The sequence below is a fragment of the Streptomyces sp. NPDC048644 genome, from assembly GCF_043199105.1.
GTDB lineage: Bacteria > Actinomycetota > Actinomycetes > Streptomycetales > Streptomycetaceae > Streptomyces.
Genome location: NZ_JBICVO010000003.1, coordinates 230,687 through 342,585, shown reverse-complemented (window position 1 = coordinate 342,585; position 111,899 = coordinate 230,687). Strand labels below are relative to the sequence as shown.

The window sequence follows — 111,899 nt, the reverse complement described above, 5'->3', positions numbered from 1 at the left end:
AGCGGCGGCGGCCCACCGTCTCGCCCCCTTCGGGCAGCGCCGGGGACGGACTCCCGCCGGGGCACAGGTCACCGGCGGCCGGGAGCGGATCGGAGCGCACCCCGTCCGGTACCGCCACGGTGCGCGGCGCGGGCCGCACCGTGCGCAGCCCCTCGGCCCGCCAGCGCCGGAAGTACGGCGTGAAGACGGCGAAATGGCCGCTGCCGCCGCCCGCGCGCCGCGCTCCCGTCGGCAGTACGGCGCCCGGCGGCACCGCCGTGATCACCCCGTCGTGCACCACGAGCGCCCGCCGCGCCGCAGCCAGCTCCGCGCCCAGTCGGCGCTCCCTGCGCAGCGCGTACGCCGAGACCCCGGCCGCGACGTGCACCTCACCGGCCCCGGTCTCCTCGGCCACCCGGCAGGTCTCGGCGACCACCTCACCCGTACGGATGATCAGCCGCCCGCCGCGGTCACGGAGCCCGGCCGCGAGATCGGCCAGCGCGTCTGCCAGGAACGCCGCGCGGTTGGGCACCATGAACCCCGCGTCCGCGACACCGGAGTCGACGACGAACAGCGGCACCACCCGGGTACCGGAGCGCAGCGCGGCATCCAGGACGGGCTGATCGTGCAACCGCAGATCAGAACTGAACAGACAAATCGTCACATCCATGACATAGCCTTACCGCACCCCGGCCCCGGCCTCTCCCGCACGGGTCCGGTACGGCGACGGCCCGGCCGGTCAGGCGAAGGCGAGCCCCCGCCACGGCGAGGCGGGATCCTGCGTGAGGACCCGGTGGACGTGCAGCGCCTCGGCGTACGGGGCGCCGAACCAGCCGTTGTCGAACGCGAGCATCCGGCCCAGCGCATACCCGGCGGCGAACTCGTCCCAGGAGCCGTACGCCTCCCTGGCCTGCGCGCCGGCCCGCAGGACCGCCTGCTCGGCCTGCGGCGGCGCGCACAGCCTGGCGCCCAGGCCCCAGCGGACGAGGTTCACGGCGTGGGCGAGGTCCAGCGCGACGAGCGAGACGACCCGGCCGCCCGCGGGCAGCAACCCGTCCGCGCGGAACCGCTCTTCGTAACGGGTCACCAGCTCGGGCACATCGGCGTCCCCGGTCTCCCCGTCGTCCTCCTTGCGGACCGCGGCGGGCTCCGCCTCGTCCCCCTCGCGGGCGGCGTCCTTTGGGGCGTCCTGTGTGCCGGCGGCGCGGGCGCGCAGTGCCTCCTCCGTGCCGGCCGGGACGAACTGCCCGCCGAGCAGCTGGTCAAGCCGCTGCTGCCAGGTCGCCGGATCGGTCACCGACCACTGGTCCCGCAGCGTCTGCGCGTCCGACGCGTGGTCGAGGAAGACGGTGCCCAGCTCGTTCCACGGGACGCTGTGGTGCACGGCGATCGGCGCCCCGCAGGCCAGGCCCTGGGCGAGCGGGCCGTGCAGCGGCCCCGCTGCGTGCGTGCTGAGCAGGCCGCCGGGCCGCACGCCGAACTGCCCGCGGGCCTGTAGCCAGACGGCGCGGTGCGCGGCCGTCGCGGCCAGATACGCGGCGCACGGCGTGCCCGGGTTGACCGCGAGGTGCCACTTGCCGTTCGGCCAGTCCTGCGCCAGTTCCTCCACCGAGACCCGGTCGAAGAACTGCTGCGGCTGCCAGGGCGGCAGCATCCCGCGGGTCAGGACGGGAATGCACTTCCCGCCCGCCACGGGGTCGTCGTAGACCGGCAGCGGATCCTGGCCCTGCTGCGGCACCGCCAAATACATGTCCTCGCCCGCGACGGCCGCGATCTGCCCGTCCCGGTCGCCACGCGCCGTCGCCTCACACAGCCGCCGCTCGATATCCGTCGGCGGCATCCATCCCGGAGTACCCACGGGAGTGACATTACGGCGCCCGGCGGTACGGGCGGCGCCCGGGTGGTTGCCGGACCGGCAAGGAACTTTGCTCCCCGGCGCTCCGGTACCGCAGGCTCGGCGCCATGACTCACGACGACCACCGTCACGGCTCCCGGCCCGCCCCCGCGCACACCGCCGCCCGCCACCACACCCACGACGGCTCGACGCAGATGGACTGGGCGGTGCTCGGCCCGCTGCTGGAGAGCGGCGCCGAACTGCACACCCCGGTCTTCGAACAGGCCGCCGCCTGGCTCCGTGAACTGCTCGCCCCGCCCGCGGCGGACGGCCGCGGCCCGGTACGCCGCATCCTCGACGTCGGCAGCGGGCCTGGTGTCACCACCTGTCTCCTCGCCCGCGCCTTCCCCGAGGCCGAGGTCGTCGCGGTGGACTCCAGCGAACCCCTGCTGGCCCGCGCCCGCGCCCGCGCCGACCGCCTCGGGCTCGCCGACCGCGTCCGCACCCACGTCGCCGAACTCCCGGACGGCCTGGACGCGCCGCCGGTCTCCGGTGACGGCGCCGGATCCGCCGACCGCCCCGCGTACGGACCGGTCGGCGACGCCGATCTGATCTGGACGAGCAAGGCCCTGCACCACGTGGGCGACCAGCAGCGCGCCGTCACCGCCCTCGCCCGCCACCTGCGGCCCGGCGGGCTGCTCGCCGTATCGGAAGGCGGGCTGGCCCCGCGGTCGCTGCCGCGCGACATCGGCATCGGCCGCCCCGGCCTCCAGGCCAGGCTCGAAGCGGCGACCGAGGAGTGGTTCGGGCAGATGAGGGCCGAGCTGCCGGGCGCCGCTGCCGTCGTCGAGGACTGGCCCGCGATGCTCACCGAAGCCGGCCTGCACACCCCGCGCACCCGCAGCTTCCTGCTGGACCTGCCGGCCCCGCTGTCCGCCGAGGCCCGCGCCTACGTCCTGGAGGGCCTGTCCCGCAGCGCCGAGATGCACGGCGACCTGCTCGCCCCCGACGACCTGGCCGCCATCGGCCGCCTCACCGACCCGGACGACCCGGCCGGCATCGCCCGCCGCCCCGACGTCTTCCTGCTCACCGCCCAGACCGTGCACACCGCCCGCGCACGCTGACGAGCCGCCGGTTCGACCCCGCCCTCAGTCCGGAGGGCGGGGCGGCGCGGTGTCCGTGCCCGGTCCGACCGGCCGTCTCCCGGCGGCGTGGCAGCCCCGGAGTCCGCTGGCTAAGCTCGGTGAGGGGGCCGACGACCCGATCGATGGAGGCTCCGATGAAGCTGGTGCCCGATCCGCGCGACGTGGCCCCGCGCCTCGCCACAGGCGCGTTCATCCTCAACTCCGGCCTCGGCAAACTCCACGCCGACCAGGCGACGGCCGAGGGCGTGCACGGCATGGCCTGCACGGCGTACCCCTTCCTGGAGAAGATCGAGGCCCAGAAGTTCACCAAGCTCCTGGCCTGCGCGGAACTCGCCGTCGGCGGCGCCCTGCTCGCCCCCTTCGTGCCCAGCCGGATCGCCGGTCTCGGCCTCACCGGGTTCTCCGCCGGCCTCGTCGGTCTCTACCTGCGCCTTCCCGGAATGCGTGAATCCGGCAGCCTGCGTCCCACCCCGGACGGCATCCCGCTGGCCAAGGACACCTGGATGATGGGGATCGGCCTCGGCCTGCTCAGCTCCGGGGTGCGCTGGTGCTGCCCGTCCGGCTCCCGGCGCGGCAGGCGGTGCCGCCGCCGCTGACGGACACGACGGCGCCGCCGCTCCACGGTGACGGGGCGGCGGCGCCGTTGCGAGGGGACGGTCGGGTCAGGCCACGTCGAAGGTGTCCGGGTCCGGGCCCAGCCGGGTGCCGTTGTCCAGCTCGGCGATGGCCGCGAGGTCGGCGTCGTCCAGCTCAAAGCCGAAGACGTCGATGTTCGCCGCGATGCGCGAGGGGGTCACCGACTTCGGGATGACGACGTTGCCGAGCTGGAGGTGCCAGCGCAGCACGACCTGGGCAGGGGTCTTGCCGTGCTTGTCCGCGATGCGGGCGAGCGACGGATCCTCCAGGAGTCCCTTGCCCTGGCCCAGCGGCGACCAGGCTTCGGTCGCGATGCGGTGGCGGGCATGCACGGCGCGGGCCTGTGCCTGTGCGAACTGCGGGTGCAGCTCGATCTGGTTGACCGCGGGCACGATGGACGTCTCGCCCAGCAGCCGCTCCAGGTGGGCGGGCCGGAAGTTGGAGACGCCGATGGCCTTGGCGCGGCCGTCCGCGTAGATCTTCTCGAAGGCGCGGTACGTGTCGATGTACGTGTCCTTGGCCGGCAGCGGCCAGTGGATGAGGTACAGGTCGACGTGGTCGAGGCCCAGCTTGGCGAGAGAGGCGTCGAAGGCGCGCAGAGTGGAGTCGTAGCCCTGCTCGGAGTTCCAGAGCTTCGTCGTGACGAACAGGTCGTCACGGGCGATGCCGGAAGCGGCGATGGCCCTTCCCGTGCCCTCTTCGTTGCCGTAGATGGCAGCGGTGTCGATGCTGCGGTAGCCCGCCTCAAGGGCGTGGCCGACGGCGGTGGCCGCCTCGTCGTCCGGCACCTGCCAGACGCCGAATCCGAGCTGCGGCATCGAGACGCCGTTGTTGAGCGTGATGGTGGGGACCTGGCTCACGGGGAATGCGATCCTTACGTCGGCTTTCGTGTTCGCGAATGACAACGATCATCCGCGCTCCCGCATTCCCGCACCGGCCCACGACATGCGGAGAATCACCCGATCCGTCGGCTCCGCCCGGCCGGTCAGCTCCGGTACAGCGCGTCCACCTCGACCAGGTAGGCCGCCTCGATCGCCCTGCGCTTCAGCTTCAGGGACGGCGTCAGCAGCCCGTGCTCCTCGCTGAACTGGTTGGCGAGTATCCGGAAGGTACGGATCGACTCGGCCTGCGAGACAAGGGTGTTGGCGGCGACCACCGCGCGCCGGATCTCGGTCTCCAGATCGGGGTCGCGCACCAGGTCGGTCGGCGGCAGCTCCGGCTTGCCCCGCATCGTCAGCCAGTGTGTGACGGCCTCCGGGTCGAGGGTCACAAGCGCCGCGATGAACGGCCTGTTGTTGCCGACGACGATGCACTGCGCCACCAGCGGGTGCGCCCGCACCCGCTCCTCCAGGACCACCGGTGACACCGTCTTGCCGCCGGAGGTGATCAGCACCTCCTTCTTGCGGCCGGTGATCGTCAGATAGCCGTCCTCGTCCAGCGCGCCCAGGTCGCCGGTGGCGAACCAGCCGTCGTGCAGTACGGCGTCGGTGGACTTGGTGTCGTTGAGGTAGCCGTGGAAGATCTGGCCGCCGTGCAGCCAGATCTCGCCGTCGTCGGCGATGTGCACGGTCGTGCCGGGGATCGGGGTGCCGACGGTGCCGAAGCGGGTGCGCTCGGGCGGGTTGGCGGTGGCGGCGGCGGTGCTCTCCGTCAGGCCGTAGCCCTCGAAGATCCGCACTCCGGCGCCGGCGAAGAACAGGCCGAGGCGGCGTTCCATCGCCGAGCCGCCGGACATCGCGTGCCGGACCCGGCCGCCCATCGCCTCCCTGACCTTGCTGTAGACGACCTTGTCGAAGAACTGGTGCTGCATCCGCAGCGAGGCGCCGGGCCCGCCGCCGGTGCCGAACGCCTTGTGTTCCATGGCCTCGGCGTAGCGGACCGCGACGTCGACGGCCTTGTCGAACGGGCCGAGCTTCCCCTCGGACTCCGCCTTGCGCCGGGCCGCGGCGAAGACCTTCTCGAAGACGTACGGCACCGCGAGGATGAAGCTGGGCCGGAAGGACTGGAGGTCGGGCAGCAGCGCGCGGGCGCTCAGCTCGGGCTGGTGCCCCAGCTTGACCCGGCCGCGGACGGCCGCGACCTGGACCATCCGCCCGAAGACGTGCGCCAGCGGCAGGAACAGCAGCGTGGACGCCTCGTCGCCCGGCTTGGCGTGGAACACCGACTCGTAGCGCTCGACGATGTTGTCGGCCTCGGCCATGAAGTTGGCGTGCGAGATGATGCAGCCCTTGGGGCGGCCGGTGGTGCCCGAGGTGTATATGAGCGTGGCCGTGGCGTCGGGGGTGACCGCCATCCGGTGGCGGTGCACGACGTCGTCGTCGATGTGCGCCCCGGCAGCGGTCAGTTCCGCCACCGGGTCCGCGTCGAGCTGCCACAGTTTGCGCAGTTGGGGCAGCCGGTCGATGACCGAGCCGACGGTCATCGCGTGGTCCTCGTGCTCGACCAGGCACGCCGAGACGTCCGCGTTGTGCAGCATCCAGAAGACCTGCTCGGCGGACGAGGTGGGGTAGAGCGGGACGGTCTGGGCGCCGATCGACCACAGGGCGAAGTCGAAAACGGTCCACTCGTAGCGGGTGCGGGACATGATGCCGACCCGGTCGCCGAAGCGGACGCCCTGGGCGAGCAGGCCCTTGGCGAGGGCGAGCACCTCGTCCCTGAACTGCCCCGCGGTGACGTCCTTCCAGTGCCCTTCGTCGTCCTTACGCGCGAGGGCGATCCGTCCGGGATCGGTGTCGGCGTGGTCGAAGACGGCGTCCGCCAGCCCGCCGACCCGGGGCGCGGTCGCCAAAGGCGGGACGGTGAACTCGCGCAATGACCCAGCTCCTCGTGGTACTCCTCACAGGGCCGCGACCGTACCCCACAGGAACGTCACGCGGGAGGTCCGTACCATGCCCCGCGCCCGGTTGCACAGTCCTTGGTCATCCGGCGAAACCGGGTCACTCCGGAGAAGACAGGACATGATCCGGTCGATTCGGTGCGGAACGATCACCACGCCGGGGCTTTATCTGCACCAAATCTCTGCAGGGTTTTCGGCTCTACGGCGCGGGTTCCGACCACTGTGGCGGGCCGGTACGGGTCGTGAGCGGCCCCCGGGGGAGTGGTAGCCGCGACGGTCCGGGGCGTGCAGGGCACAACAGTTCGGGACGGCTGGAAATCGACGGTAGGGGTAGGGGGGTTCGGGGGTTTTGCGGAGATCTGTCCGTGCGCTCGTCCGCCTAGGGGAGGTGCAGTCGGTCGCCGCCGGCCAGGATCGCGTCGGCCAGCGCCTCGGCGGGTCCGCGCTCCGCGCCGGAGCGCCGGCCGTACAGCAGGACGAAGTCCACGTCGCCCAGTTCGGGCAGTCCGGTCCGGGACGGGAGGCGTACCAGGCCGGGCGGGATCATGCCGAGGGTGTGGGCCATCACGCCGAGGCCCGCGCGGGTCGCCGCGATCAGCCCGTTCAGGCTGCCGCTGGTGCACGCGATGCGCCAGGCGCGGCCCTGGCGCTCCAGGGCGTCCAGCGCGCGGGCGCGGGTGACGGCGGGCGGCGGGAAGGCGACCAGCGGTACCGGACGGTGCGGATCGAGCCGCAGCCGGTCGGTGCCCACCCACACCAGGCGGTCCCGCCACACCAGTTGCCCGCGGGCCTCGTCGGAGTTCCGTTTCGCCAGCACCAGGTCGAGCCGGCCGGCCGCCAGCAGCTTGTGCAAGGTGCCCGACAGCTCGACGGTCAGCTCCAGGTCGACCTCGGGGTGCTCGCGGCGGAACCCCTCCAGGACCTCCGGCATCCGCGTCAGCACGAAGTCCTCGGACGCGCCGAACCGCAGCCGGCCGCGTAGCCGCGTCCCCGCGAAGAACCCGGCGGCCCGCTCGTTCGCCTCCAGGATGGTGCGGGCGAAGCCGAGCATGGCCTCACCGTCCTCGGTCAGCTCGACGCCGTGCGTATCCCGGGCGAACAGCCGCCGCCCGGCCGCCTCCTCCAGCTTGCGTACGTGCTGGCTCACGGTCGACTGCCGCAGCCCCATGCGCTGTGCGGCCTGGGTGAAGCTCAGCGTCTGCGCGACGGTCAGAAAAGTGCGTAGTTGTACGGGGTCGAACATCGGCCACCTCAATGGCGTAGAAGTGCGGCGCGCCTCTTGAAGCCGCAGGCCGGACGGGCATCATCATTCGTGATGACAGTGACCACGGTAAACGGGGTTCCCGATCGTCGGGGCGACCGGCAATCTGGCGAGGGCACCGTCCATGCCACCCGTGACCGCCGAACGACCTGAAGTGAGATCCATGCGCCGCCCTTCGTTTTCCCTGCCCTCCTGGCTGCCCGTGGACGGCTACATCCTGGCGCTCCTCGGGACGGTCGGGCTCGCCGCCCTGCTGCCCGCGTCCGGCCCGGCCGCCACCGTCGCGGACGGCGCCTCCACCGGCGCCGTCTCGCTGCTCTTCTTCCTCTACGGATCCCGCCTCTCCACCCGCGAGGCGATGACAGGGCTGCGCCACTGGCGGCTCCATCTGACCGCCCTGGCCTGCACGTTCGTGCTCTTCCCCGTGCTCGGCCTGGCGGCCCGCGTGCTGGTGCCGCACGTCCTGCCCGCCAACCTCTACACCGGGCTGCTGTTCCTGTGCCTGGTGCCGTCCACCATCCAGTCCTCCATCGCCTTCACCTCCATCGCGCGGGGCAACGTCGCGGCGGCGATCTGCGCCGGATCGTTCTCCAGCCTCATCGGCATCGTCGTCACGCCGCTGCTCGCCGCGCTGGTACTGGACGGCGAGGGCGCCGGCTTCTCGGCCGACTCGCTGGTCTCGATCGTCTGCCAGCTGTTGCTGCCGTTCCTGGCGGGCCAGTTGCTGCGCCGCTGGATCGGCGGTTTCATCACCCGGCACAAGAAGCTGCTCGGCTTCGTGGACCGCGGCTCGATCCTGCTCGTCGTCTACAGCGCCTTCAGCGCCGGCATGGTCGGAGGCATCTGGAGCCAGGTGTCGCCGCTGCGGCTGCTGATTCTGGTGGGTGTGCTGGCCGTGCTGCTCGCGGCGATGCTGACCGCGACGTCCTACGGCTCGAAGAAGCTGGGCTTCCACCGCGAGGACCGGATCGCCATCACCTTCGCCGGGTCGAAGAAGAGCCTGGCGGCGGGGCTGCCGATGGCCAGCGTGCTGTTCGGCGCGCAGGCCGGCCTCGCGGTGCTGCCGCTGATGGTCTTCCACCAGATGCAGCTGATGGTCTGCGCGGTGCTGGCGAAGCGGTACGCGGCGCAGGCGGCGGAGGAAGCGGTCGCCCCGGACGCACCGGCGGTGAGCGGCCGGCCGGCCGCCGACGAGGCCGCGGTGGGCGCCGGGAGTTCCCGGGGATAGCGGCGGATCGCAGGTACCCGGGCCCGGCGGACCGCCGGGCCCGGTCGCGGTCAGCGGCCCCGTACCCGGTCGAGCGGGAGCCGCAGCACCGTCGGCCCTGACGGTGCGGCGCCCGTGGTGCGCAGGCCGGTCAGCTCCTGGTCGGTCAGCGCCCTGCGGTAGACGCCGACCTCGTCGAGCGCGCCGGTGAACTGCGCCCGGCCGTCGAGCCGTTGGCCGAGGTGCACGCCGAAGACGGAGCCGCGGCTGACCGAGCCCGGCACGTCCTGCGCCGTCGTGGTCGCCGCGCCGTCCACGGTCAGCCGCAGCCGTCCGCCGCCGCGGCGCAGGGCGAGATGGTGCCAGCGCCCGTCGTTGTAGGAACCCGCCGTGGAGACCGCGGCGGTGGCCGGGCGCGTCGCGCCTTCCACGGCGGTCAGCCGGCCGGTGATCCTGCCGTGCGCCGGGTCGCCGACCAGCGTGACCTGCGGTGCCGCGGCGCCGGACCCGCCCATCCACAGCAGTGGCTGCTCGCCGCCGGTCGCGTCGTAACGGAACCAGAGGCTGCACGTGAAGGCGTCGGTGCCCAGGGGGAGCGAAGCGCGGAACGGGAAGCGGACCGCGTCGTCGCTGCCGTCGAAGGCCAGGGCGCGGCCGAAGACGCCGTCGGTGGTCCTGGCCCCGCCCAGGACCAGGGCGCCGGGAGCGCCCGGGGCGGTGTCCCGGGTCGTCGGATCGGGGGCGCGGCGTGGGCCGAGCCACTGCTGGGTGAAGCGGGCGAAGCGCAGTTCGTCGCGGGCGTCGGCGGCGCCGCCTTCGTAGAACAGGCCGGTGACGTCGGGGGAGATGGCGACCAGGTCCGAGTAGCCGGACCAGTCTGTGGTGACGCGGGCGCCCCGGTCGGCACCCTCCCAGGTGCGGCCCTCGTCCCAGGAGGAGCGGATGGTCATGGTGCGGCGCCGTTCGGGGTCGGCGGGCGCCGCGAGCAGCGTCCGGCCGTGGCCGCCGGTGGTGTGGGACGGGGGAAGGCGGAGCGCCGATGCCTGCACCATCGGGGTGTAGAGGTCGGGGAGTGCGCGGAACGGGGTGCTGAAGGAGTCGCCGCCGTCTTGGCTGACCGCGACGGTGCGGTGGCCGAGGTCCGTACCGTCCTGCTCGCGCCCGTTGACGTAGACCGAGCCGTCGGAGCGTTCCAGGAGGGCCATTTCGGAGGGTTTTTGGCGGAAGGTGCCGGCCCATTGCGGGCTCCCGTCGTTCGTCGACGGCACCCGGGGTGCGGTGACCGCGGCGATCGGCCAGCTGTCGACGGCGCCGACCCGCCAGGTGTCACCGCCGTCGTCGCTGTGGACGAGGGCCGCGTGGTTGGCGGTGACCCGGCCGTCCGCGTAGCTCTCGGCGTTGACGCCGACGATCAGCCGTCCCGCGTGCCGCCCGCGCGTGAGCTGGATGCCGTGCACGGGGCCCGTCGTGTACCAGGAGTTCCACTGCGGGGGCCGGATGGCGGGGGTGAGGTCGCGGGGCGCCGACCAGGTGGCGCCGTCGTCGTCGCTGTACTGGAGATGGGGGGTGCGGTCGCAGGGGATGGCGCAGTTGAGGCCGTCGGTGCGGCCGGTGTTGTAGGTCTCGGCGAGGACGATGCGGCCGGTGCGGCGGTCGACGACGGGCATCGGATTGCCGTGGGTGTCGCCGCCGCCCTCGTTGACGACCTGGAGCGGGCCCCAGGTGCGGCCACCGTCGGCCGAGCGCTTGAGGACGAGGTCGATGTCGCCGGCGTCACCGCAGTCGTGCACCCGCCCCTCGGCGAAGGCGAGCAGGGTGCCGCGCGTCGACTCGACGACGGCCGGTATGCGGAAGCAGGCGTAGCCCTCTTCGCTGTCCGCCCTGAAGAGGACCTGCTGGTCGAACCCGCCCGCCGGGCCGGTGCTCCGCGCCCAGGCCGGGAGCGTGGCGGTGCGGCCGGGTGCGGCACCGGCCTGGGTGGTGGGGAGCAGGGTGAGCGCCGCGGTGGCCAGTGCGGCGAAGACGGCGATGGCGCGCCGCCGGGGTCTGCTGCGGGGAGTGGAGTGTGCGCGGAGAACTGACGTCATGGTCCGGCCTGCCCTTCGAGGCGTCGGGCGTCGGTCATCAGGACAGGACATCCCACGTCCCATGTCCTGTGACGGAACGTACTGCCGCCGCTACAGCGCGACAAGGAGTGTGCGCCGGTTGGCCCGTCCCGGACCGGAATTCACCCGCCCGGACCGTGGCGGGCGCGCCGTCGGCGCCGCGTACGCCGGGCGCGTACCGCTGCCGTGCGCCCGGCGCCCGACGGTGTCACGGCCGCAGCACGACCTTGCCCAGATTGCTGCGGGCCTCGATGATCGCGTGCGCCTTCGACGCGTCGGCAAGCGGCAGTTCGGCATGCACAGCAGCCCGCAGCCGACCGGAGCCGGCCAGCTCCCACAGCTGGGTGTGGTGCCGGTCGTACAGCTCCCGGTGCGCGGTGGAGAAGTGCCGCATCGTCAGCCCGGTGAGGGTCTTGGACCCGGCGAGCAGCTCGTACGCCGGGACCGTGCCGCCGCCGGAGTTGAAGAAGATCAGCCGGCCGCCGGTGGCCAGCGCGCCGAGTGCGCGCGGCAGCAGCTCGCCGCCCACGCCGTCCAGGACGATATCGGCCGGCTCGCCCCAGGATGCCTGGTCGTACGTGACGACCTCGTCGGCACCCAGTGCGCGCACGAAGTCCGCCTTGGCCTCGGATCCGACGGCCGCCACCACGCGCGGCACGCCCCGGAGCTTGGCCAGCTGGACCGCGAGGTGTCCGGTACCGCTGGCCGCGCCGGTGATCAGGACGGACTCGGTGCCGGTCGGCGCCGCGGTGTCGAGTGCGGCGAGCGCGACGTGCCCGCCGCGGACCAGGGCGACGGCCTGCACCGCGCTCGCGCCGTCGGGGATGTGGCTGGCCAGGAGCGCCGGGGCGAGGGCGAGTTCGGCGTACGAGCCGGTGAGGGTGAGCGAGGTGACGCGGTCGCCGACGGCGAAGCCGGTGGTCTCCGGGCCGAGTGCGACGACCTCGCCGGCGATCTCGCCGCCGATGACGCCGGGCAGCGGGTCGCCGCCGCCGTTGCCGTCACCGCGCACCCGGCGCACGCACGGCAGCGTGACGCCGATCGCCGCCGTCCGCACGAGGAGTTCGCCGGGGCCGGGGACGGGCGGCTCGGCCTCTTCGGCGCGCAGGACTTCGGGGCCGCCGTAGGTGTAATGCCGAATGCGCCGCATGGGCGGATACCTCCGGAGATTTCGTTGGGGGGACCAATGGTAATCGCTATCCATGGGGACCGCCAACGTTTTTCCGTTGGGAGTCCCCATGGATTCTCGGTAGCCTGGCGCCATGGCCGACACCCCGTACGCCCCCAGTCGTATCCGTGTGCTCCCCAGTTGGCTGCTGGGCCGTGCCGCCGCCCGCGGGCACCGGCTCGTCGCCGATGCGCTGGCCGCCGAAGGGATGCGGATGATGCATCACGCCGTGCTGTCGGCCGTCGCCGAGAGCGGCCCGGTCTCACAGGCGGACCTGGGCCGCACGTTGGGCATCGACCCCAAGGACATGGTCGCCGTCGTCAACGACCTCCAGAAGGACGGTCTTGTCACCCGCAGTCCCGACGCCAGGGACCGGCGGAAGAACGCCGTCGAGATCTCCGCCGAGGGACGGCGCAGGCTGCGCCGTACGCAGAAGCTCGGCGATGAGGCCAACGCGGAACTGACCGCGGCCCTGACACCGGACGAGCGCGCCCAGTTGGTCGCCCTGCTCACCCGGATCGTGCGACCCGGGGAGGGCTGAAGGCCACCCGGGGTGTGGCCCCGGGGAGCGGGCCGTATGCGGGCCGGCGGCGCAGGGGGCGCGCTTTTCGCCGGCCGGCCCGCCGGTCCGTGTCGCGGGGGGCCTCAGGCCCGCCCTGCCGGGGCCGGCAGGGCGATCCGGTGCTCGCCCGCGTACACGTTCATGGAGGCGCCGCGCAGGAAGCCGACCAGCGTCAGGCCGGTCTCGGCGGCGAGGTCGACGGCGAGCGAGGACGGAGCGGAGACGGCCGCGAGGACGGGGATGCCGGCCATCACCGCCTTCTGCGCCAGCTCGAAGGACGCCCGCCCCGACACCATCAGCACGCTCGACGACAGCGGCAGCAGGCCCTGTTGCAGCGCCCGGCCGACGATCTTGTCGACGGCGTTGTGCCGCCCGACGTCCTCCCGTATGTCGAGCAGTTCACCGTCCGTGCTGAACAGCGCCGCCGCGTGCAGGCCCCCGGTCCGGTCGAAGACGCGCTGGGCGGCCCGGAGCCGGTCGGGGAGGACGCTCAGGGTCGCCGGGTCGATCCGGACCGGGGTGTCGTCGGAGGTGTCGAGCGCCCAGCGCGCCGTGGTGCGCACCGCGTCCAGGCTCGCCTTGCCGCACAGGCCGCAGGACGACGTGGTGTAGACGTTGCGCTCCAGGGTGATGTCGGGGACCGGCACGCCGTGCGCCAGGCGCACGTCGACGACGTTGTAGGTGTTCACGCCTCCCTCGGCCACGGCCAGGGGCGTCCCCTCGCTGCCGACGGCGCCCGCGCAGTAGACGATGTGCGCCAGCTCGTCGGCGGACGCCAGGACTCCCTCGCTGACGAGGAAGCCGGCGGCCAGCGCGAAGTCGTCACCCGGTGTCCGCATGGTGATGGCCAGGGGCTTGCCGCCCAGCCGTATCTCCATCGGCTCCTCGGCGACGAGCGTGTCCGGGCGGGTGGTGGTCTGCACCCCGTCGCGGATGCGGATGACGCGGCGTCGCTCGGTGACCCGTCCCATGTCTGATCAGTCCCGTCCTCACCGGTGCAGCTCGTCCGGTGCGCTCTGTGCGGCCGGCCGAAGCGGTTCCCGTGCGGGGGCCGCCGGGGGCCACCGGACCGTGCTGCGGCCCTGTGGCCTCGGCCCTTGACGCTCTCATTGTCCTGTACGTGCCGGACGGGGCGGCGGACGGCGCCATGAGCGGCGTGCGCCGGCGCTCCGGGCGGCCGACAAGGTGAGCAGGCATTGTCTACAGTATTCGGCCCGCGACCGGCAAGGGGGTGGAGGTGAGGGGTGTGGTGAGGGGAGGGTTTCGGTCAACTCCCGTTCTCAGGAACGGAGTTCGTTCCCGCCGAAGGTCCCCGAGGCATCGGAAGCGGCCCACTGCCGCGCCAGCGCTTCCCGGTCCAGCGCCGGCCAGTCCGGCGTCTCCAGGACCAGCCACCGGCCGAGCCGCCGACCCAGCTCCACCATCGACCGGCCGGTCGCGCCCCGCCCGCTGCCGTACGCCGCCAGGGAACCGGGCCGCTCGCGGACGGTGTGCAGCACCCGCTCCAGTGCGGCGGCGTCCTGGAGCGCCTTGACCGCGCCGGCCCCCGTGTGCGGTCGCGCGACGGTGGCCGCGTCGCCGGCCAGCAGCAGCCTTCCGGAGACGTAGTCGGGCGCGGTGAAGTCGTAGAGCGGCTGGACGAAGCGTTCCGCGGCGGGTGTCAGGCGGATCAGTCCGCCCCAGTACGGGGGCAGCAACTCGTCGGCGACATGGCGGAGATGGGTGTGCAGCGCGTCGGAGAGAGTGCCGGGCGGCAGGCTGGTGGGGGTGTCCAGGTGGAGGCCGAGGCCCGGGGGCGGGGTGGTGTAGAGGACCCAGTTGGCGCGGTGGCCGCCCCGGCCGTCGGGAATGCGGTAGATGATGACGTGGCCGCCGGGGAAGACGGCGTAGACACAGTCCTCATCGGCCCAGCCGGACGGCGGCATGCCGGGCAGGTCGAGGGTGGCGAGCAGCTCGCAGGGGACCGCGCCGCGCCAGGCCAGATAACCGGCGTAGGCGGGCCGGACACCGGGGAACGCCGCCTGCCGCACCGCCGAGCGGTAGCCGTCGGCGCCGATGACCAGGTCGTAGCGGTGGGTGTCGTCTGCGCCTTCGCCTGCGCAGCGCAGCGTGGCGCCATCGGCCGTCGCCGCGACCTCGCGCACCGTCGCCCCGGCGCGGAAGGTGACGTCCGCCGGCAGCCGCCGCCGTAACTCCCGCCAGAGCGGCCCCCAGCAGGAGGAGCGGAACGGGAACGGCAGGGCGGCGATCTCCCGGCCGAACGGGGCGCGGCCGTCCCTGACGTACCAGCGGCGGGTGGTCAGCCGGACCCACGGCATCGAGGCGTCGAGGTAGCCGGCGGCGGCCAGTTCGGCGTAGCGGTCGTTGTGCACCGCGACGCCGGCGCCGCGGTCGGCCAGCTGTCCGGCGGCCCGCTCGAAGACGGTGATCCGGCCGGCGCCCGCGCGGTGTGCGGCGAGCGCGGTCGCGCAGCCTGCGACGCTGCCGCCGACGATCGCGATGTCGGCCCCCGCCGTCGTGAACCCGCTGTTGCGCATGGTTGTCGCCCCCTGCCGGGCGCCGGGGATCCGGCGCTTCCTGCCGACGGTGCCGCCGGCCCCAAGGGGGTTCATTCTCCCAGCAGTTGGCGAGGGCGGGAGAGGGCAGGGGCGGCAGATCGGTGGTCGTCCTGCGCGGGGGAGGGGGAGTCGGTAGACTGTAGACGATAACCAATTGCGACAGCCCACGCGTGAGAGCCGTGAGCGATAGCCCATCGCACCGTGTTGTGCCGTTCCGTCGTCGCGCGGGCCGATGCCGTCGGCCCGCGGTCCTGTAGGTGCGTACGCTCCTGCAGACGTCCACAGAGGGGGATCTCGATGCTGTCCACCGGACTTCCGCAGGGTGCCGTCCCGAAGCTCGAACGGCCGGGGCCGCTGCGTGAACGGGTCTACGAAGCGCTGCTGGAGCTGATCACCACCCGCGCGCTGCGCCCGGGGCAGCATCTGGTCGAGAGCGAACTCGCCGGTCACCTGGGCGTATCCCGGCAGCCGGTGCGCGAGGCGTTGCAGCGGCTGAACACCGACGGCTGGATCGATCTGCGGCCCGCGCAGGGCGCGTTCGTGCACGAGCCGACCGAGGAGGAGGCCGATCAGCTGCTGACCGTCCGTACGCTCCTTGAGGCCGAGGCGGCCGGTCTTGCCGCGGCGGCCAGCGGGTCCGCGGGCATCGCGGAGCTGGAGGCGCTGTGTGCCACCGGCGAGCGCGCGGTGCACGACGACGACGTGGACGGCGCGGTCGCGGCCAACGCCGCCTTCCACGACAAGGTGATGGAACTCGCCGGCAACACCGTGCTCGCCGAACTGTCCGCGCAGGTCGGGAGACGGGTGCGGTGGTACTACACACCGGTGGCCAGACAGCGCGGCAAGCAGTCCTGGATCGAACACCGGGAGCTGATCGAGGCAATCGCCGACCGTGACGCGGCCCGCGCCGCGGCCGTCATGCGGACGCACACCGAACACACCCGCCGCACCTACCACGAACGCGCGCAGACCTGACACCCGAGCTGCCTGGCTCCGGGCGGTCCGGCTCCGTGCCGCCCGGCTCCGGGCGGTCCGGTCCGCTTCCCGAGACGCACATCGGCGGCGTCCCGATCGGCGGGTAATGTGCACCCGTTCACGCACCACCGATGACGAATGGCGAGAGGTACATGAGCGAAGGGACAGCAGCGGCGGCCGGCGACGCGGCCCGCGTCGCCGACGAGGCGGCCCGGGAACGGCTGCTCCACCTGCGCAGTAGCATCGACAACCTCGACGCCGCGCTGGTGCATCTGCTCGCCGAGCGCTTCAAGTGCACCCAGCAGGTAGGCGAGTTGAAGGCCAGGCACAGCCTGCCGCCCGCCGACCCGGCCCGCGAGGCGGCCCAGATCGAGCGGCTGCGCACCCTGGCGGCCGACGCCAGGCTCGACCCGGCCTTCGCCGAGAAGTTCCTGAACTTCATCATCAGCGAGGTCGTACGGCACCACCGGGCGATTGCCGACCGCACGCTGGAGGAGAACGGCACCCCGGAAGGCTGACGCGTACGGCAGGTCCTGCACAGCAGGCGAGGCGGGCGGCGCCGATGAGGCACCGTCCGCCTTCGTCATCCTGCCGGCCGCTGTCCGCCGCGGCCCGGCCGGCTCAGATCAGCTCACGGCTGATCGGCCGCGGATTGGGCAGCACCTTGCGCACCCGCGGCTTGCCCGGCTGTCGCAGCAGCAGCGCGCAGCCGGCCGCCAGCATGGAGATGCCGCCGGCCAGCGCGTAGGCGCCGTCGTAGCCCCAGGCGTGCACCACCATCGACCCCAGGCCGCCGCCGAACAGCCCGCTGATCAGCTTGCCGCTGTAGACCAGGCCGTAGTTGCTGGCGTTGTAGTTCTCGCCGAAGTAGTCGGGGGTCAGCGCCGCGAACAGCGGGTAGAACGCGCCGCCGCCGAACCCCGAGAGGAAGGCGAAGACCAGGAACAGCCACTGGCTGTGGAGGGTGCCGGCCCAGATCACGCCGAACTGCGCGAGGCCCAGCACGACGATGACGAACACCAGCGTCGCCTTGCGGCCCCACAGGTCGGAGAGCCAGCCCACCACCCCGCGTCCGACGCCGTTGACGACGGACATCACACCCATCGACGAGGCGGCTACCAGCGGGCCGAAGCCGACCTCCTTCGCGAAGTCCACCTGGTAGGAGATCCCGAATATCGAGACGCCCGCGGTCATCACGACCGTGACCCACATCAGCGGAAGCATGCCGCTGCGGAAGGCTTCCTTGGGTGTGTACTGCTTCGCCGCGGGAGGATTCTTCGCCAGGCTCGCCGCGCTCTTCTTGTTGCCGGCGAAGTGATTGGGGTCTCCCCTGCTCGAATCGTGCTGAGAGCTTGGGGAAGGGTCGATGTCGGCCGGCCACCAGTTCTTCGGCGGGTCCTTGAAGAACCAGGCGCAGATCGACACGACGATCAGTACGTATACGCCGATCAGATCCAGCACTTCGGTGAAATTGCTGGTGTCGAACGCGTAGTTGAAGATGAAGATGAACGGCAGCGCGCCGTAGGCGAATCCACCGTTGACGAATCCGGTCTTCGCGCCCCGCCGTTCCGGGAACCATTTGCCGACCATGTTGATGCAGGTGGCATAGACCAGACCGGAACCCAGACCGCCGACCACGCCGAATCCGCAGATCGCCAGGAAGACGTTGTCCAGGTGTGCGAGGGCGACGAAGCCGATGAGGCAGAGCGCCGCCCCGAGGTAGGTGGCCTGGCGGGCGGTGAGCAGGCCCCGCTCACGCAGCCAGCCGGCCGGGAAGGCGATGCCCGCCTGGAAGAAGATCCAGACGCTCAGGATCCAGAAGGTGTTGCTCTGCGACCAGCCGTGCGCGTGCGACAGGGTGTCCTCGGCTGAGCCGTAGGCGTACTCGAAGACGCTGATCGCGATCATCGCGATCCACGGCAGGTACACCATGATTTTGCGGGAATGCCCGAGCAGATCCCGGTCGGTTTCCCCGATCCGGTAGACGCGCCCTTTGCTGTCCGTGACTTCCCGGAATGCGGCACCGCCGGCCGCATTCCGGTCGTTCGTTGTGCTCATGTGGTCCCCTTGGAATCGAAAGAACTCGGTCAGCGCCCCCTGTCCGAACCTTTTTCGCGCTCCAGGAGAGCGGGGTCAGGTCAGCAGCCCCGCAGCCCGTGCCCAGCGGTACTTCGCCCCGAGCGCCGCCACCGGCTTCTCGGTCGTGTACGGATACGCGACCACTCCGCGCTCGAAGAGATACGCGGCGGCCTCCTCCACCTCGGTGTCGCCGGCCAGCGACGCCACCACCGGCTTCTCGATGCCGCGCGCCCGGAACTCCTCGACCACCCGCGCCGTCAGCTTCGCGAAGACCATCGGCGGCGTGACGATGGTGTGCCAGTAGCCGAGCACCAGCGCATGGATCCGCGGATCCTCCATGCCCAGCCGGATCGTCGCCTCGTACGTCGAGGGCGGCTCGCCGCCGGTGATGTCCACCGGGTTGCCCGCCGCGCCGAACGGCGGGATGAACTGCCGGAACGCGGCGTCCAGATCGTCGGGTATCTCCATCAGCCGCAGCCCGTTGTCGACGATCGCGTCCGACAGCAGCACGCCGGAGCCCCCGGCGCCGGTGATCACCACGACGTTGTCGCCCTGCGGCGTGGGCAGTACCGGCAGCGCCCGCGCGTACTCCAGCATGTCGTTCAGCCCCGGTGCCCGGATGACACCCGCCTGCCGCAGGATGTCGTCGTACACCGCGTCGTCCCCGGCCAGCGCGCCGGTGTGCGAACCCGCCGCCTTCGCGCCCGCGCTCGTGCGCCCCGCCTTCAGCACCACCACCGGCTTCTTGCGCACCGTCTCGCGGGCCGCCTCGACGAACGCCCGGCCGTCCTTGAGGTCTTCCAGGTGCATGGCGATGCACGTGGTGTGGTCGTCCTCGCCGAAGTACGTGAGGAGGTCGTCCTCGTCCACGTCGGATTTGTTGCCGAGCCCCACGATCGCCGATACGCCGGTCCTGGTGGTCCTGGCGAAGCCCAGGATGGCCATCCCGATCCCGCCGGACTGCGAGGTCAGCGCCACCCCGCCCTTGACGTCGTACGGCGTGCAGAACGTCGCGCACAGGTCGTGCCAGGTCGAGTAGTAGCCGTAGATGTTCGGCCCCAGCAGGCGTATGCCGTACTCCTCGCCGATCGCCACGATCCGTTCCTGGAGCGCGTGCTCGCCGGTCTCGGCGAAGCCGGACGGGATCAGCACCGCGTTCGGGACGCCCTTGCGGCCGGCCTCCTCCAGGGCTGCGGGGACGAACGCCGCGGGAATCGCGAACACCGCCACATCGACCTCGCCCGGCACATCCGCCACCGACTTGTACGCCTTGCGGCCGAGGATGTCGTCGGCCTTGGGGTTCACCGGATGGATCTCTCCGCCGAACCCGCCGTCGATGAGATTGCGCATCACCGAATTGCCGATCTTCCCCGGCTCGTTGGAGGCGCCGATGACCGCCACCGACCGCGGACGCATCAGCCGCCGCATCGCGGTGAGGATCTCCTCCTTCCCGTAGCGCCGCCGCGCCACCGGTGCCTCCTGCGCCAGCAGGATCCGTACGTCGGCCGCCATCGCGCCGTCGGCTGCGGCGAACACCGGATTGAGGTCGACCTCCGCGATCTCCGGGAAGTCCGCGGCCAGTTGGGACGTGCGCACGATGAGGTCGGTCAGCGCCGCACGGTCCACCGGCGGCGCGCCCCGCACTCCGCGCAGCACCTCGGCCGCCCGGATGCCGTCCAGCATCGACGCGGCGTCGTCCGCCGACGCTGGCGCCAGCCGGAAGGTGACGTCCTTGAGCACCTCCACCAGCACCCCGCCGAGACCGAAGGCCACGATCTTGCCGAACGTCGGGTCGGTCACCGCCCCGACGATCACCTCCTGTCCCTCGGGCACCATCTGCTGCACCTGCACCCCGCTGATCCGCGCCTGCGGGTCGTACGCCTTGGCGTTCTGCACGATGGCGCAGAACGCGCCCCGTACCTCCGCGGCCGAGGCCAGTGCGACGCGCACCCCGCCCGCGTCCGTCTTGTGCAGGATGTCCGGCGACACGATCTTCAGTGCCACCGGGAAGCCGATCCGGTCGGCCAGCGCCACCGCCTCGTCCGCGGTCTCCGCCAGGCCCTCCGCCGGCGTCGGAATGCCGTACGCGTCCGCGACCAGCTTGCCCTCCGGCGCGGTCAGCGCCGCCCGGCCCTCGGCCCGCGCGGCTTCCAGCACCGCCTGCACGGCCTCTTTCCGATCAGCCATCAGATCACTCCGTTCGCCTTGAGCAGCCGCAGTTCCTCGCCGTCGAGCCCCAGCTCGCCGGCGTACACCTCTTCGTTGTGCTCACCGAGCAGCGGAGAACGGTCGACGTCGACGGGCGAGTCGGACAGCTTCAGCGGCGAGCCGACGGTGGTGAATCTGCCGCGCTCGGGATGCTCGACCTGCACCACCATCTCGTTGGCGGCCAGCGAGGCGTCCTCGACGATCTCCTTCGTCGAGAGGATCGGGCCGCACGGTATGTTGTGCGCGTTCAGCTGCTCCAGCACCTCCCACTTGGGCAGCGTGCTGCTCCACTCCTCGATCAGCTGGAACATCTTGGAGAGCTTGGGCAGCCGGGCCTCAGGCGTCGCCCACTCCGGGTCGGCGGCCAGCTCGGGACGCCCGATCAGCGCGGTCAGCGGCTGCCAGCCCACCGGCTGCACGATCACATAGACGTAGTCGTTGGGGCCGCCCGGTGCGCAGCGGACCGCCCAGCCGGGCTGCCCGCCGCCGCTCGCGTTGCCACTGCGCGGCACCTCGTCCCCGAAGTCGTCGTTCGGGTACTCCGCCAACGGGCCGTGCGCGAGCCTTTGTTGGTCACGCAGCTTGACCCGGCACAGGTTCAGCACGGCGTGCTGCATCGCGACGTTCACCCGCTGGCCGCGCCCGGTGTGCTCCCGCTGGTAGAGCGCCGCGAGGATGCCGGCCACACAGTGCACGCCGGTCCCCGAGTCGCCGATCTGCGCGCCGGTGGCCAGCGGCGGCCCCTCCTCGAAGCCGGTCGTCGCCATCGACCCGCCCATCGCCTGGGCCACCACCTCGTACGCCTTGAACTTGGTGTACGGGCCTTCGCCGAAGCCCTTGATGGAGGCGTAGACGATCCGCGGGTTGATCTCCTGGATGCGCTCCCAGGAGAACCCCATCCGGTCCACCGCACCGGGGCCGAAGTTCTCCACCAGGACGTCGCTGCGCCGGATCAGCTCGGTGAGGATCTCCTTGCCGCGCTCGCTCTTGGTGTTGAGGGTGATGCTGCGCTTGTTGCAGTTGAGCATCGTGAAGTAGAGGGAGTCGACGTCCGGGATGTCGCGCAGCTGCTTGCGCGTGATGTCACCGGTGGTCGCCTCCAGCTTGATGACGTCCGCACCGAGCCAGGCCAGCAGCTGGGTGGCCGACGGTCCTGACTGCACGTGCGTCATGTCGAGGACACGAACCCCGCTCAGGGCCTTGTCCCCCTCCGGAGCCTTGCTCATCTCCCGCTCCTTCCGGGTCACTTGTACATGGTCTGGTTCATGGTTCCGGGGGCGTACGCATCCGGATCCACCCAGACGTTGATCAGTGAGGGCTTGCCGGACTGCCGGGCCCGCTCCAGCGCCGGGCGGATCTGCGCGGGGTCACGGACCTCCTCGCCGTACCCGCCGAGCATCCGCGCGAACTGGTCGTAGGGGACGTCCCCGAGGGTGTTGCCGATCCGCTCCCGCGCGTCGCCGTACTTGGCCTTCTGGCCGTAACGGATCTGGTTCATCGAGGAGTTGTTGCCGACGATCCCGACGAACGGCAGGTCGAAGCGGACCAGCGTCTCGAAGTCCCAGCCGGTGAGCGAGAACGCCCCGTCCCCGAAGAGCGCCACGACCTCCTTGTCGGGCCTGGCCTGCTTGGCGGCCATGACGAACGGCACGCCGACGCCGAGGGTGCCGAGCGGCCCCGGGTCCATCCAGTGTCCCGGCGACTTGGGCTGCACGACCTGCCCGGAGAAGGTGACGATGTCGCCGCCGTCACCGATGTAGATCGAGTCCTCGGTCAGGAAGTCGTTGACCTCGCTGACCAGGCGGTAGGGGTGGATCGGGTCGGCGTCCGAGCGCAGCTGCGGCAGCCGCTTCTCGATCGCCATCTGCTCGGCGGCCCGCAGCTCCTCGATCCACTCCTTGCGCGGGGTGGAAACGCCGGGCAGCTGCCCGGAAGCGGCCTGCGTCACCGCGGCGAGCACCAGACTCGCGTCGCCCACGATCCCCAGGTCGACGTCGCGGTTCTTGCCGACCGTGCGGTAGTCCAGGTCGATCTGGACGACGGTGGCCGAGGGGGAAAGACGCTTGCCGTACCCCATCCGGAAGTCGAAGGGCGTGCCGACGATCACGATGAGGTCGGCGTTCGAGAAGGCGTACCGGCGGGAGAGCTGGAAGTGGTGCGGATCGCCGGGCGGCAGCGTGCCACGGCCTGCGCCGTTCATGTACGCGGGGACGTTCAGCGTCCTTACGAGTTCCGTGGCCGCGTCCGTCGCCCGGGTCGTCCACACCTGGCTGCCCAGCAGGATCGCCGGCCGTTCCGCGCGCACGAGCAGATCGGCGAGCTGCTGGACGGCTTCCGGGTCACCTGCCGAGCGGGTCGAGGCCCGGTAGCGTCCGGCCTGCGGTATCCGGGCGTCCTCCCGCGGCACCTTCGCGTCCAGCACGTCCCGGGGGATCTCCAGGAACGAGGGCCCCGGCGCACCGTGGTAGCACTCGCGGAAGGCCATCGAGACCATGTCGGCCGCGCGGGCGGTGTCGGGCACGGTGGCGGAGAACTTGGTGATCGGCGCCATCATGTCGACGTGCGGCAGGTCCTGGAGCGAGCCCATCTTGTGCTGGGTGTGCGCTCCCTGACCGCCGATCAGCAGCATGGGGGACTCGGCGCGGAAGGCGTTGGCGACGCCGGTGACCGCGTCGGTGGTGCCGGGGCCCGCGGTGACCACCGCGCAGCCGGGCTTGCCGGTGATCCGGGCGTAGCCGTCGGCGGCATGGGCGGCGACCTGTTCATGGCGGACGTCCACCACCTCGATGCCCTCGTCGACGCAGCCGTCGTAGATGTCGATGATGTGGCCGCCGCAGAGGGTGTAGATGACGTCCACACCTTCGGCTTTGAGTGCTTTGGCGACCAAGTGCCCGCCGGAGATGAGGTCCTGGGCGTCCTCGGGCATGGGGCATCGCTTCCCTTCATGGGGGACCGGCCGGGCGGCCCCGAGCAGATTGCATACAGTCGACGAATACTGTATGGATCCCGTTATCCCGCATCCCCATCCCGATGTCCAGAGCCGTGTGAAGCGATCGAGCCAAGAAATCTGTGAAAGCCGACGGTGTGTCAGGCGCGGGAACCCGGCCGCTTCCAGGGCCTGTTGGCCTCGGCGGCGGAGTGCGCCCGCCTCGTCACCGGCCCGTCGCACCGGCCGCCGTCACGGCGCGGCCCGGCACCCGGCGGGGCCGCCGCGAGCCAGGGGCAGATACCTCGCCATCGGCCCGGCCGAGGGCGGAACGGACAGCGAAAAGCGGCCGAGACCCGGCCGAAAGTCGTCGGGCGGCCCGCTCCCGCGCGGCCGAGAGGCAGTCGCCGGGAACCTTTTCCCGCTCCTCCTCATCCGGGGCGGCCGTCCCGCCCGGGAGCCGGGTCAGCCGATGCCCTGCCGGTCGGGAAGCTCCGCGAACCGCCGCTCGGCCGCCGTCGGCGCCGTCCGCTCCACCGCCTGGACCACGAGGGCACGCTGCCGCCGCAGCGGCTCCCGGCGGTCGTCGGGCGCGAGCAGCAACAGGTCGTCGATCCCCGCCAGCAGCCGCCGGGTGACCTGCGGCGAGTGCGCCGAGCAGGCCCGGATCTCGGCGAGCCCCAGATCCACCAGATCCGTCCAGCCCGGAACGTTCTGCACCAGCCGCACCGCGCCCTTCCGGTCCCGGTGCCGCACCTGCCCGAGCGGCCGGTGCGCCAGCGCCGCCAGGATCTGCACGATCCGGTCCAGGCACTGCACGGCGGTCGTCGGATCGTTCACCGCCGGCGACAGGGCCCGCAGCGCGATGTCCGACAACTGCCGCAGCCCCAGCCCCAGATCCTGATGGAAGGTGCGCTCCACACCGACGGACACCGTGTACCTCAGCGCCCGCCGCGGCGGCACCGTCCCGCCGTGCACCGCAAGCACCGGTGTCCCCGGCATCACGAAATCCCCGACCCGGGGGATCAGCCGCAACACCACCCCCTGCCGCCGCGCGGCCCGCACCAGCCGCGCGACGTTCACATCGAGCAGCACCCCCGCCGGCCCCTGGTGCGCGACCCGCGCCGACTCGGCGGCCGGCGGCCCCTCGTCCCCGCCTCCCGCCGGCTGCCGCGCCAGCATCCGGAACGTCTCCCGCGTGATCCGTTCCACGACGGGGCCGACCTGCATCAGCCGCAGCGTCGACGACACGTACGCGATGAACAGCAGCAGACTCAGGCCGACAAGCGCCATGGTCAGCACGCTCTGCACCAGCGGCACCGTGGTGACCTGCCGTGCGTTCGCCTCGCCCTCGTACGAGGTCAGCACCAGCAGCGAGAACAGGAACGTCGCCAGGAACACGGTGAGCGTCAGCTTGCTGATCCGGCTCCTGACGAAGATCCGCACCACCCGCGGCGTGAGCTGCCCGCTCGCCATCTGCACCGCGACCAGCGAGATGCTGAAGACCACACCGATGAAGGTCATCATCGCCGAGCTGACCGTCGTCACGATCGTCCTGGCGTCATCCGCGAACGCGACCAGATCCCGGACCGCGCCGTACTCCCGCTCCCGCTGCAACACCGCGATGATCTCGGTATCGAGCGCCGACGCCCCCCACCACAGCAGCACCGCACACACCAGCCCCGCCGTGGGCGCGAACCAGAAGGTGTCCCGCAGATGCTCCCGCAACGGCGACAGCGCCCGGGGCCTGCGCGGCGACGTCGACTCTTGATGGATATGTCCCTCATCGCCCATAACGTGAGGCTATGCGTCGGACGGATACGCAGGTGAAAGGCACTCCGAAACCTTGGTATTGTTGTCCATGTCGCCGCGGGGAACGCCCCGCGAAGACACACCCGGTCCGGGTGGCGGAATGGCAGACGCGCTAGCTTGAGGTGCTAGTGCCCTTTATCGGGCGTGGGGGTTCAAGTCCCCCCTCGGACACAGAGCAATCCCCACGATCTCTCGAAGATCGTGGGGATTTTTCGTTTCACGACCCGGGCGACGTAGGCACCGCCGCATGCCCCGCCAGGACGCCGGTGCGTTTGCGTTGGACGAACCAGTAGTAGGCGAAGCCGCCGAGTGCCACGACGCCGATGAAGAGGAAGGCGCCCCAGCGCAGGTACCAGTGCTGGGGGCCGGTCGCGTTGTAGACGGCGGCGCGGGGCCAGGCGAGGTTGAGGGACATTGCGGCGCCCCACAGGACGGCGAGGATGTTGACCGGGAGGCCGAATCTGCCGAGGGAGAATTTTCCCTCGGCCGGTGTCCACTGGCCGCGTAGGCGCTTGATCAGCATCGGTACCGTCACCATTAGGTACGCCAGGTAGATCATGATGATCGCGATGCTGGTGATCACCGAGAAGATCTGCGGCTGGTTGACGTTGATCAGCAGGATGCAGACCGCCACAAGACCGATCACCACGGCGGGCAGCACCGGGGTCTGGAAGCGCGGGCTCACCTTGGCGAGCAGGGAGGCGGCGGGCAGGTTGTTGTCCCGGGCCATCGCGAACGCGAGGCGGATGCCGGCGGTGTGCACGGCCAGTTCGCACACGGTGATCGCGATGACCACGCACCACAGCACGACCTGTCCCACCGTCGAGCCCAGCGTCGAGAGCACCACGAACTGCAGGCCGTCCACGGACAGTTGCTTGGAGTGCAGGTCCGGTACGGCCAGCAGCGCGAACAGCAGGATCAGGCCGCCGATGAGGAACGACGCGAGCAGCGCCCGCAGGATCGCCCGGGGCGCGTTGCGGCCCGGGTCCTTGGATTCCTCACCGAGCGAGGACGCCGTGTCGAAGCCGTACATGACGTACGCGGAGGCCAGGGACGCCGTCAGGAACGCGCTGAAGTAGCCGAAATTCTGGCCGCTGCCCAGGCCGAAGGTCTCGGTGACCGCCACGGGGCTGCGGGTGATGTGCGCGGCGAGGAGGATGATCAGCACGATGGCCGCGATGAGTTCGATGGCCACACCGGCGGAGTTGATCCGCGCCATCAGCTTCACGCCGAAGGCGTTGACCAGCGTGGTGAAGGTGATGAGGACGGTGCCCAGCAGGACGGCGTTGGCCGCCGTGTCCGTTCTGCCGGTGCCGTCGCCGATGAACTGGAACCACGACGAGATCTGCGGCAGCGTCACCTGATAGGCGAGAGCCACGGCGGACAGCGAGACCATGGTGGCGGTGAGCATCATCCACCCGCCGAGCCAGCCGACGTGCGGACCGCCCAGCTGCTTGGCCCAGTTGTAGATCGATCCGGCCACCGGATAGCGGGCGGCCAGCTCGCAGAAGCACAGCGCCACCATCAGCTGGCCGAGGAAGACCATCGGCCAGGACCACCAGTACGCCGGGCCGCCGTGGTTCACGCCGAAGTAGAACAGCTGGAAGGTGCCGGTGAGGATCGAGATGTAGCTGATGCCGGCGGCGAAGGTGTGGAAGTTGCCCAGGGTGCGCTTGAGTTCGGGCTTGTAGCCGAACTCGGTGAGCGAATCGTCGTCGTGGCTGCCGTCCGCGCGGGTGCCGGGCCGGGACGGGCCCCCCTCGCTCACTCGAACCACCTCTGTGGCCGGGGCGCGGTATTGCGCCACACGTGCTTGGCCTCCTGGTACTCGGCGAGCCCCGCGGGCCCCAGCTCGCGCCCCACACCCGACTGCTTCATGCCGCCCCACTCGGCCTGCGGCACGTACGGATGGAAGTCGTTGATCCAGACCGTTCCGGCGCGGATCCGGGCCGCGACCCGGTGGGCGCGCCCGCTGTCCTGCGTCCACACCGCTGCGGTCAGGCCGTACACGGTGTCGTTGGCGAGCCGGACCGCCTCGTTCTCGTCGCGGAACCGCTCGACGGTCAGCACAGGACCGAACGACTCGTCACGGATCACGGACATGTCAGGGGTGCACTCGTCCAGCACCGTCGGCAGGTAGTAGAAGCCGTCCCGCAGCGCCGGGTCGTCGGGCGCCGCCCCGCCGCACAGGAGTACCGCACCCTCGGCCAGACCGGCCGCCACATACGCCTCGACCTTGGCGCGGTGCGCGGCTGAGATCAGCGGGCCGGTGCGGGCGTTGTCGTCGAAGGGACCGCCGAGCCGGATGCGCCGGGCGCGGGTCACCAGCTCGTCGACGAACGCGTCGTGCAGTTCGTCCTGGACGAGCAGCCTGGCACCCGCCGAGCAGACCTGCCCGGAGTGCAGGAAGATCGCCATCAGCGCGTAGTCCACCGCGGTGTCGAACTCGGCGTCCGCGAAAACGACGTTGGGGTTCTTGCCGCCCAGTTCGAGGGCGATCTTCTTCACGGTGGGCGCGGCGGCGGCCATGATGCGCCGCCCGGTGAGCAGCCCACCGGTGAACGACACCATGTCCACCCGCGGGTCTTCGGTGAGCGGCGCGCCCACCAACGGGCCGGTGCCGAGCACCAGGTTGGCGGCGCCGTCAGGGAGCCCCGCCTCGGCCAGCAGCCGCATCAGGTGGATCGCGGTGTGCGGGGTCAGCTCGCTGGGCTTCAGCACGAAGGTGTTGCCTGCCGCGAGGGCGGGCGCCACCTTCCAGGCGGTCTGGAGCAGCGGGTAGTTCCACGGCGTGATCAGCGAGCAGACGCCGACCGGCTCGTGCCGCACCGTGCTGTCGGTCTCGGCGGCGCCGGTGTCCACCACGCGGTCGGTGCCGCCGGCCGCCCCGAGATTGCCGAAGTAGCGGAAGCAGTTGGCGATGTCGTCCATGTCGTAGCCGCTCTCGACGAGCCGCTTGCCGGTGTCCAGCGACTCGGCGCGGGCCAGCGCGTCCTTGTCGCGCTCCAGCAGATCGGCGACCCGCAGCAGCAGCCGCCCGCGCTCGGCCGCCGGCGTCCAGGGCCAGGGCCCGTCGTCGAAGGCGACCCGCGCCGCGGCGACCGCCGCCGCCGCGTCCTTCGGCCCGCCTTCGTCGACGGTCGCCACCAAGGTGCCGTCCGCGGGGCAGCGGATCTCGCGCACCTGCCCGGCTGCCGCTGCGGTCCAGCGACCGTCGATGAACAGGTCCGGCATGGGAGTGCCTCCGGTCTCGGTCTCGTACGCGGTGCCGGCGGCGCTGCCGACGGGACGGGGTGCGACCGCGGCCTGCGGCAGGGGAGCGCACCCCGGTGACGCTCTCGATACCGAGCGTAGGGGCGGCGGTGCGAGTCCGCACGGTACGTGCCGCCGGGGCCCGCGCCGCCGCAGGGCGGGCCCCGGTACCTGTGCGGCGGACGCCGGGGGAGAATCGGGGGCATGTCCCCCGAGCCAGGCCGGCCGCCCGTCCGCCACCCCGTGCCCGACACCGCGGCCTATCTCACCGGCCGCTGGAGCATCGAGCGCACCGTCCGCGACGTGCGGTCCGGCGCCGCCGGCAGCTTCCGCGGCACGGCGGAGTTCCGGCCCGACGACGCGGGTGAGGTGCTGCTGCATGTCGAGGAGGGCGAGCTGACCTGGGCGGGGACGGCGCACCCTGCGTCGCGCACGCTGCGGCTGCGACCGCGTCCTGACGGCGGCGCCGAGGTGTCCTTCGCCGACGGCCGGCCCTTCCACGACCTGGACCTGCGCCGCGGCCGGTGGCACACCGTCCACCCCTGCGCGGCGGACCGCTACGACGGCACCTTCACCGTCGCCGGGCCGGACGAATGGCACCTGGAGTGGCGGGTCGGCGGCCCGGCCAAGGAGCAGCTGCTGCGGTCGGTGTACCGTCGGCTGTGAGACCGGGGGAGCGGTGCACGGTGGGCGCATGGCGGGCCTGTTAGCGCTCAGCTCTTCTTCACCGCGCGCAGCGCGTACAGCATCGGGACGATCGGCTGCGACGGCGGCAGGCGCCACCAGCCGTTGTCGGACGGCACCATCGTGTCGAAGCGCTTCCAGGGCAGCAGCTCGGTCTCGCGCAGCACCTCCACCGAAAGGCCCGCCGCGACCACCGCCGACACCACCTCGCCGATGCCGTGCCGCCACTCGTAGCTGACCGTGGCCCCCTCGACCGGCGGCCCGTCGGTGTACGTGCCGGGTGTATCGCTCCTGAGCGGCCCGCGGCCCGACAAATAGTCGTGGTGCAGCAGGAGTTGCTGCCGGCCGGGGTCGGGCGCCGGGCCGAAGGAGTCGAGCAGCGGGTGGAACTCCACGAGGTAGAACGTGCCGCCCGGGCGCAGCAGCGCGCTGACGACCGAGGCCCACGCGGTGAGGTCGGGGAGGTAGCAGAGTGCGCCCTTGCCGGTGTAGATCACGTCGAACCGCCGGTCGCCGAGCGCCTCCACGGCCCGGTGCACGTCGGACCGGACGAACTCCATGTCCCGGCCGCCCTCGCGGGCCAGCCGCCTGGCCTCGGCGACCGCGGCTGCGGAGATGTCGAGCCCCACCGTGTGCGCGGCGCCGCGGTCGGCGAACGCCGCCGTCTCGGTGCCCAGGTGGCACTGGAGGTGCAGGACGTCCCGGCCTTCGAGGCTGCCGAGGTCGTCCCATTCGAAGGGCGCGAACCAGTCATCCGCGGTCTTGGTTCCGTCCAGTCCGTAGAACGCGCTGGCCACATGGACGGGGGTGCGCGCGTCCCAGTTGGCCTGATTGGCGCGCACCATCTCCTCGACGGTCGGTATGCCACCGGCGGCCGGCTCACTCATCTCTGTGGTCATCCGTCCCTTCTACCGGCCGGACGCGACACCCACCAGGGTGCCGGGGCAGCGGAGGGAACGGAGTGGCCGGTTCCGGCCAGCCGTGCGGGCGCGGGCGGTGGCTGTGGGCGGGTGGCCGGCGGCCGGTGCCGTGGGATGCGCCAGGGGGACGCGCCGCTCCGTGCGCCGGGCCGCTCTTCCTTGCCGGGCCGACACAGCAGGCATAATCTGACGCATTAGTAATTTTACCGAAAAGTAAGGTGATTTTCGTGACCGATGGCGTCCGTGCCCGGCTGGCCGCACTGGACTTCGCCGGCGTCACTCCCGACGAATTCGCCCGGATCGTCAAGGGGTTGAGCGCCCGGCAGATCACCGAGATCGCCACCGGCGACCTGCGGGCCCGGGTGCTCGGCGAGATCTTCGGGAGGATGGGCCGGCAGTTCCGGCCGGAGGCCGCCGGCTCGCTCAGTGCGCTGATCCGCTGGGAGATCACCGGCGAGTCCGAAGCGGTCTACGAGACGATCATCGCCGACGGCGGCTGCACGGTCCGGGAAGGCAGGTCGGCGGACCGGCCGCGGCTGACGCTGGCGATGGGCGACGCCGCGTTCCTCAAGCTGGTCTCCGGCAACGGCAATCCGGTGACGATGTTCCTCACCCGCAAGGTCAGGGCGACCGGCGACCTCGGCCTCGCCTCCGGCCTGAACCGCTACTTCGACATCCCCAAGGTCTGACGGCGGTGCCGGGTGGCCGGCCCGGTTCTCCGTACGGATGCGGCCACGCGGCGGGTGCGCCGCCCGGGGTCGGGACGATTGCGACATGACGGCCCTTCACGCGTGCGGTACCGCGGTGTGCCGCACAATTGACTCCGCCGCCGACCTGCAACGACCGCCATTTCGTGGGTATGTTGGGAGGCAGAGCCCGGCTCGGCCGCGGGTGGCGCACCGCTGTGGCCGCAGGCCCGTGCCGGTGGTGCCGAAGCGACGGGAACGTATGCAATGAGCCAAGAATCACAGCCGCTGTCCGGCGTCGTCGATGTCAGCATTCCGAGCGTGGCGCGGATGTACGACTACTACCTCGGCGGCAAGGACAACTACGCGGTCGACCGCGAGGCGTGCGGGGAACTGGACAAGGTCGCCCCCAGCACCCAGGTGCTCGCCATCAACAACCGCCGCTTCCTCCAGCGTGCGGTGCGCTGGCTCGCCCAGGAACACGGCGTCCGGCAGTTCATCGACCACGGCTCAGGTCTGCCCACCCAGGACAACGTCCATCAGGTCGCCCAGGCCGTGAACCCGGATTCCCGCGTCGTCTACGTCGACAACGACCCGATCGTCCTGGCGCACGGCCGTGCGCTGCTGGAGGAGAACGAGAACACCGCCGTCATCCAGGCGGATATGCGCGATACCGACCGCATCTTCTCCAGCCCCGAGGTCGTCGGGCTCATCGACCGGGAGCAGCCCGTCGCCGCGCTGTTCGTCTCCGTACTGCACTGCATCACCGACGAGGACGACCCCGGCGCCCTGCTGCGCCGGGTCGCCGACAAGCTGCCGTCCGGCAGTTTCCTGGTGGTGTGCCAGCTGGTCAGTGAGGACAAGGCGACCCGCGACTTCGTCACCGAGTTCATGCGGGTCAGCACGCAGGACCAGTGGGGCCGGGTGCGCAGGGAGCACGAACTCGCCGCGTACCTCGACGGATTCGAGATATTGGAGCCCGGTCTCGTCGAGGTCTCCACCTGGAAGCCGGACGGGAACATCGGCCCCAAGCAGGCCACCATGGAGTGGATCGAGTACGGCGGCGTGGTCCGCATCAACTAGCGCCGCGCAGTCCTGGATACGCACGGAGGGGCGGGGCCCGGCAGGCCCCGCCCCTCCGTGCATGCGCTGTCCGGTGGCTCAACTCTCCTGTTTGAGCAGCCTTTCCAGTATCGCCAGCGAATTGCGCGGCGACTCGGCCTGGGCGCTCAGCCGGTCCATGACGGCGAGGTAGTGGTCGACGTCGTCGCGCTTGTCCAGATAGAGCGCGCTGGTCAGCTGCTCCAGGTAGACGATGTCCGGCAGGTCCGGCTCCAGGAACCGCAGGATGGTGATCGGCCCACCGGCGGCGGCCAGCCCGCCGAGGCTGAACGGGGCGATCTGCAAGGTGACGTTGGGCAGCTTCGACATCGTCAGGAGATGCCGCAACTGCTCGTCCATCACCTTCTGGTCGCCCAGCGGGCGCCGCAGGGAAGCCTCGTCTATCACGGCCCACAGCCGCGGCGCGTGCGGAACGCTGAGCAGCTGCTGACGCTGCATCCGCAGCGCCACCCGGCGCTCGATCTCATCGGCCGACGCCCGCGGATGCCCGAGCTTGGTCACCGCACGGGCGTAGTCCGCGGTCTGCAACAGGCCGGGCACGAACTGCACTTCGTAGGTGCGGATGACCGACGCCGCCTCTTCGAGGCCGATGTGGGTCTCGAACCAGCCGGGCAGTACGTCGCCGTACTGGTGCCACCAGCCCGGCGTGCTGGTGCGGCGGGCGAGCGCGAGGAAATCGGCGCGGTCCGCTTCGTCCGTGACGTTGTAGAGCGTCAGGAGATCGGCGACGTCGCGTTCCTTGCAGCTCACCCGGCCCAGTTCGAGGCGGCTGATCTTGGCGTGCGAGCCGCGGATCGCGTCGCCCGCCGCCTCGCGGGTGATGTGGGCGGCCTCCCGCAGCCTGCGCAGCTGGGTACCCAGGACGATGCGCAGAACCGTCGGTCCGCCACGCGGGTGCTCCAGATAGTGGCGCAGAGAGGGCTCGCGACTCGGCTGCGCGGCGATCATGCAGACTCCCCAGGGTGGTCGGGCGAACGCCCAGTGTCCCACCGCCGGATGGATACGTACAGCGGATCGACTATCCAGCCGACATATGCGTCAGTCACGGCCGATCAAGTCGTCGAAATCGCCGTCCTTGGCGCCTTGGACGAAGGCCGCCATCTCCTCGCGGGTGTAGACGAGCGCGGGGCCCGTCACATGCCGTGAGTTGCGCACCGCCACCCCGCCGTCGGCAAGAACTGCCAGCTCAACGCAGTTGCCGCTGGGGTTGCTTCGACGGCTCTTGCGCCAGTTCGCGTGCTCGATACGGGTCGCCGATATGCCGTTGGGCACCGTCTCCATCACTGCTCCTCCTTGCTGGAGGCTCCGCCTCCGACCGTTTTCCGGCCTGCGATCACGTTGGCGTGAACAAGCCCATGTGCGGCCGTCCTTACCGATGTACTTGCAGATGCACTTGCAGCGAGGGACGGCTGACGAGGATATTAGCTGTCCTGGGCACATCGGCCCAGCCCCAGAAAGAGCCCCTTCGCGGAGATCGTGATGACGACACATCCGGCAGAGACCGTGCACGCCAGCCTGTGGGAGGAGCCGTGTGACGACCCCTGGTGGGTGCCCGGCCCGGATTCCTTCGCCGCCTGCGCGCTCAGCGTCTCGGGCCGTACCGTCGCGGACGCCCGGCGGTTCACCCGGGCGACGCTTCAGAGCTGGCGGATGTGCGCCACGGTCGCCGACGACGCGGCCCTGATCGTCTCCGAACTCGTCAGCAACGCACTGCGGTACGGCATCAGGAAGGTCGCCGCAGGCACCGGCGGCACAGCGCAGCAGGGCCCGGTCCATCCGGCCTGGCTGGCCCTGACCCGGCAGCACGGCGGCGTGCTGTGCGCGGTGTCGGACGGCGGCGTCGCGGCCCCCGTGATGGGCACCCCCGACCCGCTGGCCGAGTCGGGCCGTGGCCTCCAGATCGTCGACCAGCTCAGCGACGCCTGGGGGTGGACGCCGCCCGACCACTCCGGCAAGACGGTCTGGGCCGCCCTCTCCTCCCGCGGCTGACGGCCGTGGACCTGTTGGCGCTGCGCTACTTCCAGACCGTGGCCCGCCGCGAGCACATCAGCCGGGCCGCCGAGGAACTGCGGGTGGCGCAGCCCTCGGTGAGCCGCACCATCGCCAGGCTGGAAGCCGAGCTGGGGGTGCCGCTCTTCGACCGCCAGGGCCGCACCATCCGCCTCAACCGCCATGGCGCCGCCTTTCTGCGGCGCGTCGACCGCGCGCTGGGCGAACTCGACGACGGACGGCGGGAGCTGGCCGACGCGGCGGGTCCTGGCCGGGGCAGCGTGAGCCTCGCCGCCGAGACGCTGCTGCCGCTCACCGACCTGCTGGCCGGCTTCCGCGCCGCGCACCCGGAGGTCACCGTCCGCCTCCACCAGTCCACCGCCGACGTCATGTCCGAACAGCTCAGGGCCCGCGAGGTCGACTTCTGCGTCGCCTCGCAGCCGCTGTACGGACCCGGCTTCGGCGCGGTGGAACTGCTGCGTGAGGAGGTGCTGCTCGCGGTGCCCGACGGACATCCGCTGGCCGCCAGGGAGCGGGTCACGGTCGACGAACTGGTCGACGAACCATTCCTCATCACCCGGCAGGGACACTGGCAACGTGCCCTGCTCGACCGGCTGTTCGCCGGGATCGGCTGCCGGCCGCTGATCGCCTGCGAGGGCGACGAACCCGGTGCCACCCACCCTCTGGTGGCCGCGGGGCTCGGCGTCGGCCTGCTGCCCGCGGTCTCCCGGGCCGGTGTCGCCCACACCTCGCTGTCCCTGGTGCGGCTGGACGCCCCCGACTGCGTGCGCACCCTCAGCCTGGTCCACCGCGCGGACACCTATCTTTCGGTGGCCGCCGCCCGCTTCGCGGAACTCGCCGTCGCCCACTTCAAAGCGGCGGCAGCGGACGCCGCGTGAGGCGCCGCACGCTCCCGCCGGGCGGCGCCCCGCTCAGCCTTCGGCGCCCGGCAGTCCGAACGCGTCCAGGATCCGCTCGGCGGCCAGCGTCGCCGTGAGAGCGCCGTCCCGGACGTCCTGCTCGATCCCCGGGCTCAGCTTGCGGACCTCGGGGTGGTTCCGGAGCCGGTCGATGAGCTGTTCGCGGACCATCGTCCACGTCCAGTCCACCTGCTGCGCACGGCGCCGCTCGGCCAGCGCGCCGGTCGACTCCAGCAGCGTGCGGTGCTGCTCGACGCGCTCCCAGAGCGTGTCGAGTCCGGTGCCCTCGCGGGCGCTGCAGGTCAGCACCGGCGGCGTCCAGGCCGCGTCCGGCGGCTGCAACAGGCGCAGCGCGCCGGACAGTTCACGGGCCGCCGCGCGCGCGTCCCGCTCGTGCGGGCCGTCCGCCTTGTTGACCGACACCAGGTCCGCCAGCTCCAGCACCCCCTTCTTGATGCCCTGGAGCTGATCGCCGGTACGGGCCAGGGTCAGCAGCACAAACGTGTCGACCATGTTCGCGACGGTGGTCTCGGACTGGCCGACGCCGACCGTCTCCACCAGCACGACGTCGTAGCCCGCCGCCTCCATCACGATGATGGACTCCCGGGTCGCCCGTGCCACGCCGCCCAGCGTGCCGGACGTGGGGGAGGGGCGGACGAACGCGGCGGGGTCGGTCGCCAGCCGCTCCATCCGGGTCTTGTCACCCAGGATGGAGCCGCCGGTACGGCTCGACGACGGGTCGACGGCCAGCACGGCCACGCGGTGCCCGGCACCGGTCAGCCGCGTGCCGAGCGCGTCGATGAAGGTCGACTTGCCGACCCCCGGCACCCCGCTGATCCCCACCCGCCGGGCCGCGCCCGAGAACGGCAGCAGCTCGACCAGCAGCCGCTGGGCCGCCGCGCGGTGATCGGCGCGGGTGGACTCCACGAGGGTGACGGCGCGCGCGATCCACGCCCTTGACCCCGCGCGGACCCCCGCGGCGTACCGCTCGACATCGATCCTCACAGGCATCGGCCGCACCGGCTCACAGCTCGTGGCCGAGGACCTGTGCCAGGTCCTTCACCAGGTCGTACGCGGCATCCGGGATGACCGTGCCGGGCGGGAAGACCGCGGCGGCGCCCATGTCGCGCAGCGTCTGCACGTCCTGGGGCGGGATCACCCCGCCCACCACGACCGTGATGTCCTCGCGGTCCTCGGCCGCCAGCGCCTCGCGCAGCGCGGGCACCAGCGTCAGATGGCCGGCCGCCAGCGAGGACACCCCGACGATGTGCACGTCGGCCTCCACCGCCTGCCGCGCCACCTCGGCCGGGGTCTGGAACAGCGGGCCGACGTCCACGTCGAAGCCCAGGTCGGCGAAGGCGGTGGCGATCACCTTCTGGCCGCGGTCGTGGCCGTCCTGGCCCATCTTCGCCACCAGGATGCGCGGCCTGCGGCCTTCGGCGCGCTCGAACTCGGCCACCAGACCGCGGGTGCGCTCGACACCGGATGAGGGGCCCGCTTCGTCTCGGTACACACCGGAGATCGTACGGATCTGGCCGGAGTGCCGTCCGTAGACCGACTCCAGGGCGTCCGAGATCTCGCCGACCGTCGCCATCGCGCGGGCGGCGTCCACGGCGAGCGCCAGCAGGTTGCCCTCCAGGCCGTCGCCGGGCGGGGACGCCGCGGCCGTGGACAGCGCCCGCAGCGCGTCCTGGCACGCGCTCTCGTCGCGCTCCGCGCGCAGCCGCCGCAGCTTGTCGATCTGCTGGGCGCGCACCGCGGAGTTGTCGACCTTGAGGACGTCGATCTCCTCGTCGGTCTCCACCCGGTACTTGTTGACGCCGATCAGCGCCTGCCGGCCCGAGTCGATCCGCGCCTGGGTGCGGGCCGCGGCCTCCTCCACACGCAGCTTCGGGATGCCCGCGTCGATGGCCTTCGCCATGCCGCCGGCCGCCTCGACCTCCTCGATGTGCTGCCAGGCGCGCCGCGCCAGATCGTGGGTCAGCTTCTCGACGTACGCGCTGCCGCCCCACGGGTCGATGACCCGGCAGGTGCCCGACTCCTGCTGGAGGAAGAGCTGGGTGTTGCGGGCGATGCGGGCGGAGAAGTCCGTCGGCAGGGCGAGGGCCTCGTCGAGCGCGTTGGTGTGCAGCGACTGGGTGTGGCCCTGGGTCGCCGCCATCGCCTCCACGCATGTGCGCGTGACGTTGTTGAAGACGTCCTGCGCCGTCAGCGACCAGCCCGAGGTCTGCGAATGGGTGCGCAGTGAAAGGGACTTGGGGTTCTGCGGGTCGAACTGCTGGACAAGGCGGGCCCACAGCAGCCGGGCCGCGCGCAGCTTCGCGATCTCCATGAAGAAGTTCATGCCGATCGCCCAGAAGAAGGAGAGGCGAGGGGCGAAGGAGTCCACGTCCATGCCGGCCGCCATGCCCGCGCGCAGGTACTCCACGCCGTCGGCGAGGGTGTACGCCAGCTCCAGGTCGGCCGTCGCGCCCGCCTCCTGGATGTGATAGCCGGAGATCGAGATGGAGTTGTAGCGCGGCATCTTCTGCGAGGTGTACGCGAAGATGTCGGAGATGATCCGCATCGAGGGCTGCGGCGGATAGATGTAGGTGTTGCGGACCATGAACTCCTTGAGGATGTCGTTCTGGATGGTCCCGGCCAGCTTCTCGGGCGGCACGCCCTGTTCCTCGGCGGCCACGATGTAGAGGGCGAGAACGGGCAGCACCGCGCCGTTCATCGTCATCGACACCGTCATTTTGTCCAGCGGGATGCCATCGAAGAGCTGCCGCATGTCGTAGATCGAGTCGATCGCCACACCCGCCATGCCGACGTCGCCGGTGACCCGCGGATGGTCACTGTCGTAGCCGCGGTGGGTGGGCAGGTCGAAGGCGACCGACAGGCCCTTCTGGCCCGCCGCGAGGTTGCGGCGGTAGAAGGCGTTGGACTCCTCGGCGGTGGAGAAGCCGGCGTACTGCCGGATGGTCCACGGCTGGTTGACGTACATCGTCGGGTACGGGCCCCGCAGATACGGCGCGATCCCCGGGTAGGTGCCCAGGAAGTCCACGTCCGCCAGGTCCGCTTCCGTGTAGAGCGGCTTGACGTCGATGCCCTCGGGCGTCTCCCAGGTCAGGTCGTCGACACCCTTGCCGGTGGCCTGCTGCACCGCGTCGGCCCACTGCGCGGCGTCGCCGGCGGCGCCCGCGTCGCCGAGTTCCACGCCGCTGAAGTCCGGGATGACGCCCGCCTGTTGCGTCGTGCCGTCCATCACGCCACCTCCATGACATCCAGGGCCGAGGTGAGGGCCTCGACCGCATCGCAGCCCGCGAAGACGTACGCGTCCACGCCTGCCTTACCGAATTCCTCGCGCAACTCGCCCGGCTTGCCCGCCAGGACCACCCGCCGCGCCCCCGCCGCCTTCAGCGCAGCCGCGACACCGGCCGCCTGCTCGGCGTAGAGCGCGTCGCTCGCACACAGGCAGGCGATGCGGGCGCCGCTGGCGGCGAACGCGGCGGCAACCGACTGCGCGTCCACCGACGGGGGTTCCTGCACCGTCTCGATGCCGCCCGCCTGGAAGAGATTGCCGGCGAACGCCACCCGTGCGGTGTGCGCCGCAGCCGGACCCAGCGCCGCGACGAACACCTTCGGGCGCGACCCGGTGGCCGCCAGATGCGCGTCCGAACGGGCCCGCAGTGCCTCGTACGCATCGTCCCTGCGCACCCGCGGCAGCCCGCCGCGGGCCGGAACCGGCGCCGGGTCGCGGTGCACCGGAGGTTCGGCCAGGTGCGGGAACTCGCTGACACCGGTGATCGGTTCGCGGCGGGTGGCGAGCCCGCGGGACCTGTGCTCCCAGGTCGCCGCGAGCCGGCCTGACACCGCGCCGGACCGCAGGGCCGCGGCCTGGCCGCCCGCACCCTCGATCTCCTGGAACCAGGCCCAGGCCGCGCGGGCCAGCTCGTCCGTCAGCTTCTCGACGTACCAGGAGCCGCCCGCCGGGTCGATGACCTTCGACAGGTGCGACTCATCGAGGAGCACCGACTGGGTATTCCTGGCGATCCGGCGGGCGAACGCGTCCGGCACACCGAGCGCCGCGTCGAACGGCAGCACCGTCACCGCGTCCGCGCCGCCCACTCCGGCGGAAAGCCCGGCGACCGTGGTGCGCAGCATGTTCACCCACGGGTCGCGACGGGTCATCATCACCGACGAGGTGACCGCGTGCTGGCGCTGCGCGCGGGCGGCCGGCGAGGCGCCGCACACTTCGGCGACCCGCGCCCACAGCCGCCGGGCGGCGCGCAGCGTGGCGATGGTCAGGAACTGGTCGGCGGTGGCGGCGTAGCGGAACTCCAGCTGGCCGCAGGCGGCGTCGATGTCCATGCCCGCCGAGGTGAGGGCCCGCAGATAGGCGACGCCGGTGGCCAGCGAGCACGCCAGCTCCTCGGCGGCCGAGCCGCCCGCCTCGTGGTACGGCAGGGCGTCCACGGACAGCGCCCGCAGGCCGGGCGCCTGTGCCGCGCAGCGCACGGCGAGTTCCGCGGCGGCCGACAGGTGCGCGTCCAGGGCCGCGTCGCTGCCGCCGCGGGCGACGATGCCCAGCGGGTCGGCGCCGAGCGTGCCGGTCGCGGCGCCGAGCGGCACCCCCGCGGTGCCGTAGAGCCGCCACAGTTCATCGGCGGCGGCGGCGAAGTCCGCGCCCGCGTCCAGCGCCACCGCGGCCAGGTCCAGGTAGACGCCGTCAAGGGCTTGGGGGAGCGAGGCCACCGGGATCCCGTCGGCGCCGACGGTCAGCCACAGGGACGTCACGCCGTTCTCCAGGTCGGCGAGTACCGAGGCGTTGGCGCGGCGCGGATCGGTGTACGCCTGCCGCTGGCGGACGTCCCACCCGGACGCGGTGGTTCCTTCCGGGCGGCCGGCACGTACGAACGGGGGGAAGCCGGGGTAGCCGCCCGCCGTGCCGCCGTCATCGGCGGTGTACAGGGGGCGGACGCGGATGCCGTCCTGGAGGTCGGTGGCGAGGACGTCGTCGGGGGCGTCCTGCGTCGGGGTGACACCCGATTTGCGCAGCACGCCTTCGACGAGGCGCTGCCACTGCGCACGGTCGGCGTCCGGGAATGCGGCGGCCAGGGGGAGTTCGGGGGACTCGGCGGTCATGGCAGCAGGCTAGGCGAACGACCGTTAGCTGGAGCAGAGGCTCCTGCTGTGACCTTGCACTCGTTGACCTGGTGCCGGTCCGCACTCCGGAACGCGCGTCCGTGGCCCCCGAGGTGGCCGGTACGGTGGGCGCGGCACCCGACCGAGGAGCGGAATGTCCAGGACGACCACCGTGCGCCGGGTGACCGTCGCCCTCCTCGCCCTCGCCCTGCTCGCCGCCGTCGCGGCGCTGGCGCGGGCGCTGCCGGGAGCCGCACGGCAGCGGGACGCGGCCTGCGCGGGACGCTCCCTCGCCTCCTGGTCGGCCGACGCGGCGCGCACCGGGGAGTTCGCCCGCTACGGCGACCACGACACCCCCGCCGACGACTGGACAGGCGGCGACGGCACCCACTCGCTGCGGCTGCCCGACGGGCGGACGCTGTGGTTCTTCTCCGACACCTACCTCGACCGGGTGCATCCGCCGCCGAACCCCCGCGGCGAGCCGTACTCCTGGCGCACGGCCGACCACGGCGGCACCCCCTTCCTGCGGCACAACTCCGTGGTGGTGATGGACCGTTCGGGGCACCTGGAGCGGACGCTGACCGGCGGCGGGGCGGCTCCAGGGCCCTTCTTCCCCGACCCGCGGGGCGGCTGGCGCTGGCCGGTGCACGCGAGCGTGGAGCCCAGGGCGCCGGGCTCGGCCGACAAGGTCGTCCGGGTCCTGCTGTGGGACCGCGCCCCCGGCACCGGGCCCTGGGTCTTCGGGCAGCCGCGCGGCACCGAGGTCGCCACCCTCTCCCTCCCCGGCCTGCGTCTGGAGGGCATCAAGGAGACCGTCGGCCAGCGCGCCGTGGCCGACCCCGCCGAGCGGGTCCTCTACGGCACCGCGGCGGTCCGCGACGGCGGCTGGACGTACGTCTTCGGCGGCGACGACCCGCCGTCCGTGCCGGGTTCCAGCGCCTACCTCGCGCGGGTGCCCGACGGGCGCCTCGCCGACCGCGCCGCCTGGCGGTTCTGGGACGGCGCGCACTGGGCGCGGGGGCCGGGGAGCGCGGCGCCGGTGCTACGGGACGGCGGGCGGCGCGGGGTGGGCAGCTCGTTCACCGTGGTGCGCGACGGCGCCACCTGGGTGCTGGTCACCATGGACACCGGGGGGACAGGCGCGGCCGGCCTGTCGGACCTCACCAGCTACTGGGCCTGCTCGCCGCACGGCCCCTGGCACGGCCCGAACGGCCGCATCGCGCCGCCCCGCCCGCCCGGCGCCGACCCCAGGTACACCGCGGTCTACAACCCGCAGGCACACCCGGAGTTCAGCGCGTCGGGGCAGCTGCTGCTCAGCTACGACATCAACTGGATCGGCCCGCCAGGCGAGTCGCCCGACAGCCGCCTCAACGACAACGTCGGCCTCTACCGGCCGCGCTTCCTCCGGGTGCGGCTGGGACCGGCCGGCCCCTGACCCGCCCGCTACTTGCCGTGCCGCTCCCGCCAGGCGCGGGCCCGTGCGTCGATGTCGAAGGGTGTGAGCCGGAGCGGCGGGCCTTCGAGCGGGGTGCGCAGGGCGGCGCGGATCTTTTCGTTGACGGCCGTGAGGATGCGCCGCAGCGCCGCCTCCGTGGGGGCGTTCGCCGCGGCCTCATCCGCTTCCTCGGCCTCCTTGCGCAGGGCGAGCGAGGGCGGCAGGTAGGACAGGCTCTCGCGGGTCATCTTGTCCTTGACCCACCACATCTCGTCGTACGGCTGGTCGAGGTGCGGGAGGGGTTTGCCGACGCCGGGCAGTTCGGCGAAGTCACCCCGTTCCTGGGCCTCGCGGATCTGCTTGTCGATCCAGGACTCGAAGCTGACGCCGGGTGGTTTGCGCTCGGTCATCGCGTGAATCTCCCGAAGGTTCAGGGGCCTGCCGGACCTTTCCTTGGCACGCGGGTGCCTGTCTTCACGGTAGCGCGCGCCTCATTCGGACGAGGCGGGCGGCGAGCTCGCTGCCGGGGTCGGCTGGAGCACCGGGAACGCGGTGTTGCCGCCGCAGACCATCGGGCCGACGCGGTCACCGGAGCCGGTCAGGTTCACGATGACCTCACCCGGCGGCTTGTCGCCGGGGATCCGGGCGTTGGCCGCCGTGCACACCAGCTGGCTCAGCGACGCGGTGTCCAGCTTCCGCGGGGTCACGGGCAGCGCGATGTCGACCTTTCCGGCGCCGGTCTCCGCGGTCGGCCGGTCGGAGAGCTTGGGCAGGACGCTGGTCAGTCCGCGCTGCCGCTCGGCGTGGTTGGGCCCGTCCAGCAGCAGGTCGATCGCCTGCTGCGGGTCGACAGGTTCCTTCGCCGGACGGGTCGCCGAGCGCAGCCCCGCGGGCCCGTAGAAGAAGAGCTGGACATCGGCGTCCGGGCGGCCCGGTGCCTTCACCCCGGCGGCGGGCGCTCCGGCGTCGATGACGTCGGTCGGCGCGATCCCGCAGCCGGACAGCGCGGCTGCGGACCAGCCGGCCAGCAGCAGCCCGCCGAGTGTGATCCCCACGGTGCGCAGGGAGCGCGGCGCCCTCATGCGGTGGCCTTCTTCCCTGTGACGCCGGGGCGTGCGGGGGCCGGTCCTGGCGCGTCCCCGGTGCCTGCGGTCTCCGGCTCCGTCGTGGACGGCGCCGCGGGCCGCCCGGCCGCCTCCGCCTCCGTGCCGGTATCCGCCGCCGCGTGCCCGTCCGCCGGGTGTCCGTCCGGTGCCTCCTCGTCCGGCGTGTCCTCGTCCGTCGCGTGCCGGGGCAGTTCCACGGTGAACACCGCGCCGCCTTCGGGGGAGTTGGCCGCCCGTACCGAGCCGCCGTGCAGCCGGACGTTCTCCTGCGCGATGGCCAGCCCGAGGCCGCTGCCCTCGGAGCGGGCGCGGGCCGAATCGGCCTTGTAGAAGCGGTCGAAGACGTGCGGCAGCACCTCGGGGTCGATGCCGGGGCCGCTGTCGGCGATCTCGATGCGCAGGAGGTCGTCCCCGGGCGCCGGGGCGTACAGCCGCACCCGCACGGGATCGCCGCCGTGGTGCAGGGCGTTGCCCACGAGGTTGGCGACCACCACGTCGAGCCGCCGCGGGTCAAGACGGGCGCGCACGGCGGCGGGCAGGTCGGCCGTCACCCGGTCCTGCCAGGCGCGTGCCTGCAAGGTCTTGCGGATGGTCTCGGCCACGTCCACCTCGTCCGGGTGCAGGGCCGCGGCCCCCGCGTCGAACCGTGACACCTCCATCAGGTCCTCCACCATGCGCGCCAGCTTCCCGGTCTCCTGGCTGATCAGCCGCACGGCGGACGCGGTGTCAGGGTCCAGCGCGTCGGCGTCCTCGTCGAGCACGTCGGTGACCGCGGTCATCGCCGCCAGCGGTGTCCGCAGCTCGTGCGACACATCGGCGGCGAACCGCCGGGAGTTGGACTCAAGACGCCGCAGCTCCGCCACGTTCTCCTCCAGCTTCGCCGCCATGTCGTTGAACGACCGGGAAAGATCGGCGAGTTCGTCGGTTCCCTTGACCTCCAAGCGGGTGTCCAGCTTCCCCTCGGCGAGCCGCCCGGCCGCCTGCCGCAGCCCCCGTACGGGACGCAGCACGCCCCGGGCGGCCAGCAGCGCGGGGATCACGGACAGCGCGAGCACCGGCAGCGCACCTCGCTGCGCCGCGCTCACCAGCGCCTCGACGTTGGCCTCCTCGGCGTTCAGCGGCAGCTGCGCGTAGACGGACAGCGCGGACGCCCGGCCGTCGGTCTGGCGCACCGGCATGCCGATCAGCAGCCAGGGATCGCCGCCGCGGTCGACGCGCTGGAAGGCGGGCACATGGCGGGTCTCGACCGACTTGCGCAGGTCGGCCGGCACCACGACGCTGCCGCTCAGCGGGGACGCGCCGCCGTCCGGCGCGCCGCGGTAGTGCACCGAGATGTCCCAGTCGCGGGACTTCCCCGACCGCTCCAGCTGCCCCCGGAACGAGTCGAGGTCCGCGCGCGCGGGCGGCACCGCGAGTTCGGGGGCCAGCGAGTTGATCTGTGCGCGCAGGTCGTTGACCGCGATGTCCTGGGAGCGCTGGAGGATGGCGTTGCGGGCCTCGCGGTACGTCAGACCTGCGGTGGTCAGCGCGCTGACGGCGGCCACCAGCAGGAAGGCGACGACGAGCCTGGCCCGCAGGCCGCGCAGCAGCGAGCGGGGCGGTACGAGCCTGCGGGGGCGCCTCACAGGGGACCGAAGCGGTAACCGAAGCCGCGCACGGTCTGGACGTAGCGGGGGCTGCGCGGGGTGTCCTCTATCTTCGTCCGCAGCCGCATCACACAGGCGTCCACCAGCCGCGCGTCACCGTGGTAACTGTGCTCCCAGACGTGCTCCAGGAGCTGCTGGCGGCTGAAGACCTGGCCGGGTGTGGCGGACAGGAACAGCAGCAGCTTCATCTCCGAGGGGGCGAGTGCCAGATCCTGGCCGCTCTTGGCGACGACCAGGCCCGCGCGGTCTATCGCCAGCTCGCCGTACGACTCGACGGGGGCGTGACCGGTCTCGGCTGCGGCGCTGCCGTCGGCGGGCAGCGCGGTGCGCCGCAGCACCGCGCGCATCCGGGCCTCCAGGACCTCGCCGCGTGCCGGTTTGACGATGTAGTCGTCGGCGCCGGCCTCCAGACCGAGCACCACGTCGAGGTCTTCGCCGCGGGCGGTGAGCATGATGATCGGCAGCTGCCGCTCGGCGCGGATCAGCCGGCAGACCTCGAAGCCGTCCTTGCCGGGGAGCATCAGGTCCAACAGGACGATGTCGGGCCGGAATCCCGGCAGGACGTCGAGCCCTTCCTCGCCACTGCCCGCAGCCGCCACTTCGTGGCCGCGCCGCCGCAGCGCGAGCGAGACTCCGTCCCGTACGGCGGCGTCGTCCTCGATCAGAAGTACACGTGGCATGGGCCCAGTATCAATAACTTTCATGATGGATCGGTAACAGGAGCATCCTGACCGGTTTCCAGCGCATCTGTCGTAGTGCAGGGCGGCGCGTGGGTGGCAGCACGCGGAGCCGCCGGACCGCACACGGACATGAACACAGCGCGAGGGACGGGATCGACATGGCACGGCGCTTCGGGGTCGAAGGCAGCATCATCGGAGCAGCCGCGGCGGGGGTGGTGGCGCTCGCGGTCGCGGGGGTGCTCACCTTCACGCAGCTGGGGGGCTCCGAAACGGCCCAGGCGGAGAGCGTCGACACCGGCAGGCAGAAGGCCGCGCAGCCCGAGACCCGCAAGGTGGACCCGTCGATCGTGCACGCGTCGGACCGTCCGGGGCGGAGCCTGAACATCACCATCGACGACGGACCCGACCCGGTGTGGACGCCGAAGGTCCTGGAGGTCCTGAAGAAGCACCATGTCTCCGCGGTGTTCTGCATGATCGGGCCGCAGGCGAAGGCCCATCCCGACCTCGTCAAGCAGGTGGTCGCCGCGGGCCACCGGCTCTGCGACCACACCATCAGCCACAACACCGGCATGGACCACCGGCCGGAGAGCTACCAGGCGCAGCAGATACTCGACGCCCAGAAGATGATCGAGGACGCGGCGGGCGGCACCCGGGTCGACTACTACCGCGCCCCCGGCGGCGCGTTCACGCCGTACAGCCGGAAGCTGGCGGCCGGCCACGGGATGCGCCCGCTGGGCTGGAACATCGACAGCAAGGACTTCGAGGGCGGCAGCGTCGCGACCATCGAGGCGACGGTGCGCGGCGAGCTGCCCAACGGGCCGACGGTGCTCTTCCACGACGGCGGCGGCGACCGGTCGCGGACCGTCGTGGCCCTGGACCAACTGCTGTCCGAGCTGCGGCAGCAGGGCTACGGCTTCGGCTTCCCGCAGCGCTGAGGGACCGGCCGCGGTGCCGGGCCGCCGCGGGCGGGAGCCGGTGGCCCGCCCGCGGCGGTTCACGCGGCGCCGAAGAGCGCGGCGAGCCCGCCGTCGACGTCCAGATGCGCCTGCTCCTGCCCCGCGGGAACCGCCGCGTACGAGCGGGCGAGGAAGCGCTGCACATCGGCCGTTCTCATCTGCACCATGGCGACGCCCTCGTCCGCGTGGAACTCCATGACCGTGCGCTCCGGGCCGTACGGCCGCACCCGTACGTCGCCCCGGCCCGCGGGGGTGTGCAGCCCCTCGGCCAGCAGTTCGCGGGCGAACGCCCAGTCCACCGCCGCGCCGTCGAGGGAGATCTCCGGCGGGAACGACATCCGGACCGCGAGCGGGTCGGCGGGCTGGTAGTGCAGCACAGCCGGTACCGCGTGCGGGCCGGGCGCGGTCGCGATGAGACGGACCTGTACGGCTTGGTCGATGACACTGGTGGGCATCGCGGCTGCTCCCTCACGGCTGTCGGTTCATGGGCACGGCTCACCCTCTAGGACGGTCGGGACGGGCTCGTCGTGCACGCGACAGGTGTGTGATCTGCGTCATGGGACGAATCGACGCCGGGGAACGGGGTAACCGCAGGGGCCGGGAAACCGCTCACCGGCCCGCGCGTCAGCCGTCCGCGGGCCGGTCCGGGTGCAGCAGGAACGCGTCGATGATGCCCGGCGCCGTGTCCGCGGCGAAGGCCGGTGCGTCCGCCGCGGCGAGATCCGGAATGCGGTACCCGCCCTCACCTGCGGCCACCGCCGCGGTCAGCGTCACCAGGCCGGACCGGCGGCCGGCCGGCGTACTGGTGAAGGTCCACGCCGCGATGGCCGCGCGCTCCAGCGCGAGGGTGTCCCGGCTGAACGTGCCCGAGCGGACGACGAGATGACGGCCGTGCACCCCGTGCCCCAGGTTGCGGTACGCGTCCCGGGCCAGCCACAGCACGGCCGGCGTGGTCACCGCGGCGTAGATCCAGGCGGCGTGCAGCAGTACGGGCGCGAAGGCCAGGTCCGCCCCGGCGAGCGCCAGGCCCGACCCGGCGAGCACCAGGGCGCCGGGCAGCACCGCCCACAGCAGCCCCCGCAGTTGCCGCCTGCGCAGCGCGGCCCGCGGGTGCCGCGCCAGGACGGGCCGGGCGGGAACGGCGGCGGGCGGCGAGGGCCGTCCTGACCTCTCCGCGCCCGACCTCTCCGCGCCGGGCGCATCCGCGGCGGACTCCGGGTCGGGGAACGGCGAGCGCAGGGTGCCGCCCGCCACCCGCAGCGCCACCGGGCGGGGCGCGGGCGGCAGTACCGCGCTGCGCCTGCGGTTCTCCTCGCGGTTGCCGAGGCCGCCCGCGACCGCCCGGACCAGTGCGCCGCCGCCGGCCCGCAGCAGCAGCGGCTCCTGCAGCAGCACGCCGCGCAGCCGGGCCCGTTCGATGGTGACCGCGCGGGTGGTGAAGAGCCCCCGCCGTATGCGCAAGGTGCGTGAATCCGCCCATTCCAGGCGGTAGTTCCACCAGTTCTCCGTGTAGAGGGCGGTCGCGCCGATCGCGCCGGCGGTGAGGACGGCGAGCAGGGCCGCGGGAATCGTCAGCCACAGCAGGCTGCTGCCGAACTCCTCGGCCGCGCGCCGGACCGGGCCGAGCTTCCACAGCTCGATGCCCATGCCGTCCAGCACCCGGTAGACCGTGCCGACCGCGACGAAGACGCCGCCGACGACCCAGAACGTCAGCGGCGCGTACCGCAGCCACCGCGGGCTGAACCGGGCCAGCAGTGGATCGCCCGCGGTCGCCCCGGTGTCCGCGCGCGCGAGCAGTTCGGCGCGCAGCTTCCCGGCTGCGGCGACCGTGAGCGCCTCCAGGGACAGCGCGCCGCCGCTTTCGGACGGGCTCGCGGTGCCGGCCCGCAGGACGGTGACGCCCAGCAGGCGGTGCAGGGGAGTGGCCGTCAGGTCGACGGTGCGGATGCGGTGCAGCGGCACGCTGCGCAGCCGCCGGGTCAGCAGCCCGCTGCGCACCTCGAACGACTCGTCGGTGACGCGGAATGCGGTACGGGCCCAGCGGATCAGGCCGACGCAGGTGACGACGGCGAAGGAGGCGGCGACGGCGGCCAGCGTGATCCACGCGCCGGTGGTGATCCGGCCGCCGGTGGCCAGCGCGGTCAGCCCGAGCGAGCCGAGCGGCGCGGCGAGCCAGCCGCAGTGCACCAGCAGGGTGCGCGGGTCCAGCCGGCGCCAGGGTGCGGGGTTCCGGGGGGCGGTGCCGCTCATGCCGCGTCACCCCGGATGTCCTGCGCGGCCTCGCCGATCCGCTGGGACAGCGCCTCGGCGTCGGCGTCGGACAGCCCGGCGATCGTGATGTCCCCGGCGGTGGACGCGGTGGTGACGGTGACCGTGGCAAGACCGTACCGGCGCTGGAGCGGGCCGCGCAGCGTGTCGACCGTCTGCACCCGGGACAGCGGGGCGATCCGGCGCCGCTGCCGGAACCAGCCGGCCGACGCGTACACGGCCAGGTCGCCCAGCTCCCAGGCGTGCACCGCGTACCGCCACCGCGGCATCACGAGGAGGTATGCCAGGGCGGGCAGTACGAGCGCCACGAACAGCAGCGGGCCGAGCCAGGGCAGCGCGCCGGGGAAGAACAGGACGGCGCAGGTGGCGAGCGCCAGCGCGGTGAGCAGCAGCGGTCCGCTGAGCGTCAGCAGCGCCTGGGCCGTCCACCAGCGCCGGGCGCGGGGATCGACGCGGTGGCGCGGTGGGCGCAGCTGCGGGCGGGCGGGCCCGGTGGCGGGCGGAACGGCAGGTGGCACGGCGAGCTCCCCGTTTCCAAGTCAATCGTATTGGAGAGCGGTACGTTATAACGGTACGAGCGACTTGTAAAAGCGGGGGACGTGACCGAGGGAGGGCGCGGGTGCCCAAGAAGGTGGACCACGAGACCAGGCGCAGGGAGATCTCCGAAGCGCTCTGGCGGATCGCGAGCACCCGGGGTCTGGACGGCGCGAGCCTGCGCGATGTCGCGGCCGAGGCCGGCATCTCGCTCGGCAGGCTCCAGCACTACTTCCGCACCAAGGACGAAATGCTCGGCTTCGCCCTGCGGCACATCAACGAGCTGGCCGACCGGCGGATCCGCGACCGCATCGCCGCCATGGCGGAGGAACCGACGCCGCGCGCCGTGCTGCGCGCCTGCCTGTCGGGCATGCTCCCGCTCGACGACAAGAGTCGCACCGGACTCCTCGTCGGCGCCGCCTACTTCGTCCGCGCCGTGCACGACGAAAGCCTGCGCGCGGAGGCGAAGGAAGGCATCCCCCGCCTCCGCGCCTTCTTCGCCGGCCAGCTGCGCCGCGCGGCGGAGCGCGGCGAACTCCCGCCCGGCCGGGACACCGATGACGAGGCGATGCTCCTGATCAGCCTCGTCGACGGCCTCGCCACCTACGTCCTGCTGGACGTCCACCCGCCCGAGAAGGCGCTCCAGCTCCTCGACCTGCACCTGGCGAACCTCTTCGGCACCAGGCCACCGGACGCCACGGACTGACCCGCTCCCGGCACCCGGCCCGTGACCTGCGGCTACGCCTCGCGCAGCAGTGCCGCCAGATCGCCGTCGACGTCCAGATGCCGGGCCTCGTCACCCCGGGCGACGAGCCCGTACGCCATGGACAGGAAGCACCGCAGATCCCGCGCCTCGAACTGGACCATCGCCACCCCCTCGACGGTGTGGAACTCGGCCATGACGGTGCGCGGCCCGCAGGGCCAGAAGTGCACGTCGCCGACGCCGACTGGCCCCCGCAGCCCTTCCGTCAGCAGCTCGCGGGCGAAGGTCCACGCCACCTCGGCGCCGTCCAGGGACGCCTGCGGCGGGAACACCACCCGGACCGCGTAGGGGTCCGCCGGGTCGTAACGCAGCGCCGTGGGGATCTGCTGGGACCGTGGCTCGCTCGCGATGAGGCGGGCCTGGACGGCGTGGTCGATGACGGTGGGCATCGCCGGCTCCCTTGCGTTCGGTGCGCTTCCTTGTCCCTTCGATGCGCGAGTGTCCGCCGCGTCACGCCCCTACGCCGCATTCCTGAGTGAGCTGCGTCACGGAGCGGTGCGCGCGGGGCGCGAATCCCGGGCCGGGCCGCTCAGTCCATCAGGCTGCCAAGCCGCCCTTCGAGCACGACCAGCAACTCGGCGAGCCCGTCGGAGAGTTGGTGCTGCCGCTGAGCGCCGATGCCGTCGAGCAGGGCCGCTTCGTAGCCCAGCTGCTCGGGCAGCAGCCGGTCGATGACGTCGCGGCCCTCGTCGGTGAGGGAGAGGTGGGCGACCCGGCGGTCCCGGTCGTCGGGCCTGCGGACGATCAGGCCGCGCGTCTCCAGCTGCCGCACCCGCTTGGTGACGGCGGCGCCGGACGCGAAGGTCTCGCGGGCGATCCGGCCGGGTGTCAGCTCGCGGTCCATCCGGCGCAGGGTGCCCAGAATGTCGAACTCGGCGCGGGTGAGGCCGGCCCGCCGCAACGGGGCGTCGGCCGCCTGCTGGAGCAGCGCCGAACAGCGGTTGAGCCGCCCGATCAGCGCCATCGGGCCGGTGTCGAGCCCCGGGTGCACCTGCTGCCACTGACGCAGCACTCCCGCGACGATGTCCTCGGCCACCCGGGCTCTCCTCTCGGCCTGCCGTACGGAGCCTTCGCCCGCCGCCGTACGTCCCACACCTGCCGTACGTCCTCGGCTGCCGTACGTCCCCCAATTGTGCCTGTCGGGCACGCGGGTGCCCGCACGGGTCAGGCGACCGGCACCGGCCGCGCGAGCCGCCGGGCGAGCTGCGCCAGCGTGCGGTGCCCCTGCTGCTCGGCGTGGGTGACCCGCTCTTCCGGGAGGGCGCGCTGCCACCACTCGCCGGACGCCACGTCGACGGCCTCCCGCAGCTCGGCGAGGCAGGCGGCGAGCCGGTCGCGGGCCCAGCCGGTCTCCAGCGTGTCCTCCGCACCCGGCGCGGGATCCGAGGCGAGCAGCCGTTGCGCCGTGGCCGTGGCCGAGGCGACGCGGTCCAGCGCGCCGTGGATCCGGTCGGTGGCGCGGCGGTTGGTGACCAGCACGCAGCAGGCCAGGCCCACCACGGCGCCGACCAGGGTGTCGATCCAGCGGTCGGCGACGAGCGTGCGGGCCGGCAGCGGGTTGCCGAACTCGGTGAGCAGCAGCGCCATGGGCGTCACACAGACCGAGCCGAGCCAGTAGTTGCGGGTGATCCACGCCTCCGCGCCGAGCTGGAAGAGCAGGGCGAGGCCGATCATCGTGAGGTGGCCGGCGTGGATCAGCGGCAGCAGCGCGGTGAACAGCAGCAGCCCGAGCAGATTGCCCAGGGTGCGTTGCAGCGCACGCTGCCAGGACAGTGTGGTGTTGGCCTGGAAGACCGAGGCCGCGGTCACCACCGCCCAGTAGGGGTGGCCGACGCCGAGCGCCATCGAGGCCCAGCCCGCCAGCGCGCAGCCCGCCGCGACCCGCAGGCCGACCGGCAGCAGCGGAGAGCCGGGCGCGAGCGCGGCGGCCAGGGCGCGGAATCCGCGCGGCCGTCCGGGCGCGGGCCGCCGCGGCCCGTCCGGGACCGTCGGATACGGGTCCAGGCCCGCGGACTCCGTGGTGACGCCGTCGAGTTCCTCGCGCTGCGCCGCCGAGAGCGGCACATCGGGGAGCGGCCCGCCGCCGCGTACCTCGCGCGCCCAGCCGCCGAGCAGCTTCGCCTCTCCCGCCGCCGTGCCGCCGCCGGGACCGGCCGGGCCTTCCAGGGCCGATTCGGCGCGGATGAGCAGCCGTTCGAGTCCGGTCCGTGCGGCGGCCTTGGCGGGGGTGCGGGCGGGCACGAGGAAGAGGGTGTGCCAGGCGGCGTTCACGGCGCCCGCGGTCGCCTGCCGTGCCTGTGCGGCCGGTCCGCCCGCGGGGTCCGTGCGCAGCAGGGCTGCCGCCGCCTCCAGGGCGCGGGCGGTGGCGATGCGCTCCGGGCCGCGCGGCCGGATCAGCGCCGGTGCCGTGCAGACCAGCCAGGCCAGCGCACCGGCTCCCAGCGCCAGCGCCAGGTGCAGTGGGATCTGGCCCGTCCGCTGGGGCACGAAGAAGGCCGACGCCGCGATGAAGGTGAAGATGAGATTGCCGGGCGGGCCGATCCGGGTCGCGTCGCAGACCATCTTGTGGACCGCCGCGAGCAGCGAGGCCAGCACCACCAGCAGGGCGGTGGAGGTGAGCTGGGACGCGGCCGTCAGGGCGGCGCCCAGGCTCGCGACCATGCCGGCCACCACCCACGGCAGGGTGCGGGCCCGCGCCGCGTACGGCAGGCCGTGCCCGTACAGCGCGCACATCGCCCCGGCCGATGTGTAGAGGACCAGATCCATCCGGCCCAGCGCGAACAGCGTCAGGTCGGGGACGGCCATCGCGACGACCGCGCTGAGCGCGGGCTTGTGCCAGATGTCGACGGGCCGGCGCAGTCGTACGGTGCTGCGCACCGGCAGCGGCCGGGCGCGCACGCCGCCTCCCGGCGCGTGCGTGACCCACGTCCTCGTCGGCCTGGCATGCTTTCCCATGCCCTAAACGTTAACAGGTGTTTTACCAGTAAAAAGAATCGCCCGCTGCGGGCACCCCGCCTTGCGTGGCCGCGAGCACCCGGGCCCGGCACTGTGACGGCGTGCCCCAGGCCGTCCGCAGTGCCCGCGCCTTGCGGATCCACAGCGACAGGTCCAGTTCCTCCGTGTAGCCGACCGCGCCGTGCAGCTGGAGCGCGGCCCGCGCCGCCCCGTACGCCGCCTCGCCCGCGGCGGCCTTCGCCGCCGCCACGTCGCGCGACGCCGTACCGTCCGCGGCCCGCGCCAGCGCCACGGCCGCCGCGAACACCAGGGGCCGGGCGAACTCCAGGGCCAGCAGCGCATCGGCCAGCCGGTGCTTGACCGCCTGGAACGAGCCGACCGGCACGCCGAACTGGGTGCGCTGCCGTACGTAGTCCACGGTGTCGGCGAGCAGGCGGCAGCCGGTGCCCAGGGCCTGGGCCGCGGTCAGCAGGGCCGCCGTGTCGGCCGCCGCGGCGGCGGCAGCCGTCACCCGGGGGCCGTGCGCCAGCAGCTCGCCGTCCCCGGCGGGGCGGGCCAGGCGCCGCGCCGGATCGAGCGACGGCTGGACGACGCCGTGCCCCGCCGGGCGCCGCAGCCGGTCGCCGGCCACCGCCAGCGTCACGTCGGCCGCGTCGGCGTCGAGCGCGTACGGGCCGTGCGCCGCGTCCGCGTACGAGACGAGGGCGGAGCCCGCCGCGATACGGGGCAGCCAGGAAGCGGCCGACTCCGGACGGTCGAGGTGCCCCAGCAGGACGGCGGCGGCGACCGACTCCACCACCGGCCCCGGGACCGCGTAACGGCCCAACTCCACGAAGGTGACGGCGAGTTCGACGGGAAGGAAGTCCGTGCCGCCGTGTTCATCCGGTACCGCGAGCGCGAACACACCGGTCCCGGCGAGCCGTTGCCACAGCTTCCGGCCAGGGCCGGTGTCGCCGCCCGCCCAGGCGCGGACCACCGCCGGGGTGTCCGCGGCCCCCAGCAGCCGCCCCAGCGTCCGCCCGAACTCGCGCTGCTCGTCGTCGAGAAGAAAAGTCATCAGGTGCCGGTCCTTCCCTTGCGTTGTCGTGGCGGGCGGCGGTGCGGGCGCGGGGGTGTCCGGCGATGCACCTGACACCCCTGGCCCTACCGCCGTCCCTTGGGCAGTCCCAGCAGCCGTTCGGCGATGATGTCGCGCTGGATCTCGTTGGTGCCCGCGTAGACGGGTCCTGCCAGGGCGAAGGTCCAGCCGTCGGCCCAGCCGCCGTGTGCGGGGGCCTCGGTCGCGGTGTCGGCGAGTTCGCCCTCGGGGCCCAGGAGATCGAGCGCGGTCTCGTGGAGCGCGATGTCCAGCTCGGACCAGAAGACCTTGTTGAGGCTGGACTCGGCGCCGAGATCCTCGCCCGCCGCGAGCCGCGCCGCGTTGGCGCGGGTGAACAGGTGGTAGGCGCGGGCCCCGATGACGAGGTCGGCGACGCGGTCGCGCAGCGCCGTGTCGGACGGGTCGGCGCGGTGGTTCCACAGCGCGACGAGGCGGTCGGCGGCTGCCGTGAAGCGGCCAGGGCTGCGCAGTGTGAGGCCGCGCTCGTTGCCCGCCGTGCTCATCGCCACCCGCCAGCCCTGGCCCGGCTCGCCGATCACGTCGTCGTCGGGGACGAACACCCCGTCCAGGAACAGTTCGGCGAAGGCGGGCTTGCCGTCCAGTCGTCCGATGGGCCGTACGGTCACGCCGGGCGCCGCGAGGTCGAACATCAGGTACGTCAGGCCGCGGTGCGGGCGGTCCGCGTCCGGGTGGCTGCGGAACAGGCCGAACGCGCGGTCGGCGAAGGCGGCCCGCGACGACCAGGTCTTCTGCCCGCTCAGCAGCCAGCCGCCCGTGGTCCGCACGGCGGTGGAGCGCAGCGAGGCCAGGTCCGAACCGGCCTCGGGTTCCGACCACGCCTGCGCCCAGACCACCGTGCCGTCCGCCATCGGCGGCAGGACGCGGGCGAGTTGGGCCTCGGTGCCGTGCGCGAAGAGGGTCGGTGCGAGCAGGCTGATGCCGTTCTGGCCGACCCGTCCCGGGGCCCCGGCCGCGTAGTACTCCTCCTCGAAGAGCAGCCAGCGGGCGAGCGAGGCGTCCCGGCCGCCGTACCGGGCGGGCCAGGAGACCACCGACCACCGGTCGGCCGCCAGGGTGCGCTCCCACTCCCGGTGGGCCGCGAAGCCCTCCGCGGTCTCCAGGGACGGCAGGGGAGCGGCCGGTACGTGCGCGGTGAGCCAGGCGCGGGCCGTCCGCCTGAACTCCTCGTCATCCGGGGTGTGTTCGAGATCCATCGGCGGGCGGCCTCTCTGCTGATCGGCTCCTGGGCGCGCGGTCGCCGGCGGGGTCCGGTGCGGCGCCGAGTGTTCCCTAACAAGTGTTTGGTAGGTTAGCGTACGGCCATGACGACCGAGAAGCCTTCGTATGTGCCGGGGCACGGACTGCTGGCCGGCCGGACGGCCGTCGTCACCGCGGCGGCCGGCGCAGGAATCGGCGGCGCCACCGCCCGCAAGCTGCTGGAAGAGGGCGCCGACGTCCTCATCTCCGACACCCACACGCGCCGCCTGGCCGAATCGGCCGACCGGCTCGCCGCCGAGTTCGGCGCCGCCCACGTCACCGCACAGCCCTGCGACGTCACCGACGAGGCACAGGTCGGCGCGCTCTTCGCACGGGCCGAAGAACGGCACGGCAGGCTCGACATCGTCGTGAACAACGCCGGACTCGGCGGCACCGCCGACCTCGTCGACATGACCGACGCACAGTGGGACACGGTCCTCGACGTCACCCTCAACGGCACCTTCCGCTGCACCAGAACCGCCCTGCGCCGGATGCGCGAACACCCCGGCACACCCGGCGGGGTCATCGTCAACAACGCCTCCGTCGTCGGCTGGCGCGCCCAGCGCGGCCAGGCCCACTACGCGGCGGCCAAGGCCGGTGTGATGGCACTGACCCGCTGTGCCGCCGTGGAAGCCGCCGCCTACGGAGTCCGGGTCAACGCGGTGTCACCCAGCCTCGCCATGCACCCGCACCTCGCGAAGGTCACCACCGACACCCTGCTCGCCGAACTGACCGCCCGCGAGGCGTTCGGCCGCTACGCGGAACCCTGGGAGGTCGCCAACGTCATCGTCTTCCTCGCCAGCGACTACGCGTCGTACATGACCGGCGAGGTCGTCCCGGTCAGCAGCCAGCACGCCTGAGACGGCGATGACCTCATGCGCCAGGGTGCCCGCCGCCACCGGCCAGGACCGTGCCCACAGGCCGGGAGCGACAATGGGCTGGTGTCCACCGCCAAGAAGCCGGCCGCGAAGAGCCCGGCAGCCAAGAAGAAGACGACGACCGTGAGCGCCTCGCCCGAGCGCCGCCGCGAACTGCTGCGCACCGCGGCCGAGGTCTTCGCCGCCCACGGCTACAACGCCACCACCGTCCGCCGCATCGCGGACGAGGCCGGCATCCTCGCCGGCAGCCTCTACTACCACTTCGACTCCAAGGAATCGATGGTGGACGAGATCCTGTCCACCTTCCTCAACGAACTGTGGGACGGCTATGACGCGGTACTTGCCGCCGGCCTCGCCCCCAGGGAGACCCTGGAAGCCCTGGTCACCGAGTCCTTCCGGGAGATCGACCGGCACCGCGCCGCGGTCGCCATCTACCAGAAGGAGTCCCGCCACCTCGCAGCCCAGCCCCGCTTCGGCTATCTCGCCGACTCCCAGCGGAAGTTCGAGAAAGCCTGGCTCGGCACGCTGGAGCGGGGCGTCACCGACGGCAGCTTCCGCACCGACCTCGACATCCGGCTCACCTACCGCTTCGTCCGCGACACCGTCTGGGTGGCGGCGAGCTGGTACCGGCCGGACGGACAGCACAGCCCGGAGGAGATCGCCCGCCAGTACCTCTCGATGGTCCTGGACGGCATCGCCCTGCGGGAATGACCTGACCCGCTCACGCGAAGGAGCCTGATCGCCATGGCCGTGGCCTACATCGTCGACGCGCTGCGCACCCCGGTCGGCAAACGCAACGGCGGTCTTGCCGCCGTACACCCCGCCGACCTCGGCGCCCACGTCCTGGCGGCGCTGATGGACAGGACCGGCATCGACCCGGCAGCCGTCGACGACGTCGTCATGGGCTGCCTTGACACCGTGGGCCCGCAGGCCGGTGACATCGCCCGCACCAGCTGGCTGGCGGCCGGGCTCCCCGAAGAGGTGCCAGGTGTCACCGTCGACCGGCAGTGCGGATCGTCGCAGCAGGCCGTGCACTTCGCCGCGCAGGCCGTACTCTCCGGCACCCAGGACCTCGTCGTCGCCGCCGGCGCCCAGAACATGTCGATGATCCCGATCGCCTTCGCCAGCCGGCAGGCCGCCGCACCGCTCGGCCTCACCGAAGGGCCGTTCGCGGGCAGCGCGGGCTGGCGGGCACGCTACGGCGACCAGCCGGTCAACCAGTTCCACGGCGCCGAACTCATCGCCGAGAAATGGGACATCTCCCGCCCCGCCATGGAGGAGTTCGCGCTCCGCTCCCACCGGCGCGCCCTGCACGCCATCGACGAGGGCCGCTTCACCCGCGAGATCGTGCCGTACGGGGACGTCGCTGTGGACGAGGGGCCGCGGCGCGACACCTCCCTGGAGAAGATGGCAGGGCTGAAGCCGGTGGTCGACGGCGGACGGCTGACCGCCGCCGTCTCCTCCCAGGTGTCCGACGGTGCCGCGGCGATGCTGCTGGCGAGCGAGCGGGCGGTGCGCAGGCACGGGCTGACGCCGCGCGCCCGCATCCACCACCTGTCGGTACGCGGCGAGGACCCGATCCGGATGCTCTCCGCGCCCATCCCCGCCACCGCCCACGCGCTGAAGAAGTCCGGCCTCACGCTCGACGCCATCGACCTCGTCGAGATCAACGAGGCGTTCGCACCGGTCGTGCTGGCCTGGATCGAGGAGACCGGGGCCGACCCCGCCAAGGTCAACGTCAACGGCGGCGCCATCGCACTCGGCCACCCGCTCGGCGCGACCGGCGTCAAGCTGATGACGACCCTGCTGCACGAGCTGGAGCGGACCGGTGGCCGCTACGGCCTCCAGACCATGTGCGAGGGCGGCGGCCAGGCGAACGTCACGGTGATCGAGCGACTGTGAGCGAAGGGGCGCCGACCGACCCTCGGGTCTGGCCGGCGCCCCCCGTCAGCCGGTCAGCACCGCTCGTTCTTGACGTACAACGCCCGAGGGGTGCGCACCGTCGCGTAGGACACGTTCTTCGTGACGCCCTTGTCGAGCCGCCCGTGCGGGTCGTCGTGGTGCGGTATGACGATGACGTAGCAGGCCGAGCGGCGGGTGCACAGATTCGTCAGCCGCACCGCCCGCTGCTGGCCCTTGGTGAAGAACTTCCGCACCTTGACGCACTGCGTCGGCGGCCCGGCCGCCGCCGCTTCCGACGTGGCCGACAGGGTCAGCGAAGCGCTGCACACCAGCACGGTCAACGCCGTGGCCAGGAACTTCCGCATAGATGAATCTCTCCCCCGGTGGACAACCCCCTGCGAAGACCGCAGCGGCCCTCGCACGTGCATTCTCCATTCTCCACGGGTGCCCACCGGGAATCAGCACCGCCTGCCGGAGCGCTCCGGGGGAGCGGCCACACCCGCGGGCGCCACGGGCAGCCGCCCCAGCGTCGCGCCTGCCTCCGCCATGATCCGCTCCACCAGCTCCGCGCACGACGGCAGATCCTCGATCAGCCCGGCCACCTGGCCCGATGCCATCACCCCCAGATCCGGCCTGCCCTCCACCATCGCCGCGCGCAGCATCATCGGCGTATTCGCCGCCAGCAGCACCTGGCTCCAGCTCAGCTCCTTGCCGCGCCGCAGGGCCAGACCGTCACGCACCAGCTGCGACCAGCGCAGCCCCGAGCGCTTGCGGAAGGCCGCCGCGTGCCGCACGGCGCGCAGCAGCGCGGCCGGCCGCCCGGACCGTTCGAGCGCGGTGACCAGATCCGTACGCAGCATCCGGTGCGGCAGCCCGTCCACCTTCGTCGTGACGGTGACGTCCCGGACCGACGCCGCCAGATAGCGCTCCTTGACCGGGTCGGGCACCGTGCTGTCCGACGTCAGCAGAAACCGCGTCCCCATGGCCACCCCGCATGCGCCGAGCGCCAGCGCCGCCACCAGACCCCGGCCGTCGTGGAACCCGCCCGCGGCGATGACCGGGATGTCCACCGCGTCCACGACCTGCGGCAACAGCACCGTCGTCGCCACCTCGCCGGTGTGCCCGCCGCCCTCGCCGCCCTGGACCAGTACGGCGTCCGCGCCCCACGCGGCGACCTTCTCGGCGTGCCGCCGCGCCCCCACCGAAGGGATCACCAGCACACCGGCGTCCTTGAGGCGGGCGATCAGCTCACGCGAGGGCGCGAGCGCGAACGACGCGACCCGCACCCCCTCCTCGATGACGATCCGCACCCGCTCCGCCGCGTCCCCGGCATCCGCCCGCAGGTTCACCCCGAACGGCGCCCGGGTACGCGCACGCACCTCGCGCACCGCGGCCCGCAGCTCCGGCACGGTCATCGTCGCCGATGCCAGGATCCCCAGCGCACCGGCGTTCGCGGTCGCCGACACCAGCCGCGGCCCGGCCACCCAGCCCATGCCGGTCTGGACGACGGGATGCCGCACCCCCACCAGATCGGTCAGGGCGGTACGCAGCACGGGCCCGGCCGCTTCCGGCTGCCGCCCGGCCGTCACGTCCGCACCTCGCGGTCGCGCAGCCCCTGCGGGTCGATCACCTCGCGGATCAGCCGCAGTTCCCCGGCCGTCGGCTTCCGGGTCGCGGGCACGTTCGGCGGGACGGTCAGCGCGAAACCGGTCGCCGCGCAAACCTGCTCGACGGTCACGCCGGGGTGCAGGGAGCGCACCCGCATCGTGTGGTCGGGCGTGGCGAAGTCGAAGACCCCCAGATCGCTGATGACTTCGGGGATCCGGTGGAAGCGGCTCGCCGCGGGCCCGGCCGCCGCCGCCCGGTCGTAGCCGACCCCGCAGACCATGTCGACACGCTCGACGAAGGACCTGGGGGAGTGCCGCGGCACCCAGTAACTCGTCGGATTGTTCACGGTGTTGGCCGGCGCACCGCGCGCGCCGAGCAGCTGCCGGCCGGGCCTTGACCAGTCGCCGATGCAGGAGATGTTCTGGTTCCCGAACCGGTCGATCTGGCTCGCGCCCATCATCACGTGCCGGCGGCCGGTGGCCACCAGCGACAGATGCCCGCGGTAGGGCAGCCACCCCTCCGTCACCTCCGCCCGCGCCCCGAGCGCCGGCACATCGCCGATCAGCAGCGCCTCCCCGTCCGTGAGCAGCAGATCGGGCGAGAAGGTCAGCCGCGCCAGCCGCGCCCCGATGGACGGCACGGTGCCCATCGGGCTGGCCAGGATCTCGCCGGCGTCCCGCCACGCCTCCGCGCAGGCCAGCACGCAGTACTCGGCGCGGGTCGGCGCCCCGGCGGCGGCCCGCGGCCCGGCGCGCCCGCCCGCGCCCTGCCGCTGCGGGCCGGTACCCGCCTGCTCCGCCGTGCCCGTCCGCGCCGCGTTCGTCTCGGCCATGGTCACGCGCCCCTCCGCTCGTGGTGCCCGCTGCGGCCATGGAAGGCGGCGACCGCGTCCTGGTACTCCTGCTCGTCGCCGGAGAGGAAGCGCGCGGCGAACTCCGCCCACTCCGCCGGATCCGCTGCCGCCGTCGCGTACGCCTTCTGGAAGGTCTCGTCCCGGCCGTAGTCCGGATCGCAGGCGGTGAAGTGCGCGCCGTTCGGTGCCTCCACCACGCCGCGCACGAACGGCCGCTTGACCAGCAGCGTCTGCGGCCCGCCCGCCGCCGTCAGCTCGGCGCTTTCCACGATCCGCTCACAGGAGAGGTACGCGGCGTCGGCCGCCTCGCAGAACAGGTCGTCGAAATACGGGTCGGGCCCCAGGTACTGCCCGTTGCCCCTGGTGTCCGCGCGGTGCAGGTGCACCAGCGCCGCATCCAGCCGCAGTGCGGGCGCGGCCACCAGCTCCTCGCCGTCCGGATACGGCGAAGTGACCGTACGGAGCTCCGGGTTGACGCGCAGCAGGTCGGAGCCGAGACCGGCCCGCACCGGCAGGAAGGGCAGCCGCTGACCGGCCGCGGTCAGCCCCCACATGAACATCGCCTCGTCCAGTTCCGTGAAGCCGATGCTGCCGTTCTGGCGCGCGGTACGGAAATGCGGTTCCAGGGGGATCGAGTCCAGCGTCGCGAACGGGGCGATGACGCGCCGCAGTTTGCCGGCCGCCGCGAGCAGACCGACGTCGGGCCCGCCGTACGAAACCAGCGTCAGCTCCCGCAGCTCGGATCGCAGCACCGCACGGACCAGCGCCATCGGCTTGCGCCGCGACCCCCAGCCGCCGATCCCGATCGTCATGCCGCTGGCCAGCTGCCCGACGGCCTCATCGGCGCTCATGGTCTTGTCGCTCAACGGGGCTCCTTCGGTGGGGTGGACGGGGGGAGGAGGTCGGCTGGTGGGTCGGGTGGGGGGACGGCTGGTTGGTTGGATGGGGGGCGCGGTGCGGTGGGTGTGGCGGTGCCGGTGCCGGTCGGCGTGGCGTCCGGGTTCCCACGGGCGCCCACGAACGCGTCGCGATGCCGGTCGGCGATCCCGCTGAGGTTCGCCTCGAAGGTGAAGCCCTGCTCGAAGCGGTAGCTGCGGCGCACATCGACCGGATCGATACCGTTGATGGCGGCCTTCGCCAGCCGGATCAGAGCACCGTCCTTCGCCGCGATCTCCCCGGCGAGCGCCAGCGCCGCGTCCCGCACCTGCGCACGCGGCACCACGTCCCACACCGAACCGTGCTGCCGCAACTCCTGGGCGGTGACGGTGCGCGAGGTGTAGTAGAGCGTGCGCATCAGATGCGGCGGCACGAGCCGGGCGAGATGGGTGGCGGCTCCCAGCGCGCCGCGGTCCAGCTCCGGCAGCCCGAACGTCGCGTCGTCGCTCGCCACGATCGCGTCCGCGTTGCCCACCAGGCCGATGCCGCCGCCCAGGCAGTACCCCGTCACCGCGGCGACCACCGGCACCTCGCAGTCGTAGACCGCCGCGAACGCCTCGTAGCAGCCCCGGTTGGCGCCGATCAGCGCGGCGTGTCCCTCGGTCCGCTGCATCTCCTTGATGTCGACACCGGCGTTGAACCCTCGCCCGGCCGCGGCGAGCACCACACACCGGATGTCCGGATCCCGGCCGGCGTCCCGTACCGCATCGGCCAGGTCGTACCAGCCCTGCACGGGAAGGGCGTTGACCGGCGGGAAGTCCACCGTGACCAGTGCTATACCGCGACTGCCCGGTGGCGCGCAGGGGCGGGAGGTGGAGACACCCATCAGCAGATCAGCTACCTTTCCACCAAACGTTTGTTAGGTGCTGTTGAATGAGAAGGTAGCAGCGCGACGCGCGCTGCGGGAGGTGTCGCATGGCGCTCAGCATCGATCTGACGGGCCGCGTCGCGGTCGTCACCGGCGGCACGCGCGGTGTCGGCGCGGGCATCACCACCGCACTGCTGGCCGCAGGCGCGCAGGTCATCGCCTGCGCCCGCAGGCCGCCCGAACGTTCCCTGGAGGCGGACGGGCGGACCGCGCTGTTCCGGCAACTCGACCTGCGCGACCCCGAAGCGGTCACCGCCTTCTTCCGCCGCGTCCGCCGCGAACACGGCCGCCTGGACCTCCTCGTCAACAACGCCGGAGGCACGCCGTACCGCCTCCTCGCCGACTCCCGCCCCCAACAAGCCGCACGCATCGTGGAGTTGAACCTGCTCGCGCCGCTGACCGCGTCCCTCGCCGCCTACGAGGTGATGGCCGCCCAGCCGTCCGGCGGCACGATCATCATGATCGGAAGCGTCAGCGCCACCCGCCCCTCACCCGGCACCGCCGCCTACGGCGCGGCCAAGGCGGGCCTCGACAACCTCGCCCGCTCCATGGCCGTCGAATGGGCCCCGAAGATCCGCGTCAACACCCTCACCCTCGGCATGGTCCGCACCGAACTGTCCTCCCTCCACTACGGAGACGAGTCCGGCGTCGCCGCCGTCGGCCGCACCGTCCCCCTCGGACGGCTCGCCACCCCGGCCGAAGCCGGCGAAGCCTGTGCCTTCCTCGCCTCCGACCTGTCGTCCTACGTCAGCGGCGCGGCCCTGCTGCTCCACGGCGGCGGCGAACGCCCCGCCTTCCTGGAAGCCGCCCAACCGGCCACGAACCCACCACCGCACTGAACCCCGCACTCGCCGACCCGGCCCACCTCCCCACGTCACACCCGCGAACAGCCCTTTGCCTTCCCCGCCCCTGCCAGCCGCCTCCCCTTCTTCACACTCACGCCCCTCCGCTCCTCCACCCCCTACGCCGCTCCGCTTCTCTCACCTCACCCCGCTTCTCTTTCGCTTCTCTTTCGTCAACCCACTCCCACTTCACACTCCAACTCCCCCCAAGGAGACCCGAGATGCCCGGAATCTGTGAGGGCCGCGTCGTCATCGTCACCGGCGCGGGCCGCGGTCTCGGCCGCGCCCACGCCCACGCCTTCGCCGCGGAGGGTGCCCGCGTCGTCGTCAACGACCTCGGCGTCGGGCTTGACGGCGCGGGCGGCGCCCCCGGCCCCGGCAGCTCCGACGGCCAGGCCCTTGGCGGTACCGCCCCCGGAAGCCCCGCCGAGGAAGTGGCCGCGGACATCCGCGCGGCGGGCGGCGAAGCCGTCGCGCACGGCGGCGACATCGCAACCGGTGCGGGTGCCGCCTCACTCATCGCCGCCGCCCTCGACACCTACGGCCGCCTGGACACCCTCGTCAACAACGCGGGATTCCTGCGCGACCGGATGCTGGTCAACCTGGACGAGGACGCATGGGACGCGGTGCTGCGCGTTCACCTCAAGGGCCACTTCCTCCCCCTCAAACACGCGGCGGCACACTGGCGCGCCGAGGCCAAACACGGCCGCATGCCCCAGGCCCGGGTCATCAACACCACCTCCGGTGCCGGCCTTTCGGGAAGCGTCGGACAGGGCAACTACTCCGCGGCCAAGGCCGGCATCCTCGGCCTGACGCTGGTATCCGCCGCGGAGATGGGCCGCTACGGCGTCCAGGTCAACGCCATCGCGCCCGCCGCCCGCACCCGTATGACGGAGCAGACCTTCGCCGACACCATGGCCGCCCCCGCCGATGGGACCTTCGACACCATGGCCCCGGAGAACGTCTCCCCTCTGGTGGTCTGGCTGGGCTCGGCAGGGTCAGAGGGTGTGACGGGCCGGGTCTTCGCGGCGGAAGCCGGCCGCATCACCGTCATGGAGGGATGGCGCCCCGGCCCGGCAGCCGACAAGTCGGCCCGCTGGACTCCATCCGAGGCCGGCGAAACCGCCCGCCGACTCCTCGCCGCCGCCGAGCCACCGCAGCCGGTCTATGGAGCACGGTAGAGGGGGAGGAGGGGGAGGGGGAGGAGAACGGGCGGCCCCGGGTCTCCGGCTTTCCCCATCGCCTCCGTGCCATGGTTACGGCACTGGCCATGGCACTGGTCCTGGCCCTGGTTCTGGTCTTGGTCCTTGCCGGTCCACCACTCACGACCCCGCCCGTCGTCCCACACTCACGACCCGGCCCCACTCGGGCACAGACAGGATCCGGTGAAACATGCGCAATCTCATCCGCACCATCGTGCTGCCCGCGACCCCCGACACGGTCTGGCGCACCATAGGCCGCTTCGACGGCCTCCCCGACTGGCATCCGCACATCCCCCCTCTGATCATCGAAAACGGAGCCGACCCCGAAATCCCCGGCGCCGTCCGGGCGTTCATGCTCGACGGCACGGTCGTCGCCCGCGAACGCCTGCTCGCCCTGGATCACGCCGCCCGCGCGTACCGCTACACCGTGCTCGATCCCTTCCTTCCGATATCCGACTACGAAGCAACCCTCACGGCCCTGCCCCACGCCACCGGAACAGAGGTCCGCTGGACAGCCACCTATATCGGCGACGACGAGGCCGTAGCCCAGGTCGAAGAACTCTTCGGGGACGCGATCTACGCCACCGGCCTGACGTCCCTACGAGCCCGCTTCTGACCGCCGACACAGCCCCGCCCACCGGCGTCCAAGCCCCGACGGCGGTGACGCGAGCGCCGCATGAGTAACGGTGGAGCCCTGAGCTGGGGCATGGGCACGGGCACGGGCCCATGGGCGGGCAAGGGCAGTGGGCTATAGGTGGCTTGCAGGGGTGGAGACAGGTCAGACCGTGGCGCCCGGACGGGCCGTTACCACCTTCAGGCCACGGTCGGTGAACTCGCGGCGCGTGGCTTCCGTCGCCCCGCTGTCCGTGATGAGGGTGTCGAACACGTCCGCACCGCCGATCCGGGCGAAGCAGCGCTCGCCGATCTTCGATGAGTCCGCGACGATCACCGCACGCCGTGCTCGTTCCGCCATGAGGTGGTTGACCCTGGCCTCCGCCTCGTCATGCACCGTGGCACCCATGATCGGGTCCATGCCGTTGGCCCCGATGAAAGCGATGTCGACGGAGATCTGCTGGAGCACCAACTCGCTGAAAGGACCGACCAGTTCGAAGGAGCGTGAGTGTGCCACCCCGCCGGTGAGCACGATCTTGATCTGTGGCCGCACGGCCAGTTCGTTGGCGATGTTGAGAGAGTTGGTGACGATCGTCAGATGCGGCTGGGGGCCTGCCTCCGAGAAGTCGGGACGCGTGGCCAGCACCCGCGCGATGGCCGTGGTGGTGGTGCCACCGCTGAGTCCGACCACATCGCCACGCTCGACCAGTTTCGCCGCCGCCTGTGCCACTGCCTCCTTCTCCTCGGACCGGTGCGCGTGCTTGTACCGGATCGGCAGGTCGTACGCCACCGAGCTGAGCACTGCCCCGCCCCGGGTGCGGGTCAGCAGCTGCTGCTCGGCGAGGGTGTCCATGTCGCGCCGCATCGTGGCGGCCGAGACCTCCAGTTCGGTCGCCGCCTCCTCGACATCCACCCGGCCTCTCTCGCCGAGCAGCTCGAGCAGTGCGTTCATCCGTTCATGGCGCTTCATGCGGCGAGCCTAGCCGGGCCGTGACGGGTGCTCCTCTCCTCACCCCCGGACCGATGCCGGTGCCGCGTACCGGTCGGGAGCCGCTATCGGGGTGCCCAGCACCTCCAGCAGTCTGGCCGCCTCCCTGGCCACCGCTTCCCGGGCCGGCTTGAGGTACTTGCGGGAGTCGACGAGGGCGGGGTCCGCCCCCAGGACGTCCCGGATGGAGTGCGTGAAGACCGACACCAGGTGCGTCGAGATGTTGATCTTCGTCATGCCTGCCGCGATGGCGCGCTGCAGTTCCTCGTCCGGCACGCCGGACGAACCGTGCAGTACCAGCGGCACCGGAAGCGCCGCCCGCAACCGGCCGATCAGCTCCTTGTCCAGCACCGTCGTGCGCTCGTGCATCGCGTGGGAGGAACCGACGGCCACGGCGAGCGCATCGACACCCGTCGCGTCGATGAAGGCCAGCGCCTCGTTCGGATCGGTGCGGGTGCCCGGCGCGTGTACGCCGTCCTTGCCGCCGACCTTGCCGAGTTCCGCCTCGACGAAGGCACCGCGTTCATGGCACCAGGCGGTGAGCGCGGCGGTGGTGGCGACGTTCTCGTCGTAGGGGAATGCCGAGGCGTCCACCATGAACGAACTCACTCCCGCCGCGGCGCCCTGCCGGACCAGCTCCGCGTCGGTGATGTGGTCGAGGTGCACCGAGACGGGGGCGCTGGAATCCTCCGCAAGGGCGAGGGTGGCGCGGGTGATCGGGCGCAGGCTGCCGTGGTACCGGATGCAGTTCTCGCTGATCTGGAGGATCAGCGGGGCGTCGGCCCGTTCGGCAGCAGTGACCAGCGCCTCGGCGGTTTCCAGATGGATGACGTTGAAGGCCGCGGCGCCGATGCCTGCGGCACGCGCGCTGTCGATGATCGATGAGGTCGGAACGAGGGGCATGGGATGCTGACTCCCTTGCGTACGAAGTGACGTGAGACGGTGGGGCGGGCTACCGGGCCGCCGGAATTTCGAGCATCACGGAACGGGTCAGGCTGCGCGGGCTGTCCGGGTTCAGGCCGCGGGCACGGGCCCGCTCCAGGGCCACCCGCTGTACCAGCACCAGGTCGGCCAGCGGATCGCGGTCGTGGCGTACGAAGTGCGCCCCGGTCCTGGCCACATCCGCCTCCAGATCCTCGGGAGGCTCGCCGAACAGCCAGGTCACGCGGCCGGGGGCGGCTATCGCGATCGGGCCGTGGCGGTATTCCATCGCCGGATAGGACTCCGTCCAACTCTGCGAGGCTTCCCGCATCTTGAGGGCCGCCTCGTTGGCCAGCCCGAAGGTCCAGCCCGTACCGAGGAACGAGAACTGTTCGGCGTCGACCCACTCCTGTGCGACCGGGGCGGCGAGGGCTTCGCGTGCGTCGTGCACCGCGGTGGAGACGTCCTCGCCGAGGTGTGCGCGCAGCAGCGTCAGCGCGGTGGTCGCGAAGCGGGTCTGGACCACGGACCGTTCGTCCGCGAACGGCAGGGCCACCGTCGCGTCGGAGAGGTCCGTCGCCGGCGTCCCGGGGTCGCCGATGATCGTCACCGTCGGGATGCGGCCCTTCACGGCTTCCAGAATGCGCAGCACCTCGGTCGTGGTGCCGGAACGGGTGATCGCCACCACCGCGTCGTATCCGCGTGCGCTGCCGAGGAATGCCTCCGAGGCGGCGAAGGGGTCGGTCACGCCCGCACCGGCGCTCTCGCGCAGTGCCGCGTACGACTGCGCCATGAACCACGACGTGCCACATCCGACCACGGCCACCCGCTGTCCGGGCTCGGGCAGGGGGCCGCCCGCGGCTCCGATCCGCGCGGCTTCCTGCCAGGTCTCCGGCTGGCTGCGCAGCTCCTGCTCCATGTATGAGGTCTCGCTCATGGCCACCCTCTCGTGAATGCCGTCGTGATGCACAAAACTGCATTTTCATGTTCCGTTGCAAGCAACTGTACGCAAGATCTTGGATCGCTTCCATAGCTCGTACGGGTGGTTGCGGCAGAGAGGAGGGCTGCTCGGTTCGCTCGACTGGCCCTCCGGAGACGGCGGGTGAGTGGAATGCCGCGGTAGCCTGTGACTGTTGACACTTGCGCGAAACGCCGCCAATACTCGCATGATCAGTCATGAGCAGGCCGCCCCGCCGCACAAAGGACTCATCATGTCCACTGCAACGCTCTCCGAGATGCCCCCGCCACCACCCGCGAAAGCACGCCGAACCGGCCGTCTCTTCGCGCTCACGGGCGCCGTCGTCGGTGTCATCTACGGCTACGACTCCGGCAGCATCTCCGGCGCCCTGGTGTTCCTCAGTGAGGACTTCCATCTCACCGCGGCCGAAAAGGGCCTGGTCAACAGCATCCTGGTGTTCGGCAGCATCATCGGCGCGCTGATCGGCGGCAAGCTCGCCGACGCCCTGGGCCGCAAGGCCGCGATGCTGATCGTCGCGGGCTCCTACGCCATGTTCGTCGCGCTGTCCGCGGTCGCGCCCAATGTCATCGTGCTCGACGCCGTCCGTCTGCTGCTCGGGGTCGCCATCGGCATCTCGATCGTCGCCGCACCGCTCTACATAGCCGAGTCGACGCCCGCCCGCATACGGGGTGCGTCCGTGGCCGCGTACCAGGTCGCCACGGTCGCCGGGATCGCCATCACGTACTTCGTCAACTGGGGCCTGTCCGGCGGCGGCCACTGGCGCTGGATGCTCGGCATCGCCGCGCTCCCCGCCGCGCTGGTGATGATTCCGCTGTGGCGGCTGCCCGATACGCCCCGGTGGTATGTGCTCAAGGGTGATACGGAGCGAGCGATCGAGGTCATGGCGACGACCGACCCGGATGTCGACCCGCGCGCGGAAGTGGCAGCGGTGCGCGCCGCGCTCGCGGAGGAGAGCGGCGGATCGGCGGGCTCACTGCTGCGCAAGCCGTACGTCCGCGCCACGCTCTTCGTCATCGGACTGGGCTTCTTCTGCCAGATCACCGGCATCAACGCCGTGACCTACTACAGCCCGCAGATCTTCGAGGAGATGGGGTTCACCGGCAACGGCCTGAACTTCCTGCTCCCCTCGTTCGTGCAGCTCGCGTCGCTGGCCGCGACCGTGCTCGCCATTCTCATCATCGACCGCATAGGGCGCCGGGTGGTGCTGCTGTCCGGCATCGGCACGATGGTCGTCATGCTGGCCGTGCTCGCCACCGTTTTCGGCACGGGTGGCCTGCACGGCGACATGATCTGGGTGGGCTTCGGCGCGATCCTGCTGTTCACCGCCGCCTTCAACTTCGGCTTCGGGTCGCTGATCTGGGTCTACGCGAGCGAGGCGTTCCCGGCGCAACTGCGCTCCACGGGAGCTTCGGCGATGCTCAGCGCCGACCTTGTCGCCAACCTGCTGATCGCGCAGTTCTTCCCGTCCGTACTGGCCTGGGCGGGAGCCGGCTTGACGTTCGCGGGCCTCGGCGTCCTGGCGCTGGGTGCGCTGGTCTTCGCGTCGGTCACCGCCCCGGAGACCAAGGGCCGGCAACTGGAAGAGATCCAGGGGTACTGGAGCAACGGCGGCCGTTGGCCCACACCGGCCCCTGGAGACGCCTCTCCGGGGACGGCCGCCCCGGAGAAGGCAGCAGTAGAGAAGGCGGCAGCGGAGAAGGCGGCACCGGAGACAGCTGCCCCGGAGGTGGCCCCCTGACGAGGGCGCGGGGACGGCGAGGCTGCGGCAGGCGCGCGGATACCGGCCCGTCGCGACCGCCCCTCCAGGAGGAGCGGTCGGTCGCGGGCCTTCCAGGGGCACTTCAGGAAGGACGCTGCTCCCGGAAGCGCTCCAGTTCCGGCGCCGTGGTCGTCGCCTGGAACTCGACGATGCGGTAGTCGCAGACGTCGGCGAGGGAGAACGGGTCCTCGGCCACGAGCCGTTCGACTTCCGGGCGGTCCATACCGACGGCGAGGATGACGCCACCGTCGCGCGGTACCTTGCGGCCGGCGGCGATGAAGCGCCCGGTGGCGTACTGCTCTTGCAACCACTCCACATGGTCGGCCAGTGCCGCTTCGACGCGTTCGAGGGGCGCGGTATAGGTCAGTTCAAGTACGAACATGAAGGAAATATAGAGGAGCCCCCAGGCGTCGCTGCCACCGCCTCCTGCGGTGAAGGCGCAGGCCGGAGGCGGTGCGCAGCAGGGTGTGGCGGTGGCAGCGCCGTTCGTCCGCCACCCGTTGGCCGAGTCGGAGCCGTCGCGGCGGCGCGCGCTAAAGGAATGCGGACAGGTCCGGGCGCCGTCGCCCGTGCCGCGTCGCCTTCTCGTACGCGTGGCCGGCCTGGAGGAGGGCCAGATCCGCCCGGGGAGCGGCGATGATCTGCAGGCCCACGGGAAGGCCGCCGGGCGTGAAGCCCGCCGGGACGGACAGCGCGGGCACGCCGAGTACGGAGATGACGTAAGCGGACCGCATCCAGTCCAGATACGTCTGCGTGGGACGGCCGGCGACCGTCTCCGGGTACTCCGACGCGGCGTCGAACGGGACGACTTGGCTGACCGGCGCGAGCAGCAGCTCGTAGCGGGAGAAGAAGTCGAGGGTGTCCAGGTGGAGCCGGCTGCGGGTCGCGGTGGCAGTGTGGAGATCGTCCGTCGTCAGCCGGCGCCCCTCCTCGATGTTCCAGGCCAGGCTCGGTTTGAGGGACGCGCGATCGGTGTCGAGCAGGGCACCGAAGGCCAGGTCGAAGGCGTGCGCCCGCATGGTCCTGAACGTCTCGTCGGCGCCGGTGAGGTCGGGGCAGGCGGTGTCCACGTGGCAGCCCAGTTCCGTGAAGACCGCCAACTGGGGCTCCAGGACGGCGAGTACCTCCGGGTCGGCGGGGGCCGTCCCGCCGAGGTCGGGGGCCCAGGCGACGCGCATTCCGCGCAGATCGCGGTCGAGGGGAACCCGGAACGCCTCGCCGGACGTTTCGAGACTGAGCGGGGAACGCCGGTCGGGGCCGGCCATCACGGACAGCAGCAGCGCCGTGTCGGCCACGGTCCGTGCCATCGGCCCGGCCACCGCCAGGGTGTCCCACAGGTCGCCGGATGGGTGGGAAGGCACCCGGCCCGGTGTCGGCCGCAGCCCGACGACATTGCAGAAGGAGGCAGGATTGCGCAGTGAACCGCCCATGTCGCTCCCGTCGGCGAGCGGTTGCAGCCCGACGGCCAGTGCGGCGGCTGCACCCCCGCTGCTGCCACCGGCCGAGCGGGCGGTGTCGTACGGATTGCGGGTGGTCCCGAACACCGGGTTGAAGGTGTGGGAGCCGGCGGCGAATTCCGGGACGTTGGTCTTGCCGATGCGGATGGCCCCGGCCTCCTGCACCCGGCTGACGAGGAGTTCGTCCTGGTCGGGCACGTACTCGGCATAAAGGGGTGACCCGAAGGTGGTGCGCATGCCGCGGGTGAGGTGGGTGTCCTTGAACGCGACCGGCAAGCCGTGCAGCGGCGGCACGTCCGCACCCCGGGCGAGCCGCTGGTCCGCGCGGGCCGCTTCGGCCATGGCGCCCTCGGGATCGAGGGTGACGACGGCGTTGACGGCCGGGTTGACGCGCGCGATGCGATCCAGGTGGTCCTGGACCACCTCCCGGGCGGACACCTCCCGGCGACGCAGCCCGGCTGCGAGATCGGTGGCGTCGAGCGTGTGCAGAGCGTCGGTCATGACGGCCTCGTGTCGGCAGGGTGCGCGGGTCGGGCAGGTCCCTCATCCTGTGCTCTCCTGACGGAACCGGTCAACGAGCAGCAGGACGCGACGCATTCACGCGCGTCACGGGCCGGGATCCCCTGCCTCTCCGCCACCGCGTCGGGCGGCCCGGCCGACGCGATAGCGTGGTGCCACCATGCACATTCCCGGAACGCTCTCCTGCGACGACGAACTGCGGAACTGGCCGTCCGGCGAAGCCGAGGCCCGCGCCATCCAGGACCGGCTGCGGCGCCATGTGTGCCTCGAAGAGCCCGGCCCGCAGGTGGATTTCGACGGCACCGTCGTGGGTGTCGATGTCGCCTACGACGACGCACGCGATGTCGTCGCCGCCGCGGCCGTCGCGCTGGACGCCCGCAGCCTCACCGTCGTCGACGAGGCCACCGCGGTCGGCCGGGTCAGCTTCCCCTACGTCCCCGGGCTGCTCGCCTTCCGTGAGATCCCCACGGTGATCGAAGCCCTGGCCCGCCTCGCCCGCACACCGGACCTCGTGATCTGCGACGGGTACGGACGGGCGCACCCGCGTCGCTTCGGACTCGCCAGCCACCTCGGCGTCCTGACAGGACTGCCCACCATCGGCGTCGCCAAGAACCCCTTCACCTTCCGCTACGACGCCCCGGGGCCGGAGCGGGGTGCGACCGCTCCGCTTCTGGACGGCCCCGAGGGCGCCGCCGAAGAAGTGGGGCGGGCGCTGCGCACCCAGGAGGGTGTCAAGCCGGTCTTCGTGTCCGTGGGGCACCGCGTCGGACTCGACCGGGCCTGTGCGCACACCCTCCGTCTGGCGCCCAAGTACCGCCTCCCGGAGACGACTCGGGCCGCCGACGCACTGTGCAGGCGGGCGCTGGCCGACGTCTGAACGCCGCGGCCACCGGCAGCCGTCCCGCAGCGGAGGGCGGCCCCAGGCGGGAGGGCGGATCAGCCCCGTACGACCCGGAAGGTGATGCCCGCCTCCTGGAGCCGCGTCGTCAGAGCGTCTCCCATGGCGACCGCAGGCGTCACCTGGCCCGCGGTCCTGGGCAGTTCGTCGAAGGCGAGGCTGAGGGCCGACTCGGCCAGCATCTTGGCCGTCTCGCCGTAACCGGGATCGCCGCCGGCCACCTCGGTGAGCAGCCGCCGCCCGCCTCCTCGGGCCACGAAGCGCACGGTGAACCAACTCTTCGCCCGCCGTTCAGGGCCCGGTCCGTCGCCCGGCTCCAGGCGCCCCGACAGCCACCGGCGCGCGGACGGGAGCTGGACCAGCGCAGCCAGCGCACCGGCGCCCAGCGCGCCCCCCACCGCGACCGGCAGCCGGCGCACCCCGGCGTAGTGGCGGTAGCGGAAGTCGGGTCCGTAGCGCTCCAGGGCGGCGGCGGAACGGCCGATCACCTGGGGGTCGAGGGTCGGCAGCGGCACGCCCCACGGGTGCGTCGGACCGCTCCTGAGGGGCGGGCCCGGAGTCGCCCGTACCGTACGGCCCTCAGGGAGCGGCGGTTCCTTCAGCCGGCGTTCGCGGGCCGCCCGCGCCATGTCGCGCGGGCGGGACATGGCGGTCAGCGTCGAAGCCAAGGTGCCGCCGGAGAACATCGCCCGCGCCCGCACGAAGCCGTCGATGCGCAACGGGACGCCCTCCGGGAGGTGCCGCACGGTGAAGAGCACGCCGAGGTCGTGCGGTACCGAGTCGAAGCCGCAGGAATGCACGAGGCGGGCGCCCGAAGCGCGGGCCGTCGCGTCGTGCCGCAGGTACATCCGGTCGATGAACTCCGGCTCGCCGCTCAGGTCGACGTAGTCGGTGCCGGCCTCGGCGCAGGCGGCGACCAGGGGTTCGCCGTATGTCAGGTACGGGCCGACGGTGGTGGCCAGCACCCGGGTGCCTGCGGCCAGCGCGCGCAGCGATTCCGGATCCGCGGTGTCGGCCCGCAGCAGCGGCAGCCGCGCGCAGTCCGGGTCGATGGCGGCCAGGCGGGCACGCAGCCGCTCCAGTTTCGCCGTGTCGCGCCCGGCCAGCGCCCACCGGCAGTTCTTGGGGGCGTGCGCGGCCAGGTATGCGGCGGTGAGCGTGCCCGCGAACCCGGTCGCGCCGAAAAGGACGAGGTCGTGGGCCCGTCCTGGAGTGTCCTGCCGTCGCATCGCGCGTCCTTTCGCCTGGGGTTCCGGACCCTGGGCAGCCACCGGTCAAAGATCAAAGCGCCTTCCCGCAGGCGCGGTTGGTGTGTGGTGACGCCCTTTCGGCGCGGTGGGGTGCTGCCCCGCCGCCCCGGTGCCCGACGGGTCGTGCCCTGCGGCCCCTCCTGCGGAGCCCTCTCCGGTGGCGCCGCTCGGGCAGCGTCATTCCGTGCTGTCACCCTGCCGCCCCAGTGCCACTCCCCGCACACCGCCGAGTTCGGCGAGCGCCTCCACCAGGGAGTGCGCCGATGTGGTGCCCTCCAGGCGCAGCAGCACCTCGGCCGATACCCGTTCTTCCTCCTCCGCACCGGTCTCCACCTGGACGTCGGTCACCCGGAACCCGCTGCTCGTGCATATCTCCAGCATCCGTCCCAGCAGCCCCCGTTGGGAGCGGTAGGTCAGGCGCAGCTCGACGGTCTCCGGCAGGCGGGTGGTGCCGATGCGTTCCGACACCTTCGAGAAGCCGCGGACGATGAGGAAGTGCACGGCCGTCGCGCCGGCGGCGAGCAGCGGCAGGCCGCCGCCGCACGCCATGCCGATCGCGCAGGTCAGCCAGATCGTGGCGGCCGTCGTCAGCCCGCGCACCGCGTCCTTCTTGACGAAGATCAGCCCGCCGCCGATGAAGCCGATGCCGGAGACGACCTGCGCGGCGACGCGGGACGGGTCCAGTGCCACGCCGTCCGTCCCCAGCAGCGCCCCGAAACCATGGATCGACACCTCCATGAACAGCGCGCTGCCCACGCCGACGAGCGTGTGGGTGCGCAGTCCTGCGCTCTTCTGCCGTGCCTCCCGTTCCAGCCCGATCAGCGACGACAGCAGCAGCGCTATCGCCAGCTCGGCGAACTGGCGCGGCCCCTGACCGTTGTGGATGTTGAAGAAGTCGGCGGCGAGATACGGCTGTGGCATGCAGGCATTGTCCCTCCGCCGGCGGGGAATCCCCGCTCCGCAGGCCGTTGTCAGTGGTCGCCGTTAGCGTGGTGGTCGATGGAACGTGGCGTGCGCGAAGGCGCCGCGGGACGACGGCATTCCGGTGCTGCCGACCGGTACCGACGGGGGAGCGTGACATGGAGGTTCGCATGGCGAAGGCGGCGGACGCGGTGGAGGTGCGGGAGCAGATCCGCGGGTACGCGCTGCGCCTTCCCGGCGCGGCGGAGGAGTTCCCATGGGGCGAGAGCGTCGTCAAGGTCAACAAAAAGGTCTTCGTCTTCCTCGGGGCGGAGGATGACGGCCGCCCGCCGAGAGTCACCCTCAAGCTCAAGGACCCGGAGGCGCACGCCCATGCGCTCACCGCCCCCGGTGCCGAGCCGGCCGGCTACGGCCTGGGCAACGCCGGCTGGGTGACGGTTCCGTTGACGGAACGGGGCGCGCCACCCGCCGAGTTGCTCTGCGACTGGGTGGAGGAGTCCTACCGCGTCATAGCCCCGAAGCGGCTCATCGCCGAGCTGGACGGGGGATAGCGGCGCACGGTCGGCAGTGCGCAGAGGCCCGTGGCGGCGATGGCAGTTGAGCATCGTCACCACGGGCCTTTTCCGTGGCGGGTCTTGACTCAGGGGGCTTGTGGAAAGTGGAACACGTTCTTAACATCACGAGTGTTACATCAGAAGTGTCACAGTGCGGCGCAGGAGCGAGGGGCGTGATGGCGGAATCAGGCAACGGCCCGCTCAGCGGGGTGCGCGTGGTGGAACTGGCAGGCATCGGCCCCTGCCCCTTCGCGGCCATGACCCTGGCCGACCTCGGCGCCGACGTCGTCCGGGTCGACCGGCCCGGGGGCACGGGGCTCGGCATCGACCCCGCATACGACCTCACCAACCGCAACAAACGCTCGGTCGTCATCGACCTGAAGAGCGCCGACGGAGCGGCCCGGGTGCTGGAACTGGCCGAGCGCGCCGACGTACTGATCGAGGGCTACCGCCCCGGCGTCGCCGAACGCCTCGGCGTCGGCCCTGACGACTGCCTGGCCCGCAACCCGCAGCTCGTCTACGGCCGGATGACCGGCTGGGGACAACAGGGCCCGCTCGCCGACACCGCGGGGCACGACATCGGCTACATCGCCATCACCGGCGCCCTCGGCATGACCGGGGTACCCGACGCCCCTCCCGTCGCCCCCGCCAACCTCCTCGGTGACTACGCGGGCGGCTCCCTCTACCTCGTCATCGGCATCCTCGCCGCGCTCCAGCACGCCAGGAGCGGCACCGGCCGCGGCCAGGTCGTGGACGCCGCGATCGTCGACGGCACCGCCCATCTCTCCTCGATGATCCACGGCATGCTGGCGGCCGGCGGCTGGCAGGACAGGCGCGGCGCCAATCTGCTCGACGGCGGCGCGCCGTTCTACGGCACGTACGAGACGGCGGACGGCGCCCACATGGCGGTCGGCGCCCTGGAGCCGCGGTTCTACGCCGAGTTCATCCGTCTGCTGGGCATCGAGGACCAGGCACCCGACCGCAACGACCTCGCCGCCTGGGCCGAGTTGCGCAGCGCCATCGCCGCTCGCTTCAGGACCCGCACGCGCGCGGAATGGACCGCGGTCTTCGAGGGGACCGACGCCTGCGTGGCGCCCGTACTGTCCCTGCGGGAGGCACCGGCCCACCCCCATCTCGCCGCCCGCGGCACCTTCATCGACCACGGCGGCCTCACCCAGCCCGCGCCCGCTCCGCGCTTCTCCCGCACCCCGGGCGCGGTGCGCAGACCGCCCGCGCAGCCCGGCGCCGACACCGCAGAAGTCGCCCGCGACTGGCAGGCCCCCGGCCTCCTCGCGGGCGGTGACCCGGCCACGCCGTCCGCGGCACCGGACCGTGACGGGCAGCAGGACACGGACAGCTGAGGGAAGCGCCCGCCACCGTCAAGAACTGGCTCTGAGGAGGGCCCGGACAGATGAAGCGTCAGATCTTCACCGAGGACCACGAAGCCTTCCGCGGGACGGTACGCACCTTCCTCGCCAAGGAGGTGACCCCGCACTACGAACAGTGGGAGAAGGACGGCATCGTCAGCCGGGACGCCTGGCGGGCGGCGGGCAGGCAGGGGCTGCTCGGCCTGGCCGTCCCCGAGGAGTACGGAGGCGGCGGGAACGCCGACTTCCGCTACAGCGCCGTGCTGGCCGAGGAGTTCACCCGGGCCGGCGCGGCCGGACTCGCGGTCGGGCTGCACAACGACATCATCGGCCCGTACCTCACCTCACTGGGCACCGAAGAGCAGAAGCGGCGCTGGCTGCCCGGATTCTGCAGCGGTGACCTCATCACCGCCATCGCGATGACCGAACCGGGCGCCGGGTCCGACCTCCAGGGCATCCGTACCGGCGCCGAGGACCGCGGCGACCACTGGCTGCTGAACGGCTCCAAGACCTTCATCTCGAACGGCATCCTCGCCGACCTCGTGATCGTCGTCGCGAAGACCACCCCCGAAGGCGGGGCACACGGCCTGAGCCTGCTGGTCGTCGAGCGCGGCATGGAGGGCTTCGAGCGTGGCCGCAACCTCGACAAGATCGGCCAGAAGGCACAGGACACCGCCGAACTCTTCTTCCGCGACGTCCGGGTGCCCAAGGAAAATCTGCTCGGCGAGCTGAACGGCGCCTTCGTCCACCTGATGACCCACCTCGCGCAGGAACGGATGGGCATCGCCGTCGCCGGGATCGCGGGCGCCGAACACCTCCTGGAGATCACCCGCCAGTACGTCAAGGAGCGCGAGGCGTTCGGGAGGCCGCTGGCCAAGCTCCAGCACATCCGCTTCGAGATAGCCGAGATGGCCACCGAGTGCGCCGTCACCCGCGCCTTCATCGACCGCTGTATCGCCGACCATTCCGTGGGCGAACTCGACGCGGTGCATGCCTCGATGGCCAAGTGGTGGGCCACCGAACTCCAGAAGCGCGTCGCCGACCGCTGCCTCCAACTCCACGGCGGCTACGGCTACATGACCGAATACCGCGTGGCCAAAGCCTTCACCGACGGCCGCATCCAGACGATCTACGGCGGGACCACCGAGATCATGAAGGAGATCATCGGCCGGTCCCTGCTCGGCTGACCCGGGACCGTTGGGTCCGCACCCGCCGCGACCGCTCCACCCTCATGCGAAAGGCTGCCTGACTTGAGTACCGAAGCGTACGTATACGACGCGATCCGCACCCCGCGTGGCCGCGGCAAGGCCCATGGCGCACTGCACGGCACCAAGCCCGTCGATCTCGTCGTCGGTCTCATCCACGAACTCCGCAGCCGCTTCCCCGGCCTGGACCCGGCGGCCATCGACGACATCGTGCTCGGCGTGGTCAGCCCGGTCGGCGACCAGGGTTCGGACATCGCCAAGGTCGCCGCCATCGCCGCGGGACTGCCCGACACGGTGGCCGGCGTCCAGGAGAACCGCTTCTGTGCCTCCGGCCTGGAAGCCGTCAATCTCGCCGCCGCCAAGGTGCGTTCCGGCTGGGAGGACCTGGTCCTGGCCGGCGGCGTCGAGTCGATGTCGCGCGTCCCCATGGCATCCGACGGCGGCGCCTGGGCGATGGACCCGATGACCAACTTCGCCACCAACTTCGTCCCGCAGGGCATCGGCGCCGACCTCATCGCCACCATCGAGGGCTTCTCCCGGCACGACGTCGACTCGTTCGCCGCCCTGTCCCAGGAACGCGCCGTCGAGGCATGGAAGAACAACCGCTTCGAGCGTTCCGTCGTCCCGGTACGCGACCGCAACGGCCTGGTCGTCCTCGACCGCGACGAGCACATCCGCCCCGGCACCACCGCCGAATCGCTGGCCGGCCTCAAGCCGTCCTTCGTGATGATCGGTGAGGCGGGCGGCTTCGACGCCGTGGCGCTCCAGAAGTACCACTGGGTCGAGAAGATCGACCACGTCCATCACGCGGGCAACTCCTCCGGAATCGTGGACGGTTCCGCCCTGGTCGCCATCGGCAACGCCGAGGTCGGCGAGCGCTACGGTCTGGCGCCGCGGGCCAGGATCGCCGCGGCTGCCGTCTCCGGATCCGACCCGACGATCATGCTGACCGGGCCCGCGCCCGCGGCCCGCAAGGCCCTCGCCAAGGCCGGACTGACCATCGGCGACATCGACCTGGTCGAGATCAACGAAGCCTTCGCCGCCGTCGTGCTGCGCTTCGCCAAGGACATGGGGCTCTCCCTCGACAAGATCAACGTCAACGGCGGCGCCATCGCCATGGGCCACCCGCTCGGCGCCACCGGCGCGATGATCATCGGCACCCTCATCGACGAACTGGAACGCCAGGACAAGCGCTACGGCCTGGCCACCCTCTGCGTCGGCGGCGGCATGGGCATCGCCACCGTCATCGAGCGCCTCTGACCGCCGCCCCACCCCTTACGGAGAAGCCACAGTGAGCGAGACCTCTGCGATGTCGACCATCCGCTGGGAGCAGGACGAGACCGGCGTGGTCACCCTGGTCCTGGACGACCCCGGCCAGTCCGCCAACACCATGAACGACGCCTTCAAAGCCTCCCTCACCGCGGTCGCCGACCGTCTGGAGGCCAAGCAGGACAGCGTCCGCGGCGTCATCTTCACCTCCGCCAAGAAGACCTTCTTCGCCGGCGGCGACCTGCGGGACCTGATCGCGATCACCCCGGCCGATGCCCAGCGGGCATTCGACGTGAGCAACGGCATCAAGCGCGACCTGCGCCGTATCGAAACCCTCGGCAAGCCCGTCGTCGCGACCATCAACGGCGCGGCCCTGGGCGGCGGTTACGAAATCGCGCTGGCCTGTCACCACCGCATCGCCCTCGACACCCCCGGCACCAAGATCGGCCTGCCCGAGGTCACCCTGGGCCTGCTGCCCGCGGGCGGCGGCGTCACCCGTACGGTCCGGCTGCTCGGCATCGCCGACGCCCTGCTGAAGGTCCTCCTCCAGGGCACCCAGTACAACGCCACCCGCGCCCAGGACAACGGCCTGATCCACGAAGTCGCCGCCTCTCCCGACGAGTTGCTGGCCAAGGCCCGTGCCTTCATCGACGCGCACCCCGAGTCCCAGCAGCCCTGGGACGTCAAGGGCTACCGCATCCCCGGCGGCACCCCGGCCCAGCCGAAGTTCGCCGCCAACCTCCCGGCGTTCCCCGCCAACCTCAAGAAGCAGGTCAACGGCGCGCCCTACCCGGCGCCTCGCAACATCCTCGCCGCGGCGGTCGAGGGCTCCCAGGTCGACTTCGAGACCGCCCAGACCATCGAGGCCCGCTACTTCGTCGAGCTGGTCACCGGCCAGACCTCGAAGAACATGATCCAGGCGTTCTTCTTCGACCTCCAGGCCGTCAACTCCGGCGCCAATCGCCCGCAGGGCATCGCGCCCCGCACGGTCGAGAAGGTCGCGGTGCTCGGCGCCGGCATGATGGGCGCGGGCATCGCCTACTCCTGCGCCAAGGCCGGGATGCAGGTCGTGCTCAAGGACATCTCCCCGGAGGCCGCGGCCAAGGGCAAGGCGTACGCGGAAGGGCTCCTGGCCAAGGCGCTCGCCCGCGGCCGTACGACCGAGCAGAAGCGGGACGAACTGCTGGCGCGCATCACCCCCACCGCCGACCCGCAGGATCTCGCCGGCTGTGACGCGGTCATCGAAGCGGTCTTCGAGGACGTCGCGCTCAAGCACAAGGTCTTTCAGGAGATCGAGCACATCGTCGCTCCCGATGCGCTGCTCTGCTCCAACACCTCGACGCTGCCCATCTCGGGACTGGCCGAAGGGGTCGAGCGCGACGGCGACTTCATCGGGCTGCACTTCTTCTCGCCGGTCGACAAGATGCCCCTGGTGGAGATCATCAAGGGCGAGAGGACCGGCGACGAGGCGCTGGCCCGCGCCTTCGACCTGGTCCGCCAGATCCGCAAGACCCCGATCGTGGTCAACGACTCGCGCGGCTTCTTCACCTCCCGCGTCATCGGCCACTTCATCAACGAGGGCGTGGCGATGGTCGGTGAGGGCCTCGACCCGGCCTCCATCGAGCAGGCCGCGGCCCAGGCCGGCTACCCGGCGAAGGTCCTGTCGCTGATGGACGAGCTGACCCTGACCCTGCCGCGCAAGATCCGCAAGGAGACCCAGCGGGCGGTCGAGGAGGCCGGCGGCAGCTGGCAGCCGCATCCGTCCGACGCGGTCATCGACCGGATGGTCGACGAGTTCGGCCGTCCAGGGCGCAGCGGCGGCGGCGGTTTCTACGAGTACGGCGAGGACGGCAAGCGGGCCGGCCTGTGGCCGGGGCTGCGCGAGCACTTCACCAAGAAGGACGCCGACGTTCCGTTCATCGACATGCAGGAACGGATGCTGTTCTCCGAGGCGTTGGACACCGTCCGCTGCTTCGAGGAGGGCGTGCTGACCTCGGTCGCCGACGCCAACATCGGCTCCATCTTCGGCATCGGCTTCCCGGGCTGGACGGGCGGCGTGATCCAGTACATCAACGGCTACGAAGGCGGCCTGCCCGGGTTCGTGGCCCGTGCCAGGGAGCTGGAGGCGGCCTACGGCGAGCGGTTCGCGCCGCCCGCGCTGCTGGTCGAGAAGGCCGGGAAGGGCGAGAAGTTCAGCGACGGCTGACGGACGGCGGGGGCGGCCCTGCCGCGGCGGTCCGCCCCCTCACGCCCCGGTGTCGCCGAACCACTCCCGCAGTTCCTCCTTCATCGACCGCTGGAAAGCGGTGACCAGCGCCTGCACCACCATGGGCTGCATATGGGCGGAGAGCGACTTCATCCGCGCCATCTCCTCGGCGTCAGGACCGCCGCCGCGGTAGGGCTCCCACACCTCGTCCTTGAAAAGCCGGCTCAGCTCGCGGGCCGCCGAGCGGGTGTGCTCGATGACGACGGTGCGTGCCGCGAGGATCGTCTCCAGGGCGATCGGCACGTCGAGCAGCCGGGTGCCCAGGTGCAGCAGCCCGGGATCCACCCGGAAGACGTCCGGGTCGTCGGTCCGCACCAGCACGCTCATGGCCGCGAGCCGGTCCAGGTCGTCCTCGGTCAGCTCCCGGCCGACCCGGCGTTCCAGCTGGTCACGGGCGGTGTCCTCGGCCGTGTCCGGGATCCAGCCGGCCACCAGCGCCCGGTGGATCGCCAGGTCCTGGGCGCTCAGGTCGGGCGGCAGCTGCCGCAGATAGCGCTCGATCGCGGACAGCGTCATGCCCTGGTGCTGGAGTTCCTCGATCAGCGCCAGCCGCGAGAGATGGTCGGGGCCGTAACGGCCGACCCGGCGCGGGCCGATCTCGGGCGGCGGCAGCAGTCCGCGCGTGCTGTAGAAGCGGATCGTGCGGACGGTGACGCCGGCGCGGGCGGCCAGTTCGTCGACCGTCAGGCCGGTGGCGGGCTCCATCATGTTCAACAGTATTGCTGTCTCACCACTCCTGTGAAACCTCTCGGAGGGCCGCGGACCCGCCGCGAATCTGCGTGCCGTGGCCGCCGGCGCCCCGCTGACCGTACGGAACAGGTCATGCGATTTCCCCGTGACGGGCGAAGTGGCGGTCGGACGGGGCCGAAATTTCGACGTCACCGTATGTCCGGTGCGGGATTAATAAGGTCAAAACCCCCCAAAACATAAGTGGCGCGTAATGGATGTGATCCAGCGCACAGACGGAGGGGCCCTCTTCGGGGAAGGTGTGCCGTCGACTGCCCGTGCGATCCGCGGAATACCAGTCACGTCTCCAGCACCTGCCTGAAAGCGAGATGAATCAGCAGTGACCACAGACACCGTCACGGATGAAGCGCAGGGGCCACCGGACGGGGGGAGCGGGGCACGGCAGGACGCGGGGGACGAGGGATACAGCAAGGGCCTGAAGGGCCGCCACATCAACATGATCGCGATCGGTGGCGCGATCGGCACCGGTCTGTTCCTCGGCGCCGGCGGCCGGCTGCACTCCGCAGGACCCGCGCTGGCCGTCGCCTACGCCGTCTGCGGCCTCTTCGCCTTCTTCGTCGTCCGGGCGCTGGGGGAGATGGTGCTGCACCGCCCCTCCTCCGGTTCGTTCGTCTCCTACGCCCGGGAATTCCTGGGCGAGAAGGGCGCGTACGTCGCCGGCTGGATGTATGTCGTCAACTGGTCGACGACCGGCATCGCCGACATCACCGCCATCGCGCTGTACACGCACTACTGGAGCCTGTTCACCGACATCCCGCAGTGGGTGATGGCGCTGATCGCGCTCGCCGTGGTGCTGACCGTGAACCTCATCTCCGTGAAGATCTTCGGCGAGCTGGAGTTCTGGTTCGCGATCATCAAGGTCGCCGCACTGGTGATCTTCATGTTCATCGGCATCTTCCTGCTGGCCACCCAGCACCCGGTCGGCGGGCACCCGCCGGGCCTCGACGTGCTCACCGACAACGGCGGATTCTTCCCGACCGGCATGCTGCCTGTGGTGATCGTCCTCCAGGGCGTCGTCTTCGCCTACTCCGCCGTCGAACTGGTCGGCGTGACCGCGGGCGAGACCAGCGAGCCCGAGAAGGTCGTGCCCAAGGCCGTCAACTCCATCATGTGGCGGGTGGGCGTCTTCTATGTCGGATCGGTGCTGCTGCTGACGCTGCTGCTCCCGTGGAACAAGTACACCGACGGCGAGAGCCCCTTCGTCACCGTGCTCTCCAACGTCGGGGTGCCGGCGGCGGGCGATGTGATGAACCTCGTCGTGCTGACCGCCGCCATGTCGAGCCTGAACTCCGGGCTCTACTCGACGGGCCGCATCCTGCGCTCCATGTCCATGGCGGGCTCCGCACCCAAGTTCGCCGGGCTGATGAACCGCAACCAGGTGCCCTACGGCGGCATCCTGCTCACCTCCACCGTCTGCGTACTCGGCGTGGCACTCAACTACGTCGTGCCGGGCAAGGCGTTCGAGATCGTGCTGAACATCGCGGCGCTCGGCATCATCAGCACCTGGTGCACGATCATGATCTGCCACCTGGTCTTCGTGCGCCGCGCCAAGGAGGGGCAGGTGCGACGGCCGCGCTTCCGGCTGCCCGGCACGCCCGTCACCGACATCGTGACGATCGCCTTCCTGCTCGGCGTCATCGTGCTGATGTGGTTCGACGACGGTGTCGGCCGGCAGACCGTGCTGCTGATTCCGGTACTCGCCGTCGCGCTGGTCGCCGGCTGGTACGCGGTCCGCGGCCGGGTGCGGCGCATCGCCGAGGAGCGCGAGGCTGCGTCGTAGACCAGCGCTCGGGCGCCTGACGTACAGGGGCGGTCGCCGGAAGCCGGAGAGGCGTCCGCGACCGCCCTCGCGCGTGCGGGGGACCGCCGCGCTCAGCCGCCGAGCAGCGGGTAGTGATCGGAGAGGTTGGTGTAGGTGTACTTCTTGCCCCAGCTGGAGACCGTCCAGGGCGCGGACTCCTCCATGATCACGTCATTGCGCCAGCCGGCGGGCCTGGCATGGCCGTTGCGGTGCAGGACGTAGTCCAGGTCCTCGCGCGGATCGTCCGGGTAGCGGTACTTCGCGACGGAGTTCTCCTGGGTGTCGAAGGAGTATGGATGGCCCGTGCGGCTGTCGGCGGGGGCCAGGTCGCCGTTGGCGAGCATCGCGTCGTACTCCGAGCCGTGCGAGTCGATGTTCATGTCACCGGCGACCATGACCTCTTCGCCGGCCGGGATGTGCCGGGCGTCCAGGAAGGCGTCCATCTCCTTGAGCTGGGCCGCGCGGTCGGCGACCGCCTCGCCCGCCTTGCAGCCCGAGTCGGTGGACTGGGTGTGCGTGCCGACCACGTGCACCTTGGCGCCGTTCACGTCCAGCACCGCATAGACGAAGCCCTTGTTGGAGAAGGCGTCCGAGCCGCAGGCGTCCTTGTAGACGTACTGCTCCTTGCGGAGGATCGGCCACTTGCTCAGCAGCGTCACCCCGCCGTCCTCCGGGGTGGCGGCGGAGTAGGCGCCGCCGGTGGCGTCCCAGCCGTCCTTGCTGCGGCCGACCACCGGAGTCTGGTGCGGGTACTGCGCCGCGGCACGGGACTTCAGGGCGTCCGACGAGGAGTTGTCGAAGGCTTCCTCCAGGACGACGACGTCGTTGCCCTGGAAGAAGTCCGCCGCCGGTATGGCCTCGGCGCGGTGGTCCTGGCCCCAGTTGGGGTAGAGGTTCTTGCTCATCAGGAAGGTGTTGTAGGTCAGGACCTTCAGATGCGGGGGCGGCGTCGCCGACGCGGTGGGGGACGCGGCGGCGGTGGCGACGACGGCGAGGGCCGCGGCGGTCGCGACGGCCCGTGGGGTGCGCGGTGCGGGGTGCGGCACTGAATCTCCCTGTGGGGGTGGGGACATGATCCGGCGAGGCACATCAAATCAGCTGTGGTTACCTCTTGGTAACCACTCGGTGTGCACGAGATTCACGGGGCGTAGCGCTTGCCCGTGAGGTCGCAGCGGACGGTGCGGAGGCGACGGCCGGACGGTCGTATCATGGAGAAACGCGAGGAATATCGCGTGGTACGGCAAAGGCGATGACGGCGGTGCACAACGACCCGCAACCCCCGCCACCGGGCAGCCTTCTGTGGTCGATGGCCGGGGACATCCGCACCCTGCTGACCCTGCCGGCCGTCATGACCCTTCAGGTGGCGCACCCCGAGGTGAGCGCGGGCACCGACGCCCGCGCGGTGTTCCGTACGGACCCCTGGGGGCGCGGCCGGCGGTCGCTGATCTCCTTCCAGCTGTGGGTCTACGGCGGCGATGCGGCGGCAGCGGAGGGCCGCAGGCTGCGCCGGACCGTCCGGGGCGCCGACGCGCGGGGGCCTGCGCGCCACGTCCTCACGCCGGCCGCCTACGTCTGGGTGCACGCCACCGGCTACCCCGTCTTCCGGCGCGGGCGGCGCTATCTCGGCCGCCCGTTCACCGAGGCGCAGGAACGGCGGCTGTACGCGGAATGGCTCCAGGTCGGCCGGGTGCTGGGCATCAGTGACGGCGACATGCCGCAGACCGTCGAGGAATTCTGGCCGTACTACCGCAAGGTGCTCGAAAATGACCTTGAACCGACGCCCGTGGTAAGGGAGTTGGTTTCCACGGGCCTGCCGGTCCCGGCGCCTGACGTCGGCCCGCTCCCGCTGCGGCTGCTGCTGCGGGTCGCCTGGCCTGCGGTGCGGCCCCTGTTCGTGCGCTGCCGGCGCTTTCTCGCGATCGGCCTGCTGCCGCCCGACGCGCGCCTCGCCATCGGGCTGCGGTGGAGCGACGCCCAGGAACGGCGGCTGCGGTGCTTCGGCCGGGTGGTCCGCGTGGTGGTGCCGACGCTTCCTGAGCGGCTGCGGTACCTGCCCACGGCGCGGAGGGCCCGTCGGGCGGCTGGGGGTGGGAGGGGGCGTCTGGCGGCTTGGCGTCCTCTGAGGCGTTTCTGACGCTTCGTCACGCACCCCCCACCCCCGAACCCACCCCCGCCCCCTCCCCCCGTAGGGGGGAGAGGGGGGAGGGGGCGGGGGAGCGCCGGGCAGGCTCCGCGCTCGGGGAGCGCGGCAGGCCCCGAGCCCCCGAGGGTCCTCAGGCGCACGCTCCAGTGTCTCGGGCGGACGCCTGGTGCCTAGTGCGCCCCCGCCTCGTGTGCGTGTACCTGGTGGGTGGCTTCGATCTGCTTCCAGGACTTGGGCTGGGCGACCGGTGTCCGCGGTGCGCCGAGGGTCCGCTTGGTGGCGCCGGTGGCGGGTTTGGCGGGCTGGAAGAGCCAGGTGTCGAAGAAGTCGGCGAGCGGGGTGCCGGTCTTCTTCTCGGCGAACTTCACGAAGTCGGCGACGGAGGCGTTGCCGTATTTGTGCTCGGTGGGCCAGGTCTTGAGGATGTCGAAGAAGACCTTGTCGCCGATCTTGTTGCGCAGTGCCTGGATGGCCAGTGCGCCGCGGTCGTAGACGGCGCCGTCGAACTGCTTGTCCGCGCCGGGGTCGCCGGGCTTGACGGTCCAGAACGGGTCGTCGGCGGGGTGCTGGTCGTAGACGTAGTCCGCGAGTTCCTGTGCGGTGCCCTCGCCTTCCTTCTCCGACCAGAGCCACTGGCTGTAGGCGGCGAAGCCTTCGTTGACCCAGATGTCCTTCCAGTCCTTGAGCGAGACGCTGTCGCCGTACCACTGGTGGGCGAGTTCGTGGACGACGACGGAGACGTTGGCGCCGCGGTCGAATGCCTTCTTGCCGTAGAAGGGGCGGGTCTGGGTCTCCAGTGCGTATCCGGCGGGGACGTTGGGGACGTAGCCGCCGACGGCGTTGAACGGGTAGGGGCCGAAGACGCTCTCCAGCCATTCGGTGACTTCGGTGGTGCGCTCGATGCTGGCGTGTGCCGAGCCGCTGTTCGCGCCGAGGTCCTTGCTGACGGCGTTGATCACCGGCAGGCCGTTGGCGGTCTTGTCGGTGGTGATGTCGAATTTTCCGACGGCGAGGGTGGTCAGGTAGGTCGCCTGCGGCTTGTCCGAGCGCCAGTTGTAGCGGGTCCAGCCGAGTTTGGAGGTCTGTGAGGCCAGGACGCCGTTGCTGAGGGCCTGGGTTCCGTCGGGGACGGCGACGGAGATGTCGTAGGTGGCCTTGTCGGTGGGGTGGTCGTTGCTCGGGAACCACCAGACGGCGGAGTCGGGTTCCTGTGCGACCACGCCGCCGTCGGGGGTGCGGGCCCAGGCGGTGAAGCCGTCGATCTTCAGCTCGGACGGCTTGCCCGCGTAGCGCACGACGACGCTGATCCGCTTGCCCTTTTCCAGGGGCGTGGCGGGGGTGACCTCCAGTTCGTGCTTGCCGGAGGTGGCGTAGGTGGCCTTCTTGCCGTTGATCCGGATCTCGCTGACCTTCAGGCCGAAGTCCAGGTTGAAGCGGGAGAGGTCCTGGGTGGTGGTGGCGAGCAGGGTCGCCGTGCCTTCCAGGAGGTCCGTCTTCGGCTGGTACTTGAGCCGCAGGTCGTAGTGGGAAACGTCGTATCCGCCGTTTCCGCTCTCGGGGTAGTAGCTGTCGCCCGCACCCGGAGCGCCGGGGGTGAAGCCGGCCGCCGATGCCGGGATCGCCAGCAGCAGGCTGAGCGCAGCGGCGCCCGGGACGAGGAGTCTGTGACGCACGAGTCCTCCAACTCGTAGAAGAGGTGGATCTGTTCAGAGCCTATGTACTCGCCCGGGTGTCATCATGTCCATGGCCTCATCTGACACATGACCGTCATGTGGCGCGGTGGCCCCCGGTGCACGTCGCGTACCACCGGTTTCGGCCTCGTGGGGTGCGCTGCGTCCCACGGGCCCCCTTACGCACGGGAGTTGCGGCGCGCTACCTTCCCGCCGTGACGCATCCCGCGCGGGCCACCCGCATCCCCTGGAAAGCATTCGCGCTGGCGGCGGTCGTCGCCCTGCTGGCCGCGCTGGCCGGTTCGCCGCCCGCAAGGGCGGACTCCGGCATCCCGCGCACGGCGGGCCCGCCGGGCGAGAGCAGACCCGTCTACTCCTACGACCGTGCGGTCCGCGAAACGGTCTGGGTGGACACCCGGCTGGACGGCGACGGGGACGGGCGGACCGACCGCGTCGCCGTCGACATCGTGCGCCCGAGCGAGCCCGCGCAGCAGGGCCGCAAGATCCCCGTGATCATGGACGCCAGCCCTTACTACTCCTGCTGCGGGCGCGGCAACGACGGTCAGAAGAAGACCTACGACGCGCAGGGCCGGCCGGTCCAGTTCCCGCTCCACTACGACAACTACTTCGTGCCGCGCGGCTATGCGACGGTCCTCGTCGATCTGGCGGGCACCAACCGCTCGGACGGCTGTGTGGACGTCGGCGGGCGCTCCGACATCGGCTCGGCGAAGGCGGTCGTCGACTGGCTTGGCGGCCGTGGCCGCGCCTACGACGCCCCGGCGGGCGGCGGCGCGGTCACCGCCGGCTGGACCGACGGCAGTACCGGCATGATCGGCAAGAGCTGGGACGCGACCATCGCCAACGGTGTCGCGGCCACCGGAGTCAAGGGCCTCAAGACCATCGTCCCGATCGCCGGCATCTCGTCCTGGTACGACTACTACTTCTCCCGGGGCGCGCCGCTGTACGGCTCGGGGCCCGACGGGCTCGCGGACGCCGTCGAGAGTTCCGGTGCGCACCAGCGGTGCGCCGCCGTGCAGCAGAAGCTCGTCGACGGTGCCCCGCGTTCCGGGGACTGGACCGGCCTGTGGAGCGAGCGCGATTACGTTCCCGACGCGGGCAAGGTCCGCGCCAGCGTGTTCATGGTGCACGGGATGCAGGACCTCAACGTCCGTACCCAGCACGCGGGTCGGTGGTGGGATGCGCTCGCCAGGCACGGTGTGGAGCGCAAGATCTGGCTCTCGCAGACCGGTCACGTCGACCCGTTCGACTACCGGCGCCCCGAGTGGGTCCGTACCCTCCACCAGTGGTTCGACCACTACCTGATGGGTTACGACAACGGCATTGAGCGGGCGCCGATGGCGGACGTGGAACGCGCGCCCGACCAGTGGTCCACGGACGCGCACTGGCCGGCGGACGGGACGGCGGCGACCACCCTGCACCCGGGCAACGGCGGCGCGCCCGGCGTCGGCACGCTGGGGGCCGCGCCGGCTCCGCAGGGCGCGACGGAGAAGTTCACCGACGACCCGAAGCTGAGCGAGGAGGACTGGGCGGCGGCCATCGACCGGCCGACGTCGTCCAAGGCCGGTTTCACCACCGGGAAGCTGACCGCTCCGCTGCGGCTGTCCGGCTCGGGGAAGGTGACCGTGACGGCCACGCCGACGACGGCGACCGCGCACCTCTCGGCCGTCCTGATCGACATCGGCCCGGACACCATCCGCAACTACGCCGCTTCCGGGGAAGGCATCACCACCCTGGACCGCAGCACCTGTTGGGGGCAGGGCACCAAGGGTGACACCGGCTGCTTCCGGGAGACCGCCGCTGACACCGAGAAGGTGGGGCACACCGTCTTCAGCCGTGGCTGGGCGGATCTGGGCACCTACGCCGATCCGCACAAGGGGCGTCCGCTCACCCCGGGCACGCCGTACACCCTCACCCTGGATCTGGCGGCGAGCGATCACGTCGTGCCCGCGGGGCACCGGCTCGCGCTGGTCGTGGCAGGTACGGACGCCGGGCTGATCGATCCGCCGTCCACCCGGCCGACGCTGACCCTTGACCTCGCGCGTACCTCGGCGGACCTGCCGGTGACGGGCGGCGCCCCGGCGCTCGCGCGGGCGCTCGCGGGGGCCCGTCCGGCGACCGCGGACTCCGGTGCGGGTATCGCACCGCCGCGCATGCTCAGCCGGCTGCCTCACGGACGGTGAGCCGCTCCGCACACACAATCCGCATATCACCGTACGGTCGCGTTCCCGGCGGCGGGCCGCTGCGGTGTGGTAGGGGGTAAACGGTCGGAAAAAATTGGCCAATGGAAAGGTCGACACGTGTCGGACAAAGCCAAGGAACCGGGGGACGGGGGACGTTCGCCGATCGCGGTGGACTCCTCCGGTGACCCGCACCGCACCGGCCCTCCACAGACCGACCGCGTGGTCTTCGGCGTCACCTCGCTGCTGACCCTCGCGTTCATCGTCTGGGGCGCCTCCTCCACGGAGTCGCTCAAGAACGTCTCGACAACGATGCTGCACTGGGTGATCGACAACCTCGGCTGGGCATTCGTCATCGCCGCATCGGGGTTCGTGGTCTTCGCGATCTGGCTCGCCGTCAGCAAGTACGGCCGGATCACGCTGGGACAGGAAGGGGAGGAACCCGAATTCCGCACGGTGTCCTGGATCGCGATGATGTTCAGCGCGGGCATGGGCATCGGCCTGATGTTCTACGGCGTCAGCGAACCGCTGGGGCACTTCATCAACCCGCCGCCGGGCACCAACCCCGCGGACGCGGCCCAGAAGATGGACACGGCGCTGGCCACCACGCTGTTCCACTGGACGCTGCACCCCTGGGCGATCTACGCGGTCGTGGGGCTCGCCATCGCCTACAGCTGCTTCCGGCGGGGGAGGCGGCAGACGATATCGGCGGTGTTCACCCCCTTGATCGGAAGGCGGCGGGCCAACGGCTGGGGCGGCCAGGTCATCGACATCCTGGCCATCTTCGCCACCCTCTTCGGCTCCGCCGCCTCGCTGGGTCTGGGCGCGTTGCAGATCGGCAGCGGCATCAAGGTGCTGGGCTGGATGGACAGCGTCAGTACCACACTGCTGGTCGTCGTCATCACCGTGCTGACGCTCGCGTTCATCCTGTCCGCGGTCTCCGGCATCGCCAAGGGCGTCCAGATGCTGTCCAACATCAACATGGTGCTGGCGCTGATCCTGGCCGTCTTCGTCTTCGTGGTCGGACCGACCGTCCTGATCCTCAACCTGCTGCCCACGTCCATCGGTTCGTTCATCGGCGAACTGCCGCAGCTGGCCGGCCGTACGGAGGCCAGCAGCGGTGCCGATGTGGACACCTGGCTGCGCACCTGGACCGTCTTCTACTGGGCTTGGTGGATCTCCTGGACGCCCTTCGTGGGCATGTTCATCGCCCGCATCAGCCGTGGCCGGACGATCCGGCAGTTCATCGGCGGCGTCATCCTCGTGCCGAGCGTGGTCAGCCTCATCTGGTTCGCGATCTTCGGCGGGTCGGCGACGAAGCTCCAGGCCGACAAGCAGCTGAGCGGGGCCGGTACCTCCGAGGGGCAGCTCTTCGACGTGCTGCACCAGTACCCGCTCGCCACGGTCATGAGCATTCTTGTCATGATCCTGGTCGGCATCTTCTTCGTCTCCGGAGCCGATGCCGCCTCGATCGTCATGGGCACGCTGTCGCAGAAGGGCACCTTCGAGCCCAGCCGGCCCGTGGTGATCTTCTGGGGCGTGGTGACCGGCGCGGTCGCGGCGATCATGCTGCTGATCGGCGGCGGTTCGGGCGACGCCCTGACGGGTCTGCAGAACCTGACGATCCTCGTCGCGGTGCCGTTCATGATCGTGATGATCGTCATGTGCTGGGCCCTGATGCGGGACCTGCGCAGCGATCCGCTGATCGTGCGCGGCCAGCGGGGCGAGGAAGCCGTCGAGATGGCCGTCATCGCCGGTCACGAGCAGTACGACGGCGACTTCGAGTTCCGGATCGGTCCTGGCAGCGAGACCACGGGCGCCACGGCCGTCGGCTCGGGCCCTGACGACGAACCCGATGGCTCGGGGAAGCCCGGCGGCCCGGAGGACTGACGGACGCTGAAGGGGGACGGGCCCGTCGCGGCAGTATCGCGGCGGGCCCGTCGCCCGGCCGCTCCGGCTACTGTGCCGGAGCCTCCCGCACCTTGCGCACCACCTCGTCCGCACACCCCCAGGCCACGGTGACCCCTGCGCCACCGTGCCCGTAGTTGTGCACGCACCACGCACCGCCCGGCAGCCGCTCGGCCGCCAGCCGTACCGCCGTCCTCGCCGGGCGCAGCCCCACCCGGTGCTCCAGCACCCTGGCACCTGCCAGCGCGGGGAAGCGCCGTGCGCAGCGCGCCACGATCGCCTCGGCCACCGCGGGATCCGGCTCCCGCGACCAGGCGTGCTCGCGCGCCGTGCCGCCGAGCACCACACCGAACGGCTGCGGCAGCACGTACGTCGTGTCGGACGCGCCCCCGTCGGCCGAGACGAACCACTCCTCGATCCCCGGGTTCGCCACCACCACCAACTGGCCCTGCACCGGCTGCACCTGCGGATCGGGCACCAGCTCGCGGGCGCCGAGGCCCGAGCAGTTCACGACCGTGCCGGCTTCCTCGCCCGCTTCGGTGAGCGAGGTGAAGGGGCGGCGCTCCAGCGTCCCGCCCGCCGCCGCCAACCGCCGTTCCAGATACCGCAGATGGGCAGGCATGTCCACCAGAGGGGTGCGGGCCCGCCACCCCGCCGTGTGCCCCGCCGGAAGCTCGTCGGGGCGGGCCCGCCGCAGGCCGGGCACGGCGTCGTGCCAGGCGGCCAGCGCATCGTCGGCGGGTGCGGTGCCGGACGTGGCGGGCTCATCGGCGACGGTCTCCGTCATCGTGCCGGTCACCATCCGGGAGCCGGTCTCCTCCGGGCGCTCGGCGAGCGAGGCCAGCACATCGAAGCCGCGTACCGACCAGCGCACCGCCTGTTCCCGCGGCTGGATCCGGTAGGGCCAGCACAGCCCGCCGGCCACCGCCGATGTGGTGTCGTCCGCGCGGTCACGGCTGACCACCCGCACCCGGTGTCCGTCCTCCGCCAGCGCGATGGCCGACGTGAGCCCCACCACGCCGCCACCGATGACCAGTACCTCGCTCGCATGGATCCTCATATCCGGACGCTAACCGCTGGCGCCGCGGCGGGCGAGGGAGGGCCGGGACGACAGGGGGCGGGGGAGCGGGCGGCGCCCGGCGCGCGGCGTCCGCCGTCCCCGTGACGGCCCGGGTGGGCGGCGCCCGCAACCCGTTCGTGATCTTGAGGTAGCCGACCGGCAGTGGCCAGGACAAACCCGGACCTTAGGCTGGTAGGCAGCACCGTCGGCCGATGACGCCCCTCGGATCGTGTTCCGCCCGTCCGTCCGCCGTCGTCTGAGGAGGCCCATGCCCCGCGCCCCGCGCGCCGTGCCCGCCTGGCTCGCCCACCCGTTCCGCTGGCAGCGGCTGCCCGTCCCGTGGCCCGCCGTGGCCCGCGGGGCGCTCTGCGCGGGGCCGCTGCTGGGTGCGGGGGTCGCCACCGGTCATCCCGCGCCCGGCGTGCTGGCCGGGCTCGGCTCGATGCTGGCCGGCGTCAACGACCGGCCCGGCACCCGCAGGACCGGCATCGTGCACATCGGCCTGCCCGCGCTCGCCTCCGCCCTCGGCATGCTGATGGGCGCCGCCCTCCAGACGGCAGGCGCCGGCTGGTGGCTGGTGCCCGCCCTGTTCGCCGTCGGCTTCGTCTCCGGCGCGGGCAGCGTGGCAGGTCCTGTCCGGTCCACCGCCGGGATGCAGATGCTGGCCGCCACCGTCCTCGGGGCCGGCATGCCGCTGCCAGGCGCGCCCTGGATGAAGAGTCTCTACCTGCTCGCCGGGTGCCTGTGGCTGCTGCTGCTCCGCGTGGTGCTGCGCAGCCCCCGGCCTGCGGGCGGCGCGCTGGGCGGCGAGCGGGCCGCCGTCGCCACCGTCTTCGACGCGCTGGCCGTCGCCCTGGGAGCGGCCGGCGGGCCCGGCGCCGAACCGGCCAGACGCCGGCTGACCGCGGCACTCGACCGCGCCGACGAGGCGTTGCGGCTGCGCAGGCTCACCGACCGGCTGCTGCGCCGCGCGCCCCGCCGCGACGAACTCCTGCTGGCCGAGCGGTTCGCCGCCGCCACCACCCTGTGCGAGGCGAGCGTCGCGCTCCTGTGGGAGGCACGGCCGCTGCCCGCCCGGGTCGCCGAGAGCCCCCGGCAGTTCGCCGATGCGCTGCGCACCGGCCGCCCGCCGGGCCGTATCTCCGCCCCGGAAACCAGCTCGGCCGGCCGCGGCGCCTTCGACCGCGCGCTGCTGGACGCCGCCGTCGTCTTCGCGCGTACGGAGCCTGCCGCACCCGCCGCCCGCCCGCGGCCCCGCGCCTCGTGGCGCACCCTGGCCCGCCGGGCCCGCGGCTTCATCGGCCGGCGCACCCGCCGTGGCCGCAACCTCCTCGGCCCCGCCGCACGGGACTACGGTCTGCGGGTCGCCGTCTGCATCGGCGCGAGCACCGCGGTGGCCCTGCTGCTGCACGCCAACCACTGGTACTGGCTCCCGGCGACCGCCACCTTCCTGGTCAAGCCGGACCTCGGCCCGCTGTTCTCGCGCACCGTCAACCGCTTCGCCGGCACCCTGGCGGGAGTCGTGGTGTTCGCGCTGGCGGCCCTGGCGCTGCCAGGACCGTGGTGGCCGCCGGTGGCTGCCGGGATCGGCGGCGCGCTGCTGCCGTTCGCCACCCGGCACTTCGCCCTCCAGACCTCCGCGATCACCTTCATGGTGCTGGCGTTCGTCTGGGTCAGCGGCGATCCGCAGGCGTCCGCCGAGCGGATCGCCGACACCGCCATCGCCTGCGGCATCGTGCTGGTCGTCGGCCACCTGCCGCGCCTCGCGGACCCGCGCCGCCGGGTCGGCCAGCGGGTCACGTCCGCGCTGCGCGCCACCGAGCGGTTCCTGCGGCACGTCCTTGCGGCCGAGCCGGGACAGGACACCGCCGAGCGGCTGGCGCTGCGCCGGGCCGCGTACCGGGCGCTCGGCGAGGCGAGGACGGCCGCGGAGACCGCCGCCGCCGAACTCCTCGCCGCCCGCGACCGCAACCCCGACTGGCTGACCGTCGTCACCGCTGCCGAACGCATCGTGGACGCGGCGACCGCCTGCGCCGTACGTCTCGACCACGGCGCGCGCCGGCCGAGCGCGGTGGAGGCCGAGCGGCTGTGCGCGGCACTGTCGGCGATGGCGGACGCCCTGGGCGGGGCCGGCCGCCGGACGCCCGGTGTGCACGAGCAGGCGGTGGCACCCGTGCCCGACTGCGCGACCCTCACCGACGTGGCCGCCGAACTGGAGCGCATGCGCGGCTATGCGGGAGCGGCCTGACCTGACCGGACGGCCGCCCCCGCCTCCGCTCAGGTGCGGCGCTTGGCGTCCTTGCCGCCCAGGAGTCCGGCCCGCCGCAGCGCGTCGGCCATCGCGTCGTTGGCCGGCGCGGCCTCCCGGCCGCCGCCCCTGCGCTCGCCGCCGCGCTGCTGCCCGCCACCGGACGGCCGCTGCGCGCCACCGCGTCCGCCGCCGGACCGCTGCCCGCCGCCCGCGCCGCCGCGCCGCTCGCCGCCGGCCGCGCCACCGCGCCGCTCGCCGCTTGCCGCGCCGCCCTTGCCCGGCTCGTCGTCGAGCCGCAGCGTCAGCGAGATCCGCTTGCGCGGGATGTCGACGTCGAGCACCTTGACCCGCACGATGTCACCGGGCTTGACGATCTCGCGCGGTTCCTTGACGAAGGTCTTCGACATCGCCGAGACATGCACCAGGCCGTCCTGGTGGACCCCCACGTCCACGAACGCCCCAAAGGCGGCGACGTTGGTCACCACGCCCTCCAGAAGCATCCCCGGCTGGAGATCGCCGATCTTCTCCACGCCCTCCTTGAAGGTCGCGGTCTTGAACACCGGACGCGGGTCGCGGCCCGGCTTCTCCAGTTCCTGGAGGATGTCGGTGACCGTCGGCAGCCCGAAGGCGTCGTCCACGAAGTCGGCGGGCCGCAGCGCGCGCAGCGCCGTGGCGTTGCCGATCAGCGAGCCGACGCCGCTGCCCGCAGCGGTGACCATCCGGCGCACGACCGGGTACGCCTCCGGGTGCACGCTCGACGCGTCCAGCGGGTCATCGCCGTCCCTGATCCGCAGGAAGCCCGCGCACTGCTCGTACGCCTTGGGGCCGAGCCGCGCGACGTCCTTGAGCGCCTTGCGGGAGCGGAACGGGCCGTTGTTGTCGCGGTGCGCGACGATGTTCTCGGCCAGGCCCGAGCCGATGCCCGACACCCGCGAAAGCAGCGGCGCCGACGCGGTGTTGACGTCCACGCCGACACCGTTCACACAGTCCTCGACCACCGCGTCCAGCGAACGCGACAGCTTCACCTCGGACAGGTCGTGCTGGTACTGCCCGACCCCGATCGACTTCGGGTCGATCTTGACCAGCTCGGCCAGCGGGTCCTGGAGCCGCCGGGCGATGGAGACCGCGCCGCGCAGCGACACGTCAAGCTCCGGCAGTTCCTGGGAGGCGAAGGCGGACGCGGAGTACACCGAGGCGCCGGCCTCGGACACCAGCACCTTCGTCAGCTTCAGCTCCGGCTGCGCGGCGATCAGATCGGCCGCCAGCTTGTCGGTCTCGCGGGATGCGGTGCCGTTGCCGATCGCGATCAGCTCGACGTCGTGTTCCTTCGCCAGCCGCGCCAGGGTCGCCAGCGCGGCGTCCCACTTCTGCTGCGGCACATGCGGATAGATCGTCTCGGTCGCCGCCACCTTGCCGGTCGCGTCGACGACGGCGACCTTCACGCCCGTACGGAAGCCGGGGTCAAGGCCCATCGTGGCGCGCGTGCCGGCCGGCGCCGCCAGCAGCAGATCGCGCAGGTTCGACGCGAAGACCCGTACCGCCTCGTCCTCGGCCGCCTGCCGCAGCCGCAGCCGCAGATCGATCCCGAGGTGCACCTGGACCCGGGTGCGCCAGGCCCAACGGACCGTGTCCTGGAGCCACTTGTCGGCCGGGCGGCCCTGGTTGCGGATGCCGAAGCGGTGCGCGATGGCCTGCTCGTAGGCGCTCGGCCCCTCCGTCACCGCCGACGGGTCGTCAGGCTCCAGCGCGAGGTCGAGGATCTCCTCCTTCTCGCCGCGGAACATCGCGAGCACCCGGTGGGACGGCAGTGCGGTGAACGGCTCGGCGAAGTCGAAGTAGTCGGCGAACTTCGCGCCAGGACCCTCCTTGCTGTCGCCCTTGCCCTCGCGCACCTTCGCCGCGATCCGCCCGCGCGACCACATCCGCTCGCGCAGCTCACCGATCAGGTCCGCGTCCTCGCCGAACCGCTCGGTCAGGATCGCCCGCGCGCCCTCCAGGGCGGCGGCCGGGTCGGCGACCCCCTTGTCCCCGTCGACGAACGCGGCGGCGGCTGCGGCCGGTTCCACCGACGGGTCGCCCAGCAGCCCGTCGGCCAGCGGAGTGAGGCCCGCCTCCCGGGCGATCTGCGCCTTGGTGCGGCGCTTGGGCTTGTACGGGAGGTAGATGTCCTCCAGCCGCGCCTTGGAATCGGCGCCCCGGATCTGCGCTTCGAGCGCCGCGTCCAGCTTGTCCTGCGACCGTACGGACTCCAGGATCGCGGTCCGCCGCTCCTCCAGCTCCCGCAGGTAGCGCAGCCGTTCCTCCAACGCGCGCAGCTGCGCGTCGTCGAGCATCTCGGTGGCTTCCTTGCGGTAGCGCGCGATGAACGGCACGGTCGAACCGCCGTCGAGCAGTTCGACCGCGGCCTTCACCTGCCGCTCCTTGACGCCGAGCTCCCCGGCGATCCTCGCTTCGATGGTCCCGAGGGCCCCGATGGGCTCGGTGGATGCCGTCACGTTGATCCTGCCCCGCCTTCCAGCGCTTGCTTGAGCCTGCATTGTGCAGGGTCGCAGGTCGCACTGTCGCGCCGCCCGGCCAGCGGCGCCGGGGTGTGAGAAGGCGCACGCACACCCCGCGGCCGACGCGCATCCGCGGCTACTTGCCGAACATCTCCGCCGGGAACGCCCCCGCTTCCATGGCGGCGGTGGTGAAGCCGCCCGCGAGCTCGGTGAGCCGGGCCACGCCCTCGGCGCCGAGGTGCTCGTACGGCGCCCGGTCCAGCCGGTCCGTGGTGTCCTCCAGGTCCTTGCGCAGCTGCTGTCCTGCGTCGGTCAACTCGCCTTCGGCGTCCAGCAGTCCGCGGTCGCGCAGCCGCTCCTGCGCGTCCGTCCACTCCTCCTGCGACCAGCCGCGGGTCTTCATGATCCCGAGGTGGCTCATGCCGCGACCGCTGGCGTTGTGGGTGACCAGCGCCTCCAGGCCGTCCAGTTCGGCGTCGAGCAGCGCCATCAGGTGGCCGTCGCCGCGGTGTTCGCGCAGCAGGGACGCGGCGTGCCAGTAGGCGAGGTGCGGGGCGTCCGGAACCGGCAGGTCGGCGTGCGAGGCGAACAGCGGCCTGGCGGGCCGGCTGCCCGCCTCCGCGGCCCGCAGCGCCAGCTCCGCCGCCTCGGCCATCTCGGGCGACTCCAGCGCCGCGTCGCCGAGCAGCCGGCGCAGGGTGGTGTCGGCCGCGCGCAGCCGGGCCGCCAGCACGGTCTCGGGGGAGGCCACCGACCAGACGGCGGGGACGTGCCGGGAGACCAGGCGGTGGCTGAAGTTGTAGAAGGTCGCGGTGATGGTTCCGGGGCCGACCGGGCCCATGGCCGCGCCGCGCACCGCGAAGTAGCCTGCGCTGCGGCTCTCGATGCCGATCTTCGCCAGTTCGTCGTGCAGGTCGGGCGAGAAGTAGTGCGTCGAGTGGAACGGGTTGATCACGTTGTGGCAGTGCCGTCCGGCGCGCGGCGGCAGCGGGGTCGCAGAGGTCATGCCGAGCAGGTTACCGACCCGTCGGTATGGCCGGGAGGCCAGGCCCGCCACCGGAAGGACACCACGCCCGCCACCGGACGGGATCCAGGCCCGCCACCGGACGCGGACACGCCTGCCGGGACGCGTCGATGGCAGGAAAGGTGGGAAATTCGTCATTGCCGCCGTCCCCGCCACTGGCGAGGATGGGGCCATGGAGACGCGTGACGTGCTGGTCGTCCTCTACGACGATGTCCAGAGCCTTGATGTCAGCGGCCCGGTGGAGGTCTTCAGCGGCGCCAACCGGGGGGTGCCCGACGCGTACCGGATCCGCACCGCGAGCCTCGACGGCGGGCCCGTCACCACCTCCAGCGGACTGCGGCTCACCCCGGACCTCGCACTGGCCGACGCCCCCGTGCCGCACACCCTCCTGGTCCCCGGCGGCGAGGGCAGCCGCACGATCGACCCGCGGCTGACCGACTGGCTGCGGCGGCACGCCCCGCACGCGCAGCGGAAGGTCTCGGTGTGCGGCGGCGCGCTGCTGCTCGCCGAGGCGGGACTGCTGGACGGCCGCCGGGTGACGACCCACTGGGCGCTGTGCGAGAGCTTCGCCGCGCAGTACCCCGCCATCGAGGTCGCGCCCGAGCCGATCTACCTGCGGGACGGCGACGTGGTCACGTCAGCGGGGGTGACGGCCGGCATCGACCTGACGCTCGCGCTGGTGGAGGAGGACCTGGGCCGGGATCTCGCGCTGTGGATCGCCCGCCGGCTCGTCGTCTTCCTCCGGAGGCCCGGCAACCAGACCCAGTTCAGCACCCAGCTCGCGGTGCAGACGGCGGGCCGGCGACCGCTCCGCGACGTCCAGCAGTGGATCATCGACAACCCGTCCGCCGACCTGTCCGTTGACACGCTCGCCTGCCGGGCCGGCCTCTCCCCGCGGCACTTCGCCCGCGCGTTCCGCCTGGAGGTCGGTATGACGCCGGGCCGCTACGTGGACCGGGTGCGCCTGGAGGCCGCGCGCCGCCGCCTGGAGGACACCGTCGACGGCATCGAGGAGGTCTCCAGGCACTGCGGCTACGGCACACCCGAGGCGATGCGCCGCGCCTTCGTCCGCGTCCTGGGCGCCGCGCCCGCCGAGTACCGCCGCCGCTTCCGGACCGCAGGACCCGCCCTCTGACCGGCGCCCGCCCCGTGTTCTCCCGCAGCCCGCCGTCACCATGACGCGCGCGGCATCCGTCACCACCACCGACAGGACCCGCCATGCAGATCGCCATCCTGCTCTTCAACGGCTTCACCGCGCTCGACGCCGTGGGCCCGTACGAGACGCTCAGCAAGATGCCGGGTGCCGAGCTGGTCTTCACCGGCGAGCGCACCGGCACGTACCGCAACGAGAGCGGCGCGCTCGGCCTCGTCGCCGACGCCACCCTGTCCGAGGTCACCGCGCCCGACATCCTCGTCGTGCCCGGCGGCCCGGGGCAGAGCGGTCTGATGGAGGACGGGCCGGTGCGCGAGTGGATCCGGGCGGTGGACGCAGGTACCACCTGGACCACGTCGGTGTGCACCGGCTCGCTGATCCTCGCCGCCGCCGGACTCCTCAAGGGCCGCCGGGCGACCTCCCACTGGCTGGCCCTGGACCAGCTGCCCGCGTACGGCGCCGAGCCGACCGGTGAACGGGTGGTGTTCGACGGCAAGTACGTCACGGCCGCCGGTGTCTCGTCCGGCATCGACATGGGGCTGAGCCTGGTGGGCCGCATCGCCGGTGACGCCGTGGCGCAGACCGTCCAGCTCCTCATCGAGTACGACCCGCAGCCGCCGTACGACGCGGGCTCCCCGCAGAAGGCCCCCGCCGGGATCACCGCGCAGCTCAGGGAACGCAGCCGGTTCCCCGGCCGCGGCGATGAATAGCCGCGCGGTGGTCCGCCGTACGCCTCGGGGTCAGCCCGCCGGCCAGGTGAAGCGCGGCGCCCTGCGCTCCAGGAAGGCGGTGGCGCCCTCGGCGGTGTCGCCGCTCGCGTGCGCCACCGCCGCCCAGTGGGCGCCGCGCTCGTCGGCCTCCCCGGCGGGCACGTCCCAGGCGCCGTCCACCAGCTCCTTCGCCGCGGTCTGCGTCAGCAGCGACCGCCCGGCCAGTACGGCGGTGAACTCCGCGACCCGCTTGCCGAGTTCACCCTCGGGCAGCACTTCGTCCACCAGGCCGGTACGCAGTGCCCGCGCGCAGTCGATCAACTCGGCAGAGAAGAGCAGGTACTTGGCGGCCGAACCTCCCACCAGTCGGACCAGCCGCCGGGTGGCGGACGCCGGATAGGCGATCGCCAGCTTCGCCGGAGTCACCCCGAACAGCGCGCCCTCCTCCGCGAACCGCAGGTCACAGGCGGCTGCCAACTGGCAGCCGCCGCCCACGCAGTAGCCGCGTACCGCCGCCAGCGTCGGCTTGGGAAAGGCGGCCAGCGCCTCCTCGGCCGCCACCGCGAGCCCCTGCGACTCCCCGGCCGTCTCCCGCAGCGCCCCGATGTCCGCCCCCGCGCAGAACGTCCCGCCCTCGCCGGTCAGCACCAGCGACCGCACGGCGTGATCGTCCGCCAACCGCTCCAGCAGCGGCGGCAGCTCCCGCCACATCTGCCCCGTCATCGCATTGCGCTTGGCGGGATTGCTGAGGGTGACGGTCGCTGTGCCGTCGCTGACATGCGTCTTCAGGCCCGGTTCCATGCCCCGGATATTAGAGCGACCGCCCGCTGGCCGGGCAGCTACGATCGCTGGTCTGATGTCAGCAACCCTCGTCGCCAAAGACCTCGCCGCCGGCCACGGCGAGCGCGTCCTGTTCTCCGGCCTTGACCTGGTCGTCGCCCCCGGCGACGTGATCGGCCTGGTCGGCGCCAACGGAGCGGGCAAGTCCACCCTGCTGCGGCTGCTCGCAGGACTGGACGCCCCGGAGGACGGCAAGCTCGCGCTGAGCCCGCCCACCGCCACCGTCGGCCACCTCCCGCAGGAACCCGACCGCCGCCCCGGCGAGTCCGTCCGCGCCTTCCTCGCCCGGCGCACCGGCGTCGCCGAGGCCCAGAGCGCCCTGGACGCCGCCACCCAGGCACTGGTCGACGAACGGCCGGGCGCCGACGACGCGTACGCCACCGCGCTGGAGCGCTGGCTCGCGCTGGGCGCCGCCGACCTCGACGAGCGGGCCGAGGAGACCGCGGCCCAACTGGGCCTGGCCGTCGGCCTCGACCAGCCGATGACCGCACTCTCCGGAGGCCAGGCCGCTCGCGCCTCACTGGCCTCACTCCTCCTCTCCCGCTACGACGTCTTCCTCCTGGACGAGCCGACCAACGACCTCGACCTGGACGGGCTGCGCCGCCTGGAGTCCTTCGTCGGTGGCCTGCGCGCCGGCACGGTGCTGGTCAGCCACGACCGCGAGTTCCTGACCCGCACGGTCACCCGCGTCGTCGAGCTGGACCTCGCCCAGCAGCAGGTCAACACCTTCGGCGGCGGCTACGCCTCCTACCTGGAGGAGCGCGAGCGCGCCAGGCGGCACGCCCGTGAGGAGTACGAGGAGTACGCCGAGACCAAGGCGGCCCTGGAGACCCGCGCGCACACCCAGCGCAACTGGATGGAGAAGGGCGTCAAGAACGCCCGCCGCAAGGCGACGGACAACGACAAGATCGCCCGCAAGGGCCGCGTCGAGTCGACCGAGAAGCAGGCGGCGAAGGCCAAGCAGACCCAGCGTCTGATCGAGCGCCTCGACGTCGTCGAGGAGCCGCGCAAGGAGTGGGAGCTGCGGATGGAGATCGCCGCGGCGCCGCGGGCCGGCGCGGTGGTGGCCACCCTGCGCGGCGCCGAGGCGCAGCGCGGCGGCTTCCGCTTCGGCCCGGTGGACCTTCAGATCGACTGGTCGGACCGGGTCGCCATCACCGGGCCCAACGGCTCGGGCAAGTCGACGCTGCTCGCCGCGCTGCTCGGCAGGCTCCCGCTCGACGCGGGGCAGGCGTCGCTCGGCCCCGGCGTGGTGGTCGGCGAGGTCGACCAGGCGCGCGGGCTGTTCCTCGGCGACGCCCCGCTGATGGACGCCTTCCGGGAGTCCGTACCCGACATGGCCCCGGCCGACGTGCGGACCCTGCTGGCGAAATTCGGGCTGAAGGCGGCGCACGTACTGCGTCCCGCGCGCACCCTTTCGCCGGGGGAGCGGACCCGTGCCGCACTGGCACTCCTCCAGGGGCGCGGCGTCAACCTCCTCGTCCTGGACGAGCCGACCAACCACCTCGACCTGCCGGCCATCGAGCAGTTGGAGTCCGCGCTGGCGTCCTACCCGGGCACGCTGCTGCTGGTCACGCACGACCGGCGGATGCTGGACGCGGTGCACACCACCCGCAGGATCGAGGTCGCGGACGGGCGGATCACCGACCGGCCGGTGTGAGCGCCGCCGCGTGACGGGTGCCGGGTCACCGATTTGGCCCTGTGGCGGATGGCCCGTAGTGTGGGGCGAACCGACGCGGGGTGGAGCAGCTCGGTAGCTCGCTGGGCTCATAACCCAGAGGTCGCAGGTTCAAATCCTGTCCCCGCTACTCCTTACGGCAGCAGGCCCGGTGCTCAGGCACCGGGCCTGCTGCCGTCTGCGTTCCCCGGGCCCCGCCCGTCCCCCTCGTCCTGCCCCGCCCGCTGATTCGCGGTATACCGGGACAAAAGTAGCGGACTGAGGAGACGGCAATGATCGGCAGATCCTCCCGCGAGCGGGCGTCGGGCCGGACCCGCGACCGGCAGACCCGGCGGCTCGGCCGCGGCTTCGGACGACTCATGGCGCTCGGCGTCATCCTCGTCATCGCCGGTGTGGTGGGCCTGGTCTACGTGGGGGTGGCCACGCTGACCTCGATGCTGCTGTTCGGCTGGCTGCTGCTGATCGGCGGGGTGGTCGGCCTGCTGCACGCGATCCAGGCACGCGGCTCGAACTTCTTCTGGCTCGCGGTGATCGTGGCGGCGCTGAACATCGCGGCCGGTGTCGTGGTGATCCTCAGGCCGGGGGTCACGGCCGCCGCGCTGACCATGTTCGCCGCCCTGCTCTTCCTGACCGGCGGCGTCTTCCGGCTGGTCGGCGGGGTGGTGGTGCGCGGGCCGCAGTTCGGCTGGACGCTGGTGCAGGGCGCGTTCGGCATCCTGCTGGGCGTTCTGGTGCTCAGCGACTGGCCGCACAGCAGCCGGTACGTGCTGGGCTGCTTCTTCGCGCTCGCGCTGCTCTTCGACGGTCTCGGGCTGTTCGCGATGGGGTTCGTCGGGCGCCGGATCATCGGCATGATCGATGAGGACCCGGAGGCCGGTGAGCAGCACGGACCGAGCTGGGCGCGGGAAGGTGTGGCGAATGGCTCGGAACAGTCCCCGACCGCGCCCTGGCGCCCCCTGAGAAAGAAACAAAAGGGACATAATCGGTCCCAAGAGTGATCAGGCCGGGCTCAACCGGACAACAGGCGCCGATACGTGCTGACTTCTGTTCAGCAGGCCGATCCGGACCGATGCATTCTCAACACTCGACATGTGAGGATGCCTTCCGGATCACCCGCAGAACCCCCCGAGGAGCTGACCGCTCCGCTCGTGTACGAAGGCCGCTGGCGGTTCACCACCCCGCCAGAGGTGGCATCGGTGCCCCTGGCGCGCCACGCGGTCAGGGACCTGCTCGACGAGCAGCAGGTGCCCGTCGCCCCCGCCGTCCTGGACGGCCTGCTGCTGATCGTCTCCGAACTCGTCACCAACGCCGTCCAGCACGCCGCCCTGCTCTCGCCCGAGATCGCCGTACAGGTCACCATCGGGGCCGACTGGCTGCGCGTCGCCGTCGAGGACAGCCACCCCTACCGGCCCAAGGCCCTGGAGGCGGACGAAGGCGACGTCGGCGGCCGGGGCCTGTGGCTGGTCAAGGTGATCACCACGGAAGCGGGCGGCAAGTGCGACGTCGAGCACACCGCGGACGGCGGCAAGGCCATCTGGGCCGAACTGCCGCTGTTCCCCCTCCCGGCAGGACCGCCGCTGCCTACCAGCCGGCCGACGGTCCCGTGAGCTCCCGCACCGCGGGACGCGCGGCGTCCAGCACGGTCATGAACCACGCCGAGAACGGCACGTCCGCATGCCGCTTGGCCAGCTCGTCGGGCGTCACGAACGCGATCTCGCCGACCTCGTCGGGGTTCGGCGCGGGATCGTTACGCACCAGCCCCACGAAGAGGTGGTTGTACTCCTGCTCCACCAGGCCGGACGCCGGGTCCGGGTGGTTGTAGCGCACCGTGCCGGCCTCGGCGAGCAGCGACGGGGCGAGCCCCAGCTCCTCGGCGACCCTGCGCGCGGCGGCGGCGAACGGCGTCTCGCCGGGGTACGGGTGGCCGCAGCAGGTGTTGGACCACACACCGGGGGAGTGGTACTTCTCCAGCGCGCGGCGCTGCAGCAGCAGCCGGCCCATCTCGTCGAAGAGGAAGACCGAAAAGGCGCGGTGCAGCTGTCCTGGGGGTTGATGGGCGGCGAGCTTCTCCGCGGTGCCGATCGTCGTGCCGTCCTCGTCGACCAGTTCCAGCATGATCGGTTCGGCGGCGCCGTCCGGTGCGTTCACCGCCGAGGTCCCGGCGGTCTGTCCGTTGGCAGGTGTGATCGGCATGCCCATCCTTGTCGTCGGTCTTCGGGGCCAAGTCTGCCCTAGGCGCGTGGGCAACATGGGCCAACTGAGGTCCAGTGGTGCGCGGCGGCGCGGAAGTGGCCCCTGGGGGCCGTGAAACGGCGCCGGACGCCGGATGAACACCGGGAGGCGGACCGCCTCGGCGGCGTACGCGCCACCGTCCCGGAGCGGGCCCGCCCCGAGCCCCTGCCCCGTGAGAAGGTCCACAGCCCGCATCGCGGCCCACGCCCACCGGGGCACACCGGCCGCGGGCCGCACCGCTACGGAAGCCGGGGCACCGCCGGGTCGCCTGACCTGGCATGGTCCTCACCACAACCGCCACGGACCAACCCGCCCCACCCGTGACCAGCCCGCTCATAACCGGCACCGGTTCGCGGCCCCGGCGGGGACGGCAGTTGTTCATGCGCCACCCGATCCACCATGATGATCGCGGCAGGCGCAGCCGTCGGTCACTCGATCGTGCGGTGAATGCGCGGTGAACGGCCGCATCCCGCGATCCGATAGCCTCTGCCGACGTGCCACCCGGCCCGCCGGAGGCCAGGTGTGCCACGCCCGCTGCCCGGGTAGTTCGTTTCGAATGCGGACCGACCGGCGCTGCCTTGTCAGCATCCAAGGAGTGAGTTCGTCTGTCGACCGCCATCCTCACCGGTCCGCCGGTCGCCGGGTCGCCGCTCGAAGGCGACCTGCGCGCGCTGGGCTTCGACGTCCGCACCGCCGATGATCCGCGTTCCGCCGCCGAGCTGATCGCCGCGGTGCCCGCACAGGAGCGGGTCGCCGTCGTCGACCCCCGCTTCGTCGGACACCGGCACACCCTCCGGCTGGCGCTCACCGACCCCCGGTTCCCGGCAGCCGCCGTGCCGGGCGCGCTCACCGCGCAGCCCGAGGCACGCGCCGCACTGAACCACGCCGCCACCAAGATCCCGGTCGGCGCGGGCACCGCACACCTCACCGACGTCCTCACCGGCACCCTGACCGACGCGCTGGAGCGCGCGGACATCGGCCTCCAGCGGATCGAGCTGGGCAGCCTGGTCGCCGCCGTACCGCTCACCCCCGCCCAGCGCGAGGACGCCGGCGAAGCGGTCGCCGCCGTCGACGGCGAGGCGGTACGGCTGCGCACCGCGGTCAAGTCCCGCGACGGCTTCTTCACGACGTACTGCATCAGCCCGTACTCCCGCTACCTCGCCCGCTGGTGCGCGCGCCGCGGGCTGACCCCCAACCAGGTCACCACCGCCTCGCTGCTCACCGCGCTGATCGCCGCGGGCTGCGCGGCCACCGGCAGCCGCGGCGGCTTCATCGCGGCCGGCGTCCTGCTGCTCTTCTCCTTCGTCCTGGACTGCACCGACGGGCAGCTCGCCCGCTACTCGCTCCAGTACTCGACGATGGGCGCCTGGCTCGACGCCACCTTCGACCGCGCCAAGGAGTACGCCTACTACGCGGGCCTGGCGCTGGGCGCGGCCCGCGGCGGCGACGACGTCTGGGCGCTGGCGCTCGGCGCGATGGTGCTCCAGACCTGCCGCCACATCGTCGACTTCTCCTTCAACGAGGCGAACCACGACGCGAGCGCCAACACCAGCCCCACCGCCGCGCTCTCCGACAAGCTCGACAGCGTCGGCTGGACGGTCTGGGCCCGCCGCATGATCGTGCTGCCCATCGGCGAACGCTGGGCCATGATCGCCGTGCTGACCGCCCTGACCACCCCGCGCATCGTCTTCTACGCCCTGCTCATCGGCTGCGCGCTGGCCGCCTGCTACACCACGGCGGGACGGGTGCTGCGCTCGCTGACCCGCAGGGCCAGGCGCACCGACCGCGCGGCGCAGGCGCTCGCCGACCTCGCCGACTCGGGACCGCTCGCCGAGCTGATCGCCGGCACCATGCGTGGCCGCGGCCGGGCCGGCTCCTTCCTCGCGCCGGCCATGGCCTTCCTCTCCGCCGCCGTCCTGCTGGTCTGGGTGCTCTTCGAGGACGACCCGGCCTCCTGGCTGACCGTGGGCGTCGCCGCCTGCGCCGCGGTGCTGTCCGGCGTGGCCGTCGCCCGCCCCCTCAAGGGCGTCCTGGACTGGCTGGTGCCGCCGTTCTTCCGCGTCGCCGAATACACCACGATCCTGGTTCTGGCCGCCCGCGCGGACGTGCCGGGTGCGCTGCCCGCGGCGTTCGGGCTGGTCGCGGCGGTCGCCTACCATCACTACGACGCGGTCTACCGCATCCGCGGCGGCAGCGGAGCGCCGCCGCGGTGGCTGGTCCGTGCGGCCGGCGGCAGTGAGGGACGGATCCTCGTGGTCACCGTCCTCGCCGCCCTGCTGTCCCCCTCAGGTTTCACCATCGCGCTCACGGCGCTCGCCGTCGCGGTGGCCCTGCTGGTGCTCGTCGAGAGCATCGGCTTCTGGGTGTCCTCCGGAGCACCCGCCGTACACGATGAAGGAGAACCCGCATGATCGGCCTCGTGCTGGCAGCCGGCGCCGGACGGCGTCTGCGTCCCTACACCGACACCCTGCCCAAGGCTCTGGTGCCGGTGGGCCCTGAACAGGACGGGGAGGCCACGACCATCCTGGACCTGACCCTCGGCAACTTCGCCGAGATCGGCCTGACCGAGGTCGCCATCATCGTCGGCTACCGCAAGGAAGCCGTGTACGAGCGCAAGGAGGCCCTGGAGCAGAAGTACGGCCTCAAGCTCACTCTGATCGACAACGACAAGGCCGAGGAGTGGAACAACGCCTACTCCCTGTGGTGCGGCCGTGACGCGATCCAGCACACCGTGATCCTCGCCAACGGCGACACCGTGCACCCGGTCTCCGTCGAGAAGACCCTGCTCGCCGCCCGCGGCAAGGGCCAGAAGATCATCCTCGCGCTCGACACCGTCAAGCAGCTCGCCGACGAGGAGATGAAGGTCGTCGTCGACGGCGACAAGGGCGTCCGCAAGATCACCAAGCTGATGGACCCGGCGGAGGCCACCGGCGAGTACATCGGCGTCACCCTCATCGAGGGCGAGGCCGCGGCCGAGCTGGCCGACGCGCTCAAGACCACCTTCGAGCGCGACCCCGACCTCTACTACGAGGACGGCTACCAGGAGCTGGTCAACCGCGGCTTCACCGTCGACGTGGCGCCCATCGGCGACGTCAAGTGGGTCGAGATCGACAACCACGACGACCTCGCGAAGGGCCGTGAGATCGCATGCCAGTACTGACCCGCCTCATCCCGTCCCCGGTCGTCGTCGACATCAACGCCGGCGCCCTGGACGACCTGGCGGGTCTGCTGGCCGATCAGCGCATCTCCGCGTCCGGCAAGCTCGCCATCGCGATCAGCGGTGGCTCGGGGGCGCGGCTGCGTGAGCGGCTGTCCCCCGCGCTGCCCGGCGCCGACTGGTACGAGGTCGGCGGCGGCACCCTCGACGACGCGATCAAGCTCGGCGACGCCATGAAGAAGGGGCACTACGACGCGGTCGTGGGCCTCGGCGGCGGCAAGATCATCGACTGCGCGAAGTACGCCGCGGCGCGCATCGGGCTGCCGCTCGTCGCCGTCGCGACGAACCTCTCGCACGACGGCCTGTGCTCGCCGGTCGCGACCCTCGACAACGACGCGGGCCGCGGCTCCTACGGAGTGCCGAACCCGATCGCCGTGGTGATCGACCTCGACATCATCCGCGAGGCACCGGTCCGCTTCGTCCGCTCCGGCATCGGCGACGCCATCTCCAACATCTCCGCGGTCGCGGACTGGGAGCTGGCGCACCGCGAGAACGGCGAGGCGATAGACGGCCTCGCCGCCGCCATGGCGCGCCAGGCGGGCGAGGCCGTACTGCGCCACCCCGGCGGCGTCGGCGACGACAACTTCCTCCAGGTGCTGGCCGAGGGCCTGGTCCTCACCGGCATCTCGATGTCCGTCGCGGGCGACAGCCGCCCGGCCTCCGGCGCCTGCCACGAGATCAACCACGGCTTCGACATCCTCTTCCCCAAGCGGGCCGCGAGCCACGGCGAGCAGTGCGGCCTCGGTGCCGCGTTCGCCACGTACCTGCGCGGGGACAAGGAGACGTCGGCGCTGATGGTCGAGGTGCTCCGGCGGCACGGCCTGCCGGTCACGCCGGGGGAGATCGGCTTCACGGACGAGGAGTTCGTCCAGGTCGTCGAGTTCGCACCGAAGACCCGTCCCGGGCGCTACACCATCCTGGAGCACCTGGACCTGTCCACCGACGAGATCAGGGACGCATACGCCGACTATGCCAAAACCATCAGTAGCTGAACTCCGGCCGGTCGTTCACCCTCCGGGCGTGAAGGACCGGCGGAGCGGCGAGCACTGGGCCGGCCGGCTCTACATGCGCGAGGTCTCGCTGCGCATCGACCGGCACCTGGTGACCACGAAGGTCACGCCCAACCAGCTGACCTACGTGATGACCGTCGCCGGCGCCCTCGCCGCCCCCGCCCTTCTGGTGCCGGGGATCTGGGGCGCCGTGCTCGGTGTGGTGATGGTCCAGCTCTATCTGCTGTTCGACTGCGTCGACGGCGAGATCGCCCGCTGGAAGAAGCAGTACTCGATGTCCGGGGTGTACCTGGACCGCGTCGCCGCCTACCTGTGCGACGCCGCGGTCCTGGTCGGCTTCGGCCTGCGCGCCGCCGACCTGTGGGGCCCGGGGCGGATCGACTGGCTGTGGGCCTTCCTCGGCACCCTCGCCGCTCTCGGCGCGATCCTGATCAAGGCGGAGACCGACCTCGTCGGCGTCGCCCGTCACCAGCAGGGCATGGCGCCGGTCAAGGAGACGGCGTCCGAGCCGCGCTCCTCCGGTATGGCCCTGGCCCGCAAGGCCGCCGCGGCGCTGAAGTTCCACCGGCTCGTCCTCGGCGTCGAGGCGTCGCTGCTGATCCTGGTCCTGGCGATCGTGGACACGGCCCGGGGCGATCTGTTCTTCTCCCGCCTCGGTGTCGCCGTGCTGGCCGGCATCGCGCTCCTCCAGACCGTGCTCCACCTCGTGTCCATCCTCGCTTCCAGCAGGCTCAAGTGACGAACTCCCCTCAGAAGATGACGGTCGGCGCGGTGGTCCTCACCATGGGCAACCGCCCCGAGGAACTGCGCGCGCTGCTGGACTCGGTCGCCAAGCAGGACGGCGACCCCGTCGAGGTCGTGGTCGTCGGCAACGGTTCGCCGCTGCCCGAATTGCCCGATGGCGTACGGACGGTCGAGCTGCCGGAGAACGTCGGCATCCCGGCGGGCCGCAACGTCGGCATCGAGGCGTTCGGGCCCGGCGGCACCGACGTCGACATCCTGCTCTTCCTGGACGACGACGGGCTGCTGGCGAGGACCGACACCGCCGAGCTGTGCCGCGAGGCGTTCGCCAAGGACGACAGGCTCGGCATCATCAGCTTCCGGATCGCCGACCCGGACACCGGCGAGACCCAGCGCCGGCACGTACCGCGGCTGCGCGCGTCGGACCCGATGCGGTCCTCCCGTGTCACCACCTTCCTGGGCGGCGCCAATGCCGCCCGCACGAAGGTGTTCGACGAGGTCGGCGGGCTGCCCGACGACTTCTTCTACGCGCACGAGGAGACCGACCTGGCCTGGCGCGCCCTGAACGCGGGCTGGCTGATCGACTACCGGTCGGACATGCTGCTGCTGCACCCGACCATGGCGCCCAGCAGGCACGCGGTCTACCACCGCATGGTCGCCCGCAACCGCGTCTGGCTGGCCCGGCGCAATCTGCCCGTCCTGCTGGTTCCGGTCTATCTCGGTGTCTGGTTTCTGCTCACCCTCGCCCGGCGTCCTTCATGGCCTGCGCTGCGCGTCTGGCTGGGCGGCTTCAAGGAGGGCTGGACGACCCCGTGCGGTCCCAGGCGCCCCATGAAGTGGCGTACCGTTTGGCGCCTGACCCGGCTGGGCCGCCCTCCCGTCATCTGACAAGCTCATATCTGAGAGCATCAGGCGCGATCCGGGGCGTGGCCCCGGCAGCGCACCTTGAGGACGAAAGTGTCAACTGTGAGCGAGACCACGCACGACAGTGCGGTCGCCATGAGTGCCCCGCCATCTCCCGACGACGGGCTCACCCCGGCCCAGCTGGCCCATAAGTACGGGCTGTCGCAGAGTGGAGCACGGCCGGGCCTGTTCGAATATGTCCAGCAGCTGTGGGACCGGCGGCATTTCATCGCCGCCTTCTCCAGCGCCAAGCTGACCGCCCAGTACAGCCAGGCGAAGCTGGGCCAGGTCTGGCAGGTGGCGACGCCACTCCTCAACGCGCTGGTGTACTTCTTCATCTTCGGCATGCTCATGGGCGGCCGGGGATCGATGAAGAACGACGTCTACATTCCGTTCCTGGTGACCGGTGTGTTCGTCTTCACCTTCACCCAGAGCTCGGCGATGGCCGGTGTCCGGGCGATCGCCGGGAACCTCGGCCTGGTGCGCGCGCTGCACTTCCCGCGCGCCTCGCTGCCGATCTCGTTCGCGTTGCAGCAGCTCCAGCAGCTGCTCTTCTCGATGATCGTGTTGTTCCTGATCCTGATCGGGTTCGGCCACTACCCGTCCTGGTCCTGGCTGCTGATCTTCCCGACGCTGGCCCTCCAGTACGTCTTCAACACCGGCCTGGCGCTGTTCATGGCGCGGGCCGGCGCCAAGACCCCGGACCTGGCCCAGCTGCTGCCGTTCATCATGCGCACCTGGATGTACGCGTCCGGTGTCATGTACAACCTGACCGAGCAGCTGCGGGGCAAGAACGCCCCGGAGTGGCTGATCGACACCTTGGCGTCCAACCCGGCGTCGGTCTACATCGACCTGATGCGGTTCTCGCTGATCAACCACGGCTTCGACAGGGCCGACCTGCCGCCGCACGTCTGGGCGCTCGCGCTCGGCTGGGCCGTGGTCGCCGGAGTCCTGGGCTTTGTGTATTTCTGGAAGGCTGAGGAGCGTTACGGCCGTGGCTGAGCAGCAGAACGACAACGGCGCGCAGGCGCCGGCCGTCACGGCCACCCCCACCGTGATCGCCGACGATCTGCACATCGTCTACCGCGTCTACGGAGGCAGCAGCGGCAAGGGCAGCGCGACCGCCGCACTGAACCGCATCATCCGCCGCAAGCCGGGCGGCAGCGTCCGCGAGGTGCACGCGGTCAAGGGTGTCACCTTCACCGCCCACCGCGGCGAGGCGATCGGCCTGATCGGCTCGAACGGCTCCGGCAAGTCGACCCTGCTGCGGGCCATCGCGGGGCTGCTGCCGGCCGAGCGCGGCAAGGTCTACACCGACGGTCAGCCCTCCCTGCTGGGGGTCAACGCCGCGCTGATGAACGACCTGACCGG

Annotated in this window: 98 protein-coding genes and 2 tRNA genes (2 of these 100 running past the window's edge); 46 read left to right on the top strand and 54 right to left on the bottom strand. The window is 71.9% G+C overall.

Going from position 1 to position 111,899, the window contains the following annotated elements; genetic code table 11:
- A protein-coding gene (locus tag ACGFNI_RS08560; protein WP_393681844.1) for a cryptochrome/photolyase family protein crosses the window boundary here: on the bottom strand, window positions 1–649 show its 5' portion. Its footprint begins 746 nt before the window's first position; only the first 649 of its 1,395 coding nucleotides appear in the window; its start codon is at window positions 647–649; the stop codon falls past the left edge of the window.
- Between the two features lie 69 nt (window positions 650–718).
- Window positions 719–1,819, bottom strand: a complete 1,101-nt coding sequence (locus ACGFNI_RS08555; protein WP_393681843.1) for a DUF1266 domain-containing protein — start codon at window positions 1,817–1,819, stop codon at window positions 719–721.
- A 122-nt stretch (window positions 1,820–1,941) separates the two neighbouring features.
- On the opposite strand from ACGFNI_RS08555, the gene ACGFNI_RS08550 reads away from it, so the two are divergent.
- Together ACGFNI_RS08550 and ACGFNI_RS08545 are read left to right on the top strand one after the other, a co-directional pair.
- Window positions 1,942–2,937 carry a class I SAM-dependent methyltransferase gene (locus ACGFNI_RS08550; RefSeq protein WP_393681841.1) on the top strand — a complete coding sequence of 332 codons (996 nt, stop codon included), beginning with the start codon at window positions 1,942–1,944 and terminating at the stop codon, window positions 2,935–2,937.
- Window positions 2,938–3,092: 155 nt separating this feature from the next.
- Window positions 3,093–3,554 carry a hypothetical protein gene (locus ACGFNI_RS08545; RefSeq protein WP_393681839.1) on the top strand — a complete coding sequence of 154 codons (462 nt, stop codon included), beginning with the start codon at window positions 3,093–3,095 and terminating at the stop codon, window positions 3,552–3,554.
- A 66-nt stretch (window positions 3,555–3,620) separates the two neighbouring features.
- Here ACGFNI_RS08545 and ACGFNI_RS08540 read toward each other — a convergent pair whose 3' ends face one another.
- The 3 genes from ACGFNI_RS08540 to ACGFNI_RS08530 all read right to left on the bottom strand — a co-directional run bounded on the left by ACGFNI_RS08540 (window position 3,621) and on the right by ACGFNI_RS08530 (window position 7,673).
- A complete protein-coding gene (locus ACGFNI_RS08540; protein ID WP_393681838.1) occupies window positions 3,621–4,454 on the bottom strand; it encodes an aldo/keto reductase in 834 nt (277 codons plus the stop codon).
- 125 nt (window positions 4,455–4,579) lie between these two features.
- Entirely contained in the window at window positions 4,580–6,406 is a 1,827-nt protein-coding gene (locus ACGFNI_RS08535) for an AMP-dependent synthetase/ligase (protein WP_393681837.1), read from the bottom strand.
- Between the two features lie 403 nt (window positions 6,407–6,809).
- Complete coding sequence (locus tag ACGFNI_RS08530) at window positions 6,810–7,673, bottom strand: LysR substrate-binding domain-containing protein (protein WP_393681836.1); 864 nt, start codon at window positions 7,671–7,673, stop codon at window positions 6,810–6,812.
- A 181-nt stretch (window positions 7,674–7,854) separates the two neighbouring features.
- Here ACGFNI_RS08530 and ACGFNI_RS08525 point away from each other — a divergent pair, with 181 nt between their 5' ends.
- Window positions 7,855–8,919, top strand: coding sequence for a bile acid:sodium symporter family protein (locus ACGFNI_RS08525; RefSeq protein ID WP_393681834.1), 1,065 nt, complete (start codon window positions 7,855–7,857; stop codon window positions 8,917–8,919).
- A gap of 50 nt (window positions 8,920–8,969) precedes the next feature.
- Here ACGFNI_RS08525 and ACGFNI_RS08520 read toward each other — a convergent pair whose 3' ends face one another.
- Window positions 8,970–10,985, bottom strand: a complete 2,016-nt coding sequence (locus ACGFNI_RS08520) for an exo-alpha-sialidase (protein ID WP_393681832.1) — start codon at window positions 10,983–10,985, stop codon at window positions 8,970–8,972.
- Between the two features lie 226 nt (window positions 10,986–11,211).
- Complete coding sequence (locus tag ACGFNI_RS08515) at window positions 11,212–12,153, bottom strand: zinc-binding alcohol dehydrogenase family protein (RefSeq protein WP_393681831.1); 942 nt, start codon at window positions 12,151–12,153, stop codon at window positions 11,212–11,214.
- A 112-nt stretch (window positions 12,154–12,265) separates the two neighbouring features.
- Here ACGFNI_RS08515 and ACGFNI_RS08510 point away from each other — a divergent pair, with 112 nt between their 5' ends.
- Window positions 12,266–12,712, top strand: coding sequence for a MarR family winged helix-turn-helix transcriptional regulator (locus ACGFNI_RS08510; RefSeq protein ID WP_393681829.1), 447 nt, complete (start codon window positions 12,266–12,268; stop codon window positions 12,710–12,712).
- Between the two features lie 104 nt (window positions 12,713–12,816).
- Here ACGFNI_RS08510 and fdhD read toward each other — a convergent pair whose 3' ends face one another.
- Together fdhD and ACGFNI_RS08500 are read right to left on the bottom strand one after the other, a co-directional pair.
- Window positions 12,817–13,704: a formate dehydrogenase accessory sulfurtransferase FdhD gene (fdhD, locus tag ACGFNI_RS08505; protein WP_393681828.1), complete on the bottom strand. Its 888-nt coding sequence runs from the start codon at window positions 13,702–13,704 to the stop codon at window positions 12,817–12,819.
- A 309-nt stretch (window positions 13,705–14,013) separates the two neighbouring features.
- Entirely contained in the window at window positions 14,014–15,270 is a 1,257-nt protein-coding gene (locus ACGFNI_RS08500; protein ID WP_393681827.1) for an FAD-dependent monooxygenase, read from the bottom strand.
- Window positions 15,271–15,588: 318 nt separating this feature from the next.
- Between ACGFNI_RS08500 and ACGFNI_RS08495 the strand changes: the two genes are divergently transcribed.
- Window positions 15,589–16,266, top strand: a complete 678-nt coding sequence (locus ACGFNI_RS08495) for a GntR family transcriptional regulator (RefSeq protein ID WP_393681825.1) — start codon at window positions 15,589–15,591, stop codon at window positions 16,264–16,266.
- Window positions 16,267–16,418: 152 nt separating this feature from the next.
- On the top strand, window positions 16,419–16,784 hold the full coding sequence (locus tag ACGFNI_RS08490) for a chorismate mutase (RefSeq protein ID WP_393681823.1): 366 nt from the start codon (window positions 16,419–16,421) through the stop codon (window positions 16,782–16,784).
- Between the two features lie 103 nt (window positions 16,785–16,887).
- Here ACGFNI_RS08490 and ACGFNI_RS08485 read toward each other — a convergent pair whose 3' ends face one another.
- The 5 genes from ACGFNI_RS08485 to ACGFNI_RS08465 all read right to left on the bottom strand — a co-directional run bounded on the left by ACGFNI_RS08485 (window position 16,888) and on the right by ACGFNI_RS08465 (window position 25,273).
- Window positions 16,888–18,324, bottom strand: coding sequence for an OFA family MFS transporter (locus ACGFNI_RS08485; RefSeq protein WP_393681822.1), 1,437 nt, complete (start codon window positions 18,322–18,324; stop codon window positions 16,888–16,890).
- A 75-nt stretch (window positions 18,325–18,399) separates the two neighbouring features.
- On the bottom strand, window positions 18,400–20,532 hold the full coding sequence (locus ACGFNI_RS08480; protein ID WP_393681820.1) for an acetate--CoA ligase family protein: 2,133 nt from the start codon (window positions 20,530–20,532) through the stop codon (window positions 18,400–18,402).
- Window positions 20,532–21,779, bottom strand: a complete 1,248-nt coding sequence (frc, locus tag ACGFNI_RS08475) for a formyl-CoA transferase (RefSeq protein WP_393681819.1) — start codon at window positions 21,777–21,779, stop codon at window positions 20,532–20,534. The genes ACGFNI_RS08480 and frc overlap by 1 nt, the downstream gene beginning before the upstream one ends.
- A 17-nt stretch (window positions 21,780–21,796) precedes the next feature.
- Window positions 21,797–23,479, bottom strand: a complete 1,683-nt coding sequence (locus ACGFNI_RS08470; protein ID WP_393681817.1) for a thiamine pyrophosphate-binding protein — start codon at window positions 23,477–23,479, stop codon at window positions 21,797–21,799.
- A 465-nt stretch (window positions 23,480–23,944) separates the two neighbouring features.
- The gene (locus tag ACGFNI_RS08465) at window positions 23,945–25,273 is read right to left on the bottom strand and encodes a DUF2254 domain-containing protein (RefSeq protein WP_393681815.1); all 1,329 of its coding nucleotides are present in this window, start codon (window positions 25,271–25,273) and stop codon (window positions 23,945–23,947) included.
- Between the two features lie 104 nt (window positions 25,274–25,377).
- Here ACGFNI_RS08465 and ACGFNI_RS08460 point away from each other — a divergent pair.
- Window positions 25,378–25,462 (top strand) — tRNA-Leu (locus tag ACGFNI_RS08460).
- Window positions 25,463–25,508: 46 nt separating this feature from the next.
- Here ACGFNI_RS08460 and ACGFNI_RS08455 read toward each other — a convergent pair.
- Together ACGFNI_RS08455 and ACGFNI_RS08450 are read right to left on the bottom strand one after the other, a co-directional pair.
- Window positions 25,509–27,068 carry an APC family permease gene (locus ACGFNI_RS08455; RefSeq protein WP_393682191.1) on the bottom strand — a complete coding sequence of 520 codons (1,560 nt, stop codon included), beginning with the start codon at window positions 27,066–27,068 and terminating at the stop codon, window positions 25,509–25,511.
- Window positions 27,056–28,525: an aldehyde dehydrogenase family protein gene (locus ACGFNI_RS08450; RefSeq protein WP_393681813.1), complete on the bottom strand. Its 1,470-nt coding sequence runs from the start codon at window positions 28,523–28,525 to the stop codon at window positions 27,056–27,058. Before ACGFNI_RS08450 ends, ACGFNI_RS08455 begins: the two co-directional genes overlap by 13 nt.
- Before the next feature lie 222 nt (window positions 28,526–28,747).
- On the opposite strand from ACGFNI_RS08450, the gene ACGFNI_RS08445 reads away from it, so the two are divergent.
- Window positions 28,748–29,209 (top strand): DUF6314 family protein, encoded by a 462-nt coding sequence (locus tag ACGFNI_RS08445; RefSeq protein ID WP_393681811.1) that lies wholly within the window; start codon window positions 28,748–28,750, stop codon window positions 29,207–29,209.
- Window positions 29,210–29,256: 47 nt separating this feature from the next.
- On the opposite strand, the gene ACGFNI_RS08440 is transcribed toward ACGFNI_RS08445, so the two are convergent.
- Window positions 29,257–30,126 (bottom strand): class I SAM-dependent methyltransferase, encoded by an 870-nt coding sequence (locus ACGFNI_RS08440; protein ID WP_393681809.1) that lies wholly within the window; start codon window positions 30,124–30,126, stop codon window positions 29,257–29,259.
- 248 nt (window positions 30,127–30,374) lie between these two features.
- Between ACGFNI_RS08440 and ACGFNI_RS08435 the strand changes: the two genes are divergently transcribed.
- Window positions 30,375–30,836 (top strand): SCP2 sterol-binding domain-containing protein, encoded by a 462-nt coding sequence (locus ACGFNI_RS08435; protein ID WP_393681807.1) that lies wholly within the window; start codon window positions 30,375–30,377, stop codon window positions 30,834–30,836.
- A 264-nt stretch (window positions 30,837–31,100) separates the two neighbouring features.
- Entirely contained in the window at window positions 31,101–31,916 is an 816-nt protein-coding gene (locus ACGFNI_RS08430; protein WP_393681805.1) for an SAM-dependent methyltransferase, read from the top strand.
- A gap of 78 nt (window positions 31,917–31,994) precedes the next feature.
- On the opposite strand, the gene ACGFNI_RS08425 is transcribed toward ACGFNI_RS08430, so the two are convergent.
- Both ACGFNI_RS08425 and ACGFNI_RS08420 read right to left on the bottom strand, forming a co-directional pair.
- Window positions 31,995–32,903 (bottom strand): helix-turn-helix domain-containing protein, encoded by a 909-nt coding sequence (locus ACGFNI_RS08425; protein ID WP_393681803.1) that lies wholly within the window; start codon window positions 32,901–32,903, stop codon window positions 31,995–31,997.
- A 90-nt stretch (window positions 32,904–32,993) separates the two neighbouring features.
- The gene (locus ACGFNI_RS08420; protein ID WP_393681802.1) at window positions 32,994–33,236 is read right to left on the bottom strand and encodes a DUF397 domain-containing protein; all 243 of its coding nucleotides are present in this window, start codon (window positions 33,234–33,236) and stop codon (window positions 32,994–32,996) included.
- Window positions 33,237–33,434: 198 nt separating this feature from the next.
- Between ACGFNI_RS08420 and ACGFNI_RS08415 the strand changes: the two genes are divergently transcribed.
- Both ACGFNI_RS08415 and ACGFNI_RS08410 read left to right on the top strand, forming a co-directional pair.
- Window positions 33,435–33,944, top strand: coding sequence for an ATP-binding protein (locus tag ACGFNI_RS08415; protein ID WP_393681800.1), 510 nt, complete (start codon window positions 33,435–33,437; stop codon window positions 33,942–33,944).
- Window positions 33,945–33,949: 5 nt separating this feature from the next.
- Complete coding sequence (locus ACGFNI_RS08410; RefSeq protein WP_393681799.1) at window positions 33,950–34,843, top strand: LysR family transcriptional regulator; 894 nt, start codon at window positions 33,950–33,952, stop codon at window positions 34,841–34,843.
- A 33-nt stretch (window positions 34,844–34,876) separates the two neighbouring features.
- Here the strand turns inward: ACGFNI_RS08410 and meaB are convergent, their stop codons facing one another.
- The 3 genes from meaB to ACGFNI_RS08395 are packed head-to-tail and all read right to left on the bottom strand — an operon-like array spanning window position 34,877 to window position 39,991.
- A complete protein-coding gene (gene meaB / locus ACGFNI_RS08405; protein ID WP_393681797.1) occupies window positions 34,877–35,875 on the bottom strand; it encodes a methylmalonyl Co-A mutase-associated GTPase MeaB in 999 nt (332 codons plus the stop codon).
- Between the two features lie 13 nt (window positions 35,876–35,888).
- A complete protein-coding gene (gene scpA, locus ACGFNI_RS08400) occupies window positions 35,889–38,111 on the bottom strand; it encodes a methylmalonyl-CoA mutase (RefSeq protein WP_393681795.1) in 2,223 nt (740 codons plus the stop codon).
- The gene (locus ACGFNI_RS08395; RefSeq protein WP_393681794.1) at window positions 38,111–39,991 is read right to left on the bottom strand and encodes a methylmalonyl-CoA mutase family protein; all 1,881 of its coding nucleotides are present in this window, start codon (window positions 39,989–39,991) and stop codon (window positions 38,111–38,113) included. Before ACGFNI_RS08395 ends, scpA begins: the two co-directional genes overlap by 1 nt.
- A 154-nt stretch (window positions 39,992–40,145) precedes the next feature.
- Between ACGFNI_RS08395 and ACGFNI_RS08390 the strand changes: the two genes are divergently transcribed.
- Complete coding sequence (locus tag ACGFNI_RS08390; protein ID WP_393681792.1) at window positions 40,146–41,426, top strand: DUF4185 domain-containing protein; 1,281 nt, start codon at window positions 40,146–40,148, stop codon at window positions 41,424–41,426.
- An 8-nt stretch (window positions 41,427–41,434) separates the two neighbouring features.
- On the opposite strand, the gene ACGFNI_RS08385 is transcribed toward ACGFNI_RS08390, so the two are convergent.
- The 4 genes from ACGFNI_RS08385 to ACGFNI_RS08370 form a co-directional block, all read right to left on the bottom strand.
- Window positions 41,435–41,836, bottom strand: a complete 402-nt coding sequence (locus ACGFNI_RS08385; protein WP_393681790.1) for a DUF1992 domain-containing protein — start codon at window positions 41,834–41,836, stop codon at window positions 41,435–41,437.
- An 81-nt stretch (window positions 41,837–41,917) separates the two neighbouring features.
- Window positions 41,918–42,508, bottom strand: a complete 591-nt coding sequence (locus ACGFNI_RS08380) for a hypothetical protein (RefSeq protein WP_393681789.1) — start codon at window positions 42,506–42,508, stop codon at window positions 41,918–41,920.
- Complete coding sequence (locus ACGFNI_RS08375) at window positions 42,505–44,157, bottom strand: ATP-binding protein (protein ID WP_393681787.1); 1,653 nt, start codon at window positions 44,155–44,157, stop codon at window positions 42,505–42,507. Before ACGFNI_RS08375 ends, ACGFNI_RS08380 begins: the two co-directional genes overlap by 4 nt.
- A complete protein-coding gene (locus ACGFNI_RS08370) occupies window positions 44,154–44,858 on the bottom strand; it encodes a response regulator (protein WP_393681785.1) in 705 nt (234 codons plus the stop codon). The genes ACGFNI_RS08375 and ACGFNI_RS08370 overlap by 4 nt, the downstream gene beginning before the upstream one ends.
- A gap of 158 nt (window positions 44,859–45,016) precedes the next feature.
- On the opposite strand from ACGFNI_RS08370, the gene ACGFNI_RS08365 reads away from it, so the two are divergent.
- Window positions 45,017–45,793: a polysaccharide deacetylase family protein gene (locus tag ACGFNI_RS08365; RefSeq protein ID WP_393681783.1), complete on the top strand. Its 777-nt coding sequence runs from the start codon at window positions 45,017–45,019 to the stop codon at window positions 45,791–45,793.
- 59 nt (window positions 45,794–45,852) lie between these two features.
- Here the strand turns inward: ACGFNI_RS08365 and ACGFNI_RS08360 are convergent, their stop codons facing one another.
- From ACGFNI_RS08360 to ACGFNI_RS08350, 3 genes are all read right to left on the bottom strand, one after another.
- The gene (locus ACGFNI_RS08360) at window positions 45,853–46,269 is read right to left on the bottom strand and encodes an SsgA family sporulation/cell division regulator (protein WP_393681782.1); all 417 of its coding nucleotides are present in this window, start codon (window positions 46,267–46,269) and stop codon (window positions 45,853–45,855) included.
- Window positions 46,270–46,438: 169 nt separating this feature from the next.
- On the bottom strand, window positions 46,439–48,064 hold the full coding sequence (locus tag ACGFNI_RS08355; RefSeq protein ID WP_393681781.1) for a PH domain-containing protein: 1,626 nt from the start codon (window positions 48,062–48,064) through the stop codon (window positions 46,439–46,441).
- Window positions 48,061–48,600: a PH domain-containing protein gene (locus ACGFNI_RS08350; protein ID WP_393681779.1), complete on the bottom strand. Its 540-nt coding sequence runs from the start codon at window positions 48,598–48,600 to the stop codon at window positions 48,061–48,063. Before ACGFNI_RS08350 ends, ACGFNI_RS08355 begins: the two co-directional genes overlap by 4 nt.
- Before the next feature lie 101 nt (window positions 48,601–48,701).
- On the opposite strand from ACGFNI_RS08350, the gene ACGFNI_RS08345 reads away from it, so the two are divergent.
- On the top strand, window positions 48,702–49,322 hold the full coding sequence (locus ACGFNI_RS08345; protein ID WP_393681777.1) for a TetR/AcrR family transcriptional regulator: 621 nt from the start codon (window positions 48,702–48,704) through the stop codon (window positions 49,320–49,322).
- Window positions 49,323–49,354: 32 nt separating this feature from the next.
- Here ACGFNI_RS08345 and ACGFNI_RS08340 read toward each other — a convergent pair whose 3' ends face one another.
- From ACGFNI_RS08340 to ACGFNI_RS08320, 5 genes are all read right to left on the bottom strand, one after another.
- Window positions 49,355–49,768 carry an SsgA family sporulation/cell division regulator gene (locus ACGFNI_RS08340; protein ID WP_393681776.1) on the bottom strand — a complete coding sequence of 138 codons (414 nt, stop codon included), beginning with the start codon at window positions 49,766–49,768 and terminating at the stop codon, window positions 49,355–49,357.
- Window positions 49,769–49,908: 140 nt separating this feature from the next.
- Window positions 49,909–50,415, bottom strand: a complete 507-nt coding sequence (locus ACGFNI_RS08335) for a MarR family winged helix-turn-helix transcriptional regulator (RefSeq protein ID WP_393681775.1) — start codon at window positions 50,413–50,415, stop codon at window positions 49,909–49,911.
- A 128-nt stretch (window positions 50,416–50,543) separates the two neighbouring features.
- Entirely contained in the window at window positions 50,544–52,334 is a 1,791-nt protein-coding gene (locus tag ACGFNI_RS08330) for an FUSC family protein (protein ID WP_393681773.1), read from the bottom strand.
- Between the two features lie 22 nt (window positions 52,335–52,356).
- Complete coding sequence (locus ACGFNI_RS08325; RefSeq protein ID WP_393681771.1) at window positions 52,357–53,391, bottom strand: acyl-CoA dehydrogenase family protein; 1,035 nt, start codon at window positions 53,389–53,391, stop codon at window positions 52,357–52,359.
- An 86-nt stretch (window positions 53,392–53,477) separates the two neighbouring features.
- A complete protein-coding gene (locus ACGFNI_RS08320; RefSeq protein ID WP_393681770.1) occupies window positions 53,478–54,647 on the bottom strand; it encodes an acyl-CoA dehydrogenase family protein in 1,170 nt (389 codons plus the stop codon).
- A gap of 108 nt (window positions 54,648–54,755) precedes the next feature.
- Between ACGFNI_RS08320 and ACGFNI_RS08315 the strand changes: the two genes are divergently transcribed.
- The 3 genes from ACGFNI_RS08315 to ACGFNI_RS08305 all read left to right on the top strand — a co-directional run bounded on the left by ACGFNI_RS08315 (window position 54,756) and on the right by ACGFNI_RS08305 (window position 57,470).
- Complete coding sequence (locus tag ACGFNI_RS08315; RefSeq protein ID WP_393681768.1) at window positions 54,756–55,550, top strand: SDR family oxidoreductase; 795 nt, start codon at window positions 54,756–54,758, stop codon at window positions 55,548–55,550.
- A gap of 141 nt (window positions 55,551–55,691) precedes the next feature.
- Window positions 55,692–56,279, top strand: a complete 588-nt coding sequence (locus tag ACGFNI_RS08310; RefSeq protein ID WP_393682189.1) for a TetR/AcrR family transcriptional regulator — start codon at window positions 55,692–55,694, stop codon at window positions 56,277–56,279.
- A 33-nt stretch (window positions 56,280–56,312) separates the two neighbouring features.
- Window positions 56,313–57,470 carry an acetyl-CoA C-acetyltransferase gene (locus ACGFNI_RS08305; protein WP_393681766.1) on the top strand — a complete coding sequence of 386 codons (1,158 nt, stop codon included), beginning with the start codon at window positions 56,313–56,315 and terminating at the stop codon, window positions 57,468–57,470.
- A gap of 53 nt (window positions 57,471–57,523) precedes the next feature.
- Here the strand turns inward: ACGFNI_RS08305 and ACGFNI_RS08300 are convergent, their stop codons facing one another.
- The 5 genes from ACGFNI_RS08300 to ACGFNI_RS08280 form a co-directional block, all read right to left on the bottom strand.
- Window positions 57,524–57,835: a hypothetical protein gene (locus ACGFNI_RS08300; protein WP_393681764.1), complete on the bottom strand. Its 312-nt coding sequence runs from the start codon at window positions 57,833–57,835 to the stop codon at window positions 57,524–57,526.
- 93 nt (window positions 57,836–57,928) lie between these two features.
- Window positions 57,929–59,020: an NAD(P)H-dependent flavin oxidoreductase gene (locus tag ACGFNI_RS08295; protein WP_393682188.1), complete on the bottom strand. Its 1,092-nt coding sequence runs from the start codon at window positions 59,018–59,020 to the stop codon at window positions 57,929–57,931.
- A 35-nt stretch (window positions 59,021–59,055) separates the two neighbouring features.
- Entirely contained in the window at window positions 59,056–59,910 is an 855-nt protein-coding gene (locus ACGFNI_RS08290) for a CoA-transferase subunit beta (protein ID WP_393681763.1), read from the bottom strand.
- 2 nt (window positions 59,911–59,912) lie between these two features.
- Entirely contained in the window at window positions 59,913–60,797 is an 885-nt protein-coding gene (locus ACGFNI_RS08285; protein ID WP_393681761.1) for a CoA transferase subunit A, read from the bottom strand.
- The gene (locus ACGFNI_RS08280; RefSeq protein ID WP_393681759.1) at window positions 60,794–61,693 is read right to left on the bottom strand and encodes an enoyl-CoA hydratase family protein; all 900 of its coding nucleotides are present in this window, start codon (window positions 61,691–61,693) and stop codon (window positions 60,794–60,796) included. The genes ACGFNI_RS08285 and ACGFNI_RS08280 overlap by 4 nt, the downstream gene beginning before the upstream one ends.
- Before the next feature lie 89 nt (window positions 61,694–61,782).
- Here ACGFNI_RS08280 and ACGFNI_RS08275 point away from each other — a divergent pair, with 89 nt between their 5' ends.
- The 3 genes from ACGFNI_RS08275 (at window position 61,783) to ACGFNI_RS08265 (ending at window position 64,395) form a co-directional block, all read left to right on the top strand.
- The gene (locus ACGFNI_RS08275) at window positions 61,783–62,574 is read left to right on the top strand and encodes an SDR family oxidoreductase (protein WP_393681757.1); all 792 of its coding nucleotides are present in this window, start codon (window positions 61,783–61,785) and stop codon (window positions 62,572–62,574) included.
- Window positions 62,575–62,798: 224 nt separating this feature from the next.
- Complete coding sequence (locus ACGFNI_RS08270; RefSeq protein WP_393681756.1) at window positions 62,799–63,758, top strand: SDR family oxidoreductase; 960 nt, start codon at window positions 62,799–62,801, stop codon at window positions 63,756–63,758.
- A gap of 211 nt (window positions 63,759–63,969) precedes the next feature.
- A complete protein-coding gene (locus tag ACGFNI_RS08265) occupies window positions 63,970–64,395 on the top strand; it encodes an SRPBCC family protein (protein WP_393681754.1) in 426 nt (141 codons plus the stop codon).
- A 162-nt stretch (window positions 64,396–64,557) separates the two neighbouring features.
- Here ACGFNI_RS08265 and ACGFNI_RS08260 read toward each other — a convergent pair whose 3' ends face one another.
- Genes ACGFNI_RS08260 through ACGFNI_RS08250 form a run of 3 tightly spaced genes read right to left on the bottom strand, consistent with a single transcriptional unit; the run spans window position 64,558 to window position 67,237 of the window.
- Window positions 64,558–65,361: a DeoR/GlpR family DNA-binding transcription regulator gene (locus tag ACGFNI_RS08260; protein ID WP_393681753.1), complete on the bottom strand. Its 804-nt coding sequence runs from the start codon at window positions 65,359–65,361 to the stop codon at window positions 64,558–64,560.
- A gap of 39 nt (window positions 65,362–65,400) precedes the next feature.
- Window positions 65,401–66,282, bottom strand: coding sequence for a ketose-bisphosphate aldolase (locus ACGFNI_RS08255; protein WP_393681751.1), 882 nt, complete (start codon window positions 66,280–66,282; stop codon window positions 65,401–65,403).
- 49 nt (window positions 66,283–66,331) lie between these two features.
- On the bottom strand, window positions 66,332–67,237 hold the full coding sequence (locus tag ACGFNI_RS08250) for an SIS domain-containing protein (protein WP_393681750.1): 906 nt from the start codon (window positions 67,235–67,237) through the stop codon (window positions 66,332–66,334).
- Window positions 67,238–67,511: 274 nt separating this feature from the next.
- Here ACGFNI_RS08250 and ACGFNI_RS08245 point away from each other — a divergent pair, with 274 nt between their 5' ends.
- Window positions 67,512–69,017, top strand: coding sequence for a sugar porter family MFS transporter (locus ACGFNI_RS08245; protein ID WP_393681748.1), 1,506 nt, complete (start codon window positions 67,512–67,514; stop codon window positions 69,015–69,017).
- Between the two features lie 103 nt (window positions 69,018–69,120).
- Here the strand turns inward: ACGFNI_RS08245 and ACGFNI_RS08240 are convergent, their stop codons facing one another.
- Together ACGFNI_RS08240 and ACGFNI_RS08235 are read right to left on the bottom strand one after the other, a co-directional pair.
- A complete protein-coding gene (locus ACGFNI_RS08240) occupies window positions 69,121–69,420 on the bottom strand; it encodes a YciI family protein (protein WP_393681747.1) in 300 nt (99 codons plus the stop codon).
- A gap of 151 nt (window positions 69,421–69,571) precedes the next feature.
- Entirely contained in the window at window positions 69,572–70,996 is a 1,425-nt protein-coding gene (locus ACGFNI_RS08235) for an amidase (protein ID WP_393681745.1), read from the bottom strand.
- 178 nt (window positions 70,997–71,174) lie between these two features.
- Between ACGFNI_RS08235 and ACGFNI_RS08230 the strand changes: the two genes are divergently transcribed.
- Window positions 71,175–71,891 carry an endonuclease V gene (locus tag ACGFNI_RS08230; protein ID WP_393681743.1) on the top strand — a complete coding sequence of 239 codons (717 nt, stop codon included), beginning with the start codon at window positions 71,175–71,177 and terminating at the stop codon, window positions 71,889–71,891.
- Between the two features lie 59 nt (window positions 71,892–71,950).
- Here the strand turns inward: ACGFNI_RS08230 and ACGFNI_RS08225 are convergent, their stop codons facing one another.
- Together ACGFNI_RS08225 and ACGFNI_RS08220 are read right to left on the bottom strand one after the other, a co-directional pair.
- Complete coding sequence (locus ACGFNI_RS08225) at window positions 71,951–73,141, bottom strand: saccharopine dehydrogenase family protein (RefSeq protein WP_393681742.1); 1,191 nt, start codon at window positions 73,139–73,141, stop codon at window positions 71,951–71,953.
- Between the two features lie 198 nt (window positions 73,142–73,339).
- Window positions 73,340–74,083, bottom strand: coding sequence for an MgtC/SapB family protein (locus tag ACGFNI_RS08220; RefSeq protein WP_393681740.1), 744 nt, complete (start codon window positions 74,081–74,083; stop codon window positions 73,340–73,342).
- Window positions 74,084–74,241: 158 nt separating this feature from the next.
- Between ACGFNI_RS08220 and ACGFNI_RS08215 the strand changes: the two genes are divergently transcribed.
- The 5 genes from ACGFNI_RS08215 to ACGFNI_RS08195 all read left to right on the top strand — a co-directional run bounded on the left by ACGFNI_RS08215 (window position 74,242) and on the right by ACGFNI_RS08195 (window position 80,684).
- Entirely contained in the window at window positions 74,242–74,634 is a 393-nt protein-coding gene (locus ACGFNI_RS08215; protein WP_393681739.1) for an MmcQ/YjbR family DNA-binding protein, read from the top strand.
- Between the two features lie 179 nt (window positions 74,635–74,813).
- Window positions 74,814–75,998, top strand: coding sequence for a CaiB/BaiF CoA transferase family protein (locus ACGFNI_RS08210; protein ID WP_393682187.1), 1,185 nt, complete (start codon window positions 74,814–74,816; stop codon window positions 75,996–75,998).
- A 50-nt stretch (window positions 75,999–76,048) separates the two neighbouring features.
- The gene (locus tag ACGFNI_RS08205; protein WP_393681738.1) at window positions 76,049–77,191 is read left to right on the top strand and encodes an acyl-CoA dehydrogenase family protein; all 1,143 of its coding nucleotides are present in this window, start codon (window positions 76,049–76,051) and stop codon (window positions 77,189–77,191) included.
- A gap of 63 nt (window positions 77,192–77,254) precedes the next feature.
- Complete coding sequence (locus tag ACGFNI_RS08200; protein WP_393681736.1) at window positions 77,255–78,469, top strand: acetyl-CoA C-acetyltransferase; 1,215 nt, start codon at window positions 77,255–77,257, stop codon at window positions 78,467–78,469.
- Between the two features lie 49 nt (window positions 78,470–78,518).
- A complete protein-coding gene (locus ACGFNI_RS08195; RefSeq protein WP_393682186.1) occupies window positions 78,519–80,684 on the top strand; it encodes a 3-hydroxyacyl-CoA dehydrogenase NAD-binding domain-containing protein in 2,166 nt (721 codons plus the stop codon).
- A gap of 39 nt (window positions 80,685–80,723) precedes the next feature.
- Here the strand turns inward: ACGFNI_RS08195 and ACGFNI_RS08190 are convergent, their stop codons facing one another.
- Window positions 80,724–81,452, bottom strand: a complete 729-nt coding sequence (locus tag ACGFNI_RS08190; protein WP_393681734.1) for a MerR family transcriptional regulator — start codon at window positions 81,450–81,452, stop codon at window positions 80,724–80,726.
- Window positions 81,453–81,810: 358 nt separating this feature from the next.
- On the opposite strand from ACGFNI_RS08190, the gene ACGFNI_RS08185 reads away from it, so the two are divergent.
- Window positions 81,811–83,271: an amino acid permease gene (locus ACGFNI_RS08185; protein WP_393681733.1), complete on the top strand. Its 1,461-nt coding sequence runs from the start codon at window positions 81,811–81,813 to the stop codon at window positions 83,269–83,271.
- Window positions 83,272–83,363: 92 nt separating this feature from the next.
- Here ACGFNI_RS08185 and sph read toward each other — a convergent pair whose 3' ends face one another.
- Entirely contained in the window at window positions 83,364–84,338 is a 975-nt protein-coding gene (gene sph / locus ACGFNI_RS08180) for a sphingomyelin phosphodiesterase (RefSeq protein ID WP_393681731.1), read from the bottom strand.
- 203 nt (window positions 84,339–84,541) lie between these two features.
- On the opposite strand from sph, the gene ACGFNI_RS08175 reads away from it, so the two are divergent.
- Window positions 84,542–85,426 (top strand): oxygenase MpaB family protein, encoded by an 885-nt coding sequence (locus ACGFNI_RS08175; protein ID WP_393681729.1) that lies wholly within the window; start codon window positions 84,542–84,544, stop codon window positions 85,424–85,426.
- A gap of 179 nt (window positions 85,427–85,605) precedes the next feature.
- Here ACGFNI_RS08175 and ACGFNI_RS08170 read toward each other — a convergent pair whose 3' ends face one another.
- On the bottom strand, window positions 85,606–87,108 hold the full coding sequence (locus ACGFNI_RS08170) for a M1 family metallopeptidase (RefSeq protein WP_393681727.1): 1,503 nt from the start codon (window positions 87,106–87,108) through the stop codon (window positions 85,606–85,608).
- A 212-nt stretch (window positions 87,109–87,320) separates the two neighbouring features.
- Here ACGFNI_RS08170 and ACGFNI_RS08165 point away from each other — a divergent pair, with 212 nt between their 5' ends.
- Entirely contained in the window at window positions 87,321–89,306 is a 1,986-nt protein-coding gene (locus tag ACGFNI_RS08165) for a Xaa-Pro dipeptidyl-peptidase (RefSeq protein WP_393681725.1), read from the top strand.
- 162 nt (window positions 89,307–89,468) lie between these two features.
- On the top strand, window positions 89,469–91,193 hold the full coding sequence (locus ACGFNI_RS08160) for a BCCT family transporter (RefSeq protein ID WP_393682184.1): 1,725 nt from the start codon (window positions 89,469–89,471) through the stop codon (window positions 91,191–91,193).
- Between the two features lie 67 nt (window positions 91,194–91,260).
- Here the strand turns inward: ACGFNI_RS08160 and ACGFNI_RS08155 are convergent, their stop codons facing one another.
- Window positions 91,261–92,271, bottom strand: a complete 1,011-nt coding sequence (locus tag ACGFNI_RS08155) for an FAD-dependent oxidoreductase (protein WP_393681724.1) — start codon at window positions 92,269–92,271, stop codon at window positions 91,261–91,263.
- 268 nt (window positions 92,272–92,539) lie between these two features.
- Here ACGFNI_RS08155 and ACGFNI_RS08150 point away from each other — a divergent pair, with 268 nt between their 5' ends.
- Window positions 92,540–94,519: an FUSC family protein gene (locus tag ACGFNI_RS08150; protein WP_393681723.1), complete on the top strand. Its 1,980-nt coding sequence runs from the start codon at window positions 92,540–92,542 to the stop codon at window positions 94,517–94,519.
- A gap of 29 nt (window positions 94,520–94,548) precedes the next feature.
- On the opposite strand, the gene ACGFNI_RS08145 is transcribed toward ACGFNI_RS08150, so the two are convergent.
- Window positions 94,549–97,017: a Tex family protein gene (locus ACGFNI_RS08145; RefSeq protein ID WP_393681721.1), complete on the bottom strand. Its 2,469-nt coding sequence runs from the start codon at window positions 97,015–97,017 to the stop codon at window positions 94,549–94,551.
- A gap of 139 nt (window positions 97,018–97,156) precedes the next feature.
- Window positions 97,157–98,026 carry a hypothetical protein gene (locus ACGFNI_RS08140; protein ID WP_393681720.1) on the bottom strand — a complete coding sequence of 290 codons (870 nt, stop codon included), beginning with the start codon at window positions 98,024–98,026 and terminating at the stop codon, window positions 97,157–97,159.
- A 190-nt stretch (window positions 98,027–98,216) separates the two neighbouring features.
- Between ACGFNI_RS08140 and ACGFNI_RS08135 the strand changes: the two genes are divergently transcribed.
- Window positions 98,217–99,179: a GlxA family transcriptional regulator gene (locus ACGFNI_RS08135; RefSeq protein ID WP_393681719.1), complete on the top strand. Its 963-nt coding sequence runs from the start codon at window positions 98,217–98,219 to the stop codon at window positions 99,177–99,179.
- 83 nt (window positions 99,180–99,262) lie between these two features.
- Window positions 99,263–99,907: a DJ-1/PfpI family protein gene (locus tag ACGFNI_RS08130; protein ID WP_393681718.1), complete on the top strand. Its 645-nt coding sequence runs from the start codon at window positions 99,263–99,265 to the stop codon at window positions 99,905–99,907.
- 30 nt (window positions 99,908–99,937) lie between these two features.
- Here ACGFNI_RS08130 and ACGFNI_RS08125 read toward each other — a convergent pair whose 3' ends face one another.
- Entirely contained in the window at window positions 99,938–100,708 is a 771-nt protein-coding gene (locus ACGFNI_RS08125) for an enoyl-CoA hydratase/isomerase family protein (RefSeq protein WP_393681716.1), read from the bottom strand.
- 55 nt (window positions 100,709–100,763) lie between these two features.
- Between ACGFNI_RS08125 and ACGFNI_RS08120 the strand changes: the two genes are divergently transcribed.
- The 4 genes from ACGFNI_RS08120 to ACGFNI_RS08105 all read left to right on the top strand — a co-directional run bounded on the left by ACGFNI_RS08120 (window position 100,764) and on the right by ACGFNI_RS08105 (window position 104,032).
- Window positions 100,764–102,407: an ABC-F family ATP-binding cassette domain-containing protein gene (locus ACGFNI_RS08120; RefSeq protein WP_393681714.1), complete on the top strand. Its 1,644-nt coding sequence runs from the start codon at window positions 100,764–100,766 to the stop codon at window positions 102,405–102,407.
- 74 nt (window positions 102,408–102,481) lie between these two features.
- Window positions 102,482–102,555, top strand: a tRNA-Met gene (locus tag ACGFNI_RS08115).
- Between the two features lie 142 nt (window positions 102,556–102,697).
- Window positions 102,698–103,423: an HdeD family acid-resistance protein gene (locus ACGFNI_RS08110; RefSeq protein WP_393681713.1), complete on the top strand. Its 726-nt coding sequence runs from the start codon at window positions 102,698–102,700 to the stop codon at window positions 103,421–103,423.
- A gap of 99 nt (window positions 103,424–103,522) precedes the next feature.
- Window positions 103,523–104,032, top strand: a complete 510-nt coding sequence (locus tag ACGFNI_RS08105; protein WP_393682182.1) for an ATP-binding protein — start codon at window positions 103,523–103,525, stop codon at window positions 104,030–104,032.
- Here ACGFNI_RS08105 and idi read toward each other — a convergent pair.
- The gene (idi, locus tag ACGFNI_RS08100) at window positions 104,007–104,618 is read right to left on the bottom strand and encodes an isopentenyl-diphosphate Delta-isomerase (protein WP_393681711.1); all 612 of its coding nucleotides are present in this window, start codon (window positions 104,616–104,618) and stop codon (window positions 104,007–104,009) included. The two genes, ACGFNI_RS08105 and idi, sit on opposite strands and share 26 nt — an antisense overlap.
- A gap of 644 nt (window positions 104,619–105,262) precedes the next feature.
- Between idi and ACGFNI_RS08095 the strand changes: the two genes are divergently transcribed.
- The 7 genes from ACGFNI_RS08095 to ACGFNI_RS08065 all read left to right on the top strand — a co-directional run.
- Complete coding sequence (locus tag ACGFNI_RS08095) at window positions 105,263–107,068, top strand: DUF5941 domain-containing protein (protein ID WP_393682180.1); 1,806 nt, start codon at window positions 105,263–105,265, stop codon at window positions 107,066–107,068.
- Complete coding sequence (locus ACGFNI_RS08090; protein WP_393681709.1) at window positions 107,065–107,817, top strand: sugar phosphate nucleotidyltransferase; 753 nt, start codon at window positions 107,065–107,067, stop codon at window positions 107,815–107,817. Before ACGFNI_RS08095 ends, ACGFNI_RS08090 begins: the two co-directional genes overlap by 4 nt.
- Window positions 107,805–108,866 (top strand): iron-containing alcohol dehydrogenase family protein, encoded by a 1,062-nt coding sequence (locus ACGFNI_RS08085; protein WP_393681708.1) that lies wholly within the window; start codon window positions 107,805–107,807, stop codon window positions 108,864–108,866. Before ACGFNI_RS08090 ends, ACGFNI_RS08085 begins: the two co-directional genes overlap by 13 nt.
- Window positions 108,844–109,623, top strand: coding sequence for a CDP-alcohol phosphatidyltransferase family protein (locus ACGFNI_RS08080; protein ID WP_393681707.1), 780 nt, complete (start codon window positions 108,844–108,846; stop codon window positions 109,621–109,623). Before ACGFNI_RS08085 ends, ACGFNI_RS08080 begins: the two co-directional genes overlap by 23 nt.
- A 17-nt stretch (window positions 109,624–109,640) precedes the next feature.
- Window positions 109,641–110,513, top strand: coding sequence for a glycosyltransferase family 2 protein (locus ACGFNI_RS08075; protein ID WP_393682178.1), 873 nt, complete (start codon window positions 109,641–109,643; stop codon window positions 110,511–110,513).
- 78 nt (window positions 110,514–110,591) lie between these two features.
- Window positions 110,592–111,530 (top strand): ABC transporter permease, encoded by a 939-nt coding sequence (locus ACGFNI_RS08070; protein ID WP_393681705.1) that lies wholly within the window; start codon window positions 110,592–110,594, stop codon window positions 111,528–111,530.
- Window positions 111,523–111,899 carry the 5' end (the start) of an ABC transporter ATP-binding protein gene (locus tag ACGFNI_RS08065; protein WP_393681704.1) on the top strand. 427 nt of this gene lie beyond the right edge of the window, so 377 of the gene's 804 nt are visible here — the first part of the coding sequence; the start codon lies at window positions 111,523–111,525; its stop codon lies beyond the right edge, outside the window. The genes ACGFNI_RS08070 and ACGFNI_RS08065 overlap by 8 nt, the downstream gene beginning before the upstream one ends.

What these genes read in the sequence shown, in the direction of transcription:
- ACGFNI_RS08210 (WP_393682187.1), top strand. Translation starts at nt 74,814, where the DNA reads ATGGCGGAATCAGGCAACGGCCCGCTCAGCGGGGTGCGCGTGGTGGAA.
- ACGFNI_RS08270 (WP_393681756.1), top strand. Translation starts at nt 62,799, where the DNA reads ATGCCCGGAATCTGTGAGGGCCGCGTCGTCATCGTCACCGGCGCGGGC.
- ACGFNI_RS08275 (WP_393681757.1), top strand. Translation starts at nt 61,783, where the DNA reads ATGGCGCTCAGCATCGATCTGACGGGCCGCGTCGCGGTCGTCACCGGC.
- ACGFNI_RS08130 (WP_393681718.1), top strand. Translation starts at nt 99,263, where the DNA reads ATGCAGATCGCCATCCTGCTCTTCAACGGCTTCACCGCGCTCGACGCC.
- ACGFNI_RS08280 (WP_393681759.1), bottom strand. Translation starts at nt 61,693, where the DNA reads ATGGGTGTCTCCACCTCCCGCCCCTGCGCGCCACCGGGCAGTCGCGGT.
- ACGFNI_RS08480 (WP_393681820.1), bottom strand. Translation starts at nt 20,532, where the DNA reads ATGGCTGATCGGAAAGAGGCCGTGCAGGCGGTGCTGGAAGCCGCGCGG.
- ACGFNI_RS08300 (WP_393681764.1), bottom strand. Translation starts at nt 57,835, where the DNA reads ATGCGGAAGTTCCTGGCCACGGCGTTGACCGTGCTGGTGTGCAGCGCT.
- ACGFNI_RS08105 (WP_393682182.1), top strand. Translation starts at nt 103,523, where the DNA reads ATGCCTTCCGGATCACCCGCAGAACCCCCCGAGGAGCTGACCGCTCCG.
- ACGFNI_RS08175 (WP_393681729.1), top strand. Translation starts at nt 84,542, where the DNA reads ATGACGGCGGTGCACAACGACCCGCAACCCCCGCCACCGGGCAGCCTT.
- ACGFNI_RS08550 (WP_393681841.1), top strand. Translation starts at nt 1,942, where the DNA reads ATGACTCACGACGACCACCGTCACGGCTCCCGGCCCGCCCCCGCGCAC.
- ACGFNI_RS08330 (WP_393681773.1), bottom strand. Translation starts at nt 52,334, where the DNA reads ATGGGAAAGCATGCCAGGCCGACGAGGACGTGGGTCACGCACGCGCCG.
- ACGFNI_RS08370 (WP_393681785.1), bottom strand. Translation starts at nt 44,858, where the DNA reads ATGCCACGTGTACTTCTGATCGAGGACGACGCCGCCGTACGGGACGGA.
- ACGFNI_RS08490 (WP_393681823.1), top strand. Translation starts at nt 16,419, where the DNA reads ATGAGCGAAGGGACAGCAGCGGCGGCCGGCGACGCGGCCCGCGTCGCC.
- ACGFNI_RS08110 (WP_393681713.1), top strand. Translation starts at nt 102,698, where the DNA reads ATGATCGGCAGATCCTCCCGCGAGCGGGCGTCGGGCCGGACCCGCGAC.
- ACGFNI_RS08545 (WP_393681839.1), top strand. Translation starts at nt 3,093, where the DNA reads ATGAAGCTGGTGCCCGATCCGCGCGACGTGGCCCCGCGCCTCGCCACA.
- ACGFNI_RS08385 (WP_393681790.1), bottom strand. Translation starts at nt 41,836, where the DNA reads ATGACCGAGCGCAAACCACCCGGCGTCAGCTTCGAGTCCTGGATCGAC.
- ACGFNI_RS08265 (WP_393681754.1), top strand. Translation starts at nt 63,970, where the DNA reads ATGCGCAATCTCATCCGCACCATCGTGCTGCCCGCGACCCCCGACACG.
- ACGFNI_RS08140 (WP_393681720.1), bottom strand. Translation starts at nt 98,026, where the DNA reads ATGACCTCTGCGACCCCGCTGCCGCCGCGCGCCGGACGGCACTGCCAC.
- ACGFNI_RS08510 (WP_393681829.1), top strand. Translation starts at nt 12,266, where the DNA reads ATGGCCGACACCCCGTACGCCCCCAGTCGTATCCGTGTGCTCCCCAGT.
- ACGFNI_RS08495 (WP_393681825.1), top strand. Translation starts at nt 15,589, where the DNA reads ATGCTGTCCACCGGACTTCCGCAGGGTGCCGTCCCGAAGCTCGAACGG.
- ACGFNI_RS08470 (WP_393681817.1), bottom strand. Translation starts at nt 23,479, where the DNA reads ATGCCCGAGGACGCCCAGGACCTCATCTCCGGCGGGCACTTGGTCGCC.
- ACGFNI_RS08380 (WP_393681789.1), bottom strand. Translation starts at nt 42,508, where the DNA reads ATGAGGGCGCCGCGCTCCCTGCGCACCGTGGGGATCACACTCGGCGGG.
- ACGFNI_RS08415 (WP_393681800.1), top strand. Translation starts at nt 33,435, where the DNA reads ATGACGACACATCCGGCAGAGACCGTGCACGCCAGCCTGTGGGAGGAG.
- ACGFNI_RS08080 (WP_393681707.1), top strand. Translation starts at nt 108,844, where the DNA reads ATGCCAAAACCATCAGTAGCTGAACTCCGGCCGGTCGTTCACCCTCCG.
- ACGFNI_RS08395 (WP_393681794.1), bottom strand. Translation starts at nt 39,991, where the DNA reads ATGACCGCCGAGTCCCCCGAACTCCCCCTGGCCGCCGCATTCCCGGAC.
- scpA (WP_393681795.1), bottom strand. Translation starts at nt 38,111, where the DNA reads ATGGACGGCACGACGCAACAGGCGGGCGTCATCCCGGACTTCAGCGGC.
- ACGFNI_RS08260 (WP_393681753.1), bottom strand. Translation starts at nt 65,361, where the DNA reads ATGAAGCGCCATGAACGGATGAACGCACTGCTCGAGCTGCTCGGCGAG.
- ACGFNI_RS08390 (WP_393681792.1), top strand. Translation starts at nt 40,146, where the DNA reads ATGTCCAGGACGACCACCGTGCGCCGGGTGACCGTCGCCCTCCTCGCC.
- fdhD (WP_393681828.1), bottom strand. Translation starts at nt 13,704, where the DNA reads ATGGGACGGGTCACCGAGCGACGCCGCGTCATCCGCATCCGCGACGGG.
- ACGFNI_RS08530 (WP_393681836.1), bottom strand. Translation starts at nt 7,673, where the DNA reads ATGTTCGACCCCGTACAACTACGCACTTTTCTGACCGTCGCGCAGACG.
- ACGFNI_RS08340 (WP_393681776.1), bottom strand. Translation starts at nt 49,768, where the DNA reads ATGCCCACCGTCATCGACCACGCCGTCCAGGCCCGCCTCATCGCGAGC.
- idi (WP_393681711.1), bottom strand. Translation starts at nt 104,618, where the DNA reads ATGCCGATCACACCTGCCAACGGACAGACCGCCGGGACCTCGGCGGTG.
- ACGFNI_RS08220 (WP_393681740.1), bottom strand. Translation starts at nt 74,083, where the DNA reads ATGCCACAGCCGTATCTCGCCGCCGACTTCTTCAACATCCACAACGGT.
- ACGFNI_RS08525 (WP_393681834.1), top strand. Translation starts at nt 7,855, where the DNA reads ATGCGCCGCCCTTCGTTTTCCCTGCCCTCCTGGCTGCCCGTGGACGGC.
- ACGFNI_RS08365 (WP_393681783.1), top strand. Translation starts at nt 45,017, where the DNA reads ATGGCACGGCGCTTCGGGGTCGAAGGCAGCATCATCGGAGCAGCCGCG.
- ACGFNI_RS08230 (WP_393681743.1), top strand. Translation starts at nt 71,175, where the DNA reads ATGCACATTCCCGGAACGCTCTCCTGCGACGACGAACTGCGGAACTGG.
- ACGFNI_RS08430 (WP_393681805.1), top strand. Translation starts at nt 31,101, where the DNA reads ATGAGCCAAGAATCACAGCCGCTGTCCGGCGTCGTCGATGTCAGCATT.
- ACGFNI_RS08360 (WP_393681782.1), bottom strand. Translation starts at nt 46,269, where the DNA reads ATGCCCACCAGTGTCATCGACCAAGCCGTACAGGTCCGTCTCATCGCG.
- ACGFNI_RS08290 (WP_393681763.1), bottom strand. Translation starts at nt 59,910, where the DNA reads ATGGCCGAGACGAACGCGGCGCGGACGGGCACGGCGGAGCAGGCGGGT.
- ACGFNI_RS08090 (WP_393681709.1), top strand. Translation starts at nt 107,065, where the DNA reads ATGATCGGCCTCGTGCTGGCAGCCGGCGCCGGACGGCGTCTGCGTCCC.
- frc (WP_393681819.1), bottom strand. Translation starts at nt 21,779, where the DNA reads ATGAGCAAGGCTCCGGAGGGGGACAAGGCCCTGAGCGGGGTTCGTGTC.
- ACGFNI_RS08520 (WP_393681832.1), bottom strand. Translation starts at nt 10,985, where the DNA reads ATGACGTCAGTTCTCCGCGCACACTCCACTCCCCGCAGCAGACCCCGG.
- ACGFNI_RS08555 (WP_393681843.1), bottom strand. Translation starts at nt 1,819, where the DNA reads ATGCCGCCGACGGATATCGAGCGGCGGCTGTGTGAGGCGACGGCGCGT.
- ACGFNI_RS08420 (WP_393681802.1), bottom strand. Translation starts at nt 33,236, where the DNA reads ATGGAGACGGTGCCCAACGGCATATCGGCGACCCGTATCGAGCACGCG.
- ACGFNI_RS08250 (WP_393681750.1), bottom strand. Translation starts at nt 67,237, where the DNA reads ATGAGCGAGACCTCATACATGGAGCAGGAGCTGCGCAGCCAGCCGGAG.
- meaB (WP_393681797.1), bottom strand. Translation starts at nt 35,875, where the DNA reads ATGCCTGTGAGGATCGATGTCGAGCGGTACGCCGCGGGGGTCCGCGCG.
- ACGFNI_RS08085 (WP_393681708.1), top strand. Translation starts at nt 107,805, where the DNA reads ATGCCAGTACTGACCCGCCTCATCCCGTCCCCGGTCGTCGTCGACATC.
- ACGFNI_RS08305 (WP_393681766.1), top strand. Translation starts at nt 56,313, where the DNA reads ATGGCCGTGGCCTACATCGTCGACGCGCTGCGCACCCCGGTCGGCAAA.
- ACGFNI_RS08450 (WP_393681813.1), bottom strand. Translation starts at nt 28,525, where the DNA reads ATGCCGGACCTGTTCATCGACGGTCGCTGGACCGCAGCGGCAGCCGGG.
- ACGFNI_RS08125 (WP_393681716.1), bottom strand. Translation starts at nt 100,708, where the DNA reads ATGGAACCGGGCCTGAAGACGCATGTCAGCGACGGCACAGCGACCGTC.
- ACGFNI_RS08225 (WP_393681742.1), bottom strand. Translation starts at nt 73,141, where the DNA reads ATGCGACGGCAGGACACTCCAGGACGGGCCCACGACCTCGTCCTTTTC.
- ACGFNI_RS08425 (WP_393681803.1), bottom strand. Translation starts at nt 32,903, where the DNA reads ATGATCGCCGCGCAGCCGAGTCGCGAGCCCTCTCTGCGCCACTATCTG.
- ACGFNI_RS08205 (WP_393681738.1), top strand. Translation starts at nt 76,049, where the DNA reads ATGAAGCGTCAGATCTTCACCGAGGACCACGAAGCCTTCCGCGGGACG.
- ACGFNI_RS08255 (WP_393681751.1), bottom strand. Translation starts at nt 66,282, where the DNA reads ATGCCCCTCGTTCCGACCTCATCGATCATCGACAGCGCGCGTGCCGCA.
- ACGFNI_RS08325 (WP_393681771.1), bottom strand. Translation starts at nt 53,391, where the DNA reads ATGACTTTTCTTCTCGACGACGAGCAGCGCGAGTTCGGGCGGACGCTG.
- ACGFNI_RS08485 (WP_393681822.1), bottom strand. Translation starts at nt 18,324, where the DNA reads ATGAGCACAACGAACGACCGGAATGCGGCCGGCGGTGCCGCATTCCGG.
- ACGFNI_RS08315 (WP_393681768.1), top strand. Translation starts at nt 54,756, where the DNA reads ATGACGACCGAGAAGCCTTCGTATGTGCCGGGGCACGGACTGCTGGCC.
- ACGFNI_RS08190 (WP_393681734.1), bottom strand. Translation starts at nt 81,452, where the DNA reads ATGATGGAGCCCGCCACCGGCCTGACGGTCGACGAACTGGCCGCCCGC.
- ACGFNI_RS08240 (WP_393681747.1), bottom strand. Translation starts at nt 69,420, where the DNA reads ATGTTCGTACTTGAACTGACCTATACCGCGCCCCTCGAACGCGTCGAA.
- ACGFNI_RS08120 (WP_393681714.1), top strand. Translation starts at nt 100,764, where the DNA reads ATGTCAGCAACCCTCGTCGCCAAAGACCTCGCCGCCGGCCACGGCGAG.
- ACGFNI_RS08195 (WP_393682186.1), top strand. Translation starts at nt 78,519, where the DNA reads ATGTCGACCATCCGCTGGGAGCAGGACGAGACCGGCGTGGTCACCCTG.
- ACGFNI_RS08075 (WP_393682178.1), top strand. Translation starts at nt 109,641, where the DNA reads ATGACGGTCGGCGCGGTGGTCCTCACCATGGGCAACCGCCCCGAGGAA.
- ACGFNI_RS08445 (WP_393681811.1), top strand. Translation starts at nt 28,748, where the DNA reads ATGTCCCCCGAGCCAGGCCGGCCGCCCGTCCGCCACCCCGTGCCCGAC.
- ACGFNI_RS08355 (WP_393681781.1), bottom strand. Translation starts at nt 48,064, where the DNA reads ATGAGCGGCACCGCCCCCCGGAACCCCGCACCCTGGCGCCGGCTGGAC.
- ACGFNI_RS08215 (WP_393681739.1), top strand. Translation starts at nt 74,242, where the DNA reads ATGGAGGTTCGCATGGCGAAGGCGGCGGACGCGGTGGAGGTGCGGGAG.
- ACGFNI_RS08135 (WP_393681719.1), top strand. Translation starts at nt 98,217, where the DNA reads ATGGAGACGCGTGACGTGCTGGTCGTCCTCTACGACGATGTCCAGAGC.
- ACGFNI_RS08245 (WP_393681748.1), top strand. Translation starts at nt 67,512, where the DNA reads ATGTCCACTGCAACGCTCTCCGAGATGCCCCCGCCACCACCCGCGAAA.
- ACGFNI_RS08465 (WP_393681815.1), bottom strand. Translation starts at nt 25,273, where the DNA reads ATGGGCGATGAGGGACATATCCATCAAGAGTCGACGTCGCCGCGCAGG.
- ACGFNI_RS08150 (WP_393681723.1), top strand. Translation starts at nt 92,540, where the DNA reads ATGCCCCGCGCCCCGCGCGCCGTGCCCGCCTGGCTCGCCCACCCGTTC.
- ACGFNI_RS08500 (WP_393681827.1), bottom strand. Translation starts at nt 15,270, where the DNA reads ATGCGCAACAGCGGGTTCACGACGGCGGGGGCCGACATCGCGATCGTC.
- ACGFNI_RS08155 (WP_393681724.1), bottom strand. Translation starts at nt 92,271, where the DNA reads ATGAGGATCCATGCGAGCGAGGTACTGGTCATCGGTGGCGGCGTGGTG.
- ACGFNI_RS08515 (WP_393681831.1), bottom strand. Translation starts at nt 12,153, where the DNA reads ATGCGGCGCATTCGGCATTACACCTACGGCGGCCCCGAAGTCCTGCGC.
- ACGFNI_RS08235 (WP_393681745.1), bottom strand. Translation starts at nt 70,996, where the DNA reads ATGACCGACGCTCTGCACACGCTCGACGCCACCGATCTCGCAGCCGGG.
- ACGFNI_RS08440 (WP_393681809.1), bottom strand. Translation starts at nt 30,126, where the DNA reads ATGACCACAGAGATGAGTGAGCCGGCCGCCGGTGGCATACCGACCGTC.
- ACGFNI_RS08320 (WP_393681770.1), bottom strand. Translation starts at nt 54,647, where the DNA reads ATGGATCTCGAACACACCCCGGATGACGAGGAGTTCAGGCGGACGGCC.